This is a genomic window from Chromobacterium vaccinii, from assembly GCF_001855275.1.
GTDB lineage: Bacteria > Pseudomonadota > Gammaproteobacteria > Burkholderiales > Chromobacteriaceae > Chromobacterium > Chromobacterium vaccinii.
On the sequence record NZ_CP017707.1, the window covers coordinates 1,346,004 to 1,459,161 of the forward strand.

Annotated in this window: 104 protein-coding genes, 2 tRNA genes, 3 rRNA genes, 1 pseudogene and 1 riboswitch (2 of these 111 only partly in view); of the genes and pseudogenes, 40 read left to right on the forward strand and 70 right to left on the reverse strand. The window is 63.9% G+C overall.

What is annotated here, in order from left to right:
• Together BKX93_RS06065 and BKX93_RS06070 are read right to left on the reverse strand one after the other, a co-directional pair.
• Positions 1-1,169, reverse strand: the 5' portion of a protein-coding gene (locus BKX93_RS06065) for an ATP-binding protein (protein ID WP_070979170.1). Its footprint begins 136 nt before the window's first position; 1,169 of the gene's 1,305 nt are visible here — the first part of the coding sequence; the start codon lies at positions 1,167-1,169; the stop codon falls past the left edge of the window.
• Positions 1,166-1,831 (reverse strand): response regulator, encoded by a 666-nt coding sequence (locus BKX93_RS06070; protein WP_070979172.1) that lies wholly within the window; start codon positions 1,829-1,831, stop codon positions 1,166-1,168. The genes BKX93_RS06065 and BKX93_RS06070 overlap by 4 nt, the downstream gene beginning before the upstream one ends.
• Positions 1,832-1,940: 109 nt before the next feature.
• On the opposite strand from BKX93_RS06070, the gene dsbD reads away from it, so the two are divergent.
• Genes dsbD through dsbG form a run of 3 tightly spaced genes read left to right on the forward strand, consistent with a single transcriptional unit; the run spans position 1,941 to position 5,295 of the window.
• Positions 1,941-3,704: a protein-disulfide reductase DsbD gene (dsbD, locus tag BKX93_RS06075; RefSeq protein WP_222103293.1), complete on the forward strand. Its 1,764-nt coding sequence runs from the start codon at positions 1,941-1,943 to the stop codon at positions 3,702-3,704.
• Positions 3,701-4,537: a TlpA family protein disulfide reductase gene (locus BKX93_RS06080; RefSeq protein WP_222103294.1), complete on the forward strand. Its 837-nt coding sequence runs from the start codon at positions 3,701-3,703 to the stop codon at positions 4,535-4,537. The genes dsbD and BKX93_RS06080 overlap by 4 nt, the downstream gene beginning before the upstream one ends.
• The gene (gene dsbG, locus BKX93_RS06085; protein WP_070979175.1) at positions 4,534-5,295 is read left to right on the forward strand and encodes a thiol:disulfide interchange protein DsbG; all 762 of its coding nucleotides are present in this window, start codon (positions 4,534-4,536) and stop codon (positions 5,293-5,295) included. The genes BKX93_RS06080 and dsbG overlap by 4 nt, the downstream gene beginning before the upstream one ends.
• Before the next feature lie 134 nt (positions 5,296-5,429).
• On the opposite strand, the gene BKX93_RS06090 is transcribed toward dsbG, so the two are convergent.
• Positions 5,430-6,086, reverse strand: a complete 657-nt coding sequence (locus BKX93_RS06090; RefSeq protein ID WP_186009500.1) for a cytochrome b/b6 domain-containing protein — start codon at positions 6,084-6,086, stop codon at positions 5,430-5,432.
• A 226-nt stretch (positions 6,087-6,312) separates the two neighbouring features.
• On the opposite strand from BKX93_RS06090, the gene tyrS reads away from it, so the two are divergent.
• A complete protein-coding gene (gene tyrS, locus BKX93_RS06095; RefSeq protein ID WP_070979177.1) occupies positions 6,313-7,587 on the forward strand; it encodes a tyrosine--tRNA ligase in 1,275 nt (424 codons plus the stop codon).
• A gap of 105 nt (positions 7,588-7,692) precedes the next feature.
• Here tyrS and BKX93_RS06100 read toward each other — a convergent pair whose 3' ends face one another.
• The 7 genes from BKX93_RS06100 to radC form a co-directional block, all read right to left on the reverse strand.
• The gene (locus BKX93_RS06100; RefSeq protein WP_046158305.1) at positions 7,693-8,244 is read right to left on the reverse strand and encodes a flavin reductase family protein; all 552 of its coding nucleotides are present in this window, start codon (positions 8,242-8,244) and stop codon (positions 7,693-7,695) included.
• A gap of 43 nt (positions 8,245-8,287) precedes the next feature.
• Complete coding sequence (locus BKX93_RS06105) at positions 8,288-8,572, reverse strand: hypothetical protein (protein WP_052717575.1); 285 nt, start codon at positions 8,570-8,572, stop codon at positions 8,288-8,290.
• 209 nt (positions 8,573-8,781) lie between these two features.
• Positions 8,782-9,975 carry a DUF3443 domain-containing protein gene (locus BKX93_RS06110; protein WP_222103295.1) on the reverse strand — a complete coding sequence of 398 codons (1,194 nt, stop codon included), beginning with the start codon at positions 9,973-9,975 and terminating at the stop codon, positions 8,782-8,784.
• Between the two features lie 37 nt (positions 9,976-10,012).
• Positions 10,013-10,456 carry a DUF2844 domain-containing protein gene (locus BKX93_RS06115; RefSeq protein ID WP_070979180.1) on the reverse strand — a complete coding sequence of 148 codons (444 nt, stop codon included), beginning with the start codon at positions 10,454-10,456 and terminating at the stop codon, positions 10,013-10,015.
• 195 nt (positions 10,457-10,651) lie between these two features.
• Positions 10,652-11,026: a Gfo/Idh/MocA family oxidoreductase gene (locus BKX93_RS06120; protein WP_046158302.1), complete on the reverse strand. Its 375-nt coding sequence runs from the start codon at positions 11,024-11,026 to the stop codon at positions 10,652-10,654.
• A 155-nt stretch (positions 11,027-11,181) separates the two neighbouring features.
• A complete protein-coding gene (locus BKX93_RS06125; protein WP_021475733.1) occupies positions 11,182-11,433 on the reverse strand; it encodes a hypothetical protein in 252 nt (83 codons plus the stop codon).
• Between the two features lie 125 nt (positions 11,434-11,558).
• Positions 11,559-12,233: a RadC family protein gene (radC, locus tag BKX93_RS06130; protein WP_021475734.1), complete on the reverse strand. Its 675-nt coding sequence runs from the start codon at positions 12,231-12,233 to the stop codon at positions 11,559-11,561.
• A gap of 162 nt (positions 12,234-12,395) precedes the next feature.
• Here radC and coaBC point away from each other — a divergent pair, with 162 nt between their 5' ends.
• The 3 genes from coaBC (at position 12,396) to BKX93_RS06145 (ending at position 15,187) form a co-directional block, all read left to right on the forward strand.
• Positions 12,396-13,577, forward strand: a complete 1,182-nt coding sequence (gene coaBC, locus BKX93_RS06135; RefSeq protein WP_070979182.1) for a bifunctional phosphopantothenoylcysteine decarboxylase/phosphopantothenate--cysteine ligase CoaBC — start codon at positions 12,396-12,398, stop codon at positions 13,575-13,577.
• Positions 13,578-13,628: 51 nt separating this feature from the next.
• A complete protein-coding gene (gene dut / locus BKX93_RS06140; RefSeq protein ID WP_021475736.1) occupies positions 13,629-14,081 on the forward strand; it encodes a dUTP diphosphatase in 453 nt (150 codons plus the stop codon).
• An 86-nt stretch (positions 14,082-14,167) separates the two neighbouring features.
• Positions 14,168-15,187, forward strand: coding sequence for a GGDEF domain-containing protein (locus tag BKX93_RS06145; protein ID WP_070979184.1), 1,020 nt, complete (start codon positions 14,168-14,170; stop codon positions 15,185-15,187).
• A 179-nt stretch (positions 15,188-15,366) separates the two neighbouring features.
• Here BKX93_RS06145 and BKX93_RS06150 read toward each other — a convergent pair whose 3' ends face one another.
• Together BKX93_RS06150 and BKX93_RS06155 are read right to left on the reverse strand one after the other, a co-directional pair.
• On the reverse strand, positions 15,367-17,076 hold the full coding sequence (locus BKX93_RS06150; protein WP_070979186.1) for a bifunctional metallophosphatase/5'-nucleotidase: 1,710 nt from the start codon (positions 17,074-17,076) through the stop codon (positions 15,367-15,369).
• A gap of 217 nt (positions 17,077-17,293) precedes the next feature.
• A complete protein-coding gene (locus tag BKX93_RS06155; protein WP_070979187.1) occupies positions 17,294-22,102 on the reverse strand; it encodes an NAD-glutamate dehydrogenase in 4,809 nt (1,602 codons plus the stop codon).
• A 476-nt stretch (positions 22,103-22,578) separates the two neighbouring features.
• On the opposite strand from BKX93_RS06155, the gene BKX93_RS06160 reads away from it, so the two are divergent.
• The 4 genes from BKX93_RS06160 to BKX93_RS06175 all read left to right on the forward strand — a co-directional run bounded on the left by BKX93_RS06160 (position 22,579) and on the right by BKX93_RS06175 (position 25,968).
• Positions 22,579-23,343 carry an ABC transporter substrate-binding protein gene (locus BKX93_RS06160; RefSeq protein WP_046158297.1) on the forward strand — a complete coding sequence of 255 codons (765 nt, stop codon included), beginning with the start codon at positions 22,579-22,581 and terminating at the stop codon, positions 23,341-23,343.
• A gap of 82 nt (positions 23,344-23,425) precedes the next feature.
• Entirely contained in the window at positions 23,426-24,112 is a 687-nt protein-coding gene (locus tag BKX93_RS06165) for an ABC transporter permease (RefSeq protein WP_046158296.1), read from the forward strand.
• Positions 24,109-24,840 (forward strand): ABC transporter permease, encoded by a 732-nt coding sequence (locus tag BKX93_RS06170; protein ID WP_083340460.1) that lies wholly within the window; start codon positions 24,109-24,111, stop codon positions 24,838-24,840. The genes BKX93_RS06165 and BKX93_RS06170 overlap by 4 nt, the downstream gene beginning before the upstream one ends.
• A 132-nt stretch (positions 24,841-24,972) precedes the next feature.
• The gene (locus tag BKX93_RS06175) at positions 24,973-25,968 is read left to right on the forward strand and encodes a GlxA family transcriptional regulator (protein WP_070979189.1); all 996 of its coding nucleotides are present in this window, start codon (positions 24,973-24,975) and stop codon (positions 25,966-25,968) included.
• Between the two features lies 1 nt (position 25,969).
• Here the strand turns inward: BKX93_RS06175 and BKX93_RS06180 are convergent, their stop codons facing one another.
• The 8 genes from BKX93_RS06180 to ilvA all read right to left on the reverse strand — a co-directional run bounded on the left by BKX93_RS06180 (position 25,970) and on the right by ilvA (position 36,267).
• On the reverse strand, positions 25,970-28,150 hold the full coding sequence (locus BKX93_RS06180) for an ATP-binding protein (protein ID WP_244887248.1): 2,181 nt from the start codon (positions 28,148-28,150) through the stop codon (positions 25,970-25,972).
• A 257-nt stretch (positions 28,151-28,407) separates the two neighbouring features.
• Positions 28,408-28,522 (reverse strand): 5S ribosomal RNA (gene rrf / locus BKX93_RS06185).
• A gap of 126 nt (positions 28,523-28,648) precedes the next feature.
• Positions 28,649-31,539 (reverse strand): 23S ribosomal RNA (locus tag BKX93_RS06190).
• Between the two features lie 255 nt (positions 31,540-31,794).
• Positions 31,795-31,870, reverse strand: a tRNA-Ala gene (locus BKX93_RS06195).
• A 3-nt stretch (positions 31,871-31,873) separates the two neighbouring features.
• Positions 31,874-31,950, reverse strand: a tRNA-Ile gene (locus tag BKX93_RS06200).
• A 93-nt stretch (positions 31,951-32,043) separates the two neighbouring features.
• Positions 32,044-33,579, reverse strand: a 16S ribosomal RNA gene (locus BKX93_RS06205).
• Together the 16S, 23S and 5S rRNA genes with 2 tRNA genes alongside form the textbook arrangement of a ribosomal RNA operon.
• A gap of 466 nt (positions 33,580-34,045) precedes the next feature.
• Positions 34,046-34,693 (reverse strand): HAD family hydrolase, encoded by a 648-nt coding sequence (locus BKX93_RS06210; protein ID WP_046157791.1) that lies wholly within the window; start codon positions 34,691-34,693, stop codon positions 34,046-34,048.
• 44 nt (positions 34,694-34,737) lie between these two features.
• Positions 34,738-36,267: a threonine ammonia-lyase, biosynthetic gene (ilvA, locus tag BKX93_RS06215; RefSeq protein WP_046168795.1), complete on the reverse strand. Its 1,530-nt coding sequence runs from the start codon at positions 36,265-36,267 to the stop codon at positions 34,738-34,740.
• Between the two features lie 203 nt (positions 36,268-36,470).
• Here ilvA and BKX93_RS06220 point away from each other — a divergent pair, with 203 nt between their 5' ends.
• The 4 genes from BKX93_RS06220 to lipA all read left to right on the forward strand — a co-directional run bounded on the left by BKX93_RS06220 (position 36,471) and on the right by lipA (position 39,557).
• Complete coding sequence (locus BKX93_RS06220) at positions 36,471-37,616, forward strand: D-alanyl-D-alanine carboxypeptidase family protein (RefSeq protein WP_046157793.1); 1,146 nt, start codon at positions 36,471-36,473, stop codon at positions 37,614-37,616.
• Positions 37,617-37,702: 86 nt separating this feature from the next.
• The gene (locus tag BKX93_RS06225) at positions 37,703-37,972 is read left to right on the forward strand and encodes a YbeD family protein (protein WP_021477525.1); all 270 of its coding nucleotides are present in this window, start codon (positions 37,703-37,705) and stop codon (positions 37,970-37,972) included.
• A gap of 17 nt (positions 37,973-37,989) precedes the next feature.
• The gene (gene lipB, locus BKX93_RS06230; protein ID WP_021477524.1) at positions 37,990-38,613 is read left to right on the forward strand and encodes a lipoyl(octanoyl) transferase LipB; all 624 of its coding nucleotides are present in this window, start codon (positions 37,990-37,992) and stop codon (positions 38,611-38,613) included.
• Positions 38,610-39,557 carry a lipoyl synthase gene (gene lipA, locus BKX93_RS06235; RefSeq protein ID WP_070979191.1) on the forward strand — a complete coding sequence of 316 codons (948 nt, stop codon included), beginning with the start codon at positions 38,610-38,612 and terminating at the stop codon, positions 39,555-39,557. Before lipB ends, lipA begins: the two co-directional genes overlap by 4 nt.
• 74 nt (positions 39,558-39,631) lie before the next feature.
• Here the strand turns inward: lipA and BKX93_RS06240 are convergent, their stop codons facing one another.
• The gene (locus BKX93_RS06240; RefSeq protein WP_070979193.1) at positions 39,632-40,402 is read right to left on the reverse strand and encodes a hypothetical protein; all 771 of its coding nucleotides are present in this window, start codon (positions 40,400-40,402) and stop codon (positions 39,632-39,634) included.
• A gap of 639 nt (positions 40,403-41,041) precedes the next feature.
• On the opposite strand from BKX93_RS06240, the gene BKX93_RS06245 reads away from it, so the two are divergent.
• The 5 genes from BKX93_RS06245 (at position 41,042) to BKX93_RS06265 (ending at position 48,924) form a co-directional block, all read left to right on the forward strand.
• A complete protein-coding gene (locus BKX93_RS06245) occupies positions 41,042-41,419 on the forward strand; it encodes a hypothetical protein (protein WP_052717708.1) in 378 nt (125 codons plus the stop codon).
• Positions 41,420-41,649: 230 nt separating this feature from the next.
• Positions 41,650-41,991, forward strand: a complete 342-nt coding sequence (locus BKX93_RS06250; protein WP_070979194.1) for a hypothetical protein — start codon at positions 41,650-41,652, stop codon at positions 41,989-41,991.
• Between the two features lie 301 nt (positions 41,992-42,292).
• Positions 42,293-45,037 (forward strand): magnesium-translocating P-type ATPase, encoded by a 2,745-nt coding sequence (gene mgtA / locus BKX93_RS06255; protein ID WP_046157803.1) that lies wholly within the window; start codon positions 42,293-42,295, stop codon positions 45,035-45,037.
• Positions 45,038-45,359: 322 nt separating this feature from the next.
• Complete coding sequence (locus BKX93_RS06260; protein ID WP_070979196.1) at positions 45,360-47,273, forward strand: thiamine pyrophosphate-binding protein; 1,914 nt, start codon at positions 45,360-45,362, stop codon at positions 47,271-47,273.
• Between the two features lie 31 nt (positions 47,274-47,304).
• On the forward strand, positions 47,305-48,924 hold the full coding sequence (locus BKX93_RS06265) for a flavin monoamine oxidase family protein (RefSeq protein ID WP_070979198.1): 1,620 nt from the start codon (positions 47,305-47,307) through the stop codon (positions 48,922-48,924).
• A 47-nt stretch (positions 48,925-48,971) separates the two neighbouring features.
• Here BKX93_RS06265 and BKX93_RS06270 read toward each other — a convergent pair whose 3' ends face one another.
• From BKX93_RS06270 to htpX, 6 genes are all read right to left on the reverse strand, one after another.
• Positions 48,972-49,586: an LbetaH domain-containing protein gene (locus BKX93_RS06270; RefSeq protein ID WP_070979200.1), complete on the reverse strand. Its 615-nt coding sequence runs from the start codon at positions 49,584-49,586 to the stop codon at positions 48,972-48,974.
• A 155-nt stretch (positions 49,587-49,741) separates the two neighbouring features.
• The gene (locus BKX93_RS06275) at positions 49,742-50,818 is read right to left on the reverse strand and encodes a porin (protein ID WP_021477514.1); all 1,077 of its coding nucleotides are present in this window, start codon (positions 50,816-50,818) and stop codon (positions 49,742-49,744) included.
• 450 nt (positions 50,819-51,268) lie between these two features.
• A complete protein-coding gene (locus BKX93_RS06280) occupies positions 51,269-52,723 on the reverse strand; it encodes an ATP-binding protein (protein ID WP_070979202.1) in 1,455 nt (484 codons plus the stop codon).
• Positions 52,720-53,433, reverse strand: a complete 714-nt coding sequence (locus tag BKX93_RS06285; RefSeq protein ID WP_021477512.1) for a response regulator — start codon at positions 53,431-53,433, stop codon at positions 52,720-52,722. The genes BKX93_RS06280 and BKX93_RS06285 overlap by 4 nt, the downstream gene beginning before the upstream one ends.
• Positions 53,434-53,547: 114 nt before the next feature.
• Positions 53,548-54,546 (reverse strand): TerC family protein, encoded by a 999-nt coding sequence (locus tag BKX93_RS06290; RefSeq protein ID WP_235429311.1) that lies wholly within the window; start codon positions 54,544-54,546, stop codon positions 53,548-53,550.
• 54 nt (positions 54,547-54,600) lie between these two features.
• Entirely contained in the window at positions 54,601-55,482 is an 882-nt protein-coding gene (gene htpX / locus BKX93_RS06295; RefSeq protein WP_046157809.1) for a protease HtpX, read from the reverse strand.
• Between the two features lie 132 nt (positions 55,483-55,614).
• Here htpX and nhaR point away from each other — a divergent pair, with 132 nt between their 5' ends.
• The 7 genes from nhaR to BKX93_RS06330 all read left to right on the forward strand — a co-directional run bounded on the left by nhaR (position 55,615) and on the right by BKX93_RS06330 (position 62,693).
• Entirely contained in the window at positions 55,615-56,496 is an 882-nt protein-coding gene (gene nhaR / locus BKX93_RS06300) for a transcriptional activator NhaR (protein ID WP_046157810.1), read from the forward strand.
• Between the two features lie 137 nt (positions 56,497-56,633).
• Positions 56,634-57,191 carry a GspH/FimT family pseudopilin gene (locus tag BKX93_RS06305; protein WP_070979204.1) on the forward strand — a complete coding sequence of 186 codons (558 nt, stop codon included), beginning with the start codon at positions 56,634-56,636 and terminating at the stop codon, positions 57,189-57,191.
• On the forward strand, positions 57,182-57,718 hold the full coding sequence (gene pilV, locus BKX93_RS06310; protein ID WP_186009501.1) for a type IV pilus modification protein PilV: 537 nt from the start codon (positions 57,182-57,184) through the stop codon (positions 57,716-57,718). The genes BKX93_RS06305 and pilV overlap by 10 nt, the downstream gene beginning before the upstream one ends.
• Entirely contained in the window at positions 57,715-58,404 is a 690-nt protein-coding gene (locus BKX93_RS06315) for a PilW family protein (protein WP_070979206.1), read from the forward strand. The genes pilV and BKX93_RS06315 overlap by 4 nt, the downstream gene beginning before the upstream one ends.
• The gene (locus tag BKX93_RS06320; RefSeq protein ID WP_070979208.1) at positions 58,401-58,952 is read left to right on the forward strand and encodes a pilus assembly PilX family protein; all 552 of its coding nucleotides are present in this window, start codon (positions 58,401-58,403) and stop codon (positions 58,950-58,952) included. Before BKX93_RS06315 ends, BKX93_RS06320 begins: the two co-directional genes overlap by 4 nt.
• A gap of 2 nt (positions 58,953-58,954) precedes the next feature.
• On the forward strand, positions 58,955-62,239 hold the full coding sequence (locus tag BKX93_RS06325) for a pilus assembly protein (RefSeq protein WP_070979210.1): 3,285 nt from the start codon (positions 58,955-58,957) through the stop codon (positions 62,237-62,239).
• 19 nt (positions 62,240-62,258) lie between these two features.
• Entirely contained in the window at positions 62,259-62,693 is a 435-nt protein-coding gene (locus tag BKX93_RS06330) for a type IV pilin protein (protein WP_070979212.1), read from the forward strand.
• A gap of 61 nt (positions 62,694-62,754) precedes the next feature.
• On the opposite strand, the gene BKX93_RS06335 is transcribed toward BKX93_RS06330, so the two are convergent.
• From BKX93_RS06335 to BKX93_RS06455, 25 genes are all read right to left on the reverse strand, one after another.
• A complete protein-coding gene (locus BKX93_RS06335) occupies positions 62,755-63,015 on the reverse strand; it encodes an acyl-CoA-binding protein (protein ID WP_021477502.1) in 261 nt (86 codons plus the stop codon).
• A gap of 101 nt (positions 63,016-63,116) precedes the next feature.
• Entirely contained in the window at positions 63,117-63,692 is a 576-nt protein-coding gene (locus BKX93_RS06340; RefSeq protein ID WP_046157814.1) for a hypothetical protein, read from the reverse strand.
• Positions 63,693-63,748: 56 nt separating this feature from the next.
• A complete protein-coding gene (locus BKX93_RS06345) occupies positions 63,749-64,468 on the reverse strand; it encodes a DsbC family protein (protein ID WP_231151699.1) in 720 nt (239 codons plus the stop codon).
• Positions 64,469-64,500: 32 nt separating this feature from the next.
• A complete protein-coding gene (locus tag BKX93_RS06350; protein WP_070979214.1) occupies positions 64,501-65,652 on the reverse strand; it encodes a UbiH/UbiF family hydroxylase in 1,152 nt (383 codons plus the stop codon).
• Between the two features lie 4 nt (positions 65,653-65,656).
• Positions 65,657-66,814, reverse strand: a complete 1,158-nt coding sequence (locus BKX93_RS06355) for an FAD-dependent oxidoreductase (protein WP_070979215.1) — start codon at positions 66,812-66,814, stop codon at positions 65,657-65,659.
• Between the two features lie 17 nt (positions 66,815-66,831).
• Positions 66,832-68,127 (reverse strand): aminopeptidase P N-terminal domain-containing protein, encoded by a 1,296-nt coding sequence (locus tag BKX93_RS06360; RefSeq protein WP_070979217.1) that lies wholly within the window; start codon positions 68,125-68,127, stop codon positions 66,832-66,834.
• Positions 68,128-68,260: 133 nt separating this feature from the next.
• Positions 68,261-68,986, reverse strand: a complete 726-nt coding sequence (locus BKX93_RS06365; protein ID WP_021477496.1) for a YebC/PmpR family DNA-binding transcriptional regulator — start codon at positions 68,984-68,986, stop codon at positions 68,261-68,263.
• A gap of 103 nt (positions 68,987-69,089) precedes the next feature.
• Positions 69,090-69,866: a flagellar biosynthetic protein FliR gene (fliR, locus tag BKX93_RS06370; protein WP_046157818.1), complete on the reverse strand. Its 777-nt coding sequence runs from the start codon at positions 69,864-69,866 to the stop codon at positions 69,090-69,092.
• Entirely contained in the window at positions 69,866-70,135 is a 270-nt protein-coding gene (fliQ, locus tag BKX93_RS06375) for a flagellar biosynthesis protein FliQ (protein WP_021477494.1), read from the reverse strand. The genes fliR and fliQ overlap by 1 nt, the downstream gene beginning before the upstream one ends.
• Complete coding sequence (locus tag BKX93_RS06380) at positions 70,132-70,626, reverse strand: GNAT family N-acetyltransferase (protein WP_052717427.1); 495 nt, start codon at positions 70,624-70,626, stop codon at positions 70,132-70,134. The genes fliQ and BKX93_RS06380 overlap by 4 nt, the downstream gene beginning before the upstream one ends.
• A gap of 5 nt (positions 70,627-70,631) precedes the next feature.
• A complete protein-coding gene (gene fliP, locus BKX93_RS06385; RefSeq protein WP_046157839.1) occupies positions 70,632-71,384 on the reverse strand; it encodes a flagellar type III secretion system pore protein FliP in 753 nt (250 codons plus the stop codon).
• On the reverse strand, positions 71,384-71,851 hold the full coding sequence (fliO, locus tag BKX93_RS06390; RefSeq protein ID WP_144408758.1) for a flagellar biosynthetic protein FliO: 468 nt from the start codon (positions 71,849-71,851) through the stop codon (positions 71,384-71,386). Before fliO ends, fliP begins: the two co-directional genes overlap by 1 nt.
• A 5-nt stretch (positions 71,852-71,856) precedes the next feature.
• A complete protein-coding gene (gene fliN / locus BKX93_RS06395; protein WP_046167166.1) occupies positions 71,857-72,300 on the reverse strand; it encodes a flagellar motor switch protein FliN in 444 nt (147 codons plus the stop codon).
• Positions 72,297-73,301, reverse strand: coding sequence for a flagellar motor switch protein FliM (fliM, locus tag BKX93_RS06400; protein WP_021477489.1), 1,005 nt, complete (start codon positions 73,299-73,301; stop codon positions 72,297-72,299). Before fliM ends, fliN begins: the two co-directional genes overlap by 4 nt.
• 7 nt (positions 73,302-73,308) lie before the next feature.
• The gene (locus BKX93_RS06405; protein ID WP_046157822.1) at positions 73,309-73,827 is read right to left on the reverse strand and encodes a flagellar basal body-associated FliL family protein; all 519 of its coding nucleotides are present in this window, start codon (positions 73,825-73,827) and stop codon (positions 73,309-73,311) included.
• Positions 73,828-73,934: 107 nt separating this feature from the next.
• Positions 73,935-74,897: a flagellar hook-length control protein FliK gene (locus BKX93_RS06410; protein WP_052717421.1), complete on the reverse strand. Its 963-nt coding sequence runs from the start codon at positions 74,895-74,897 to the stop codon at positions 73,935-73,937.
• Between the two features lie 54 nt (positions 74,898-74,951).
• Complete coding sequence (gene fliJ / locus BKX93_RS06415) at positions 74,952-75,404, reverse strand: flagellar export protein FliJ (protein WP_046157824.1); 453 nt, start codon at positions 75,402-75,404, stop codon at positions 74,952-74,954.
• Between the two features lie 9 nt (positions 75,405-75,413).
• The gene (gene fliI / locus BKX93_RS06420; RefSeq protein ID WP_046157825.1) at positions 75,414-76,811 is read right to left on the reverse strand and encodes a flagellar protein export ATPase FliI; all 1,398 of its coding nucleotides are present in this window, start codon (positions 76,809-76,811) and stop codon (positions 75,414-75,416) included.
• Entirely contained in the window at positions 76,792-77,622 is an 831-nt protein-coding gene (locus BKX93_RS06425; RefSeq protein ID WP_083340463.1) for a FliH/SctL family protein, read from the reverse strand. The genes fliI and BKX93_RS06425 overlap by 20 nt, the downstream gene beginning before the upstream one ends.
• A 25-nt stretch (positions 77,623-77,647) precedes the next feature.
• Positions 77,648-78,646 carry a flagellar motor switch protein FliG gene (gene fliG / locus BKX93_RS06430; protein WP_046157827.1) on the reverse strand — a complete coding sequence of 333 codons (999 nt, stop codon included), beginning with the start codon at positions 78,644-78,646 and terminating at the stop codon, positions 77,648-77,650.
• A complete protein-coding gene (gene fliF, locus BKX93_RS06435; RefSeq protein ID WP_070979220.1) occupies positions 78,639-80,372 on the reverse strand; it encodes a flagellar basal-body MS-ring/collar protein FliF in 1,734 nt (577 codons plus the stop codon). Before fliF ends, fliG begins: the two co-directional genes overlap by 8 nt.
• 51 nt (positions 80,373-80,423) lie before the next feature.
• Positions 80,424-80,747, reverse strand: a complete 324-nt coding sequence (fliE, locus tag BKX93_RS06440) for a flagellar hook-basal body complex protein FliE (protein WP_021477700.1) — start codon at positions 80,745-80,747, stop codon at positions 80,424-80,426.
• A gap of 2 nt (positions 80,748-80,749) precedes the next feature.
• The gene (locus tag BKX93_RS06445; protein ID WP_046157830.1) at positions 80,750-82,126 is read right to left on the reverse strand and encodes a sigma-54-dependent transcriptional regulator; all 1,377 of its coding nucleotides are present in this window, start codon (positions 82,124-82,126) and stop codon (positions 80,750-80,752) included.
• Between the two features lie 24 nt (positions 82,127-82,150).
• A complete protein-coding gene (locus BKX93_RS06450; RefSeq protein ID WP_046167162.1) occupies positions 82,151-82,846 on the reverse strand; it encodes a chemotaxis protein CheB in 696 nt (231 codons plus the stop codon).
• Between the two features lie 111 nt (positions 82,847-82,957).
• A complete protein-coding gene (locus BKX93_RS06455) occupies positions 82,958-83,440 on the reverse strand; it encodes a low molecular weight protein-tyrosine-phosphatase (RefSeq protein WP_425304939.1) in 483 nt (160 codons plus the stop codon).
• Between the two features lie 899 nt (positions 83,441-84,339).
• On the opposite strand from BKX93_RS06455, the gene BKX93_RS06460 reads away from it, so the two are divergent.
• On the forward strand, positions 84,340-85,212 hold the full coding sequence (locus tag BKX93_RS06460) for a hypothetical protein (RefSeq protein WP_070979222.1): 873 nt from the start codon (positions 84,340-84,342) through the stop codon (positions 85,210-85,212).
• Between the two features lie 80 nt (positions 85,213-85,292).
• Here the strand turns inward: BKX93_RS06460 and BKX93_RS24585 are convergent.
• A pseudogene (locus BKX93_RS24585) lies at positions 85,293-85,548 on the reverse strand (transposase); the annotation flags it as partial.
• A 216-nt stretch (positions 85,549-85,764) separates the two neighbouring features.
• Positions 85,765-86,028: a hypothetical protein gene (locus tag BKX93_RS25065; protein WP_186009502.1), complete on the reverse strand. Its 264-nt coding sequence runs from the start codon at positions 86,026-86,028 to the stop codon at positions 85,765-85,767.
• Here BKX93_RS25065 and BKX93_RS06465 point away from each other — a divergent pair.
• The gene (locus BKX93_RS06465) at positions 86,027-86,368 is read left to right on the forward strand and encodes a hypothetical protein (protein WP_046158289.1); all 342 of its coding nucleotides are present in this window, start codon (positions 86,027-86,029) and stop codon (positions 86,366-86,368) included. The two genes, BKX93_RS25065 and BKX93_RS06465, sit on opposite strands and share 2 nt — an antisense overlap.
• Positions 86,369-86,425: 57 nt before the next feature.
• Here BKX93_RS06465 and BKX93_RS06470 read toward each other — a convergent pair whose 3' ends face one another.
• Entirely contained in the window at positions 86,426-87,355 is a 930-nt protein-coding gene (locus BKX93_RS06470) for a LysR family transcriptional regulator (protein WP_070979224.1), read from the reverse strand.
• Between the two features lie 93 nt (positions 87,356-87,448).
• Between BKX93_RS06470 and BKX93_RS06475 the strand changes: the two genes are divergently transcribed.
• Entirely contained in the window at positions 87,449-88,420 is a 972-nt protein-coding gene (locus BKX93_RS06475) for a bile acid:sodium symporter family protein (RefSeq protein ID WP_186009503.1), read from the forward strand.
• A gap of 43 nt (positions 88,421-88,463) precedes the next feature.
• On the opposite strand, the gene BKX93_RS06480 is transcribed toward BKX93_RS06475, so the two are convergent.
• Genes BKX93_RS06480 through BKX93_RS06490 form a run of 3 tightly spaced genes read right to left on the reverse strand, consistent with a single transcriptional unit; the run spans position 88,464 to position 92,714 of the window.
• Positions 88,464-89,207 (reverse strand): aspartate/glutamate racemase family protein, encoded by a 744-nt coding sequence (locus tag BKX93_RS06480; protein ID WP_046167157.1) that lies wholly within the window; start codon positions 89,205-89,207, stop codon positions 88,464-88,466.
• Complete coding sequence (locus tag BKX93_RS06485; RefSeq protein ID WP_070979227.1) at positions 89,204-90,397, reverse strand: S-methyl thiohydantoin desulfurase family protein; 1,194 nt, start codon at positions 90,395-90,397, stop codon at positions 89,204-89,206. The genes BKX93_RS06480 and BKX93_RS06485 overlap by 4 nt, the downstream gene beginning before the upstream one ends.
• The gene (locus BKX93_RS06490) at positions 90,387-92,714 is read right to left on the reverse strand and encodes a sigma-54-dependent transcriptional regulator (RefSeq protein ID WP_070981722.1); all 2,328 of its coding nucleotides are present in this window, start codon (positions 92,712-92,714) and stop codon (positions 90,387-90,389) included. Before BKX93_RS06490 ends, BKX93_RS06485 begins: the two co-directional genes overlap by 11 nt.
• Between BKX93_RS06490 and BKX93_RS24590 the strand changes: the two genes are divergently transcribed.
• Together BKX93_RS24590 and BKX93_RS25070 are read left to right on the forward strand one after the other, a co-directional pair.
• On the forward strand, positions 92,713-92,934 hold the full coding sequence (locus BKX93_RS24590; protein WP_144410315.1) for a hypothetical protein: 222 nt from the start codon (positions 92,713-92,715) through the stop codon (positions 92,932-92,934). The genes BKX93_RS06490 and BKX93_RS24590 overlap by 2 nt on opposite strands.
• Positions 92,935-93,000: 66 nt before the next feature.
• Positions 93,001-93,702: a hypothetical protein gene (locus BKX93_RS25070; RefSeq protein ID WP_046158284.1), complete on the forward strand. Its 702-nt coding sequence runs from the start codon at positions 93,001-93,003 to the stop codon at positions 93,700-93,702.
• 2 nt (positions 93,703-93,704) lie between these two features.
• Here BKX93_RS25070 and bla read toward each other — a convergent pair whose 3' ends face one another.
• Positions 93,705-94,478 (reverse strand): subclass B2 metallo-beta-lactamase, encoded by a 774-nt coding sequence (gene bla, locus BKX93_RS06500; RefSeq protein WP_235429325.1) that lies wholly within the window; start codon positions 94,476-94,478, stop codon positions 93,705-93,707.
• Positions 94,479-94,663: 185 nt separating this feature from the next.
• On the opposite strand from bla, the gene BKX93_RS06505 reads away from it, so the two are divergent.
• The gene (locus tag BKX93_RS06505) at positions 94,664-96,226 is read left to right on the forward strand and encodes a hypothetical protein (protein WP_046167155.1); all 1,563 of its coding nucleotides are present in this window, start codon (positions 94,664-94,666) and stop codon (positions 96,224-96,226) included.
• Between the two features lie 71 nt (positions 96,227-96,297).
• Here the strand turns inward: BKX93_RS06505 and uvrB are convergent, their stop codons facing one another.
• Entirely contained in the window at positions 96,298-98,310 is a 2,013-nt protein-coding gene (uvrB, locus tag BKX93_RS06510; RefSeq protein WP_070979228.1) for an excinuclease ABC subunit UvrB, read from the reverse strand.
• Positions 98,311-98,603: 293 nt separating this feature from the next.
• On the opposite strand from uvrB, the gene BKX93_RS06515 reads away from it, so the two are divergent.
• Positions 98,604-99,473 carry a serine hydrolase gene (locus BKX93_RS06515; protein ID WP_070979229.1) on the forward strand — a complete coding sequence of 290 codons (870 nt, stop codon included), beginning with the start codon at positions 98,604-98,606 and terminating at the stop codon, positions 99,471-99,473.
• A 42-nt stretch (positions 99,474-99,515) separates the two neighbouring features.
• Here BKX93_RS06515 and BKX93_RS06520 read toward each other — a convergent pair whose 3' ends face one another.
• Positions 99,516-100,454, reverse strand: a complete 939-nt coding sequence (locus BKX93_RS06520) for a LysR substrate-binding domain-containing protein (RefSeq protein ID WP_082107107.1) — start codon at positions 100,452-100,454, stop codon at positions 99,516-99,518.
• An 89-nt stretch (positions 100,455-100,543) separates the two neighbouring features.
• On the opposite strand from BKX93_RS06520, the gene BKX93_RS06525 reads away from it, so the two are divergent.
• Positions 100,544-101,041 (forward strand): GNAT family N-acetyltransferase, encoded by a 498-nt coding sequence (locus tag BKX93_RS06525; protein WP_046158278.1) that lies wholly within the window; start codon positions 100,544-100,546, stop codon positions 101,039-101,041.
• Between the two features lie 104 nt (positions 101,042-101,145).
• On the opposite strand, the gene BKX93_RS25985 is transcribed toward BKX93_RS06525, so the two are convergent.
• Positions 101,146-101,352 carry a membrane protein insertion efficiency factor YidD gene (locus tag BKX93_RS25985; protein WP_083340465.1) on the reverse strand — a complete coding sequence of 69 codons (207 nt, stop codon included), beginning with the start codon at positions 101,350-101,352 and terminating at the stop codon, positions 101,146-101,148.
• A gap of 206 nt (positions 101,353-101,558) precedes the next feature.
• On the opposite strand from BKX93_RS25985, the gene BKX93_RS06530 reads away from it, so the two are divergent.
• Positions 101,559-102,104, forward strand: coding sequence for a kinase inhibitor (locus tag BKX93_RS06530; RefSeq protein WP_046158277.1), 546 nt, complete (start codon positions 101,559-101,561; stop codon positions 102,102-102,104).
• Between the two features lie 5 nt (positions 102,105-102,109).
• On the forward strand, positions 102,110-102,910 hold the full coding sequence (locus BKX93_RS06535; RefSeq protein ID WP_070979230.1) for a helix-turn-helix transcriptional regulator: 801 nt from the start codon (positions 102,110-102,112) through the stop codon (positions 102,908-102,910).
• 15 nt (positions 102,911-102,925) lie between these two features.
• Here BKX93_RS06535 and BKX93_RS06540 read toward each other — a convergent pair whose 3' ends face one another.
• Positions 102,926-103,330: a VOC family protein gene (locus tag BKX93_RS06540; RefSeq protein WP_070979231.1), complete on the reverse strand. Its 405-nt coding sequence runs from the start codon at positions 103,328-103,330 to the stop codon at positions 102,926-102,928.
• A gap of 172 nt (positions 103,331-103,502) precedes the next feature.
• On the opposite strand from BKX93_RS06540, the gene BKX93_RS06545 reads away from it, so the two are divergent.
• Complete coding sequence (locus tag BKX93_RS06545) at positions 103,503-104,030, forward strand: MarR family winged helix-turn-helix transcriptional regulator (RefSeq protein ID WP_046158274.1); 528 nt, start codon at positions 103,503-103,505, stop codon at positions 104,028-104,030.
• Here BKX93_RS06545 and BKX93_RS06550 read toward each other — a convergent pair.
• From BKX93_RS06550 to BKX93_RS06570, 5 genes are read right to left on the reverse strand one after another with little or no spacing between them, the layout of a single operon-like run.
• Positions 104,020-104,979, reverse strand: coding sequence for an ABC transporter ATP-binding protein (locus BKX93_RS06550; protein WP_070979233.1), 960 nt, complete (start codon positions 104,977-104,979; stop codon positions 104,020-104,022). The genes BKX93_RS06545 and BKX93_RS06550 overlap by 11 nt on opposite strands.
• Positions 104,954-106,519 carry an ABC transporter permease gene (locus tag BKX93_RS06555; protein ID WP_070979236.1) on the reverse strand — a complete coding sequence of 522 codons (1,566 nt, stop codon included), beginning with the start codon at positions 106,517-106,519 and terminating at the stop codon, positions 104,954-104,956. Before BKX93_RS06555 ends, BKX93_RS06550 begins: the two co-directional genes overlap by 26 nt.
• Positions 106,516-107,070, reverse strand: a complete 555-nt coding sequence (locus BKX93_RS06560) for a GNAT family N-acetyltransferase (RefSeq protein WP_083340466.1) — start codon at positions 107,068-107,070, stop codon at positions 106,516-106,518. Before BKX93_RS06560 ends, BKX93_RS06555 begins: the two co-directional genes overlap by 4 nt.
• A 23-nt stretch (positions 107,071-107,093) precedes the next feature.
• A complete protein-coding gene (locus BKX93_RS24600) occupies positions 107,094-107,612 on the reverse strand; it encodes a hypothetical protein (RefSeq protein WP_145929284.1) in 519 nt (172 codons plus the stop codon).
• Between the two features lie 22 nt (positions 107,613-107,634).
• Positions 107,635-108,651, reverse strand: coding sequence for a thiamine ABC transporter substrate-binding protein (locus BKX93_RS06570; RefSeq protein WP_070979241.1), 1,017 nt, complete (start codon positions 108,649-108,651; stop codon positions 107,635-107,637).
• Between the two features lie 50 nt (positions 108,652-108,701).
• Positions 108,702-108,796: riboswitch (TPP riboswitch) on the reverse strand.
• A 124-nt stretch (positions 108,797-108,920) separates the two neighbouring features.
• Here BKX93_RS06570 and BKX93_RS06575 point away from each other — a divergent pair.
• Positions 108,921-110,366: a DUF1800 domain-containing protein gene (locus BKX93_RS06575; protein WP_244887249.1), complete on the forward strand. Its 1,446-nt coding sequence runs from the start codon at positions 108,921-108,923 to the stop codon at positions 110,364-110,366.
• 10 nt (positions 110,367-110,376) lie between these two features.
• On the forward strand, positions 110,377-111,555 hold the full coding sequence (locus BKX93_RS06580) for a DUF1501 domain-containing protein (RefSeq protein WP_046158270.1): 1,179 nt from the start codon (positions 110,377-110,379) through the stop codon (positions 111,553-111,555).
• 15 nt (positions 111,556-111,570) lie between these two features.
• Here BKX93_RS06580 and BKX93_RS06585 read toward each other — a convergent pair whose 3' ends face one another.
• Both BKX93_RS06585 and BKX93_RS06590 read right to left on the reverse strand, forming a co-directional pair.
• Positions 111,571-112,359, reverse strand: a complete 789-nt coding sequence (locus tag BKX93_RS06585; RefSeq protein ID WP_046158269.1) for a substrate-binding periplasmic protein — start codon at positions 112,357-112,359, stop codon at positions 111,571-111,573.
• 202 nt (positions 112,360-112,561) lie between these two features.
• On the reverse strand, positions 112,562-113,158 hold the 3' portion of the coding sequence (locus BKX93_RS06590) for a substrate-binding periplasmic protein (RefSeq protein ID WP_046158268.1). The gene runs 141 nt beyond the window's last position; the window shows 597 of its 738 coding nt (coding positions 142-738); its start codon lies off the right edge, out of view; it ends in the stop codon at positions 112,562-112,564.

A 113,158-nucleotide genomic window follows, 5' to 3' on the forward strand; every position in this document is an offset into this window, starting at 1 on the left:
TGGCGCGCGCGCCAGAACCGCTGCGTGGCCCGGGCCATGGATTCTGCGGATAGGCCCGGGCCTTGATCGGCCACTTCAAAATGCAAACAAGCCCCTTCTCTCCAGACGCTCAGCCGCACCAGCGAGCCTGGCGGCGAATAACGCAAGGCATTGTCCAGCAAATTACGCAGCGCCGTCACCGCCAGCGCCTGCGGCAGCGCCAACTGAGCCTGCGGCGAAGGGCCGATGGCGATGCGTTCTGGTTGGCGCGGCGCGGCGTCGCGCGCCGCCAGATCCACCACCTCGCTCGCCAAGGCCACGCCGCCATCCTCCCAGTCAAACTCGCCCTCCACCCGCGCCAGGGTCAGCAGCTGACTGAGCGTGTTCTGCAATCGGTCCGCGCCGTCCTCCGCGCGCGCCAAGGCAGTCTGCGCGTCATGCCCCTGGGTGATGCGCGCCACTTGCAGATGGGTTTTGATCGCCGTCAGCGGCGTGCGCAGTTCATGCGCCGCATCGCTGGTCAAACGCCTCTCGCGCGAAAGCGCCAGAGCCATTTTCCCCAGCAAGTCGTTCAGGCTGGCGACCAAGGGCTGCAAATCGCCAGGCAAATTACGGGAGTCGACCGGCTCCAAAGCATCCGGAGCTCGGCGCGACAGCGCTTGGCGCAGGCGCTCCAGCGGCAACAGGCCCTGGCGCACGCCAAACCACAAGGCGATCAAGCTGCCGGCCAGCGCGGCGATGAAGGGCACGGCCGCGGCCCAGCGCACTGTGGCCAACAACGCGTCGCGCTCAGTCAGCCTGTCGGCGGTGGTCACCAACAGGCCATTGGCCTCCACCGTGTAACTGCGCCAATGCACGGCGCCTATCTGCTGATCGGCGTAGCCCAGCGGCAAACGGGACGCCTTCACCTCGGGCGCGCCGGGCGTGCGCAGCAAAACCTCGCCGCGCACCGAAACGATCTGGCAGGCGATGCCGGCGTGGATGCCGGTAAAGCTTGGCAACGCCCCCGCGCGCGGCGACGGCAGCTGCGCCATCAAACCGGCCACCATCTGCGCCGACATCGCCAGCCGCTGATCCAGCGTGCGGCGCAGCTGACGGTCCAGATCATGCAAGGTCCAGGCCCCCACCCCGCACCACAACAGGCTGAGCGAGACGCCGATCAAAAGCAGCAAACGCAGGCGCAAGCTCATGCGCCGGCCCGTCCGTAGCGATATCCCAAGCCGCGCACCGTCTCCACGATCTCCGGCCCCAGCTTGCGCCGCAAATGGTGGATGTGGACGTTGAGCGCATTGCTTTCGATTTCCTCGCTGTAGTCGTACAGCCGGTCTTTTAGCTGCTCCGCGCTGAGAATGCGGTCGCGCGCCTGCATCAGCGCCGCCAGCAGCGCCAGCTCGCGCCGCGCCAACGGCACCGCCCGGCCATCAAGCCAGGCCTCGCCTCGCAGCGGGTCCAGCCGCAAGGGGCCGTCTTCCATCACATCCACGCTGCGGCCGCCGGCGCGGCGCTGCAAGGCGTGCAAGCGCGCCACCAACTCGTCCAGATCAAACGGCTTGAGCAGATAATCATCCGCGCCGGCGCGCAGCCCGGCCACCCGGTCCGCCACGCCGTCGCGGGCGCTGAGCACCAAAATGGGCAATGCGATGCCTTTGGCGCGCAACCGCGCCAGCAAACGCATGCCGTCTTCATCCGGCAGGCCCAGATCCAAAATCATGGCGTCGGCGTCCAGCGTGGCCAGCGCTGCCTCCGCCTGCGCCGCCGTGCCCACGCCATCCACCACCAGACCATGGGCGCGCAAACCCGCGGTGATGCCCAGCGCGATCAGTTCATTGTCCTCCACCAGCAATACCCGCATGTCGCCCTCCTTGCCGCCAAGCTTGCACGCGGCGGATTATCCCACGGTTAACGCTGCCTTAATCCTTCGCCAGCAGGCTTCCCGGCATCCCAACCATGAGGAGATGCCGATGTTGCGCTTCATCTGGAGCCTGCTCCTGCTCGCGTTGTCGTGGGCCGCGCCCGCCGGCGCGCAAACCGATTTTCTGTCGCCGGAGCAAGCATTCCGCCTTAGCGTGGCCGAGCTGGGCGACGGCCAGGTCGAGCTGAGCTGGGACATCAGCGACGGCTACTATCTGTACCGCAAGAACATCAAAGTGGAAGCCCTGCCGACCGGCGACGCGCCTTCGCTGGAAATGCCGGCGGGCCAAATCATTTCCGACGAATTCTTCGGCGAATCGGAAGTGTACTTCAAACGCCTGGAAGCGCTGGCGCAAGCCAAGCAAGCGCGCCAGCTGCGCATAGGCTGGCAAGGCTGCGCCAAGGCCGGCCTGTGCTACCCGCCGCAAAGCCGCGTGGTCACGCTGCAAAACGGCGCGCCGCCAGCCGGGGCCGAAGCGGATATCGCCACGGATGCCGCCGCGAGCGCGCAAGGCGAAGACCAGGCGTTGGCCGGCCGGCTGGCGCAAGCGGGCATCGCCTGGGCGCTGCTGGCCTTCTTCGGCCTGGGCCTGCTGATGGCCTTCACCCCCTGCGTGCTGCCGATGGTGCCGATACTCAGCAGCCTGATCGTCGGCAGCGGCGCCAGCGCCAGGCGCGGCTTCGTGCTGGCGCTGGCCTTCGTCCTGCCGATGGCGCTGACCTACGCCGCCCTGGGCGCGGCCGCCGCCGCCATGGGGTCCAATCTGCAAGCCGCCTTGCAAACCCCATGGGCGCTGAGCCTGTTCGCCGGCTTGTTCGTCCTGTTGGCGCTGGCGATGTTCGGCGCCTACGAATTGCAGCTGCCCGCCTTCCTGCGCGACCGCCTCAATCAAGCCAGCCAGCGCCAGCAAGGCGGCACGATTGGCGGCGCGGCCGGCATGGGCGTGTTGTCGGCCTTGCTGGTGGGCCCATGCATGACCGCGCCGCTAGCCGGCGCCCTGCTGTACATCAGCGAAAGCGGCGATACGCTCAAAGGCAGCCTGGCGCTGCTGGCCATGGGCCTGGGCATGGGCGCCCCCCTGCTGGCGGTGGGCGCGCTGGGGCCCGAGCTGCTGCCGCGCCCCGGCTTGTGGATGAACCGGGTCAAGGCTGCTTTCGGCTTTGCGCTGCTGGCAATGGCCATCTGGTTCCTGGCGCGGGTGCTGCCCGCCGCCGCCGCATTGGCCTTGTCCGGCGCGTGGCTGTTCGCCGTGGCGGCGGGACTGTTCCGCATCAGCCACCCCTGGCAAGCCAGCGGCCGGCAATGGCTGCTGCGCGGCAGCGCCATCTTGCTGGGGCTGTGGTCTGCCGCCATGCTGCTGGGCGCGGCCGCCGGGCAAGGCAATCCGCTGCAACCCCTGGCCTTCTCCTTGTCAGCCAGCGCCGGCGCGCCGGCCTCGGCGATGGATGCCTTTGCCACGCTGCGCAGCCCCGCCGCCTTGCAGCGGGAACTGGACGCCGCCCGCGCCAACGGTCAATGGACGCTGGTGGACTACTACGCCGACTGGTGCGTGGCGTGCAAGGAAATCGAGCATGAAGTGTTTGGCGACGCCCGCGTGCAGCAAGCCTTGGCCGGCATGCGCCTGCTGCGCCCGGACGTCACCGCCGCCAGCGACGACAGCAGCCAACTGATGGCCTCGCGCCAGGTGCTGGGGCCTCCCACCCTGCTGCTGATCGGCCCAGACGGCAAAGAGCGCCGCGCGCAACGCATCATCGGCAAGTTAAGCGCCGATGCATTCCTCGCCCGCCTGAAACAGGCCAAAGAACAAGGATGACCATGCTGAGCTTCCACTTAGGCCCGCTGGCCATTCCCGCCGCAGCAGCGCTGCTCGGCGGCGCGCTGCTGGCCGCCCATGCCGCAGGCTGGCTGGCCGGCCGCCGCCACGGCGTCAGCGTGGCCAGCCATCTCAACGACCTGCTGCTGTGGGGAGCGCTGGCCGCGCGGCTGGGCTTCGTCGCCATCTGGTTCGAACAATACCGGGCGCAACCCTGGAGCATGCTGGACCTGCGCGACGGCGGCTTTTCGCTGTGGGCCGGCGCGCTGGGTGCCTTGGCCTTGGCGCTATGGCGCGGCTGGGCGCAGCCCGCCCTGCGCCAGCCGCTCACGGCGGCGCTGCTGGCCGGCGGGCTGGTTTGGGCCTCCGCCCAGGCTTGGCTCGCGCGGGAGGAAGCGCAGCCGCTCTCCGGCCAAACCCTGCGCAGCCTATCCGGCGCGCCCGTGACGCTGCCAGCCTTGGCGCAGGGCCATCCCGCGGTGGTGAATCTATGGGCCAGCTGGTGCCCGCCATGCCGCCGTGAAATGCCGCTCTTGCAGGCCGCCCAGCAAAACGAGCCGGCCATCCGCTTTGTCTTCGCCAATCAAGGCGAAGACAAAGCTACGGTCAGCCAATACCTGCAAGCGGAAGGGCTGCGGCTGGAGCATGTGCTGCTCGACCCAAGCGGCGCGCTGGGCGCGGAATACGGCTCCGCCGCGCTGCCCACCACCCTGTTTTTCAATGCGCAAGGCCGCCTGGCCGCCACCCACTTGGGCGAACTCTCCGCCGCCACGCTGGCCAGCAAGCTGGCCGCGCTGCGCGACGCGCCCCATTCAGCAAAGGACACTCCATGACCACTCCATGCCGAAACTGGCTGCTGCCGCTATTGGCCCTGCCATTCAGCCTGCCAGCGCTCGCCGCCCCGGCCAGCCCCTTGCCAGCGCCGCTGCATGCGCTGGAGCAGCAAGGCTATGAAATCCTGGACCGCTTCTCCGCCCCCGGCGGGATGACCGGCTACGCCGCGCTCTACCTGAGCCGGCCGCAAACCATCTACCTCACCGCCGACGGCAAGCAGGCCATTGTCGGCGCCATGCTGGATAGCAAGGGGCAAGCCTGGAATCAGGCCGGCTTGGACAAACAGTTCAGTCAAGCGCTGTGGCAACAGCTGGAAGGCAGTTTCTGGATCGCCGATGGAGACAGCAAGGCGCCGCGCGTGCTCTACGCCTTCACCGACCCCAACTGCCCTTACTGCAACAAGTTCTGGAACGATGCCCGCCCCTGGGTCAAAGCCGGGAAAGTGCAAATCCGCCATATCATGGTGGGCATCATCAAACCGGACAGCCCCGGCAAGGCGGCGGCCATTCTGGGCGACAGCAACCCGGCCGCCGCTTTCGACCGCCACGAGCGGCAACACGCCAGCGGCGGCGTCAAACCATTAACCGCTATTCCGCCAGCCGTTCAGGCCAAGCTGGACAGCAATCATCGACTGATGGAGCGCTTCGGCGCGTTCGCCACGCCCATGATTTTCTTCAAGGACGACAAGGAGAAAATGCAGAAGGTGCAAGGCGCGCCGCCTGCCAGCAGCCTGCGGCGAATCCTGGGGCCCCGCTGACAAGCTAGAATACAACGGCGGCGCGCAGCAAAGCCGGCGCGCCGCCGCGATGGCAGCCTCATGCCGTTTACCTGACAATCGGCACGCAAGCGAAAACCGTTTTCAACGACACGCCGCAGACTATGGGCTGGCCCCTACCGCAGCAGCGCGAAATACAGGCCGCCGGCCGACAGTAACAGCGCCGCCAAAGCCAGCGCGCCGTGCGCGAAACGCAAGCTCGGCTTTTCTCCGGCCATTTTCTTGTAGCCGGTGAGCATCGGCCCCACCAGATTCTGCTTCTTCACCACCCGGTAGACGACGATGGCGGCGATATGCAGCGCCACCAAGCCCAACAAGCCGTTGAACAGCAGCTTGTGCGCGCCGGTGGCGGATTCCGCTAGGCCGCTGTCGATGTGCTTGGCCAGCGGGCCGTCGTACAGATAACTGTCCACATCGGCGGCGAACAAGCCGGTCAGCACCTGCGCGGCCAGCGCCAGCAGCATCGCCACCACCATCCAGCCGCCCAGCGGATTGTGGCCCGGCGCTTCGCGCTCCGGTAACTCGCCCTTCAGATAGCGCAGGATGGCTTTCGGACCGCGCACGAAACTGGAAAAGCGCGCGGTCTGGCTGCCGATCACGCCCCAGATCAGACGGAACACCAGCAGCGACGCCAGCGCGACGCCGCAATAGATATGGTATTGCAGCCATTCGCCGCCCTGCTCGGCGCAGTACCACATGGCGCAGAACAATCCCACCAGCGTCCAGTGGAACAAACGAGTGGGAACATCCCATACCTTGACCTGCTGCGACATCGATTTTTCCTTTTCTGATTTCCCGCCCGACATTTTGCCGCAATGCGGCATCTGGGCAAACCCGCCCATGCTATGGGTATGGCTATTCTACGCCCGGAAGCGCAATTCGCTCCATTTTCGGTTAAGATGGACGTTTTTCCCGGCGACGCGAAGCGGCGTCGGAACCGCATCCCCTGACGGCCCCGCAACGGGCCGTTGTTTTCTACCGTGTTGGAGACCCAGTCAAATGACGCAAACCGCCCTTCTTCAGGATCTGGAGGCCCGCGGCCTCATCGCGCAAACCACCGACATGGCCGCGCTGCAAGAACTGCTGAACAAGGAATCGGTTACGCTTTATTGCGGCTTCGACCCGACCGCGGACAGCCTGCACCTCGGCCACCTGGTCCCGGTTCTCATGCTCAAGCGCTTCCAGCAGGCCGGCCACCGGCCGGTGGCGCTGGTGGGCGGCGCCACCGGCATGATCGGCGACCCGAGCTTCAAGGCCACCGAACGCAAACTGAACACCCCGGACATCATCGAAGGCTGGGTGGATAAAATCCGCAAGCAGGTGGAGCCCTTCCTGTCCTTCGAAGGCGGCAACGCCGCCATCATGGCCAACAACTACGACTGGTTCGGCCAGATGGGCGCTCTGGAGTTCCTGCGCGACATCGGCAAGCATTTCTCGGTCAACGCCATGATCAAGAAGGAAGCGGTGCAACAGCGCATCGCCCGCGAAGACCAGGGCATCTCTTTCACCGAATTCTCCTACAGCCTGCTGCAGGGCTATGACTTCGCCGAACTGTATCGCCGCCACGGCTGCAAGCTGCAGATCGGCGGCTCCGACCAGTGGGGCAACATCACCGCCGGCACCGACCTGACCCGCCGCATCCATCAGACCCAGGTATACGGCCTGACGCTGCCCTTGATCACCAAGGCTGACGGCACCAAGTTCGGCAAGAGCGAAGGCAACGCGGTCTGGCTGGACGCGAGCAAAACCTCGCCTTACGCCTTCTACCAGTTCTGGCTTTCCACCGCCGACGCCGACGTGTACAAGTTCCTGCGCTACTTCACCTTCCTGTCCGTGGACGAGATCGCCACGATCGAGGAGGCCGACAAGACCCGCGAGGGCAAGCCGGAAGGCCAACGCATCCTGGCCGAGCAAGTGACCGCGCTGGTGCATGGCAAGGCCGCGCTGGAAGCGGCGCAGCGCATCACCCACAGCCTGTTCAGCAACGATCTGTCCAGCCTGACCGCCGATGACTTCGCCCAGCTGGCGCAGGACGGCCTGCCGACCATCCGCCTGGACAAGAGCGCCAGCGGCCTGATCGACGCGCTGGCCGCCGGCGGCCTGGCCAAGTCCAAGAGCGAGGCGCGCACCTTCATCCAGAGCGGCGCGGTCAGCGTCAACGGCATCAAGGTGGACAGCCTGGAGCACGCCATCGGCGACGGCGAGCGCCTGTTCGGCCAATACTCGCTGCTCAAGCGCGGCAAGAAGCTGTATGCGCTGGTGGACTGGCAGTAAGCGCCGCGACGCCAACAAAAAAGCCCGCCATGAAGGCGGGCTTTTTTTATCGGATCACAACCACGGCGCTTGGCGCCTGTTTGCGATCATAAGCGGGTTCTTTTCTTATACGCTGAACGCCTCGCCAGTGGCGAAGAAAGCGCCGCCCGCGATGTAATGCAGGCTGCGCTTGGCGTCATCGGCGAAATGCCAACGGCCATCGCTGTAAACTTCGCTGTCGGCCTGGGCCGCGACGACTTCGCCGATGAACAGATCGTACTGCTGCTGGTTATGCGGCTCCTGCACCACCCTGCATTCCAGGTAAGCGATGCAGCCGGCCACCCGCGGCGCGCCCACTTTCAGCCCAGGCATCGGCTCCAGCCCGCTGGACGCGAACTTGTCCTGCCCGTGGCCGCTCTCGCTGCCGACCTGCACCACCTGCGCCGCCTGAGCGCGGCACGGGATGTTGAGCACGAATTCGCCGCTGGCCTCGATCAGCTCGCGGGTATAGGTGGACTTGTCCACCACCACCAGCACCTTGGGAGGATCGAAATCCAGCGGCATCGCCCAGGCCGCCGCCATCACATTGAGCCTGCCGCCCGCCGCGCTGCTCACCAGCACCGTCGGCCCGTGGTTCAACAATCGATAGGATTTGGCCAGTTCCACATCCGCCAGCATGGTCGTCTCCGTCGCGCAAAGACGACCATTCTAACAGCAAGCGTCAGCCGGCCGGGACGTCCAGATGGCACAGCTGAAGCTGCAGGCCGTGGTCGCGCGCCAGAATGGACTCGACCAGCTTGCTGCGCGCGGCGATGTGATGATCGGCGTGCCAATCCTTCAATAGCGCCATGCCCAGCTCAAAATAGGACTGCTCGATCCCGCACAGCCGCCTCAGGTCGAACGGCTGCCCCAGTTGCAAGCCGGCGACCATTTGCAGCAACACCTCCACCTGTTCCGGCTCTTCGCTCTGATCCAGCAACTGGCGTATCTTCTTCGCCGCGTTCACGCTTGTTCCGAAATAAAAATGACATGGAAATGTAGCATGGAACGAATGCTGGCTTAACTGATATTTCGTGCTGCCCATATAACAAAAAAAGGCCCGGAATGTTCCGGGCCTGTTTGCCATTATCCTCAAGCACAAAGACAGAGGAGATGTCATCGTGATGACGATTGCGTTATAGATCAGATATTGTTGCGCCGCAAGATCGGACTAGCTCAGAAAATATACATAGGTCCGGATCCCAAGGAATTGCTGCCGCCGACAAAACCGATGAACACGCTGCGCCCATAGAAGAACGGCAGGCCCCAGTCGAATTGAGTGGACAATGAGCCCGAGGCCGGCGCCGCAATGCCGGGCATGGCCGCATTGTTGCTGCTCGTCAGATACTGCGCGCTGATCACGCTGAAGTTGATCGTGCTGCTGCTGGAGCCGCTGGACAGCACCGCGCTCAGATTCTGCTGCGAGGACGGGCAAAACCAAGTCGAACTGTATACCGTACAAGTGCTTATGCCGTTATCCGGGAAGAACAGGATATTGGAGCCGCTATCGATGAAACTGGAATAGCTGACGCCCTTGTAACTGGTGTTGATGGTAAAACCGGCGTTGGCGGCGGGGAAGGCCTGCGCTCCGCCTGGAATCGCATTGTTCGACTGCGTGCCGATGCCGAAGATCAGCGAGCCCGTCGCCGTCGCCGTCCCGGTCACAGGCACGCTGGGCAGCTGCAGCAATACGCCATTGTTATCGCCGCTGAACGCCGCCACCGGATTCGCCACCTGCTGCGAAACAGGCACCGCGCCGCCCACGCAACTCGACGCGCCCGCGCACAGGTAATACACGCTGTTCAGCGAGCTGTTCGCGCAATTGCCGCCACAGTCCTGCAAAGCCTGGCTGACGCCGATGATCCCATTCGCCCCAAGGCCTGTGAGGCTGCCGGCATTGGTGCCTCGCGATGCGCAGCCGCTCGGAATCGTGGTGTAAACCGGGTCCGATATCACCTGCATCGGCAACGAGCTCGCCACCTTGCCCGCCATTTTGACGTCGGCCAGCTTGACCGCGCCCCAGGTGATGCTGGTGACAAACTGCATGCACTCCACTACCTGGCGGCTACTCACCTGCTGGCTGCCCAGCCCGGCAAGCAGCGGGGCGCTCAAAGCCGACGCCAGTATCCGCAAGCCGGTGGAGCCGGTGTCGACGAGGACGTGATCTATGGTCTGGCAATTGCTGGTGCTGCCCGGCGCGCACACGGTGACCGAGACATAAGGAATGTTGAACGCCCCCTGCACGCCGCTTGGCCCCGAGTCCACCGTCATCGCCACGCTATTGGCGGAAGTGCTGCCGCCATTGCCGCCGTTGGACAGATTGTCTCCCCCCCCGCCGCCGCCGCCACCGCAGGCGCTCAACAACAGCATCAGGCATATCGATATCATTCTGCGCATCGTTTCGCCCTCATTTCAGCTGGTCAACGGTCACGCCCGCCGGCAACAGCGCGCTGTCGCAAGCAAAGCCGGAAAATGCTCCCAGCCTGCCGCGGGACTGCACCACAAAGCCGCCGGCCTGCCCTTGCAGCGCATTCAGTCCTCGACGATTGGACTGCTGGGCTTGGCGGAAAGCGGGAAAGTAATCGCCCAGCAACTGCTGCAGGTCCGGCAGCGTCGGTCCGCTCCAGGTCACGGCGAAAACGGTGCCGTCGCCGGCGACATACTGGCGTATCACCCTTCCCGCCGCATCCTGATCCTGCACCACGCGATAGGGCGCGCCGATGGCTGCCGCCGTCAATTGACGGCCCGCCACCGGTGTGGGAGACGATAAATCGATGCGCTGCCCAAGGGCGGCGAAGGCGAGTCCGGGCAGCAATAGCAGCAGCCAGGCGGATGAAGATGGCTTGATCATTTAATTCCCCTTGCACGGCAATGAAGGATAGCCCGCGGCGCCATACCGCGCGGACTACACTCTCAGCATACAAGAACGCGGCCTCGCCGGAACCGCCGACCGGAGAATAAAAAAGCGGGAGGCGCAAGCCTCCCGCATCCCCTCGTGCAGCTCTCCCTTATCGCTGGGACAGCCTCACATTCCAAACATTCCAGATCAATAGCTTAGCTCGTCATGCCTGGTTTCCACCCAGCGGCCGGCGCCCAGCGACAGCATCAGCAAGGCGACCCGCTCGTGCACGATCACGGTATGGGTGTTGCCGGAAAACTGCATGTAGCGGCGCAGATCTTCCCTTACCTTGCGGGACCCGGTGACGTCGATGATGATGTCGACGCGCTCGCCCTGCTCGGCGATCTCGATGAAATTATCGGTCACCGGCACGCCGCGCTCCTTGGCCAGCAGAATGCCCGGCAACCGCAGATCCAGATCCGCCACGCCGACCAGATCGACGAACGACGCATCCAGCAACTGCTTCAGCAAAGGCGTGCCTGTCTCCCCCACTCCCACCATGCCTATCCTGAACTTTTGCATACGCGCTCCACGCTCCCGATTTATGACTGGCAAATAACAGCCGCCACTCTAGAACATCGCGCCCGTGCCGGAGTTGAGGCAGGTCAAACCACGGCCGCCAAACGAAATGGCCCGGCGTCGGCCGGGCCATAGGGGAAGAATGCGGAGACGAAACGTCAATGCAGATTCTGCTGCGACAGGAAACGGAGATAGCCCAGGCCTTCCAGCCAGAACCCTCCGTCGGCCAGCGGCGTGGCGTCGGTCAGGTCGGCCACGGTCAGCACCAGCTCCTGGCCATCCAGCGTGGCTTCCAGCACCACGTCGTCGTCGTCCGAAAACTCTTCTGAAACCGTGTGGAAGTCCGGCTTGACGAACTGGTTGTTGACCTGAATGTAATCCGATTCATTCAGCAAACGCAGGATGTTCATGACGACCTCCTTATGATGCGGTGGAGAACAAAGGTCAAGCAAACAGTTATTGTTCGCGGGCCCCGTCATCGGGGGCGGCACTGTCAAACCGCCATCGCATCAAGCCCCGCGCGCTCACGCGCCTGCTACAGCCAACCACGCTCGGCGAACGACTCCGCGTGCCCGCCGGTCACGACAAAATGGTCAAGTAACCTGATATCGACCAGTTCCAGCGCCCGCTTGAGCGTGTCGGTCAGCACCCGGTCGGCGCTGGACGGCTCGCTGACGCCTGACGGGTGATTATGCGCGATAATCAGCGCCGCCGCATTGTGCCGCAACGCCCGCCGCAACACTTCGCGCGGATACACCCGGGTCTCGGTCAAGGTTCCCTTGAACACTTCTTCGACTTCGATCAGCCGGTTTTGTGCCGACAGAAAAATCACAACAAATGTTTCAACCTCCCGCCTGCCTATGCTCAGTCTCAGATAATCCCTCACCTGCTGCGGGCTGGACAGCGCGTCGCCCAGTTTCAGCTGCTCCGACAGCGCCCGCCGCGCCAGCTCGGTGCAGGCCATCAATTGCGCGTATTTCGCCTCGCCCAGGCCCTGCTTGGCCTTGAACGCGGGCAGCGGCGCGGCCAGCAGCGCCGAGAGGGAGCCGAATTCCTGCAACAGCCGCCGCGCCAGCTCCACCGCGTTGACGCCCTTGATGCCGGTGCGCAGGAAGATGGCCAGCAATTCGGAATCGTTAAGCGTCGCGGCGCCCTGGGACAACAGCTTCTCCCGCGGACGCTCGGACTCGGGCCAACTGGCGATGGACATCTCGCATCCTCCTTCTGGCTATAGCATTGTTTGTGGGGTCAGGCCAATAAGATAGAAGCAGGCAATGACATTAACATTGGCATGAACTGCCGACGACACGACCACCCGAAAGGACAAATCCGCTAGAATGGCCAGTTTACGGCTGATTTCGAAACCATAGAGATGACTGCCAAACGCATCCTCCTCGGCATCGGCGGCGGCATCGCCGCCTACAAGTCGGCCGAGCTGACCCGCCAGCTGATCAAGGCCGGGCACCAAGTGGAAGTGGTGATGACCGAATCGGCCACCCATTTCGTGACGCCCGCCACCTTCCAGGCGCTGTCGGGCCACACCGTCTACACCGATCTGTGGGATCCGCGCCCCAGCAACGCGATGGCCCATATCGAGCTGTCGCGCCGCGCCGACGCCTTCCTGATCGCGCCGGCCACCGCCAACCTGCTGTTCAAGCTGGCCCACGGCGCTTGCGACGACCTGGTCTCGACATTGGCTGCGGCGCGGACCTGCCCGCTGATCGTCGCCCCGGCGATGAATCTGCAAATGTGGCAAAACCCGCCCAACCAGCGCAACATCGCCCAGCTGGAAGCAGACGGCGTGACCGTGTTCGGCCCCGGCAACGGCTTCCAGGCCTGCGGCGAGACCGGCGACGGCCGCATGCTGGAGCCGCATGAAATCGTCGAGCTGCTGCACGGCTTTTTCGCCGACAAGCTGCTCGCCGGCAAAAAAGTGCTGCTGACCGCCGGCCCCACTTACGAAGCGATAGACGCGGTGCGCGGCATCACCAACATCAGCTCCGGCAAGATGGGCTACGCGCTGGCGCGCGCCTGCCGCGACGCCGGCGCCGAAGTCACGCTGGTATCCGGCCCCACCGGCATGGAAACGCCGCTGAACGTGCGCCGGCTGGACGTGCAGAGCGCGGCCGAGATGCAACAGGCTGTGCTGACCGAGGTGGGCCGCAGCGATGTGTTCATTTCCGTGGCGGCGGTGGCCGATTACCGGGTGAAGAACCGCAGCGAGCACAAGATCAAGAAAGGCGCGGCCGCGCCGACCATCGAGCTGGAAGAAAACCCGGACATCCTGGCCACCGTTGCCAGCCTGCCGGCCGCGCCGTTCTGCGTAGGCTTCGCCGCCGAAAGCCAGAACCTGCTGGAATTCGCCGAGGCCAAGCGCAGGCGCAAGAAGCTGCCCATGCTGGTGGCCAACCTCGCCCAGCAGGCGATGGGCGCCGACGACAATCAGGTGGTGCTGCTGGACGACGCCGGCGAGCACCCGCTGCCGCAGATGCCGAAGGACGACGTGGCCGCCGCCATCGTCCGCCGCCTGGCCGCCCTGCTGGCCAAGCGCTGAAGAATCAACCATCGGGCGGCTTTCGGCCGCCCCGCATCACAAGGAAACACCATGCAACCCGTAATCGACGTCAAGATCCTGGACGCGCGCCTGCGCGACAACCTGCCCGCCTACGCCACCTCCGGCTCGGCCGGCCTGGATCTGCGCGCCGCCACCGAAGAGACGATGACCATCCAGCCGGGCGAAACCAAGCTGATCCCGACCGGCATCGCCATCCACCTGAACGATCCGGGCCTGGCCGCCATGCTGCTGCCGCGTTCCGGCCTCGGCCACAAGCACGGCATCGTGCTGGGCAATCTGGTCGGCCTGATCGATTCCGACTATCAGGGCCAGATGTTCGTCTCGGTCTGGAACCGCGGCCAGGAACCGTTCCGCCTGGAGCCGATGGAGCGCATCGCCCAGATGGTGATCGTGCCGGTGGTGCAGGTGGGCTTCAATATCGTCGACGACTTCGACGCTTCCGACCGCGGCGCCGGCGGCTTCGGCAGCACTGGTCGCGGCTAGGACTGTTTTCTTCGGCGGCTTGCCTATACTTCTGGGAACTTGCGGCGCGGACGCGCCGCATCGCGGCCATTCCAGGAGTTCCCGCCATGCCGACGTCTCCCGCGGTGCAGGATGAAAGCAAGCTGCTGCTCGACAATCTGGTCGAGCTGACCTCGCAGCGCGAGCAGGAAATGCTGGAGTCCAGCCTGCTGTCCACCCTGGTGGAGCTGATGCATGTCGACAGGGTCGAGCTGTTCGCCTGCCGCCGGGTCAACGGCTCGCCCTATCTCTGCCGGCGGCTGGAAGCGCTGGCCGCGTCCGGCAAGCCGGAGGTCCGCGAAACCCCAGCCGACGGCTGGCTGCCCCCTTCCCCGCTCCTGCGCGAGCTGTTCAGCCATGCCCATCACGACAACACGGCGCTGCTGCGCATTCCCAGCGGCCTGTGCCTGCCCTTGCACTGCATGGGCAACATCACCTCGCTGGTGGTGATCCACTGCGGCCCGGACGCCGACGTCAACCGGGACATGCTGCTGGCGATGGCGCGGATACACGAGAACTTCCTGCGGCTGCTGTTCGAGGCCGACCGCGACATGCTGACCGCGCTGCACAACCGCCGCAAGTTCGACCTGCGCTTCTACAACCTGATCGCTTCCCTGCAGCATGAGGCGGAGTCCGCGGCCACCCATATGCTGGCCTTGCTGGACATCGACCATTTCAAGCAGGTGAACGACCGCTTCGGCCACATGGTCGGGGACGAGGTGCTGCTGCTGATGGCTCAGCTGATGCAGGCAAGCTTCCGCGAAGAAGACGGACTGTTCCGCTATGGCGGCGAAGAATTCGCGCTGCTGCTGGAATGCGGGGACGCGGAGCCGGCCGAAGTCGCGCTGGAGCGCTTCCGCGCCTCGGTCCGGCGGCACGTTTTCCCCCAAGCAGGCTGCATCACCATCAGCATCGGCTACACCCGCATCACCCCCGGATTATTGCCAGACCAGCTGCTGGAACAAGCCGACCGCGCGCTTTACTACGCCAAAAGCCACGGCCGCGATCAGGTCTGCGGCTATGAAAAGCTGGTGGCCGGCGGCAAGCTGGAATCCCCGCTCATCGCCGACCAGATAGACTACTTCTGAAAGCCCGCCCAATGCCTGCCGCGCCTCGGCGACACGGCTTTGCAAACAGCCTCGGAATCTCACGCGCCGTATGCGCGCTGCGCTTCTTCAGCTGTTTTCTCCTTGTCTCGCCCTCGCTCGCCGGACTTTGAACAGGCGCAGAGCCCTTCCACCTGCCCGCAGGCGGAGAGGCCGATCACTCATGGTCTCTGAACGATGCGGTTCAACGCCGGAACCGACAAGTTGGGATGCCCAGCCAGATAGTCATTCAGCACATCCACATCCACTCTGCCTCCAACGCGGTTGCCGCCTTCGGTCAGCACAGTGAAACCGTCGCCGCCGCCGGCGATGAAGTTGTTCACCTGCACCGTATAGCTGGCTGCGGGATCGATCTTCGCGCCGTTGATGGTGATGCTGTCGATGTCCACCTTGCTGCCGGCCGGGGCCGACTGGCTCCAGCTGTAGCGGAAGCCGGACGACACCTGCAGGATCTTGGGCTGGGACGGGTTGCTCCATTGCTGCTCCAGCAGGCGGTCTATCTGCGCGCCGGTCAGCGTCATCGTCATCATGGTGTTCCCGAAGGGCTGCACGGTGTAGACCTGCTTGTAGCTGATGCTGCCGTCCGCGGCCGGAGCCAGGTCGGCGCGGATGCCGCCCGGGTTCATGAAAGCCACCTCCGCGACTGCCGTCCCCTTCTTGCCGCTGGCCGCTAATTGCGAATCGGCGATCACGTCGCCCAAGGTCGATTCGCCCGCCGCGTTGGCGCTGCGGGTCAGCGCGCCCGCCAGCGTGCCTACAGGCTTGTTGCCTTTATCCGCCGCCTTGCCCAGATAGAACTGGACCAGGCTGCTGATATTGGCCAGCGGCGCGATGTCCTGCGTCACCGGACGGTTGACCGCCTGGATCGAACCCGGCACGAAAGTCCGCGTCGCCGGGCTCAGCTTGAAATTGATCTCGGTGAACAGCTGGCCGTAGTTCTTGGCGCTGGTGACCGTGCGGCCGTCGATCTGGCAGTTGTAGGCCTGATGGGTGTGGCCGGTGATCACCAGCCCCACCGCCTTGTCCAATTTTTTGACGATGTCGACGATGGGACCGGAAATGCCCTTGCACTCGTTGTAATTGCCGCTCTGGTAACCGCCCTCGTGCACCACCACCACCACCGCGGCCACGCCCTGCGCCTTCAGCTTGGGCACCAGCGCGTTGACGGTGTCCGCCTCGTCCTTGAAGCTCAGGCCCTGGATGCCGGTGGGCGCCACGATGTCGGGGGTGCCCTTCAGCGTCATGCCGATGAAGGCGACGGGGATATTGCCGTATTTCTTGATCTCGTAAGCCGGAAACAGCGTGCCGCCGTCCTGTTTCTGCACATTCGCCGCCAGGAACTTGAACTTGGCACCGCCGAAGCTGCCACCGTACAAGCAGGAAGTCTCCGCCGCCCCTGGCTTGCAGCCGCCATTCTGCATCCGCAGCAGTTCTTCCTGGCCGTCGTCGAATTCGTGGTTACCCACCGCGTTGATGTCCAGGCCCAGCAAATTCATCGCCTCTATCGTCGGCTCGTCGTGGAACATGCCGGACACCAGCGGACTCGCGCCGATCAAGTCCCCGGCCGACACCACCACGGTATTGGGCGACTGCGCGCGCAGTTGCTTGACCCAGGCGGCCAGATAGTCGACGCCGCCGGCCGTCACCTTGACGGTCTTGCTCGCATCGTTCGGATCAGGAATCGCCAACGTGCCCGGCGCTTCCAGGTTGCCGTGGAAATCGTTGAAGGCGATCATCTTGACCGCCACCTGGCCGGCGGCGGCTTCGTCGCCAGTCTGGGTGCGCGTCGCGCCCACGGACGAGGAATCGGACATGCAGCCGCCCAGCGCCAGCGCGGCGCCCAGGGCCATGCCCAGCGGAATCAGTTTCATCACTTGCTCCTTGCGTATTGTTCTTGCGAAATCCGCCGCTGCCACGGCATGACGTCGAGATCGGCAAAGATACACAATTTCAGTGACATTTGAGCTACTAAAATCCACAAAACCGATGTAAATCCGATATTCCGGCAATATCAACAAAAACGCCGCGAGGAATCCTCGCGGCGTTTTTCATTCCGCCCTCGCGGCCAGAATTTTCAGGCCATCGGCATCAGGCCAGCAGATGGTTGTTCAGCTCGCGCATGCCGGCGGACAGCATCGCCAGATCCAGCGCGCTGAACGACTGCAGCTCGGCGAACATCTGGCCGCAGATTTCCACCGCGCCCTGGCGATTGACCAGCCATTGGCCGGCGAAGTCCGCCGCCGACACGCCTTCCAGCGCCTGGCGGGCCAGATTGCGGTGCACGCTGTACAGATCGTCGCGCAGCGCCGAGCGGGCCAGCGACTGCCAGCGGTTGTCGCGCGGCAGGCCGGTGATGGCGTCGCGCAGCCAGTCCAGCTGCAGCGTGCTGCCCAGCTGGAAATAGTTGGCGGCCACCTGCTCCAGCTTGAGCTTGCTGCCCTCGCTGATCTCGATGATGTCCATCAGCGGCACCGCGAACTCCAGGCGCGCCAGCACCTGGGTCAGCGGCTGCGGCAGGTTGGCGTGGGCGATGCGCTGCTCCAGCGCGGCCACCGCCGGGTAGTCGGCGGCCGGAATCAGCTTGGGCAGCTGCGCCAGCAGGCCCTGCACCTTGGACGCGTACTGCTCGATCACCGCGTTGACGGAGCCGAGCGGACGCTTGTTGCGCAGCACCCAGCGGGTCACGCGCTCCACCAGCGTGCGCACCAGCACCATCAGCTGCATCTGCTGGTCGGCCGGCACCTTGTTGTCCAGCGCCTCGATCTGGCCCCACAGGCTTTCCGCGTCGAACACGCGGCTGGCGATCCACCAGGCGCGGGCGATGTCGGCCGCGGAGAACGGCGACTCCTCCTGCATCCGGAACACGAAGGTGGTGCCCATGCGGTTGATGATCTGGTTGGCCAGCTGGTTGGCGATGATCTCGCGGCGCAGCTGATGCTGTTCCATCTGCTTGCCGAAGCGCTGCTGCAGCGGTTTCGGGAAGTAGTTGACCAACACCGGCAGGAAGTCCTTGTCGTCCGGCACGTCGGTGGCCAGGATGGCCTGATCCAGCGAAATCTTGCTATAGGCCAGCAGCACCGCGATCTCGGGCACGGTCAGGCCCTGGCGGGCGAGGCGGCGCTCGTTGATCTGGGTTTCGGACGGCAGGTACTCGATCTCGCGGTTCAGCTCGCCGGTCTTTTCCATGTGCGCGATCATCCGCGCATGGGTGGTCAGCATCGCCGCCGACTCCTGGCGCTTGATCGCCAGAATCTGGGTCTGCAGCACATTATTGCGCAGCACCAGGTGGCCCACTTCGTCGGTCATCTCGGCCAACAGCTCGTTGCGCTGCTTCAACGTCATGTCGCCGGCCTGCATCACCGCGCCCAGCAAGATCTTGATATTGACCTCGTGGTCGGAGCAATCCACGCCGGCGGAGTTGTCGATGGCGTCGGTGGCGATGCGGCCGCCGGCCAGCGCGAACTCGACGCGGCCCAGCTGGGTGCACGTCAGGTTGCCGCCTTCGGCCACCACGCGGGCTTGCAGCTGGTTGCCGTTGACGCGCACCGGATCGCAGGCGCGGTCGCGGGCGTCGGCATGGCTCTGCGTGGACGCCTTGACATAGGTGCCGATGCCGCCGTTGTACAGCAGATCGATCTTGGCCTTGAGGATCTCATGGATCAGCTCGTTCGGCGCCATGTGATCCTTGCTGGTTTCCAGCCACGCCTTCACTTCCGGCGACAGCGGGATGGACTTGGCGCTGCGCTCGAAGATGCCGCCGCCCTTGGAGATCAGCTCGCGATTGTAGTCAGTCCAGCTGGAGCGCGGCAGATTGAACAGGCGCGCGCGCTCGGCGAAGCTCTTCTTCGCGTCGGGAGTCGGGTCCAGGAAGATGTGCAGGTGGTTGAACGCCGCCTTCAGGCAGATATGCTCGGACAGCAGCATGCCGTTGCCGAACACGTCGCCGGCCATGTCGCCGATGCCGATCACGCTGAAATCCTGCTCCTGGGTGTTGATGCCCAGGTGGCGGAAGTGGCGCTTCACCGATTCCCAGGCGCCGCGGGCGGTGATGCCCATGCCCTTATGGTCGTAGCCGGCGGAGCCGCCGGAGGCGAAGGCGTCGCCCAGCCAGAAGCCGTAGGCCTCGGAAATGCCGTTGGCGATGTCGGAGAAGGTGGCCGTGCCCTTGTCGGCCGCCACCACCAGGTACGGATCATCCGGGTCCAGGCGGCGCACGTCGGTCGGCGGTATGATCTGGCCGGTCACCAGGTTGTCGGTGACGTCCAGCAAGGCGGAGATGAAGATCTTGTAGCAGGCGATGCCTTCGGCCAGGAAAGCCTCGCGCTCGGACGGCGCCGGCAGCTGCTTGCCGACAAAGCCGCCCTTGGAGCCCATCGGCACGATCACAGAGTTCTTCACCATCTGCGCCTTCACCAGGCCCAGCACTTCGGTGCGGAAGTCTTCCATCCGGTCGGACCAACGCAGGCCGCCGCGGGCCACCTTGGAGCCGCGCAGGTGCACGCCTTCGACGCGCGGGCTGTAGACCCAGATTTCGAACATCGGCCGCGGCTGCGGCAGGAACGGAACCTGGCTGGATTCCAGCTTGAACGAGATGTAGGACTTGAACTGGCCGTCTTCCGCCTTCTGCCAGAAGTTGGTGCGGCGGGTAGCCAGCACCACGGCCAGGAAGCCGTTCAGGATGCGGTCTTCGTCCAGATTGGCCACGCCGTCCAACATGCCGCGCACGGCGGCCAGCAGCAGCTCGGCCTTGTCGTCGTCGAAGCCTGCCGGGTCCAGACGGGCGTAGAACAGCTCCACCAGGCTGCGGGTGATGGCCGGGTAGTTGGCCACGCATTGCTCGATATAGGCCTGGCTGAAAGTCAGGCCGCCCTGGCGCAGATACTTGGCCAGCGCGCGGATCAGCGAGATTTCGCGCCAATCCAAACCAGCCACCAGCGCCAGACGGTTGAAGCCGTCGTTTTCGCAGCGCTTGGCGAACACCTGGGCCAGCAGCTCCTGGAAGTCGTGCTGCACCTGGTCCTGCGCCATCTGCTCGCCGAAACCGCCGACGTCGAGACCGAAGTCGCTGATCCACACCAGGCTGCCATCGACGCGCTTGACGCAGTACGGGTGCTCATCGCGCACCTTGACGCCCATGTTTTCCAGAATCGGCAGGCTGGCGGACAAGCCCAGCGGCTCGCCTTCGCGGAACAGTTTGAGATTGAACGATGCGCCGCCGCGATGGAACGGACGGTACAGCTTCATCGCCAGCGGCTGCTCGGGGCAGATCGCCTCCAGGTGCTGGACGTCCAGCACCGCGTTGCGCACCGCGAACTCTTCGCGGTAAGCCAGCGGGAAGCCATCCTTGTAGCGGTTGAACAGGCCATTGCCGCGCTCTTCGCCGTGGGCTTCCACCAGTTGCTGGTGCAGCTCTTCGCTCCAGCCGCGCACCAGGCGGGCGATTTCAGCCTCGATGTCGGCGGCGTGGAATTCAGGCAGCTTGGCGGATGCGGTGCGGATGATGTAATGGACGCGGGCCAGGGTGCCGTCGCCGATCTGCACGCTGAACTCGGCGCTGGCGCCGTTGAAGGCGTTCATCAGCACCTTTTCGATCTTCAGCCGCACTTCGGTGCTGAAGCTGTCGCGCGGCACATAGACCAGGCTGCTGACATAGCGGTGGTAGCGGTCGGCGCGGACGAACAGCCGCACGCGCGGACGTTCCTGCAGGCTGACGATGCCTTCGACGATCGGCGCCAGCACTTCGGCCGGAATCTCGAACAGTTCGTCGCGCGGGTAGCTTTCCAGCACGAAGCCCAGAGTCTTGGACTTGTAGCTGTCGTCGACGAAGTCGCAGTTCTTGACGACGGTGGACACCTTCTGGCGCAGGATGGGCACATCCTTCGGCGACATCTGGTAGGCGCTGGCGGTGTAGAGGCCCAGGAAGCGGCGCTCGCCGATCACCTGGCCCTTGTCGTTGAAACGCTTGATGCCGACGAAGTCGACATAGGCCGGACGATGGATGATGGAGCGGGTCTGCGATTTGTTCAGGATGATCAGCTGCGGCAGATGGGCGAGTTCGCGCAGCTCCTGCGGCAGTTGTTCGAAGCTGGCGGAGTACTCCTTGTCGCCCTGCTCTTTCAGGATGCCGAGGCCGGACTCCTTGACGATCTTCAGGCTGTCCTTGCCGTCGCGCTTGACCAGGTCGTAATCGCAATAACCCATGAACAGGAAGTTGCGGCCAGCCATCCAATCGAGGAAGGCCACCGCCTCCTTGGCCTCGGCGGCGCGGTCGCCCTTCAGCTTGGCCAGGTCCTTGCCGATGCCGGCCAGCACTTCGCGCATTTTCGGCTCGTCGCTGACCACCAGGCGGATATCGGCCAGCACGCGCTTGAGCTCGGCTTCGAGCTTGGCCAGCAGCTCGGCGTCGCTGATGCGGTCGATCTGGACGTGGATGAAGGATTCCAGCGGCAGGCTGCGGTCCTCGGTGCGCTTCACCTCGGCCAGCACGCCGCTCTTGTCGCGGGCAACCGCCAACACCGGGTGGACCAGCAGATGCAGATTGAGGTTGTATCGCGACAGCAGCATGGAGATCGAATCGATCAGGAACGGCATGTCGTCGTTCACCACTTCGATCACCGTGTGGGTGCTTTGCCAGCCGTCGCGTTCGAAATCGGGGTTATAGATGCGGCACTTGACCTGTCCGGCAGAGCGCTTGCCGGCGAACTCGTAGTGCGCCATCCCTGCGCCGAACAGATCGAGCGAGGAGAACTGCCTGAGGTCGGCATGTTCGGTCTCTTCGAAATAGATCGGGAAGAAGGCGGCGAGTCGTTGGGTCTCCTTTGAAGAAAGCTTGCTCTCGGCCACTGCCTGAATATCAGCGATCAGGCTGGCCAGTTCGGTCTTGTTGGTAAGCGACATTTAGCTTCTCTTGTTGTGAGCAGGGAGGTTGTCGGGGCATTGTAGATAGCGCCACCCCGGCCGGATTTCCTTAATGCGACATGCACTTACACAAAAAGCGCCACGCCTATCCCAGAGGCAACAACGCAGGCGCATAAGCCGCCCGAAAATCCAGCCGACACCTTACAGCAAAGCGACGGACAATTACACAAATCTCGTAACAGCACGCATTGTAGATCATCAAACAATTATCGCGTAACTTATTGATTTTTATGATATTTCCATTTGTTCGCAAAAGTAAGGTAGAATGTGCGCACTTGCTTGTGGGGATTGACCAAATCAGCCGCTTATTGTTGGCTATCGCAAAAACCGTTGGTCAATTCAGAACACAAAACGGCCCGGATCGGAACATTAACGTCGCCTCCGGTGCGGGGTTTACAAGCCGGCCGCCTGCGCATCGCGCCAGCGGCCAACGAGAGAGAAGTAGAAGCAACATCATGAAAAAAGCCCTGATCGCAAGCGCCGGCATCGCCCTGCTCGCTTCCCTGTCCGCCCAGGCGGAAACCCTGCGCATCGGCGTGGATCTCAACTACCCGCCCTTCTCCAAGCAAGGCGCCGACGGCAAGCCGCAAGGTTTCGACATCGACATCGCCAATTCGCTGTGCGCGGCGATGAAAGTCACCTGCCAGATCGTGCCCCAGGACTGGGACGGCCTGATCCCGGCGCTGAACGCCAACAAGTTCGACGCCATCATCTCCTCGATGCAGATCACGCCGGAGCGCCAGAAGGCGGTGGACTTCTCCCACAAGTACTACAACATCGCCAGCCGCATGGTGGCCAAGGACGGCACCAAGGTGGACGCCGCCAGCCTGAAGGGCAAGAAGATCGGCGTGCTGCGCGCCTCCACCCAGGAAAAGTTCGCCAAGGACAACTGGGGCAAGAACGGCGCCGCCATCGTGTCCTACGCCAAGTCTCCTGAATCCTTCCTGGATCTGAAGTCCGGCCGCGTGGACGCCGTGTTCGTCGACAGCGCCGTCGGCGAGCAGGAGTTCCTGAAGACCGCCCAGGCCAAGGGCTACGCCTTCGTCGGCCCCAACTACTCCGACGTCAAATACTTTGGCCCGGGCTGCGGCATCGCCGTCAAGAAGGGCAACAAGGCATTGGTCGAACGCTTGAACAAGGCCATCGACCAGATCCGCAAGGACGGCGCCTACAAGAAAGTCCAGGACAAGTACTTCAGCTTCGACATCTACGGCGGCTGAGCCCTGAACTGAACCACCCGATACGACGCCGGCGCGCCTCCCGCGCGCCGGCGTCGGCAATCCCCTTTTCCGAGATTGCTTCATGCTTCAAGGCTACCTTCCCAGCATCCTCGAAGGCGGCGTGCTGACCCTGAAACTGGCCGGCACCTCGCTGGTCGTGTCCGTCGCGCTCGGCCTGGTCGGCGCGCTGTTCAAGTCCAGCCACTCCCGCCCGCTGACTCTGCTGGCCGAATTCTACTCCACCGTGGTGCGCGGCATTCCCGACCTGGTGTGGATGTTCCTGCTGTTCTTCGGCGCCCAGATGGCGCTCAACGACATCTGCGGCTATTTCGGCTGGCAGAGCCCCGACATCAACCCCTTCGCCGCCGGCGTGGCCACGCTGGGCTTCATCTTCGGCGCCTACATGACGGAAACCTTCCGCGGCGCGATGATGGCGGTGCACAAGGGCCAGATGGAAGCCGGCCTCGCCTACGGCATGTCGCCGCTGCGCGTGTTCTTCCGCATCCAGCTGCCGCAGATGGTGCGCTACGCGCTGCCCAGCTTCTCCAACAACTGGCTGGTGCTGGTGAAGTCCACCGCGCTGGTGTCGGTGATCGGCCTCAATGACGTGATGTACCGTGCCGACGCCGCCAAATCCGCCACCCAGCAGCCGTTCGATGTCTATGTCGTCGTCGGCGCGCTGTTCCTCGTGGTGACCGGCGTATCCAACCTGCTGCTCCACTGGCTGGAGAAACGCTATTCGATGGGCGCCAAGGAGAGCGGACTGTGATCGATCCCCAACTGATTATCGAGCGGCTGCCCGAGTTCTTCGGCGCCCATGACGGCAGCCCGATGCTGTCCAGCACCGACGGCCTGATCCTGACGCTGGAGCTGCTGGGCCTGTCCCTGCTGCTGGGCCTGGCCATGGCCGTCCCGCTGGCGGTGGCCCGCGTCTCCAAGAACCGCGCGCTGGCGGGCGCGGTCTGGCTGTTCGGCTACGTGTTCCGCGGCACGCCGCTGCTGGTGCAGCTGTTCATCATCTACTACGGCCTCGCCCAGTTCGACTGGGTGCGCGACAGCTGGGCCTGGCGATATCTGCAGGACGCCTACGTCTGCGCGATCCTGGCCTTCACGCTGAATACCGCCGCTTACACCACCGAGATCATCGCCGGCCAGATCCGCGCCACCCACTGGGGCGAAATCGAGGCGGCCCGCTCGATGGGCATGAGCCAGTGGCTGATGCTGCGCCGCATCGTGCTGCCATCGGCGCTGCGCCGCGCGCTGCCGGCCTACAGCAATGAAGTGATCATGATGCTGCAGAGCACCGCCATCGCCGGCCTGGTGACGCTGGCCGACCTGACCGGCGTCGCCCGCCGCATCTACAGCGAAAGCTATATGCCGTTCGAGCCCTTTCTCACCGCCGCGCTGATCTACCTGGCACTCACCTTCGGCCTAGTCTGGCTGATGAAGCGGGCCGAGCGCCGCTACCTGGCCTTCCTCGCGCCCCGCAAGCAGTGAGGCCGCGCGGGCCGGCAACAATTTGTGCCGGCCCGCTGAAATAAATCGTACAATGCAGGGCGAGATAACGCCGCCATGCCAGGCTTGCCTGCCATGGCGGCATTTTTGCCAACTGACACAGACAATCACACCATGGGTCACCCGCCCCAAACCGGCAAAGCCCTGCGCTTTGGCTTCCTGCTCCTGCCCCACGCCTCGATGGCCGACTTCGCCAGCGCCTCCGAGGTGCTGACGCACGCCAATCTGCTGGCGGAAAAGCGCCTGTACGAAACGCTGCTGCTGTCGCTGGACGGCGCGCCGGTGCAGCTGTCCAACGACATCAAGCTGGCGGTGGACCTGCCGCTGTCCTACGCGCCCAAGCTGGACTACCTGCTGATCCTGGCCGACGAGATCGTCAGCGATTTCGCGCTGGAAGACCTGAGCAAGGCCCTGGGGGGCGGCAACGCCGACAAGATGACCCTGGCCGGCATAGGCTGCGGCAGCTACTGGCTGGCGCGCGCCGGCCTGCTGGCGGGACAGCGCGCGACGATACACTGGCGCGAAATCGCGCGGCTGACCGAGGAATTCCCGGACGTGATCGTCACGTCCAATCTGTACGAGAGCGAGGGCCGCTGCCTGAGCTGCGCCGGCGGCGCCGCCACCTTCGACTTCATGCTGGACCTGGTCGGCAAACAGCAGGGCCACGAATTCATCGCCCAGCTGTCCGAGCTGTTCAGCATGGAGCGCATCCGTCCCGGCAACGAGCGCCAGCGCATCCCGCTGGCCACCCGCATCGGCGGCAGCCAGCCCAAGCTGACCGAGGCTGTCAGCCTGATGGAAGCGAATATCGAGGAGCCCCTGTCCACCGACGACATCGCCTACTACGTCGGCGTGTCCCGCCGCCAGCTGGAGCGGCTGTTCAAGCAATACCTGGGCACGGTGCCGTCGAAATACTATCTGGAGCTGCGTCTGAGCCGCGCCCGGCAACTGCTGCAGCAAACCAGCAAATCCATCGTCCAGATCGGTCTGGCCTGCGGCTTCTCCAGCGGTCCGCATTTCTCCAGTACCTACCGCAACCACTTCAACATCACGCCACGCGAGGAACGCGCCCAACGCGCCCTGCCCGGCGCGCTGACGCGCGCATCCTGAACTAGCTCAGCTGCCGCTCCGCCTGCAGGGCCAGCGGCAGCTCGATCCGGAAGCAGGCGCCGCTGGCCGGTATGTTTTCGGCCGAGATCAGCCCACCGTACTGCTCGACTATGGTCTGGCAGATCGACAAGCCCAAGCCCATGCCATGCGGCTTGGTGGAGAAGAACGGGTGGAACAGCACTTCCAGCAGATCGGGAGTAATCCCACGCCCCGTGTCTCTCACCTCCAGGATTCCCTTCCGCCCCTCGCGCCGGGTATGGATGATCACGTGCCGTTTCATAGGCGGCTCGTCCTTCAAGGCATCCATCGCGTTGGACAGCAGGTTCAACACCACCTGCTCCAGCTGAATGCTGTCCGCCATCACCGGGATGGAGTAACCGGACAATAGCTGCACCACTTCGATGCCCCGCTCGCGCAGATCGTACTCCGCCAGGAACATGCAGTTGCCCACCACCTGGTTGATATCGATCAGCCGCGTCTCGATCGCCCGTTTGCTGACCAGCGCTCGCAGCCGCTTGATGATCTCGCCGGCCCGGCCCGCCTGCGCCACCGCCAGCTTCAGCGCCGAATGCACCTGCGGCGGCGCGTCATCCACGCCCTCCAGCATCTGCATCGCCGCCTGGCAATAATTGGAAATGGCGGTCAGCGGTTGATTGAGCTCGTGCGCGATGCCCGAAGCCATCTCCCCCATCGTGTGCAGCCGCGCCACGTGCGAGAGCTTTTCCAAATGCTCCTTGACCCGGGTTTCGCTGGCCTCCAGCGCCTCGGCCGTGCGTTGGCGCAGCGGCCCCATGTCGCGCAGCGCGCACACCACGCCGATCAGCACGCCGTCGCGGGACAGCAGCGGCGCGACGCCGCCCTCGACGAAATGCACCTTGCCACGCGCGGTGGTCAGCTGCATTCTTTCCTGCAACTCCACCGGCAGACCGGTGCGGAAGCACTCGCCTATCGGATCCTCGGCGAACTCCGAGGCCAGCTCCCCCAGCAGCCGGAACACCTCGTGGCAAGGCTGGCCCAGCACCTCTTCGGCCGGCATTTCCACCAGCCTCAGCGCCATTGGATTCGCCATTTCAATGTTGCGATCCTGGCGCAGGATCATCACCCCGTCATGAATCGCATTCAAGGTCACAGACGCGCGCTCGCTCTGCAGAAACAGCTCCTCATCCGCCAGGCTGCGCTGCCTGCGCAAGGCCATGCGCTGGGAATATATCAGGCCGGCGGCGGCCAGCAGCAGCGTCAGCAACAGCTCCCTCAACAGCAGCGGCAACAACACCAGATCGCTGACGCGGACGTCCTGGGCGACGCCCAGCACAAATGGCTGCGCTTCGCTGTTCAGCGGCAGCTTCGCCTCCAGTCGGGTGACGACCGGCCACCAATCATGCTCGGCGACGCGATGAAGCCGCTCATACAACAGCTCATGCCCGCCCTCCTTGGCCAGCAAGGCCAAATCCAGATTATTGGACAGGCTGGCATCGACCGGCAATTGCAACAGCCGATCGCAGAAAACCACCAGCACCGCCATCCCGGCTAGCCGCTTTCTGCCTGGCGATTCCGAGTCCTGGAACAAGGGCTGCATCAGCAGATAGGCCCGCCCACCGCCGTCATACAGTTCGAAGGGACGAGAAGACACTTTCTGCCCGCCGGAAATCGCCCGCCGCAAATCCGGAGCGAAATAGGCATCGCCAAGCACGTCATAACCATAAACGGGACTGGCTGCCGGCAGATCCGGCTCTATCATCGAGACGACTAGAGACTGGGCTCGCACCGGGGCAGGCTGCCAGCTGCGTCGCCCCACGACGTCGAAATCGCGGATATAGAAAGTCTCGCCGAAGCGTTGCTCCATCTCTCTCAGGAAAACCACCCGATTATCGGCGGAAACATTGCGGAGAAACTGGATGGCGTACAACTGCTGATAACGGGGAAGCATCTCACGGGAAAAGGCGCCGACGGCAGCCGCATCAAACGGCTCGCGCGACAACAGCAGCGCATCGATCGCCGACAGCACCGACTCGTTCTGGTCCAGCCGCCTGGCCACGCCCGCATACGCCTGATGCGCGGCCAGCTCGAAGCCGTCCTGCAAGCGGCGATATTCGCTCACTCCCCACTGCGCCGTCACAAGCAGCGTGCAGGCAAGCCAGACCGCGCCGAACAGCAGCCACTCGCCGCCCTTGAATTTGCTCAAGACTTCCGCCCTAGGGGTTAATTCGACATTTTGAATAATATGCGCTGCATAAAATATCTGCCGCGCATTTTTGCAAAAATGCAGATCTCCCGCAACGACATAAGATGGACAATCTGTCCAAGAATTCACACTACATCGACATACACCCCAGAAAGGCCAAAGCCCCGCCGGGGACCGGTCGGGGCTGATGGAGGGCGGCGTTTCACCGGCACAAAGCACAAAGCCCAGCTCGTGTGAGCTGGGCTTCGTTATGGGGCGTCTGGCGGTGTCCTACTTTCACATGGCGAATGCCACACTATCATCGGCGCTAAGGCGTTTCACGGTCCTGTTCGGGATGGGAAGGCGTGGGACCACCTCGCTAAGGCCACCAGACATAAACTGGCACAAACTGGAAGAAGCCTGGGCTGAGTCTCTCGTCTCAACCCGCATATATTCGGTATTTGATGTACTTCGCACATCCACTCTCGTCGCCTAGCCTTGCTAAGCTACTCAAATGATAGGATCAAGCCTCACGAGCAATTAGTATCGGTTAGCTTCACGCCTCACAGCGCTTCCACACCCGACCTATCAACGTCCTGGTCTCGAACGACTCTTCAGGGAGGTCAAGCCTCCAGGGAAGTCTCATCTTCAGGCAAGTTTCCCGCTTAGATGCTTTCAGCGGTTATCTCTTCCGAACTTAGCTACCCGGCTATGCCACTGGCGTGACAACCGGTACACCAGAGGTTCGTCCACTCCGGTCCTCTCGTACTAGGAGCAGCCCCCGTCAAACTTCCAACGCCCACTGCAGATAGGGACCAAACTGTCTCACGACGTTTTGAACCCAGCTCACGTACCACTTTAAATGGCGAACAGCCATACCCTTGGGACCGGCTACAGCCCCAGGATGTGATGAGCCGACATCGAGGTGCCAAACACCGCCGTCGATGTGAACTCTTGGGCGGTATCAGCCTGTTATCCCCGGAGTACCTTTTATCCGTTGAGCGATGGCCCTTCCATTCAGAACCACCGGATCACTATGTCCTGCTTTCGCACCTGCTCGACTTGTCGGTCTCGCAGTTAAGCTACCTTTTGCCATTGCACTATCAGCACGATTTCCGACCGTACCTAGGTAACCTTCGAACTCCTCCGTTACACTTTGGGAGGAGACCGCCCCAGTCAAACTGCCTACCATGCACTGTCCCCAATCCGGATCACGGACCAAGGTTAGAACCTCAAACACACCAGGGTGGTATTTCAAGGACGGCTCCACTGAAACTAGCGTCTCAGCTTCAAAGCCTCCCACCTATCCTACACAAGTCTGTTCAAAGTCCAATGCAAAGCTACAGTAAAGGTTCACGGGGTCTTTCCGTCTAGCAGCGGGTAGATTGCATCTTCACAAACACTTCAACTTCGCTGAGTCTCAGGAGGAGACAGTGTGGCCATCGTTACGCCATTCGTGCGGGTCGGAACTTACCCGACAAGGAATTTCGCTACCTTAGGACCGTTATAGTTACGGCCGCCGTTTACCGGGGCTTCGATCAAGAGCTTGCACCCCATCACTTAACCTTCCGGCACCGGGCAGGCGTCACACCGTATACGTCCACTTTCGTGTTGGCACAGTGCTGTGTTTTTGTTAAACAGTCGCAGCCACCTATTCTCTGCGACCTGTCAAAGCTCCTCCCGCAGGGGATTCACCTCAACAGGCATACCTTCTCCCGAAGTTACGGTATCAATTTGCCGAGTTCCTTCTCCTGAGTTCTCTCAAGCGCCTTAGAATTCTCATCCTGCCCACCTGTGTCGGTTTGCGGTACGGTTCTTATGCAGCTGAAGCTTAGTGGCTTTTCCTGGAAGCGTGGTATCAGTCACTTCAGGTCCGTAGACCCTCGTCATCACTTCTCGGCCTTAAGGAGCGGCGGATTTGCCTACCACTCCAGCCTACCGGCTTAAACAGACTATTCCAACAGTCTGATGACCTAACCTTCTCCGTCCCCACATCGCACTGCATAAAAGTACGGGAATTTTAACCCGTTTCCCATCGACTACGCTTTTCAGCCTCGCCTTAGGGGCCGACTCACCCTACGCCGATGAACGTTGCGTAGGAAACCTTGGGCTTTCGGCGAGCGGGCTTTTCACCCGCTTTATCGCTACTCATGTCAGCATTCGCACTTCTGATATCTCCAGCATCCCTTACGAGACACCTTCACAGACCTACAGAACGCTCCCCTACCACGGACGCTTACGCGCCCATCCGCAGCTTCGGTTATCAGTTTGAGCCCCGTTACATCTTCCGCGCAGGACGACTCGACCAGTGAGCTATTACGCTTTCTTTAAATGATGGCTGCTTCTAAGCCAACATCCTGGCTGTCTGGGCCTTCCCACTTCGTTTACCACTTAACTGATCATTTGGGACCTTAGCTGGCGGTCTGGGTTGTTTCCCTCTTGACGATGGACGTTAGCACCCACCGTCTGTCTCCCATGCTCGCACTTTCCGGTATTCAGAGTTTGCCATGGTTTGGTAAATCGCAATGACCCCCTAGCCATAACAGTGCTTTACCCCCGGAAGTGATACATGAGGCACTACCTAAATAGTTTTCGGGGAGAACCAGCTATCTCCGAGTTTGTTTAGCCTTTCACCCCTATCCACAGCTCATCCCCTAGTTTTGCAACACTAGTGGGTTCGGACCTCCAGTGCGTGTTACCGCACCTTCATCCTGGCCATGGATAGATCACTCGGTTTCGGGTCTACGCCCAGCAACTAAAGCGCCCTATTCGGACTCGGTTTCCCTACGCCTCCCCTATTCGGTTAAGCTTGCTACTGAACGTAAGTCGCTGACCCATTATACAAAAGGTACGCAGTCACGGAACAAGTCCGCTCCCACTGTTTGTATGCATCCGGTTTCAGGTTCTATTTCACTCCCCTCCCGGGGTTCTTTTCGCCTTTCCCTCACGGTACTGGTTCACTATCGGTCGATCACGAGTATTTAGCCTTGGAGGATGGTCCCCCCATATTCAGACAGGATTTCGCGTGTCCCGCCCTACTTCTCGTATGCTTAGTACCAAGAATGCGTTTTCGTGTACGGGGCTATCACCCACTACGGCGGTCCTTTCCATGAACCTTCCACTAACGCAATCTCTATCACATACAGGCTGTTCCGCGTTCGCTCGCCACTACTTACGGAATCTCGGTTGATTTCTTTTCCTCGAGTTACTTAGATGTTTCAGTTCACTCGGTTCGCCTCCTCTGACCTATGTATTCAGTCAGGGATACCGCCTAAGCGGTGGGTTTCCCCATTCGGACATCGCGGGATCAAAGCTCTATTGCCAGCTCCCCCGCGCTTTTCGCAGGCTTACACGTCCTTCATCGCCTGTGATCGCCAAGGCATCCACCAGATGCACTTAGTCGCTTGACCCTATCATTTCAGCAGCCTAAACCACTAAAACAACAAGATGTGTTTGTGCGACGACTGCACCGCCCCTTTTGATATGGCGACGCAGCCTTAGATACAATCAAATACCCAAGATGACGATTTGTCCGCATGCAGAATTAACTGCATGCCTTCATCTCGCCGTCTCAATATATTCGGCTTCTTCAGTTTGTTAAAGATCGGGCGTTTATACAACGCAAACAGAATCAAACTTCTCAATTTGATTTTGTTTGCATTGAGTGGTGGAGGATGACGGGATCGAACCGACGACCCCCTGCTTGCAAAGCAGGTGCTCTCCCAACTGAGCTAATCCCCCAACTGGTGGGTCTGGTAGGACTCGAACCTACGACCCCTGCGTTATCAACACAGTGCTCTAACCAGCTGAGCTACAAACCCAGTAAACTTCTCTGCGCCAGGCCTCTCGACCCGGCTGCCCTTAACTACAAATAACCGATAGGCTGTAAGTGCTTGGCAATCGCCATTCTCTAGAAAGGAGGTGATCCAGCCGCAGGTTCCCCTACGGCTACCTTGTTACGACTTCACCCCAGTCATGAATCCCACCGTGGTAAGCGGCCTCCTTGCGGTTAGCCTACCCACTTCTGGTGAAACTCACTCCCATGGTGTGACGGGCGGTGTGTACAAGACCCGGGAACGTATTCACCGCAGCATGCTGATCTGCGATTACTAGCGATTCCGACTTCACGCACTCGAGTTGCAGAGTGCGATCCGGACTACGATCGGTTTTCTGAGATTAGCTCCACCTCGCGGCTTGGCAACCCTCTGTACCGACCATTGTATGACGTGTGAAGCCCTGCTCATAAGGGCCATGAGGACTTGACGTCATCCCCACCTTCCTCCGGTTTGTCACCGGCAGTCTCATTAGAGTGCCCAACTTAATGATGGCAACTAATGACAAGGGTTGCGCTCGTTGCGGGACTTAACCCAACATCTCACGACACGAGCTGACGACAGCCATGCAGCACCTGTGTTACGGCTCCCTTTCGGGCACCAAGATATCTCTACCAAGTTCCGTACATGTCAAGAGCAGGTAAGGTTTTTCGCGTTGCATCGAATTAATCCACATCATCCACCGCTTGTGCGGGTCCCCGTCAATTCCTTTGAGTTTTAACCTTGCGGCCGTACTCCCCAGGCGGTCAACTTCACGCGTTAGCTACGCTACCAAGGATTCAAACCCCCAACAGCTAGTTGACATCGTTTAGGGCGTGGACTACCAGGGTATCTAATCCTGTTTGCTCCCCACGCTTTCGTGCATGAGCGTCAGTGTCATCCCAGGGGGCTGCCTTCGCCATCGGTATTCCTCCACATCTCTACGCATTTCACTGCTACACGTGGAATTCTACCCCCCTCTGACGCACTCTAGTCGTGCAGTCTCCAATGCCGTTCCCAGGTTAAGCCCGGGGCTTTCACATCAGACTTGCACAACCGCCTGCGCACGCTTTACGCCCAGTAATTCCGATTAACGCTTGCACCCTACGTATTACCGCGGCTGCTGGCACGTAGTTAGCCGGTGCTTATTCTTCCGGTACTGTCATCCCCGCCAGGTATTAACCAGCGGGATTTCCTCCCGAACAAAAGTCCTTTACAACCCGAAGGCCTTCTTCAGACACGCGGCATGGCTGGATCAGGCTTGCGCCCATTGTCCAAAATTCCCCACTGCTGCCTCCCGTAGGAGTCTGGGCCGTGTCTCAGTCCCAGTGTGGCGGATCATCCTCTCAGACCCGCTACTGATCGTCGCCTTGGTGAGCTCTTACCTCACCAACTAGCTAATCAGACGTCGGCTGCTCGTATAACGTGAGGCCTTACGGTCCCCCACTTTCCCCCTCAGGGCGTATGCGGTATTAATCCGGCTTTCGCCGAGCTATCCCCCATTACACGGTACATTCCGACGCATTACTCACCCGTTCGCCACTCGTCAGCGGTGCAAGCACCCTGTTACCGTTCGACTTGCATGTGTAAAGCATGCCGCCAGCGTTCAATCTGAGCCAGGATCAAACTCTTCAGTTCAATCTCAAGCAAATTTTCTGGCACGCAAGTTCAAAGAAATAAACAAGTATCTCTTGTCTCTTGCAGTGCAAGTGTTCGGCTTTCGCCAAGCACTTACACCTATCGGTTATTCGTTCTGTTAAAGAGCAGTGCCGTCCGCTGCGTCGTCCTCACCGGAACCGTTTCGTTTCCGCTGTTTCGTTCGCTGCGTCAGCTGAGGAGGCGAACTATACGCCCGGGCCCCTGACCCGTCAACACCTTTTGCGAGAAAAATCAGGAAAATTCATCCTCAAACCGGCCAATCGCAGACAAGCCGCTGATCCGGCAGAGGATATGAATAAAGGGTATTTGAACCTGGCCGTAAAAAAGCGCATGCCTGCCCGCATCCACCGCGCTGGAGCACCGCAAAACAAACAGGCCGGCGTTGCCGCCGGCCTGTTCCAGACACATCCATATAGTGAATCAGCCCTGCCCTTCCCGCTCGTCCTTATAGATGGTCAAGCAGTTGCAATGGATGATCGATGTCGATATCCGCTCCCCACTGCTCCGGCTTGTCCTGCTCGGAGAAATAGCCCCAGCTGACCAGCACCGTCTTCATTCCAACATTGCGGCCAGCCTGGATGTCGCGTTCGGCATCGCCCACATACATGCAATGTTCGGGCGCGATGCCGATCTGGCTGGTCGCATGCAACATCGGCTTGGGGTCGGGCTTGGCCACGCCGACGGTATCGCCGCTGACGATCACCGCCGGCGGAATGGCGAAAGGCAGCCACGGCACCAAGCGGTCGGTGAAACGCATCGACTTGTTGGTGATGATGCCCCAGGCCACCCCTCGCCTATCCAGCTCGGAGATCAGCTCGTTCACGCCATCAAACAGCGTGGTCTCCCCCGCTAGATTGGCGTCATAAAGATCCATGAAACGCACCCGCAGCGCCTCCATCCGGTCGGCATCGAGATCGGCGCCGAAGCCTAGCTGAACCAAGCCGCGCGCGCCGTGACTGGCGACGGGACGGATAAGCTCGTAAGACAGGGGGGCGCGGCCCTCCTCCGCCAGCAAACGGTTCAGCGCCGCGCCCAAGTCGCGCGCGGTGTCGGCCAGCGTGCCGTCCAAATCGAACAATACTGCCTTGATCATGATTCCTGCTTCACCGGATTGGGAATGAGGCCGACATTGCACCATCAACGGATAGTCTTGCCAAGGAACAATCGATACGCCGGATTTTCGGTTTCCTCTATATAAGGGTATCCGAGCGTGTCGAGGAATTGCTGGAAGGCTTGCGCGTCGCCGGACGGCACCTGGATGCCGACCAGCACTCGGCCGTAATCGGCGCCGTGGTTGCGATAGTGGAACAGGCTGATGTTCCAGTCGGTGCGCATCGCCTCCAGGAAACGCATCAGCGCGCCGGGACGGTCCGGAAACTCAAAACGCAGCACCCGCTCATCCTTCAGTTGCGGCGCATGGCCGCCGACCAGATGGCGGATATGCAGCTTGGCCAGCTCGTTGTCGGTCAGATCGATGCCATCCAGTTCCGCCGCGCGCAAGTCGCCGATCAGCCTTTCCACATCGTCCCGGCCGGCGATCTGCACACCGACGAAGACATGCGCGACGCTGGGATCGGCGAAGCGGTAGTTGAACTCGGTGATATTGCGCCCGCCGATCACTGAACAGAAGCGCTTGAAGCTGCCCGGCTTCTCCGGAATGGTGACGGCGATGATGGCCTCGCGCCGCTCGCCGAGCTCCGAGCGCTCCGATACATGGCGCAGCCGGTCGAAATTCATATTGGCGCCGCAGGAGATCGCCACCAGCGACTGCCCCTCGCAGCCCTCGCGCTCGACGTAGGCCTTGACCCCGGCTACCGCCAGCGCGCCGGCCGGTTCGACGATGGAGCGGGTGTCCTCGAAGATATCCTTGATCGCCGCGCAGATGGCGTCGGAATCCACCAGGATGATCTCGTCCAGCAACTCGCGGCAGATGCGGAAGGTTTCCTCGCCCACCAGCTTGACCGCCACGCCATCGGCGAACAGGCCTACGTCCTTCAGCTCGACCCGCTCGCCCTTCTCTATAGACTGGCGCATCGCGTCGGAATCCACCGGCTGCACGCCGATGATCTTGATCTCGGGCTTCAGCCGCTTGATGAAGCTGGCCACGCCGGCCGCCAGGCCGCCGCCGCCGATGGCGACGAACACCGCATTCAGATCATCCGGGTGCTGGCGCAGGATTTCCATGCCCACCGTGCCCTGGCCGGCGATCACGTCAGGATCGTCGAAGGGCGGAATATAGGTGCGGCCGCTTTCTTCCGCCAGCTTCACTGCATGCTGGAAAGCCTCGTTGAACGAATCGCCCGACAACACCACTTGGCCGCCGCGCTGCTTCACCGCGTCAATCTTGATCTGCGGCGTGGTCACCGGCATCACGATCACCGCCTCGCAACCCAGCTTGCTGGCCGACAGCGCCACGCCCTGGGCGTGGTTGCCGGCGCTGGCGGTAATCACGCCGCGCGCGCGCTGCTCGGGCGTCAACTTGGCCATCTTGTTGTAAGCGCCGCGCAGCTTGAACGAGAACACCGGCTGCAGATCCTCGCGCTTGAGCAGAATGTTGTTGCGGTAACGACGCGACAGATTGGGGGCCAGCTCCAGCGGCGTCTCCACCGCCACGTCGTACACCCGCGAAGTGAGGATGCGTTCCAGATAGTCTTGCTTGTTGCTCATGGCGATGCCTTGTCCCTGATAGTTTCTTGTATTTGAACTGTCAGAGTATCAGGAACTCCAAACCAGCGGGAGGCCTGTCCGGCAGAATTTGCTGCATTGCAATATGCAACATGTCGGACAGGCTTTTTCCGGCTGCGTAGCCAGCTCGAGTGTGTATAATCAACGGCTACTGTTTGTTACCTCTAGCAAGCCCCCTCCAGAAAATGAAAAAATTCACCTCTGCCCTGGTGGCCGCCGCGCTGGCGCTGCCCTCGTTTGGCTTTGCCAATACCGCATTCGTGCCGCCGACGCCGGAAATCGCCGGCAAGGCTTATTACCTGCTCGACTACAACAGCCAGCAAGTGCTCGCCGCCCGCGATCCGGACGCCCGGGTCGAACCCGCCTCGCTGACCAAGCTGATGACCGCCTACCTGACCTTCAAGGCGCTGAAGGAAAAGCGCCTGTCGCTGGAGCAGACGCTGACCGTGTCTCAGCGCGGCTGGAAGACCGAAGGCTCCCGGATGTTCCTGGACCCGAAAGTGCCGGCCAAAGTGGACGACCTGATCAAGGGCATGATCGTCCAGTCCGGCAACGACGCCTGCGTGACGCTGGCCGAAGCCATCGCCGGCAGCGAAGACGTGTTCGGGCAACTGATGACCCAGCAGGCGCAGAAGCTGGGCATGAAGAACACCCAGTTCAAGAACGCCACCGGCCTGCCGCATGACGGCCATTACACCACGGTGCACGATCTGGGCATCCTGGCCGCCGCGCTGATCCGCGATTATCCCGAGTTCTACCCGATCTACTCGATGAAGTCGTTCACCTACAACAACATCAAGCAGCCGAACCGCAACCTGCTGCTGTACCGCGACCCCAACGTCGACGGCATGAAGACCGGCTACACCGACAGCGCCGGCTACAATATGGTCACCTCCAGCCACCGCGACGGCCGCCGCGTGATCTCCGTCGTCGTCGGCACCGCCAGCCCCGAGGCGCGCGCGGTGGAAAGCTCCAAACTGCTGAACTACGGCTTGCAATTCTTCGACACGCCCAAACTTTATGCTGCGAATACCCGCGTCTCGGACGTTTCCGTGTACAAGGGCAGCGAAAAGGCGGTATCCGTAGGCTTCAGCGGCGACGTGTTCGCCACCGTGGCCAAGGGCCAGGCCGCCAAGCTGAAGGCCGACATGACCACCATGCAGCCGCTGATCGCGCCGATCAAGGCCGGTCAGGTGGTGGGCAAGCTGACCGTCACCCTTGATGGGAAGCCGCTGCTGGAGCGCCCGGTGGTAGCATTGAAGGCCGTGGAAGAAGGCGGCTTCTTCAGCCGGCTGTGGGACAGCCTGAAGCTGATGCTCGGCTGGAAGTAAGCCGCGGTATAATAGTATTCAGTAGTACGCAGCGCCGCGGCTCGTCCGCGGCCTGCCATTTTGTAATCGCATCAGAGTAGCCAGACATGTCCGACGAAAAACAGGAACTGATGGAATTCCCCTGTCGCTTTCCGCTCAAGATCATGGGCGAGCGGCATGATGAATTCGTCACCACCATCACCGAAGTGGTTCGCATCAACGCCCCTGATCTCGCAGAGATCGACGTGGTGCTGCGCGAAAGCTCCGGCGGCCGCTTCTATGCGCTCACCGTCACCGTCACCGCCACCTCGCGCCAGCAGCTCGACAGCATCTATCTGTCGCTGACCGGCCACCCGATGGTAAAAATGGTCCTCTAAAAACACCGGGAGTTCAGGTGCCTCGCATCATCAAACATCTGGGCCGGGTCGATTACGAGCCGACCTGGCGCGCCATGCAGGCCTTCACCGACAGCCGCGCCGCCGAGACCCGCGACGAGTTGTGGGTGGTGGAACATCCGCCGGTATTCACCCAAGGCCTCGCCGGCAAGCCGGAACATCTGCTGCAGCAGAACGACGTCCCGGTGGTGAAGACCGATCGCGGCGGCCAGATCACCTATCACGGCCCCGGCCAACTGGTGGTCTACCTGCTGGTGGACTTCAAGCGCATGCGCGTCGGCGTGCGCGACTTGGTGCGCCACATCGAACAAGCCATCATCGACATGCTGGCCGAACAGGGCATCGCCGCCAATGGCGACGTGGACGCACCCGGCGTATATGTGGACGGCGCCAAGATCGCCTCGCTGGGCCTGCGCATCAAGAACGGCGCCACCTATCACGGCCTGAGCCTGAATGTGGACATGGACCTGACCCCGTTTAGCTGGATCAACCCTTGCGGCTACGCCAACCTCAAGGTGACCCAAATGAAGAATCTGGGCGTGAACCTCACGGTCGCCGAAGCCGCCGACAAGCTGCTGCCGCACCTGGAACGCCACCTGAGCATAAGCAAGGAGACCGCATGAAGCCGGACAACCAGGCCGGGGTGAAGCACAAGGGCGCGGCCAAGACCGCCCGCATCCCGATCAAGATCGTGCCGCTGGACGAAAAGCTGAAAAAGCCGGAGTGGATCCGTGCCAAGCTGCCCAACGGCCAGCGCTTCCACGAGATCAAACAGATCCTGCGCGAGCAGAAGCTGCACACCGTCTGCGAAGAAGCCACCTGCCCGAACATCGGCGAGTGCTTCAGCAAGGGCACGGCCACCTTCATGATCATGGGCGACATCTGCACCCGCCGCTGCCCATTCTGCGACGTCGGCCACGGCCGCCCCAATCCGCTGGACCCGAACGAGCCCAAGCACCTGGCCGAGAGCGTGGCCGCGATGCGGCTGAAATACGTGGTGGTCACCTCGGTGGACCGCGACGACCTGCGCGACGGCGGCGCCCAGCACTTCGCCGACTGCATCGGCGCGGTGCGCGAAATGTCGCCGAACACGCAGATCGAAACGCTGGTGCCGGATTTCCGCGGCCGCCTGGACATCGCCGTCGACATCCTGACCCAGACGCCGCCGGACGTGATGAACCACAACCTGGAAACCGTGCCGCGCCTGTACAAGCAGGCCCGCCCGGGCGCCGACTACGCGCACTCGCTGCAGCTCCTCAAGGACTACAAGGCGAAGAATCCCGACGTCCGCACCAAGTCCGGCCTGATGGTTGGCCTGGGCGAGACCGACGAGGAAATCCTGGACGTGATGCGCGACATGCGCGCCCACAACGTGGACATGCTGACCATCGGCCAATACCTGCAGCCGTCCGACGGCCACCTGCCGGTGCTGCGCTACGTGCATCCGGACGTGTTCAAGATGTTCGAGGAAAAAGCCTACGAAATGGGCTTCGTCCACGCCGCCGTCGGCGCGATGGTTCGCTCCAGCTACCACGCGGATGAACAGGCTCACGAAGCGGGCGTATAATACGCCCGGCGACCTCAAGCAAGAACGGCATCCGCGCCCAGGCCCGGATGCCGTTTTCACGCCAGGCCTCCCCCTTAGGCAGACGGCCTCTCTATCACCAGCACGCTGGGCGCCCAGGCGTAGCGTGTGCCATCTTCATATCGTCCCAGATAGGATTTAGGCTGCGCCAACCTGACGACCAAACCATCTGTTGCAACCAAGCCACTGGCCGCTTCGCACAATTTCTCGGACTTAGCCCGCAGCCAAGCCTCTGGCGACTCATATTGCTTCCGTTTAGGTTCATTCACACCAATCCAGAACGCCAAACAACCGAAGCCCAACTCACCATGGCTCTCCATACTCAGACACAAGGCATCGCGCAGGCGACTAACATCCTTGTTCAGTTGCCCACCAGGCTCTGCCAGAAAATTCTTTACCTCAATGATCGATCTTGGTACGCCATTTTGACCAACCTCAGGCACCTCCCACAGTACAATATCAGCGCGGCCATTTTTGCGCATACTCCTCCGGGGACGGCCACGGAAGCGCACACGGGCACATCGCAACGTTTCTTGCACACTGGCCTCTAGCGTGACAAAGCGTCCATCACCAAGCTTGGCCAACTCGCGTGCGATGGCACAAGTCATCAAGTACTCCGGCGCCTCGCCGAGACCCTCATCTCCTGTCCACTGCCCATACTCCCGGTCCGCCTTGCGGATACCGCTGCAAATCGCTTCTACCACCTCGCTTTTCAAAACGGCCAGCTCGTTCATCTTCGCACCCTCCAAAATGATGATCCGCACAAAAACAGCCACTACCCATGCAAGATAGATGAATCGATCATGCAAAATGAGAATTCGGCGCATTCCGGCCGGACTCCACGGCGTCGAAATGTTTCGAATTATGAATTGATGGCAAATCCGCCACGCCGATTCGATCAAATAACAATCTGGTTTGATTTAATAACGAATTTCGCTTATAGTTGGCTTGTTATTAATTTTGCAAAGGCAAACCGTGGACAACGACGGTTCTAGTCGATCTTCGATCGCAGTATAAGCCTTGCAGGATTTCAGCAGACCGAACACCCTTCCTCTGCCGCATCCTGCAAGCAGGATGTGGCGTCCAGATCCGGCGGCAAGCCGGTTCCGAAGCCGCAATACGACGCACCGCGCCTCATGACGGACACTGTCCGGCCTTAATCGGCCGCTTCGTCCAATCAGGCCCGCGTCGCCGCGGCCAGCGCCCCCATCGACAGATCACGCGTCAGACGGATTGTTTGCGCATGCTTTCGTTTCGCAAAGGAGATTCCATGCCGGAAGAGCCAGAACCGCGAGCGAATGCGTCGCACGCCTGCCGGACAGGCTGACCTTCCCTCGGGTGGGAATAAGCATACCAGCAGCTGCGCGATATTCGCTCGTTCAATATCGGAGTACGTCCACGATTACGGTTTATTCAACCGGAACGGGATGTTTATTACCTGTTGAAATAATAATGGGGGACTCAATATGCACGCCCTGAAATTGACCCAGCTGCTGAAATTCTTCACCCGCAATAATCAAACTGCCGCATCCGCCGATTTCCGCCTGAATATCGTTTGCGATAAAGACGTGATCACCACGCTTCGCAAACGCCTGTTTTGGGAAATGCACGATCTGGGCCTGCGCGCCTCTCAGGTCACCATCGCGCCGGAAGGCTCCGATAGCCACTGCAAGCTGTCGGTAGTGCTGAACTGCCCGCTGCAGCAACGCCAGATTCTGGACGACATGGCGCTGCGCCTGAGCCAGTTGCCGGAAATCCACCGCGTCCACTGGGGCCGCCGCGCGCAGTCCGCCCGCCCGCAGACGCGCGGACTGTTCGGCCACGGCCGCGCCAGAATCGCCTGACACCCATAGATCCATCCGCCACGCCACCTTAAGCGAGGAACACGCCGACATGCCCGAAGAGCCCGAGCCGCAAACAGCAAGCCTTCGCCGCCGGTAATCCCCTGTCGCAAGCATCGGGGAATGCCGCCGCGGCATGACCCGATCCGTTTCGCGTCCCCAAGCAGGACGCGGACATCCGTCGCCGCGCGCGATGGCCGGACTGTCCGGCCCCGCGCGGCCAGGAGCTTACGATGATGCAAAATCCCTTCCTGAATCCGCGCCAGCAACAGCGCTACCAATTGTCGATCGCCTGCCCGGCCATGTCGCTGGGCGCTGCCCGCCGCGAACTGCGCGGCCAGGCGCTGAAACACGGCCTGCGCATCCTGCAATGGCGGGAACAGCCGCAGCCCCCCGCCCGCGGCGGCGGGCTGACCGCCGCGCCCTGGCTGATCAGCGCGGATTTCCGTTCCGACTCCACCGCCTGCATGCATTTCCTGCAGGGCATCGCCCAGCGTCTGACCACGCTGCCGCTGACGCAGGTGAAGCTGGAATGCCTGTCGCTGCCGCCCACCGCCAACCGCGCGCTGGCCTGATGCCGTCTTCCGAAATCATGCGCCGCGCCTTTGCGCCCGGCGACCAAGCAGCACAGGAGACGGCATGACATAGCGCCCCCACCACCTTTTGAGATGCCACCCGCTGGGGCGTTCGCGCAGAGCCCCCCAACGGGCGGCAATGTTCTCTCGCTTTTCGAGCTGACACATTGTCGGCGCTGATGCACGAGAGCCTGTTCACGATCTGTTCCGACATCGGCCGTTTCACGGCGCTCGGAATACAAGATCGCGGGCACGCTCGAATGGCAGGGCTGGTCGTGCCCGCAGCGCCAGGAGATTTACCATGACCAAGAACCTCACGCCCCGCAAACGGAACCGGGGCTTCATCGCCGCCCCGGGCAAAACCGGCGACCAAATCGCCTTCCGCCTGGCCCACGAAGCCTTGCTGCCGCAGGAAGAAACCTTCAAGCGGCTGCGCAGCCAGCCGGAAGGCCTGACCTCCCTCGAAGCCGCCCAGAGGCTGGAGCAATACGGCCGCAACGAAGTGGCGCACGACAAGCCGCCTCATGCGCTGATCCAGTTGCTGCTGGCATTCAAGAACCCGTTCGTGATGGTGCTGATCGCGCTGGCCGCGATCAGCTACGTGATGGACATCGCGATGGCGGCCCCGGACGACCAGGACTGGACCAAGGTCATCATCCTGGCCAGCATGATCGGCGTCAGCGGCCTGCTGCGGTTCTGGCAGGAATACCGCTCGGCCAAGGCGGCGGAGAAACTGAAATCGCTGGTGCGCAACACCGCCACCGTCCAGCGCCGCCCCACCTCGCCGACCGTCCCCCTGCGCATGGAGGTGCCGATGACCGAGTTGGTGGTCGGCGACATCGTTCACCTGCAAGCCGGCGACATGGTGCCCGCCGATGTGCGGCTGCTGGAATCCCGGGACCTGTTCATCAGCCAGGCGGTATTGACCGGCGAAGCGCTGCCGGTGGAGAAGTACGACACGCTGGGCGCGGTGGCCGCCAAATCCGCCGACGGCCAGACCGACGGCGACGCCGGTTTGCTTGACCTCTCCAACGCCTGCTTCATGGGCACCAACGTCGTGTCCGGCACCGCCCGCGCGGTAGTGGTGGCCACCGGCACCGATACCTATTTCGGCTCGCTGGCGCGCAACGTGGTCAGCCACAAGCGCATCGAGACCAGCTTCGACAAGGGCGTCAACAGCGTCTCCTGGCTGCTGATCCGCTTCATGCTGGTGATGGTGCCCATCGTCTTCATGATCAACGGCGTCACCAAGGGCGACTGGATGTCCGCCCTCACCTTCGCGCTGGCGGTGGCTGTGGGCCTGACGCCGGAAATGCTGCCGATGATCGTCTCCGCCAACCTGGCCAAGGGCGCGGTGGCGATGGCGCGGCGCAAAGTGGTGGTGAAGCGGCTGAACTCGGTGCAGAACTTCGGCGCGATGGATGTGCTGTGCACCGACAAGACCGGCACCCTGACCCAGGACAAGATCATCCTGGAGCACCATTACGACGTTTACGGCGACAAGGACGAAACCACGCTGCAGCTGGCCTGGCTCAACAGCTTCCACCAGAGCGGCATGAAGAACCTGATGGACATCGCCATCGTCGAACGCGCCGACGAGCTGGGCGAACGCGTCAAGCTGCGCCATTACAGCAAGGTGGACGAGCTGCCGTTCGACTTCGAGCGCCGCCGGCTGTCGGTGATCCTGCAGGAGCAGAATGGCCAGCAACTGATGGTGTCCAAAGGAGCGGTGGAGGAGATGCTGGCTGTCTGCAGCCACATCCAGGACGGCGACGACGTGCGCGTGCTGAACGCGGAAGAACGCGCCCGCCTGCTGCGCCTGAGCCAGGAGTTCAACGCCGAAGGCTACCGCGTGCTGGTGGTGGCTACCCGCCACATTCCGTCCGACGAGCGCAAGAACGCCTACCAGACCGCCGACGAAAAAGGCCTGGTGGCGCGCGGCTTCCTGACCTTCCTCGATCCGCCTAAGGATTCGGCCGCGCCGGCGATCAAGGCGCTGAACGAGTACGGCGTCGCGGTCAAAGTACTGACCGGCGACAATCCCATCGTCACCGCCAAGGTCTGCCGCGACGTCGGCCTCAATCCGGGCAAGCCGCTGCTGGGCCCGGAAATCGAGGCGATGGACGACGTGGCGCTGTGCGCCGCGGTCAAACGCACCACCATTTTCGCCAAGCTGACGCCGCTGCAGAAATCGCGGGTGGTGAAGGCGCTGCAAGCCAATGGCCATACCGTGGGCTTCCTCGGCGACGGCATCAACGACGCGCCGGCGCTGCGCGACGCCGACGTCGGCATCTCGGTGGACAGCGGCGCCGACATCGCCAAGGAAACCGCCGACATCATCCTCTTGGAAAAGAGCCTGATGGTGCTGGAAGAAGGCGTGATCAAGGGCCGCGAAACCTTCGGCAATATCCTCAAGTACCTGAACATGACCGCCAGCTCCAACTTCGGCAACGTGTTCTCGGTGCTGGTGGCCTCGGCCTGGCTGCCGTGGGAGCCGATGCTGGCGATGCAGCTGTTGCTGCAGAACCTGATCTACGACCTGTCGCAGATGTTCCTGCCCTGGGACAAGATGGACCCCGACTTCCTGAAGAAGCCGCGCAAGTGGGAAGCCGGCAACATCAAGCGCTTCATGCTGTGGCTGGGGCCTACGTCCTCGGTGTTCGACATCACCACCTACATCCTGCTGTGGACAGTGTTCGGCGCCGGCGCGGCCTACCACATGCACGGCGGCGACGGCGGCCAGCTGATCATGAACACCGGCTGGTTCATGGAAGGCCTGATCTCGCAGACGCTGGTGGTGCACATGTTGCGCACCCGCAAGATTCCGTTCCTGCAAAGCACGGCGTCGCTGCCGGTGCTGCTGTCGACTTCGATCGCCATCGCCATCGCCTGCTACCTGCCGTTCTCGCCGATCGCATCCTCGCTGGGCTTCATCCAGCTGGACTCCAGCTACTTCTGGTGGCTGCTGCTGACGATGGCCGGCTATCTGGCCCTGACGCAGACGGTGAAGACCATCTACATCAAGCGCTACGGCCAATGGTTCTAAGCGCCCGATAAGGCGGCAACGCCAAAGCATGCCCGAGGCCGGTCAATGACCGGCCTTTTTCATATCGCCAACCCGCCTTTAGTTCAGCAACATCCAAGCCGCCAGGATTTTTGTGCAAAACCTGCACTTTTAGACAGCTAGTATTCGTACCTAAGCGCTCCCGCCTCTTCTTCCCGCCTCATGAAAATCACGGCCCCTCCCTCATGCCCGCCGCCTCCCGCAAACTGTGGAAATTAATCCGGCAAGGCTTCGTCCATATCCATCCGCTCCGGGCTGAATTACCACAAACAGTATCCATTCCAATAACCAGATGGAGAAAACCATGAGCATGGACGATGCAGGCGGCCAGAAGCGCTGGGCGCGCGATTACGTGTTCGACATCCTGAGCCAGCTGGGCATACACCGCATTTTCGGCGTGCCCGGCACCAACGAGATTCCCATCATCGACGGCACCTCCTATCCGGAAAACGAGGTGGAATACATCGAATGCCTGCACGAAAACATCGCCATCGGCGCGGCGATGGGCTCGGCGCGGATGACCGGCAAGCCCGGGGTGCTGGTGGTCCACGTGACGCCCGGCATCGCCCACGCCATCGGCAACCTGTTCAACGCCTGGCGCTCCCAGGCGCCGCTGGTGATCCTGTGTTGCCAACAGCAGAACGAGCTGGTCACCCAGGAACCTCTGCTGGCTTCAAACCTGGTGGACCTGGCCCGCCAATACACCAAGTGGGCGCATGAGGTCCGCACCGAGCAGGAATTCCCAATGGTGCTGCAACGCGCGTTCAAGGAAGCGATGGCGCCGCCCAACGGCCCGGTCTTCGTCGCCATTCCCTGGGAATTCACCATGCGCCGCATCGGCGACGACGATCGCATCAAGGGCGTGACGAAGATCTCGCCGCACTTCACCGCCGATCGCCAGGCGATAGCGCAGGCGGCGCAACTGCTGCGCGAGGCCAAGAATCCCATCATCGTCACCGGAGACGCCGCCGGCTACGCCGAAGCCTGGCCGGAGCTGCAGCGAATGGCGGAGCTGCTGGGCGCGCCGGTGCTGCAGCAAACCTTCAGCAGCCTGGCCAATTTCCCCAACAACGATTACCACTGGCAGGGCGAGCTGCCCGGCAGCCAGTCCGGCGTGCAGCAGGTATTCGCCGGCCATGACGTCGCCTTTCTGTGCGGCTTCAGCAACCAGGCGCAGATCACGGTCTACAAGTACAGCGACGGCCCGCTGATCCCGCCAAATGTCACGCAGGTATACCTCAGCAACCACACCTGGGACATCGGCAAGAACTACTACGGCGAGGCCGCGCTGTTCGGCGACCTGAAAGCCACGCTGCCGCTGATCAACCAGTTGATCGGCGACCAGCCTTCCCCGGCGGCCATCGCGCGCAACACCAAGCTGAAAGAGCTGGCCGCCCAGCGCAAGGTCGCCTGGGACGCCTATCTGCGCGAAGCGATGCACCAGAACGAGATCTGGGCGGTAGTGATCGCCGACGCGCTGCGCAAGGAAATCGGCGAGCGCCAGCTGGAAAAGCAGTTCGTCTACGTGCACGAGGCGGTATCCGATCCGGCGCCATTCCAATACCTGCTGCCGTTCACCGACCAAGCGGCGGCGCCGATCAGCTACTACTGCGTCGGCGGCGGCTCGCTGGGCTGGTCGATGCCGGCCACGCTGGGCATCAAGCTGGAACCGGACGGCTGCCAGGGCATAGACACCCGCTTCGTCGTCGCCGCCACCGGCGACGGCTCCTCGCTGTTCTACCCGCAAACCTGGTGGACCGCGCAACACCGTCAGTTGGGCGTGCTGTACATCATCACCAACAACCACGAGTACCACACGTTGCAGATGGGCCTTCAGCAGGTGGAAGCGATATACGGCGACGCGCCCGGCTACGAATGGACCGCCAAGACGCAAGATCCGGAATACCTGCGCATCCATCGTCCCAAGCCGGATTTCGTCACCCTGGCCAAGGCCTTCGGCGGCATGGAGGGCGAGATCGTCCGCCATCCGGAAGACGTGCGCGCGGCGGTCAGGCGCGGCATTGGCCACGCGCTGGGCGGCCACGCCTACGTGCTGGACATGCATACCGTCGGCCTGGAGCAAACACCGCCTACGCCGGAAGAAGCCAATGCCCGCTACGAAAAGCAGCCCCGCCTGGACTGCTTCCACTTCGGTGCGGACGCGCTGCGGCGCAACGACGATGCCGGCCTGCCGGGCAATGTGCCGGTGATCTTCTGAACGCAATCCACCCAGAGAAGGAAACAGCACCATGGCTGAAGAAAATTTCGACATCGCCATCGTCGGCGGCGGCGTATCCGGCGTCTATTGCGCCTGGCGGCTGAAACAAACCAACCCCGGGCAGAAGATCGCCGTATTCGAAGCCAGCGACCACATCGGCGGGCGGTTGCTGTCGGTGCGCCCGCCCGACATTCCCGACATGGTGGCGGAACTGGGCGGCATGCGCATCCTGCCCGCGGTGCAGCCGCTGGTGACGAAATTGATCACCGAATTGAATCAGGAGCTGCCGGCCGACAAACAGATCACGCTCTACAAGTTTCCGGTGGACGAGCCCCAGAACATCGCCTTCCTGCGCGGCGTCTACCTGCGTCTGGCCGACTTCACCAATGATCCGGACATCGTTCCCTACCAGCTGAATTTCATCGACCACGGCCAAAGCGCCGGCGAGGTGATCGTCAACGCGATCGAACAGATCGTGCCCGGCATCACCAACCCGAACCTGAACGAGGAACAGCGCCGCGAAATGGCGCAAAGCGCCGAATTCGGCGGCGTGCCGCTGTACAAGCAAGGCTTCTGGAACGTGCTGCTGCGGGTCATCACCGGCGAGGCCTACCACTACGCCGAAGATGTCGGCGGCTACGACTCAACGCTGTGCAACTGGAACGCGGCGGACGCGATTCCATGGTATCTGTCCGACTTCGGGGTCAGCCCGGAATACATGGGCTTCAGCAACGGCTTCCAACAGGTGCCGCTGTCGCTGGCCCAGCTGTTTGAAAAATCCGGCGGCGACCTCAGGCTGGCATCCCACATCTCCCATATCACGCTGCAGGGTGACGGCTTCGCCTTCCAGGTCAACGGCAGCGCGGCGACGGCCAAGAAGCTGATCCTGGCGATGCCGCGCCGCTCGCTGGAACTGCTGACCGCCACCAGCCCGGCGCTGCAGGACGCCAAGACCCAGGCGCTGATCTCCACCGTCACGCCGCGGCCGCTGTTCAAGCTGTTCACCACCTATGACAGCCCCTGGTGGCGCAACACCGGCTACTCCTCCACCGACGCCAAGGGCGAACCGATCTACGTCGCGGTGCAGGCCGGCCGCTCGGTCACCGACCTGCCGGTGCGGCAAACCTACTATTGGCCGAAAAGCGATGGCACCGCCGCCACCGAAGGCCACGCGATGTTGCTGGCCAGCTACGACGACGGCGACAACACCGGCTTCTGGGACGGGCTGCGCGCCAAGCGCCGCCAGCCCAGAGCGCTCGGCAGGGATGTGGCGCCGCTGGCCGATCCCTTCATCGGCGTGGACGACAATGTGCAGCGCGACGAGCTGGAGTGGCACCAGTACAAGGCGCCGCGGATGATGACCGAGGAAGTGACCCGCCAGCTGACCGTGATGCACAGCCTGAACTACACGCCCAAGGTGCGCAACGCCGCCTACCGCGACTGGGGCGACGATCCGTTCGGCGGCGGCTGGAACAGCTGGAACATCGGCGTGAAGAGCTGGGAAGTGAAACATGCCGTGGTGCAGCCGACCGACCTGCCGCTATACATCTGCGGCGAAGCCTACTCCGACGCGCAGGGCTGGGTGGAAGGCGCGCTGCAGACCGCCGGCTACCTGCTGGGTAAGCTCGGCGTCGCGCCCTTCCCGCAGTGATCGACGCGTAGACAACGGACCGTCCGGCCAAGCCGGCGGTCCGTTTTTCAAATCTGGTCCTGATCCACCAATCCCAGGCGCGGCACCACGGCGCCCTCTCCCAGCACCGTCCCCGGCGACAATACCGCGTTGGCCCCCACCCGCACGCCATCGCCCAGCAAGGCGCCCAGCTTTTCCAGCCCCGGCAGCAGCACCTTGCCAGCCACATGCAGGCGTATGGTTTTGTCGTCGCGCTCGTTCCAGTGATTGGCCAGGATGCTTCCGGCCTCCAGATTGACATCGGCGCCCAGCACCGAATCGCCGACGAAATTAAAGTGCGCCAGCCGGCTGCCCGGCCCGACGATGGAAGTCTTGATCTCGCAGCCCGGCCCGACCGTCGCGCCAGGACACAAAACTACACCGCCGCGCAAATAGGCGTGGGCAGCCACCCGGCAACCGGGGCCTATCCAGACCGGCCCCTTCAGGATCGCCCCCGCTTCCAGCGTCGCGCCGCGATGGATCATCGCCTCGCCATTCAACACCCATTCATCGGGATTGGCGGCGGCGCGCAGCGCCGCCAACTCATCGGGCAAGCCTTCCAGCCATCGCCAGGGCTCATCGGCGGCATTGAGCCAAGGCAAGGCCTGGGCCACGGAATGCAACAAGCGGTGAAATTCCGGCATCGGAGCTCCTCAGGGCAAAGAAGCTATTTGACACGCGCAAGCGCAGGCCGGCAAGCATCCAAAACAAAACTGCCGTCCCCTTGCGGGAACGGCAGTCTGTATCGGCGCTCCGATGTCAGCCCATCGGAGCGTCCTGTTCCAATACGTTGCCGGTATTAGAAGGAGTGAACCATGTTCAGACCCACGCCGCGCAGCTTGCTGCCGGTGCTGGAAGCGTCGCTGCCATTGTTGAAGATGGCTTGATCAGCCTTCACTTCGCCGTATTGCAGGCCAACGGTGGTGCGCTTGGACATTTGATAGTCTACGCCGACCAGGAATTGCTTGTAGCCGGTGTTGTCCACACGCACGCCGTCCTTGTCGTAGTCCTTGGCCTGAGCGTAGGTGACCTTCGGAGTGAAGGCGCCCAGGGTGTAGGCCGCGGTCAGCGCGTATTCCTGCGACTTGTACTTGCTGCCGTCACCAGCCGGAACCGTGTTGTTCTGCAGGAAGCTCAGCGGAGTGATGGAGCTGTCGCCACGATCGTTGCGGTAGCCGAAGGCAAGCAGCAGGTTGTTGGCATTGTAGCCAGCTTCCAGGCGGTGGCTGTCATTCGCTTGGGTGCGCACGCCAGCGGCAACCACCGGGGTCTGGTGGATGTACTGGTATTTGCCGAAGAAGCCGCTGTTCTCGTACGACAGGCCCAGGTTGTAGGTTTCACGCTGGGTGGTCTGCGCATCCTTATTGAACGCGTTGCTCTTGTCTTCCTTGGTGCCGTACAGGAAAGCGCCCTGGAAGCCATTGTAATTGGCGGTGTCGAAGCGGATGGCGTTCTTCACGCGCTCGTCGTCGCGGGTGAAGGCGTTCAGTTGCAGCGCGTTGCTGGAACTTTCCCACGGATTCACGACGCTCATGTTGGAGTCGCTGAAGGTGGAGATGTTGCCCAGGCGAACCTTGCCGTAGCCGGTATCCAGGCCAACGAAGGATTCGCGGCTGGCGAACGTGCCATAACCCTGACGGTTGGTGCCGTCAATGTCGAAACCGCTCTCAACCTGCCAGATGGCCTTCAGGCCATTGCCCAGATCTTCGCCGCCTTTGAAGCCGATACGGGAGCCCATATCGTCGACATTGGTTTGATTCACGCCACCAGCGTGAACATTTTCCACGCCAGCCTTCAGTTGGCCGTAGATGGTGACATCAGCGAATGCGGCAGCCGGCAGAGTGGCAACCGCCAGGGCGATCAGAGTTTTTTTCATGGTGAACAATCCTTGTGGCTTGTCTTAGAAAGCGATTGAATACTAATTCCACGGATGGATATATGCAAGTGAACACTTCGGTACTATGTTGTAAAAACACATCACAGGAGGCAAAAATACAACACTAGTCATGAGACCAGAAATCTTGTCCAAACTTAACAATTTTATGTTTTTTTATTGCTTAATGAACATTAACAAAGCCATTAACACCGAAACAATGTTCAGTAGCGAAAAAAAAAGGCCCACATCTGTGGGCCTTACATAAGGATAGACTTGACCTGAGTCTGTTCGAACCTAAAGAATTCAGACATCAACCAGACTCAATTTAGAGTGTACTCGCTTTCGTTTTTGCAATCAATTTGTTTGCCAGCGCACTTTGTCAAACATTGTTAAGCCCTTCCGCGCGCTCTGCGAGCGCGGCCATGCCGCGATGGCCAGCAGACCCTAGGCTCAGCTATCCGCGACAGCCTCGCGCTGGGCGGGGAAATACAGCTCGGCGCACAAGCCGCCCAGCGGGTGATTGAACAGAAGAATGTCGCCATGGTGTTCGCGCGCGATGGCTCGGGCGATCGCCAGCCCCAGCCCGCTGCCGCCGGTATGCTTGGCTCGGGAGTGCTCCAGCCTCACATAGGGCTCGAATACCCGCTCGAGATCATCCTCGGCGATGCCTGGGCCATGATCGCGCACCATGATCTCCACCCTGCCGGCATGCTCGCGCAGCGATACTTCCACGACGCCGCCGCCATAACGGCGGGCATTCTCCAGCAGGTTGGCGATGCAGCGGCGCAAGGCCTGCGGCCGGGCGTACAGCGGCTTCACCACCTCAGTCCTGCACGCCACTTCGGCGCCCAACGCCTCCACGTCCTCGACCACGCCCTCCAGCAAGGCGCCGACATTGAGCAGCACCGTGCTTTCATTGCCCTGCCCCATCCGCAGATAGGCCAGCGTGTCGCCTATCAGCTGATCCATCTCGACCAGGTCGCGCTCTATCGCCTGGCGCGCGCTTCCCTCCTCCAGCTGCTCCAGCCTCAGCCGGACGCGGGTGATGGGCAGGCGAAGATCGTGCGACACGCCTGCCAGCATCTGGCTGCGCGTCTGCAGATAACGCTGCAGCTCCTGTTGCATCCGGTTGAAAGCCCGGGAAGCGTTGACCACTTCCTGGGTGCCGGTTTCAGGCAAGGGCGGCTGGTTGAGGTTGGCCGCCAGCCCGGTCGCGGCCTGGGAAAACAGCGCCAGCGGCCGCGTCAGGCGGCGCACCGCCCAGGCTGAAGCCATGGCCACCACCAGCGCCACCAGCAGCAGCCAGGCGGTCACCCGCCACGGCGTTTCCGCCGCGCTGGATATCTGGCCGATGCGGAAGGTCACCACGGTGCCGTCCTTAAGCTGCGCCTGCACCGTAGCCATCTGGATCTTGAACTCCGGTCCGCCCTCGCCCAGCTTGTTGGGAAAAGCCTGCACCCAGAACTGCTTGCCCGGCGTGAACACGTGCCGGCCCGGCTCGACGAAGGGACGCAGCAAATCTTCCGCGGCATCGGGAGAGTCGTCGCGGAAGGACAGCACCTGCAGACGGAACGGAGAGCCAAGATCGTCCTGGATCAGTTCGCGCAGCTTGCCGGCTTCCGGCAGGCTGGTCTTGCCCCCGACCCGCCAGGGCTGGTCGAGCAGCACCTGGGCATTGGGAGAAGTCAGCGCGCCGGCCAGCTTGGGCCGGCTGGCGGCGGCGGTTTCGTCCAGCAGATTGATCATGTCCGCCAGGTGCTGCGCCACGTACTCGGCGCGCAGGGTGCGACTGAGCCGCTCGCGGTCGGTCAGCACCAGCGCGATGCCGATCACGTTGGCCAACAGCACGCTGGTCAGCAGCGTCAGCAGCAGTTGGCCATACAGGGTGCGAGGCAAGCGCCTCATCTCACCGGCACCACCTCGCAAGCCAGCATGTAGCCGCCGCTGCGTATGGTCTTGATCAGCAGCGGTTCGCGGGCGTCGTCGCCCAGGCGGCGGCGCAAGCGGCCTATCATCACGTCGACGGTGCGGTCGAAGGGACCGGCTTCCTTGCCGTTCATCGCCTCCATCAGCTGGTCGCGCGACATCACGCGCTGCGAATTCTCGGCCAAGGCCTGCATCAGCTTGAACTCGCCGCCGGACAGCGGCGTCACCACGCCGCCGCCGTCGACCAGATGCTGGGCGCCCAGCTCCAGCCGCCAGTCGCCGAACTGCAGCGCGCGCAGCGCGCTGTTGTTGCGGCGCTCTTCCACCCGGCGCAGGATGCTGCGCACGCGGGCAAGCAATTCGCGCGGGTTGAACGGTTTGGGCAGGTAATCGTCGGCGCCCATTTCCAGGCCGATGATGCGGTCCAGTTCGTCGCCGCGCGCCGTCAGCATCAGGATCGGCATATTGGAGCGGGAGCGCAGGTCGCGGCACAGTTTCAGGCCGTCCTCGCCCGGCAACATCAGATCCAGAATCAGGATGTCGAACGACTGCTCGGCCAAGGCGCGGTTCATCGCCTCGCCATCGCCCACCGCCGAGACAACCATGTCCTGGCGGCTCAGGTAATCGCTAAGCAGATCGCGCAGATCCGGATCGTCATCGACAATAAGCACGCGGGAAGCTTGAGACATCGGCAGTTCCTAAGGTATCGGGAGTTAATCACGAAGGTGTCGCCTGCAAGCGCGACAACAGCGCGGGCGCCGTGTTTGGGCGCCCGCGCTCTCAGGGTTGGAGTGACGAAGGTTTCAATTGGTTCCGCTGTGCGGTTCCTGCCGGGTTCGATGCCAGGAATAGCCGATGCCGCCTGCCAGCAGGGACACCGTCGCCAGCAGCGACCAGGCGGTGGGCAGCTTGAAGGCCACCAGGCCCGCGTCGTGCAGGTAGACCAACCCCACTTTGACGCCGATCAGCACCAGCACCAGCGCCAGCGCGTACTTCAGATAATGGAAACGGTGCACCATGGCCGCCAGCGCGAAATACAGCGCGCGCAGGCCCAGAATCGCGAAGATGTTGGAGGTGTAGACCAGGAACGGATCCTGGGTCACCGCGAAGATGGCCGGGATGCTATCCACCGCGAACACCAGGTCGGCCGACTCCACCAGAATCAGCGTCAGCAGCAGCGGCGTCGCCCACCATCCCTTGCCCAGGCCGTGGCGCTCGCCGCGCACCAGGAAGGCGTTGCCGTGCAGTTCCGGCGTCAGCCGCATCCGGCGGCGCAGCCACTGATAGAACTTCTGCTCGGTGAGCGGCGTGGCTTCCTCGTCGCCGGAGAACAGCATTTTCAGGCCGGCCCACAGCAAGAAGATGCCGAACAGCAGCAGCACCCACTGGAACTCGGCCACCAGCGCGGCGCCGGCGCCTATCATCAGCGCCCGCATCAGGATGGCGCCCAGAATGCCCCAGAACAGCACCCGGTGCTGAAGCGCTCGCGGCACCGCCATGCTGCCGAAGATCAGCGAGATCACGAACACATTGTCCAGCGACAGCGACTTCTCTAGCAGATAGCCGGTGAAGTACTGCACGCCGGCGTCGGCGCCGCGATACCACCACACCCAGCCGCCGAAGGCCAGGCCTATGCCTATATAAAACGCCGACAGCTTCAGGCTGTCGCGCACGCCGATCTCGCGGCCATCCTTCTGCAGGATGCCAAGATCGAACGCCAGCAACGCCAGCACTCCGGCCAGGAAAGCCAGCCAGGTCCACAGCGGATAACCCAGCGCGGGGGCGGTCAGAAAATCGATCACTGCAACACTCCATTCAATCCGTCAATGCGGGCGGACAGACGCCGCCCGCGAGGGTCAACCGCGGCCTTCCAGCGCGGCGATGCGTTCTTCCATGCTCGGATGGGTGGCGAGCAGGCCCAGCAGGCCGCGGCCGCCGGCGATGCCGGAGGCGGCCATGCTCTTGGGCAGGCCATCGGCCTCGATGCCGCCCAGGCGGCGCAGCGCGTTGGCCATCGGCCGCGGCGAACCCAGCAGCTCGGCGGCGCCGGCATCGGCGCGGAACTCGCGCTGGCGCGAGAAGTACATCACCACCACGGAAGCCAGGATGCCGAACACGATCTCGCACACGATCACCGTGACGAAGTAGCCGATGCCGGTGCCGGCGGAGCTGTTTTCCTCATCGCGTTTCAGCCAGCTGTCCACCAGATAGCCGACCACCCGCGCCAGGAAAAACACGAAGGTGTTGACCACGCCCTGGATCAGCGTCAGCGTCACCATGTCGCCGTTGCGGATGTGGGCGATCTCGTGCGCCAGCACCGCTTCCACTTCTTCCTCGTTCATATTGGCCAGCAGGCCGGTGGACACCGCCACCAGCGAGTTGGAGCGGCTGGGACCAGTGGCGAAAGCGTTGGGCTCGCCCTCGTACACCGCCACCTCGGGCATCGGCAGGCCGGCGCGGTCGGCCAGCTTGCGCACGGTGTTCAGCAGCCAGGCCTCGGTCTGGCCGGACGGCTGCGTGATCACCCGCGCGCCGGTGCTCCACTTGGCCATGGTCTTGGACAAGGCCAGCGAAATGAAGGCGCCGCCGAAACCCAGCACCGCCGAGAACATCAGCAGCATGCCCAGATTCAGCCCGCCGGAAGTGACGAAGCGGTCCAGCCCCAAAAGACGGACGCTCACGCTCAGCACCAGCATCACGGCGATGTTGGTCACAATCAGCAAAATCACCCGTTTCATTGTTTAGTCTCCCGAAATCCATTCAATCATCGGCCAGGACGAAGCGCTGGCCACACTGCAGTGTATGCGACAAAATGAATCGAAAAAATAAAGTAAAATCTGAACATGTATACGGTTTTTTCGAATTGAAAAATGGACAAGCTCAATTACAAGCATCTACACTATTTCTGGGCCGTCGCCCGCACCGGCAGCGTCACCCGCGCCGCCGAACAGCTGGGCATCAGCATGCAGACCGTCAGCGGCCAGATTTCCCGGCTGGAGCAGCAGCTGGGACGGTCCTTGCTCCGCCAGCAAGGGCGCGGGCTGGAACTGACCGAAGCCGGGCGCGTGGCCCAAGGCTACGCCGACCGCATCTTTCTGCTGGGCGAGGAAATGGAAGAGGCGCTGGCCGATCCCTTGCTCGACCAGACGCTGCGGCTGGCGGCCGGCATTTCCGACGTCGTCCCCAAAGGCATCGCTAGCCGCCTGTTGCGGCCGGCGCTGCAAACCGGCAACCGCCTCCGCCTCAGTTGCGGCGAGGGGGACTTCGACGAGCTGATTGGCGAATTGGGCCGGCACCGGCTGGATCTGGTGCTGGCGGACCGGCCGGTGGCCAGCAGCGAGCAGCAACAATTCCAGTCCTGGCCGCTGCTGAGCTGCCCGGTGCAGCTGCTGGCCGCGCCGGCGCTGCACGCCAGCCGTCTGGCAGGCTTCCCAGCCAGCCTGGAGCAAGCGCCGCTATTGCTGCCCAGCCGCGACAACGTGCTGCGCAGGCAACTGGAGCATTGGTTCGAGGCAAACGGTTTGCGGCCCGACGTTGTCGGCGAATTCGACGACCATGCGTTAATGGAGACATTCGCCCGCCAGGGAATGGGACTGCTGCCCGCCCCCGTCTCGCCCGACGGGGAGGCCGACCATCCCGGCCTGCTGTCCTTGGGCGCGCTGGACGGCGTATCGGAGCACTACTACGTCACCGCCAGCCGGCGCAAATTGCAGCACCCCGCCCTGCAAGCCATTCTGCAGGCCTGGAGCTGAGCTTGTGCCATGCAGGCGACAGGCGGCCTCGAGAGACGGACCGGCGGCGCCGGCGATGATTCCACCCAAGATAGTCTTGGCCGATAATGGTTCGAAGCACTTCGCCGGCGCGGCCGCCGGGCAACAGATCGAGCATCATGGACAAGCAACAAGCTTTCACCCTGCCTGAGTTGTTGATCGTCATGGCCTTGCTGGCCATCGTCCTCGCATTCGCCGTGCCGGCCTACCAAAGCGCCGTGTCGGCCAACGCGGTGATGTCCGAGAGCAATAATCTGTACGGCGACATCCTGGCCGCCCGCAACGAGGCGCTCAAGCGCGGCCAGACCGTGCTGGTCTGCCCTTCCGCCGACGGCGCCAACTGCAACGCCAGCGCGCCCGGCAACACCAGCTGGGCCGGCGGCTGGATCGTGCTGCAGGCGGCCGGGGGAAACTGCACCGACACCAGCGGCACCGTGCTGCGCAGGCAGCAGGCCTTCGCCAGCGGCGACAGCGCCAGTTCCAACAATAGCGCCAATCCCTATCTATGCTTCAATCGCATGGGTTACGCGCCATCCAGCAACGACGGCATGGTCACGTTCAATACCTCCGGCAACCAGGCCAGCAGCCGGCGCTGCGTGGCGCTGGCCGCGGTGGGCCACCCCCAGGTGCTGACCAGCGGCCAGACCGACAGCACGGGACAATACACATGTCCATGAAAACACCCGGCCAGGACGGTTTCAGCATGCTGGAAGTGCTGGTGGCGCTGATCGTGATCTCGCTCGGCTTGCTCGGCATCGCCGGCATGCAGGCCGCCGCGATCAACAGCACCAGCATCGCCCGCAGCCGCAGCCTGGGCGCCATCGCCGCCGAAAGCATGGCCGCCGCGATGCATGCCAATACCGCGTACTGGGGCGTGTTGAACGCCAGCGGCAGCTGGAGCGTCAGCGCCTCCGGCGCCATCAGCGGCACGCCAGCCCTGAGCCAAGCCGTCAACTGTTCCGCCTCGGGCACCACCTGCACCGCCACCAACGTGGCCGGCTATGACGCCGCCCAATGGGGAAGCAGCACGATCAGCGCCCTGCCGGGCGGCAGCGGCCAGATCGCCTGCAACCCGGCCACCAGCGCCACACCGGTCGCCTGCACCATCACCGTTTACTGGCTGGAAAAAAATCGCGCGGTCAACGCCGTGTCCATGGCCGCCGGCACCGCCAGCCAGAGCTACCAGATGGTGGTGGTGCCATGAGCGCGCGCCGGCAACGCGGCAGCGGACTGATCGAGGTGATGGTGGCCATCGCCATCGGCCTGTTCCTGCTCAGCGTGCTGACGCTGATCTTCACCTCCGCCCGGCTGACCAAGACCAGCCAGTCCGGCCTGGCCCAGCTGCAAGACAATCAGCGCACGGCGATGACCCTGATCAGCAGCATCGCGCAGTCCGCCGGCTACTATCCCAACCCGCAGCTCCAGACCGCGGCGCAAGCGCTGCCGGCCGCAAGCGGCTTCGCCGCCGGACAGTCGATCACCGGCACGTCGGGGACGTCAGGCGCGTCGGACACGCTGAGCATGCGCTTCGCCACCCTGTCCGGCGACACCGTGCTCAACTGCAACGGCTCCAGCAACACCAGCGGAAGCGGCCAGATCTACATCAACCAGTTTTCCGTCAACGGCTCAAACCAGCTCGCCTGCGCCGTCAACGGCGGAACCGCCCAGGTGCTGGTGGACGGCGTCAGCAAAATGACTGTGCTATACGGCGTTGACTCCGCCAACAGCGGCTCCACCACTCATTATTATCCGGCTTCCGGCATTCCTTCCGGCGCCACCGTGCGCTCGGTCTGGGTGACGCTGACCATGGTCAATCCCCTGGCCAATCAGCCTGGACAGCCGGCCACGGTGAAGATGTCCTGGCTCACCGGCCTGATGAACCAGCTATGACGCGCCCATCCCCTCTCTCCCGCGCTTCCCGTCCACGCGGCTTCACGATGGTGGCGGCGCTGATGATGCTGATCGTGATCACCATCATCGGCATCGCGCTGATGCGCAGCAGCGGCCTCTTGGGCAAATTGGCCGGCAACACGCGCGAAAAGGGCCGGGCCTTCGAAGCGGCCGAAGCGACGCTGCAATACGCGGAATGGTGGCTGAACCAGGGCGGCAACGCCGGCGCCGCCGTCAACTGCAGCAGCACCCAGACGCTGAGCGCGCTGCAGATATGCAGCAACGCGATCGCCAACCCAACTACCAACGTACCGTGGACCACGGGCTACACCTACACTCCGCCCTTCATGACCGCCTCGACCAATGGCGGCGGCCAAACCTATTACCAGGCTCCTCAGCTCTACATCCAGTTCCTGGGGCTGAACGCCGCCGGCACCGGCGCCATCTACCAGCTCACAGCGATAGGCTATGGCGGCAACGCCGCGTCGGTGGCCGTGCTGCAAAGCACCTACACGCTGTACTCCGGCACCACCAATCTGGGGAAATGACCATGCGACCCGATGCCCCGCATCTTGCTCTCAGCCTGGCCGCCCTGCTGGCCTCAAGCCTGTGGCCGCAAACCGCCGGCGCGGTCACCGTCAGCGACAACTTCACCGGCGGAGGCGCCCAGCTCAACTGGCTGGTGTTCGGCGGCGCCTGCATGACCGCCGGCACCGGCTCCGGCACCATCCCGGCCTGCGGCAGCAAGGACCCCAGCGGCAACACCCAGATCGGCGGCTACGCCGGCACGCTGCCGGACACCAGCGGCAACGGCGCGCTGCGGCTGACCAACAGCTCCGGCAGCCAGTCGGGCGCCATCGTCTACAACAGCCTGTTTCCGTCCGGCAGCGGCCTGCAGGCTACCTTTACCAGCTACACCTACGATGGCGACTCCGGCGGCAGCGCGCGCGACGGCGCCGACGGCATGAGCTTCTTCCTGCTCACCGGCATTCCGAGCGCCGTAGGCTCCTTCGGCGGCAGCCTGGGCTACAGCTGCTCCAACGTGAACTCCCCTTACAACGGCATCATCGGCGGCTACCTGGGCCTGGGCATGGACGAGTACGGCAACTTCCCCAACGGCGGCTCCAGCAACGACAACACCTCCAGCGGACCGGGCGCCAAACCGCAAAACATCTCGCTGCGCGGCGCGGGGTCGGTGGCGGCCAGCGCGCTGGCCAGCCAGTTCGGCGGCAGCTTCAGCGCCTCCATGGTGCAAAGCATCTGCAAGACCGGCAAATACGGCACCCAGAGCGTGCTGAACTATCCGTTCATCAGCATTCCCGGCACCAGCGGCGGCGTCTACCAGCTGCCGTCCAGCCAGCCGATGGCCAATGAATCCGCCACCAAGCGCGGCCAAGCGGTGCCGATCAGCTACAAGCTGAAGATCACGCCGGCCAACCTTCTCAGCCTCTGGTACAGCTACAACAACGGCGCCTACGTGCCGGTGATCACCAACTACGACATCAACAACACCTCGGTCAGCGGCCCGCTGCCCAGCCAGATCACCTTCGGCTTCGCCGCGTCCACCGGCGCCAGCCGCAACGTGCACGAAATCAGCTGCTTCCAGGCCCAGCCCTTCACCCAATCCGCCAGCTCCAGCGGCCTGAACAGCCAGCAGACCACGCTGATCCGCACCGGCACCCAGCAATACGTGGCCAGCTACCACGCGGACAACTGGTGGGGATCGCTGGCCTCCTACGCGCTGCAGGGCAATACCAGCACCGGCCAGGTCAGCGTGGCCAGCACCGCCACCTGGGACGGCTCCTGCGTGCTGACCGGCGGCAGCTGCGCCACCACCGGCGCCAGCAATATGAGCGCGCAAACCAGCCGCGCCATTCTCAGTTGGAACGGCAGCCAGGGCATCCCCTTCCAGTGGGCGAGCCTGACATCCGCGCAGCAAACCACGCTGAGCCCGGACGGCAACGGTTCGGCCCGAGTCTCCTACCTGCGCGGCGCGCGCGGCAACGAAGTCACCACGCTGGGCAGCGGCCTGTTCCGCGACCGCGACAGCGTGCTGGGCGATCTGATCAACAGCAGCCCGATCTGGGTAGGCTCGCCGCAGAACAGTTATGCGAACGTCTGGAGCGACAAGCTCTACCCATCCGCCTCGCCCGCGGAAAACGCGACCGGCGCGCAAAGCTACCCCAGCTACAAATCCGCCAACCTCACCCGGACCAACATCGTCTACAACGGAGGCAACGACGGCATGCTGCACGGCTTCCGCAGCGGCGCCAACGACAGCAGCGGCAATTACGTGGCCACCAACAACGATGGCCAGGAGGTGTTGGCTTACGTGCCGGCCGCGGCCCAGGCCAACACTGTCCAGTACAGCAATCCCACCTACGCCCACCAGTACTTCGTCGACGCCACCCCGGCTGCCGACGACCTGTTCTACGGCAGCGGCTGGCACACCTGGCTGGTAGGCGGCCTGGGAGCCGGCGGCCAGGCGATGTACATGCTGGACATCAGCTATCCGGCCAATTTCTCCGAAAGCAACGCCTCCAGCCTGGTGGTGTCGGAGATCAACAGCGGCACGCTCAGCTGCGTCAACAAATCCACCTGCGGCAACGACCTGGGCTACACCTTCGGCACGCCGGTGATCACCCGCTTCCACAATGGCCAATGGGGCGCGGTGTTCGGCAATGGCTACAACAGCGCCAACGGCCACGCCGTCATCTTCATCATGCTGGTAGGCAGCAACGGCGCGCCCAGCTTCTACGAGTTGGACACCGGCAGCGGCAGCGCCAACGACCCCTCGGGCGCCGGCGGCAAGAACGGCATCTACTACACCACGGTCGCCGACCTGGATGGAGACAACATCGCCGACTACATCTACGCCGGCGACCTGTTCGGCAACGTATGGCGTTTCGACGTCACCGGCAGCACGCCGTCCAGCTGGGCGGTCTCGCAATTCGGCAAAGTCGCCGCCTCGCCGCTGTTCACCGCCCAGTACACTTACTGCACCAACGCGCAGATCAGCGCCGGCAGCTGCACGCCCAGCCTGCAGCCGATCACCAGCAAGCTGCTGGTGACATCCATTCCCACCGGCGGCGCCAATCCGCGGGTGCTGGTGTCGTTCGGCACCGGCCAGAAAATCCCGTTCACCACCAGTTCCGCCGACATCTACGCCGGCGGCACCCAGAGCCTGTACGGCGTCTGGGACTGGGACATGTCGGGATGGAATACGCTGGTAGGCCAGTCCGCCTACTACAGCCAGGCCGCGCCCACCGGCGGCCTGACCGTGCGCCCGAGCAACCTCACCGCCCAGACCGTCGCCGCATCCTACAGCTCGACGCTGGGCTCGGTGCAAGGCTACCGCGCGCTGTCCAACAACACCGTCTGCTGGCAAGGCGGCGGCGCCTGCAGTCCAAGCACCAGCAACACCAGCTACGGCTGGCTGCTCAACCTGCCCGGCAGCGGCGAGCAGGTGATCTACAACCCGGTCAGCCAGCTGGGCACCTTCACCGTCAATACCACCATCCCGCCCAACAACAACGCGTCGTCGTGCACGGTATCGTCCGCCACCGGCTTCACCATGTCGCTGAACCCGAAAACCGGCGGCGCCACCGCGCGCTCCTATTACGCCAACGATTCCGGCAATTTCAACGGCATCAGCGGCAGCGTGATAGACGGCATCGCGGTCAATATGGCCGGTTCGCCCAGCGTGGTCAGCTTCCAGAGCAACTATTTCGCTATCGGCAGCAGCATCAGCGGCGGCCCGGTCGCCACTCCGCCGCAACTCAATCCGGCCGCCTTCGACCTGCACGCCAGGCTGAACTGGATAGAACTGCGCTGAGCCTCCAAGAGACGGAACCATGGAAAAAAAACCTGAAGGATTTTCCCTGCTGGAACTGGTGATCACGTTGGCGGTGCTGGCCCTGCTGGTTTCCATCGCCCTGCCCTCGTACCGCAACTTCATGATGCAATCCAACCGCACCGCGGCCAAAACCGCGCTGCAAGACCTGGCCAGCCGCCAGGAAAGCTATTTTTCCACCAACAACAACTACGCCAGCCAACTGGCCACCCTGGGCTACGCCAGCGGCACGGTCTATGTGCCCGGCAACGGCAACAATCTGTATGCGCTCTCCATCGCAAACACAACGGCCAGCACCTTCGCACTGAACGCCGCGCCCCAAGGCAGCCAGGCCCAGGACAGTTGCCAGACCTACCAGCTGGACAATCTGGGCAACCAGAGCAATATCGTCAACGGCTCCAACGGAACCACGCTGAGCGTCAGCGGCTGCTGGTGACCGGCAAAACAAAACGGCGCCCGATGGGCGCCGTTCGGCTTGATGAAGGACAGGCTCCGGCTCAGTCGGCCAGCAGCTTGTTCACCACATCTACGTATTCCTGCATGGCCGCGGCGCCATCCTTGCCCTTCAGCTTTTCCCAGGCGTCGAACTTGGCGCGGTTGATGAAGTCCATCATGCCCGGACGCTCGCCGGCGGCGTCGCCTTCGGTCGCCTGCTTGAACAGCGCGTACAGTTGCAGCAGGGTCTGGTTGTCCGGACGCTCGGACAAGGTCTTGACGTCGGCCTGGGCCTGAGTGAAGAGAGTCTGCAGATCAGACATGGCGTTTCCTTTGTCGATTGCCGGGACGGTTGGCTCCGTCCCTGGCGGTGTTAGCCCTCCGGCATGCGCCGGAACGGGGGACAATGTAGCATGAAGCGGACTCAATGCGACAGTGGCGGCGGCGCATCCGCCTGCGGCTCTATCCGTATCCGCTTGTAGCTTTTCACCGCCCGCCCGTCCTTGCGCGCGGGTTGGTAATCCGCGCCGCGGAAAACCGGGGCGATGGCATCGGCCAGCTTGGCGTCCACCTCGCCCTCGAAGCGCACCGCGTCCACCCTGCCTCCGGCGCCGATGAACACCAGCACCTCGATCGGCTGCGATGGGCCGTTCAAGGCCACGTCCGGCAGCGCGATGCGGCCGCGCTCCTGCGCCAGCTGGTCCAGCTCCCGCGCCGGATAATAGATGTCGGCGCCCAGACGCAGCCTGTCATCGCCGATGTCCTCCGGCGCCATGTCGTCAGCATCCGGCTTGGGCGCTTCGGCCACCGGCGGCGCGATCGGCGGCGGCTCGGCGGCCGCCGGAGCGGGCTCTCCCCGCAGCCTCACCCGCATCGCCTCGTGCCAGGAAGCCCATTGCCCGGGCCTCAGCGGCAGCCACAGCACGGCCGCGTGGACAAGCAGCGACAGCCACAGCGCCAGCAGCAGCCGTTCCGTCGTGTTCCAACGCCGCATCTTCATGCCCGTTTCGCGCCGTTCGCCATCAAAAACGGGACCACCGGCCCCGTCTTGTTGGCTTACTTGGCGTTCAGCAGCTGCTCGATGTCGTCGCCGCCGATGGCGCCCGGCACCATGCGGCCATTGGCGAACACCAGCGCCGGCGTGCCGGTGATGCCCATCTTCTCGCCCAGCGCCTGGATCTTCTCCAGCGGCGTGTCGCAGTTGTCCGGACCAGTCAGCGGCTTGCCGTCGCGCATGAAGGCGGTCCAGGCGGCGGCCTTGTCGGCCGAGCACCAGATCTGCTTGGACTTGCGCATCGCGTCTGGGTGCAACTGGGTCAGCGGGTACAGGAAGGTGTAGATGGTGACGTTGTCGATGTCCTTCAGGCTCTCGCGCTCCAGCTTCTTGCAGAACGGGCAGTCAGGATCGGTGAACACCGCCATCTTGCGCTCGCCCTTGCCGCGCACATCCTTGAACGCGTACTGGAACGGCAGCGCGTTGAAGTCCACCTTGGACAGCTCGGCCATCTTCTTCTCGGTCAGGCTTTCCTTGCTCTTGGTGTCGATCAGGTCGCCGACGAACAGATAGCTGGCGTCGCTGTTGACGTACACCACCTGGCGGCCGTCCACCACCAGCTCATAGATGCCCTTGACCGGGGTGGCGCTGACGCTCTTCACCTGCTTGCCGGGGAAATGGCCGAGGAAGGCCTTCTTCACGTCTTCGACATTGCCGCCGGCGGCCTGGGAGCATGCGGCCAGCGACATCAGCATCGCGCTGGACAGGGCCAGCGTTTTCATTCTCTTGTTCATCGATCAGGGGTCCTTTGGGATCAGTATCCAATCGCCTGTCTGGCGAACTGCCGTTTCAGCGGAGTCATGCAGTTGGTCAAAGACAGGCCGGTATTGCGCAGCCATGGCAGACCAGGCAGTTTCGCATGGAATAGCCGGTACAAGCCATCGCAGCCGAGTTGCATGGCGGCCACCGCCTCGCGGCGCTGGCGCTGGTAGCGGCGCAGCAGCATCCAGTCGCCGCAATCGGGCGCGGCGTCCAGCAGGCCAGCCAGTTGCGCGGCGTCCTGGAAGCCCAGGTTGACGCCCTGCCCGGCCAGCGGATGGACGGTGTGGGCGGCGTCGCCGATCAGCGCCACCCGCTCGGCCGCCACCGCCTCCGGCTGGATCAGCCGCAAGGGAAAGGCCGCGGCGTCGGTCAGGGTGGCAAACGCGCCCAGTTGCCGTCCGCCGGCCTCGGCCACCCGCGCGGCCAAGTCCTCCGGCGACAGTTGCAGCAGCGACTGCGGATCAGGAGTGGACCAGACCATCGATATTCGGTTCCCGGCCATCGGCAGCCAGGCGAGAATGCTGTCGCCGAAGAACCATTGCCGCGCGATGCCCTGATGCGGCAGCTCGCAGGCGAAATTGGCGACCACGCCGCTCTGGCCATAGGGTTTGACGCTGGCCTTCAAGCCCAGCTGCTCCCTCACCCAGGAGTTGGCCCCGTCGGCCCCCACCAGCAGCTCGGCCGCCAGTTCTCGGCCATCCTCCAGTGTCAGCCGGGCTTCGCCCGGCGTCGTGGCCAGCGCCTTGGCGCGCGCGCCGGTGATCAGCTCCGCGCCGCTGTCGCGCAGCTGGGCCCACAGCGAGGCCAGCAGCCAGCGGTTCTCCACGATCCAGGCCAGCGCGTCGGCATCTGCGTCGCGGGCAGAGAACGAAATCCGCCCGCCGGCGTCGCCGCGCACGTCCATCAAGGCGATGGTGCCGATCCGCGCCATGTCCGGCCAAGCGCCCATGCCCTCCAGGAAACGACGGTTGGCCGGGCTGACCGCGTAAATGCGCGCGTCCCAGCCTTGCTCCAGTCCATCGGCAGCCGGCTCGCCGGCCTCCAGCAACGCCACCCGTTTGCCGGCGCGCGCCAGCGCAAGCGCCAAGCTGGCGCCGACCAGGCCGCCGCCGACGATGACCGCTCGATATTTATCGTAACGCATCCGTTTATCCCCGCACGCCGAATACAAGATGGCCGGCGAATTTGCGCCGCAAGGCCGGCAGCGCGTCCAGCGCCGTCATGCCGACGCCGCGCAGGCGGTTCAACAGCGGATGGTGGCCGTCGAACAGCTTGATCAAGCCATGGGTGAAACCGACCACCGCGCGGTGGTCCAGCTTACGCGAAGCGGCATAGCGCTTCAACGCGCGCGCGTCGCCGGCATCGGCCGCGCCCTCCAGCGCCTCGGCCAGGCCGACCGCGTCGCGCAGGCCCAGATTCAGGCCCTGCGCCGCCACCGGGTGCATGGTCTGGGCGGCGTTGCCGATCAGCGCCACCCGGCCGCTCGCCACCTGGCTGGCCTGGCGCAGCGCCAGCGGGAAGGTGGCGCGCGGGCCGACCGACAGTATCCGGCCCTGGCGCTCGCCGAAGGCCTGCTGCAGCTCGCCGCGCAGCACCGCTTCGTCGGCGGCGGCCAGCCGCTCGGCGTCGGCCTGGCTGCGGGTCCACACCAGCATGTAGCGCTCGCCGTGCGGCAGCAGCGCGAACGGGCCGTCGTGGGCGAAACGCTCGTAGGCCACACCCTGCGGCGGCAGCTCGGTCTCCACCTCGGCCAGCACCGCGCACTGATGGTAATCATGGCTCAGCCGGCGGATGCCCGGCAGCGTTTCCGCCAGCGCGCCGCCCTCAGCCAGCACCAGCAGGCTGCCGGTCAGCAGCAAACGACCGTCCGGCGTGTCGACCTCGGCGCACGCGTACTGGCTCAGGCTCTTCACCGCCTTCACCCGGCATTCCCATCTCACCTGCACGCCGGCCTGCTCCAGCGCGCCGCCAAGCCCGGCGACCAGCGCCGGATAGTCGACCACCGCGCCCAGATGCGGCAGATCCAGATCTTCCCGATCCAGACGGGTGCGGCCGCAACTGCCCTGCTGCGACACGTGGACGGTGTCTATCGCCGTCGCCGGCAGATCGGCCGGCCAGGCGCCGGCGTCTTCCAGCAGGCGGCGGCTGTGCCAGGACAGCGCCAGCGCGCGGGCGTCGCGCACCTCGGCGTCTTTCGCCCTCGCCTCCAGCAGCATCACGCTGCGCCCCTGCCGCGCCAGCCTCAAGGCGGCCAGCGCGCCCACCGGGCCGCCGCCGACGATCAGGACGTCGGCGTGTTCGCTCATTCGTTCATCCATCGATCTCACTCCCCGCGCATCAGCGCCTCGATCTCCGCCACCGTCTTGGGCGCCGCCGCGGTGTATACCTCGTTGCCGTCCGCCGTCACCAGCACATTGTCCTCGATGCGCACGCCTACGCCATGGAACGCCTCCGGCACGCCAGGCGCCGGCCGGATGTACAGGCCCGGCTCTATCGTCGTGCACATGCCCGGCTGATAGCCGCGCCATTGCCCGTCCTGCTTGCGCTGGCCGACGTCGTGCACGTCCAGGCCGATCAGGTGGCCGATGCCGTGCATGTAGAACTGGCGGTAGGCGCCGGACTCGATCACGCTGTCCGCGGTGCCGGCCAGCAAGCCCAGATCCACCATCCCCTGCGCCAGGACCGCCAGCGCGGCGTCCGACGGCGCGTGCCACACCGCGCCCGGCTTCACCGCGGCGATGCCGGCCAGCTGCGCCGCCAGCACGATCTCGTAGACGTCGCGCTGCGGGCCGCTGAAGCGGCCGTTGGCCGGAAAGGTGCGGGTGATGTCGCCGGCGTAGCCGCGGTATTCGCAGCCGGCGTCGATCAGCAGCAGCTCGCCGTCGCTTATCCGCGCATTGTTGGCCACGTAGTGCAGCGTGCAGGCGTTGACGCCGGCGGCGACGATGCTTTCGTACGCCGTCTGACGGGCGCCGTGGCCGACGAAAACGTGCAGCAGCTCCGCCTCCAGCTGGTATTCATGCATGCCGGGACGCGCGGCGCGCATCGCCCGCACGTGGCCGGCGGCGGAAATTTCGCCGGCGCGGCGCAACAGCGCGATCTCCGCCTCGTCCTTGACCATGCGCATCTCGTCCAGCAGCGCGCGCAGGTCTCCGTAATGCGCGGGCGGACGGGCGCCGGCGCGCGCGCGGCCGCGCACCGCGTCCAGCCATAGGTTGACCCGGCGGTCGAAAGCCTCGTCGTGGCCCAGCGGCCACCACAGCTGGCCGCAGTCCGCCAGCAGATCGGGAATCCGCTCGGCCATTTCGGCCAGCGGATAGGCTTCGTCGAAGCCGAAGACTTCCCTCGCGCCGTCGGGGCCATGGCGGAAGCCGTCCCAGATTTCCATTTCCGGATTGCGGTCGCGACAGAACAGCACCGACTTGCCGCTGCGGCCATCCAGCAGCAACACGGCTTCCGGCTCTTCGAAACCGGTCAGGTGCAGAAAATAGCTGTCGGCGCGGTAGGGATAGTGGTTGTCGGCATTGCGCACCGCTATCGTCGCGGTGGGCAACAAGGCGACGCCGTCGCCTATCTGGGCCAACAAGCGCTTGCGGCGCTCGGCGTGCGGCTGGTGCATGGGCAATGAAATCCTTGCGGAAACGGGACCTGCGGAACAAGCCGCCAGTTTACACCGCCCGCGCCCGCGGCCCAAGCCGCGCGGACATGAAAAAACCCGGCCGGGCCGGGTTTTCGCTGCGGACGGGAACGGCTTATTCGCCGATCACCACCGAGGTATAGACATCTTGCACGTCGTCCAGATCTTCCAGCGCGTCCAGCAGCTTCTGCATGCGGGCGGCTTCGTCGCCGGTCAGCTCGGTTTCGTTCTCGGCGCGCATGGTCACTTCGCCCATCTCGGACTTGAAGCCCTTGGCTTCCAGCGCGTCCTTGACGTCGGAGAATTCGTACGGGCCGGTGATGACTTCGATCGAGCCATCGTCATTGCTGACCACATCCTCGGCGCCGGCTTCCAGCGCCGCCTCCATCAAGGCGTCCTCATCCACGCCCGGCGCGAACACCAGGTAGCCGCAATGCTTGAACTGGAAGGACACGCAGCCGTCGGTGCCCATATTGCCGCCGTACTTGGAGAAGGCGTGGCGCACATCGGCCACGGTGCGGGTCTTGTTGTCGGTCAGGCAGTCCACCATCACCGCCGCGCCGCCGATGCCGTAGCCTTCGTAGCGGCACTCGACGTAATCGACGCCGTCCAGCTGGCCGGTGCCGCGCTTGATCGCGTTCTCGATATTGTCCTTGGGCATGGACTCGGCCTTGGCCTTGTCCACCGCCAGGCGCAGGCGCGGGTTCATGTTGACGTCGCCTCCGCCCATCTTGGCCGCGACGGTGATTTCCTTGATCAGGCGGGTGAAGATCTTGCCACGTTTGGCATCCTGGCGACCCTTGCGGTGCTGGATGTTAGCCCATTTGCTGTGACCTGCCATATTTGCCTCTGTGCGTTGTCTGGCCCCGGCGGCGCGCCGGAGCGTCAATCAAAATTGGCGGTATTCTAGCAGAAAGCCGTCCGGCTTTACGAGACGCGCCCGGCTACTTGGCCTGCAGCATCCGCAACATCATGTCAAAGCCGATCTGGTACATGCGCTCTATCACCGGGATCATCATCGGCAGCGTCATGTACAGCGTGCAGAAACCTATCATGATGGTCAGCGGAAAGCCGAAAGAGAAGATGTTGAACTGGGGAGCCGCCCGCGTCATCACGCCGATGGCCAGGTTGGTGATCAGCAGCGCGCCGATGATGGGCATCGCCAGCCACACCCCCCACTCGACCAGATGCCCCCCCCACAAGACCAGCGCCTTGATGCCCTGCGCCGGCATGGCCATGCCAATCGGCAGCACCTGGAAACTGTGCACCAGCGCGCTCAGCACCACGTGGTGACCGTCGAAGGCGAGGAAAAGGAAGAAGGTGAGCAAGGATAGCATCTGCGACAGCACCGGCACCTGGGCGGCATGGACCGGGTCATAGAACATCGCGAAGCCCAGGCCGGTCTGCGCGCCGATGATGAAGCCGGTCAGCTCCACCGCGCTGATCACGATGCGCATCACGAAGCCCATGGACAGGCCGATCAGCAGTTGTTGCACAAGGATGGCGATGCCTTCGGCCGATACCAGCGGCACAGCGGGCAGCGGCGGCAACAGCGGCGACAGGATCACGGTCAGGATCAGCGCGAACCCAACCTTGAAGCTGCGCGGCACGCCGCGGTAGGCGAAGATGGGTTCCGTCAGGAACAAGCCGACGATGCGCGCGAACGGCCAGGCGAAGACGCCGACCCAGGCATTGATCTGGATATCGCTGATCGCCAGCATCAGCCGATCACGCTAGGTATGCTCTGGAACAACCTGGTTGTGTATTCAATCAGGGTGTTCAGCATCCACGGACCGGCCAGCACCAGCACCAGGAACATCGCCAGCAGCTTGGGGATGAAGGTCAGCGTCATTTCATTGATCTGCGTGGCGGCCTGCAGGATGCTGATCAGCAGGCCCACCAGCAGCGATGTCAGCAGCACCGGCGCCGACACGATGATCAGGATGTACAGCGCGTTCTGCACGATGCTGATGATCAGTTCCGGACTCATGCCCCCTCCTCCCGCCAGCCGCCCTTGGCCAGCAGCCAGTTATCGATTTCCACGCCATCGCGGACGACGCGGTTGGCGCGCGCCAGCCGGTAGCCGGCACGCTCGAACACCGGGCGCGACGCGTGGCTGGCCCAGGCATGGAGGGCCGTCACGCCGGCCTCTGCGGCGCGGCGTTCAAGCTCGGCGGCCATTCTCCCGCCCAAACCCTGCCTGCCGGCCCAAGGCGCGACATACAGCATGTCGAATTCGCCGTCGCGCTTCAACCAGGCGAAGCCGGCCAGCCGGCCGTCATCGGCCACCGCCTTGCAAGACCAGGCGCCTTCCAGCCTGGCGCGCCAAACCGCCTCGATCTCATCGTCCCACATCCGCTCCGGCGCCCACGCCAGGCATTGTTCGCCGGTATAAACGCCGCCGGCCAGCGCATGCACGCTGGCCCGGAACAGGGCATGACAAGCAGGCAGATCCGCCGGCGACAAACACTCCAGCCGCATCGCCGTCATCCCGTGTAGAAACTCTGCACCAACGAGCCCATCAGCAGCGTCCAGCCGTCCACCAGCACGAACAGCATCATCTTGAACGGCAAGGAGATGGTGACCGGCGACACCATCATCATGCCCATCGCCATCAGGATGCTGGCGACGACGAGGTCGATGATCATGAAGGGAATGAAGATCATGAAGCCGATCTGGAACGCGGTTTTCAGTTCGCTGATGGCAAATGCCGGAATCAGCGTCTTCATCGACACGTCTTCCTTGCTCTGCGGCTTGGGCGACTGGGAAATCTCGATGAAAAAAGCCAGATCCTTTTCCCGCGTCTGGCGCAGCATGAAGACCTTCATCGGCTTGCTCCCCTCGTCCAGCGCCTGGCTGAAGCTGATCTTGTCGTCGGAGAACGGCACCCAGGCCTTGGCGTAAACCTGGTCGAGGGTTGGCCCCATCACGAACAGCGTCAAAAACAGCGCCAGACCGACGATCACCTGGTTGGGCGGCGACTGGGTGGTGCCCAGCGCCTGCCTAAGCAGGGACAGCACGATCACGATGCGGGTGAAGGCCGTCATCATCAGCAGCATCGCCGGGATGAAGGTCAGCGCCGTCATGAACAGCAGCATCTGCAGGCTGAGCGAGTAGTTCTGCCCGCCGCCCGCCGCCGGCGTGCTGGTCATCAGCGGCAGCCCCGCCGCCGCGTCCGCCAGCAACGGCACCAGCAACGCTCCGCCGGACAGCAGAGCGATCACGATCTTTTTCTTCATCATTTGTCCTGCCGCCGCCGCTGCGCCTCGCGGCTCTTGTCCAAAGCGGCCTTCAGCCAGCGAGCGAACGGCTCGGCCGGCTCGGCCCGCTCCGGCTCCGCGCCCTCCGGCCGCGGCATCTTGTTGAGCAGATTGACCTGCTGCGGCGTCACGCCCAGCACCAGCCACTCGCCCTCCAGCTCGACGATCACCACCCGCTCCTTCTGACCGACCATGGCGCCGCCGACGACGCGGACGCGGCCCGCCCCGCCCAACGCGCCGCCTGACAAGCGCTTGAACAGCCAAGCCACGCCGATGATGGCGCCCAGCACCACCGCCAGACCCAGGATCACCTGCACCAGGCTGGCGAACGGCGACGGCGCAGCCACCGGCGTGGGAACGGCGGCCGTCGCCGCCCACAGCGGCGAAGACGCCGCAAAGCAAAGTGCGCCTCGCAGCGCCAGGCGCACTTTCACGAGTTTGCCCATATCCATTATTTCTGCAGTCGCCGTATGCGTTCCGCCGGAGTGATGATGTCGGTCAGGCGAATGCCGAACTTGTCGTTGACCACCACCACTTCGCCCTGGGCGATCAGGCAGCCGTTGACCAGCACGTCCATCGGTTCGCCGGCCATGCCGTCCAGCTCCACCACCGAGCCCTGCGCCAGTTGCAGCAGGTTGCGGATCGCGATCTTGGTGCGCCCCAGCTCAACCGTCAGTTGGACCGGGATGTCCAGAATCATGTCCAGATTGGGCGGACCGCCAGCCACGACCCCAGCGCCGATTTCCTGGAACAGGCCCTGGGCCGGCACCGCCTCGGCCTCCGCCGGCGGCGCGCTCTCGACGGTCTCCTGCTCCGCCATCGCGGCGGCCCAGTCGTCCATCGACACTTCCTCTTCGGCGCCGGCCGCGCCGCCCTGCAATTCTTCTTCGCTCATTGCTCATGCTCTCCGGGGGACTCCAGGAACTCGTTGGTCCCCGCCAGTATCTTTTCCACCTTCAGCGCGTATCGGCCCTGCACGGTGCCGTAGCTTGCCTCGAACACCGGGATGCCGGACACGTCGGCCTCCACCCGCTCCGGTATTTCTATCATCACCACATCGCCGTTCTTCAGATTCAGTATCTGCCCCAGCGTCACCTTGGCATGCGCCAGGCTGGCCACCAGCTCCACCTCGGCCGCCTGCACCTGGTGGGTCATCAGATTGACCCAGCGGTTGTCCACCTCGGTGCGGTCGGCCTGCATCGTGCTGGACAGCAAGTCGCGGATCGGCTCCACCATAGAGTACGGCAGGCAGATGTGGAAGTCGCCGCCGCCCGCGCCCAATTCGATATGGAATGTCATCGCCACCACCACTTCGGTGGGCGTGGCGATGTTGGCGAACTGGGTGTTCATTTCCGAGCGCAGGTAGACGAATTCGATCGGATAAACCGGCTCCCAGGCTTTCTGGCATTCGGCGAACACCACTTCCAGCAGGCGATGGATGATGCGCTGCTCGGTCGGGGTGAAATCCCGGCCCTCCACCCGCACGTGATAGCGGCCATCGCTGCCGAACAGATTGTCGACGATCAGGAACACCAGGTCGGGATCGAAGATCAGCAAGCCGGTTCCACGCATCGGTTTGACGTGGACGAGGTTCAGGTTCGTCGGCACCACCAGATTGCGGATGAATTCGCTGTACTTCTGCACCCGCACCGGACCAACCGAGATTTCCGCGTTGCGCCTCAGAAAGTTGAACAGGCCGATGCGCAAATTGCGCGCGAAGCGTTCGTTGATGATTTCCAGCGTCGGCATCCGGCCGCGTACGATGCGCTCCTGCCGGCCGATGTCATAGCCTCGGACACCCTGGCCATCCTGCCCGCCTTCCTCGTCTTCGTCCTCGCCGGAGACGCCCCGCAGTAGGGCGTCTACCTCTTCCTGGGACAGAATATCGTCGCCCATGGCGCGCCTACTGCTTCTGGATGATGAAGGAAGTGAAGAGGACGCTGTCGACCACGGGCTCCTCGCCCGCGTCCATCGCCTCGTTGATGATCTGTTTGACCTGCGCCTTCAGCTTGACCTTGCCTTCGGCGGTGCTGACCTCGGCCGCGGTCTTGGACGACAGCAGCAGGATCACGGCGCTGCGGACCTTGGGCGCGTAATCGGTGAACTTCTTCTTGGCCTCCTCGTCGCCAAGCTCGGCCTGCATGTCGATCTGCAGCAAACTGCCGTCATTGCCGGCCAGGTTGACCACGAAGGTATCCATCTTTTCGAAGATCGGCGGCCCATCGTGTTTTTTCTTCGGCTTTTCATGAACCTGCTCGGCCTGAGCCCCCGCCGGCTTGTTCATATTGGTGAACATATAGGCAGCCAAGGCCCCCACGGCGCCCAGCACCAGAATCAGCAGAATGATGACGATCAGCATCAGCTTGTTGCCGCCTCCTCCCGCCTTTTTTTCCGCCTTGTCCGCCTTTTTATCATCCGACATAAGTTATGACCTGTTCTTTATGGAGTTCCTAGTGAAATCTTAAACGATTTCCCGGCCATATTTTCCTGTTTTCTCGGCCTGCTGAACAGTGTCAATCTCAAATCGGGTCAAGCAAAGATGCTGAGTATGCCGCGCGCGGTCTTGATCACGCTCAACGCATCCACGCCTTCGGTCTCTCCGACGATGGGCTGGGAATGCCCTTTCTTCTGTTGGTAAGCTTGGTGCTGCTGGCCGGAATTGCCGCTGGAAACCTGGGAATCGGTCAGTTGGATGCCGTTGGAAGAGAGCATGGAACTCAGGCGGTGCATATTGCTTTCCAGCGCTTCGCGGGTCGCCGGCACCGCCGCCGTGAACAATACCTGAGCCTGGTCGGTGCCATTCATCTTCAACGTCACCTCGATCGGCCCCAACTGCGGCGGATTCAGCTGGATCTGGGCCTTGTCCATTTTCAGACTGACCATGCTCATCACTTGCTCTCCCAGCGCCTTGCCCCAGTTCGGGTCGGTCAGCGTTTGCGGCAAGGTCAGCTGCGGCATGTTGGCGTTGGCCGCTTGGACATGGGTGGATTGCTGAGGCTGCGCTTGCTGCTGCAATTGCTGCAGCGGCAAGAATTGCGCGGCCGAGGCATCCGGGTCCGGCAATTTTTGCTGACCCTCTTTCCAGTTGAAGTCTTGCTTGGCCGTCGACAACAACAGCGCTGGATCGAGCTTGGCCGTCGCTTGCTGGGCAAGCAGGTCCTGGGGCGGAGCCTTGACTTCGGCCTGCTGCGGCTGAACCTGCAGCGCCGTCAGCATCGGCATCGCCAATGCGGCCTGCAGGCTGGCGTCGCCATCATCGCTCTTGGCCGCGGACTTGTCGTCGGCAGGCTTATCCTCGTGGGAAACGCTGCCGTCCGTAGCTCCCGGCAGCGTCGCGCCGATCATGCCCATCTGGATGCCCAGCAAACTGGCGAACAAATCCCCTGCCGCGCCGCCGCCCGCGGCATTGGCAGCCGAACCCGCCGCGCCCGCGGCGCCGGTGGCGGCAGCCGGGCCGGCCTTGGTCGCCGGTGTATTCACAATGATGGTCATGACGATGTCTCGACTGAGTAGAACGAGACAAATTAAAGCAAGGAGCGTGCCAAGTCAGGAGTCGTGGCCGCGGGAGCGATCCCAGAATTGGCGGGTGGCGAATTCATCCGTCTGCTTTTGCTGAAGCCTGGCCTCTTTCTGCGCCTCCCGCTCCCGCTCCCGCTGCAACAGCTTCTCGTAGGCCTTGAACTTCTTGTATTCCATCTGCCAGGCCTGGCGCTCCATCACGAAGCGCTGCGCGCAGCGGTCGACATCCTGCTGCTGCTGGACCATCGCATCGTCCAGCCGGGACAGAAAGCGGCGGAAGTCCTGGTACTGGATGATGGAGATGCCCTGCCCGCCGCCGCTCACCAGCCGCTGCCTGTACTCCTCGCGAAAAGCGTGCAGTTGATCCAGACGCGAGCGGGATTCCGCCAAGCGGTTCTGCGCCATGCCCATCCTCTCCGCCGCCGCCTGCTGGCGCTCGTCGGCGAGATGAATCAGCAGCTCGTACTTGCTGGTCGCCATGAGTCAGGCTCAGGCCATCACGCCGGCCAGCTGCTGGCAGCAGGAGGCGTAATCGTGCGACTCGTGCATAGGCTGCATCAGGAAGCTGACCATGGGCAGCTGGCGGCGCATGGCGTCATCCAGCACCGGATCGGAGCCTGAGACGTAGGCGCCGACGCTGATCAGGTCGCGATTGCGCTGATAACGGGAATACAGCTGCTTGAAATGGCGGGCCAGCTCCATCTGCTGCTGCGGCACCACGTCCACCATCACCCGACTGATCGACTGCTCGATGTCTATCGCCGGATAGTGACCTGCCTCGGCCAGATCGCGGGACAACACGAAGTGGCCGTCCAGAATGGCGCGGGCCGAGTCGGCGATCGGATCCTGCTGATCGTCGCCTTCGGACAAAACGGTGTAGAAGCCGGTGATGGAGCCGCCCCCCTCCTCGCCGTTGCCGGCGCGCTCGATCAGCTGCGGCAGCCGCGCGAACACCGACGGCGGGTAGCCCTTGGTCACCGGCGGCTCGCCGATGGCCAGCGCGATCTCGCGCTGCGCCATCGCGTAACGCGTGACCGAGTCCATCAGCAGCAGCACATCCAGCCCCTGGGCGCGAAAATACTCGGCCAGCGCGGTGGCGTAAGCGGCGCCGTGCAGCCGCATCAGCGGCGGCATGTCGGCGGGCGCGGCCACCACCACGGAACGGGCGCGCCCCTCCTCGCCCAGAATGTTCTCGATGAAGTCCTTCACTTCCCGGCCCCGTTCGCCGATCAGCCCCACCACCACCACGTCGGCCTTGGTGAAGCGCGCCATCATGCCCAGCAGCACCGACTTGCCGACGCCGGAACCGGCGAACAGGCCCAGGCGCTGGCCGCGCCCAACCGTCAGCAAGCCATTGATCGCGCGCACGCCCACATCCAGCACATCGTGCACCGGCGTGCGGTGCAAGGGGTTCATCGGCTGGCTGTACAAGGGAAACCAGGCCTCGGGATGGATGGGACCCAGGCCGTCCAGCGGCCGCCCCAACGAATCCAGCACTCTGCCGAGCAGGCTGGCGCCCACCGGCACCTGGCGGCCCACCGCGCCATTGGCGGCCGGCGCCGCGCCGCCATCATGGCCATAGCGCGGAGGATTGAAAGACGGCAAGGGAAATACCGGCGTGCCGGGCAGCAAGCCATGAACATTGGAGAGCGGCATCAGGAACACTTTGTCGCCGGAGAAGCCCACCACCTCGGCTTCCACCGAATGGTCGTCCGCCAATGCCACGCGGCAGGCGCCGCCTACCGGCAGCTTGATGCCCACCGCCTCCATCACCATCCCGGTGACGCGGACCAGCCGGCCGCAAGGCTGCCACAGCTTGGCTGTCTCAGCCGCCGCGCCGCAGGACGCCAGCCAGTCGCGCTGGCGCTCAATCAGGCTGTCGCTCATCTCCATCCTCCAGCCCCAGCGCCCGGCTCAGCGCCGCCAGCCTGGTCTCCAGCGCCATATCCAGCCGCACAGAACTGGCGTCGATCACGCAGCCCCCTCGACGCATCTGCGGATCCTCGACCCACTGCCACGCCGTCTCCGGCGTTTCCTGCCGCAGGAATTCGCGCGCGGCGGCCAAATCTGCCGGGTTGACGCGCAAACGGGCGCTGGCCAGCGTGGACGGTAGCTCCGCCAGCGCCGCCTGCAACAGCGGCAGCAAAACCTGCTCGTCCTGATCTATCTTCTGCTGCACCAGCTTCTGGGCCAGCCCCCAGGCAAGACGCAGCACATCCTGGGAAAGCGCCTGCTCCATCTGGGCCAGTTCGCCGGAAAAGCTCGCGCCCATCTCGCTCAACGCCTGCCAAGCCTGCTCCAGCCTGGGCAAGTGCTCGGCGCGCGCATCCGCCTCACCCTGCTCCCGCCCAGCCTGCAAGCCCTGCTCGAACCCTTCCGTCCGTCCCGCCTCCAGGCCGGCGTCATGGCCCGTCTGCCAGGCTTCCTGATGGATGGCCTCCAGCTCGGCGGCGGTGGGGTAGCCCAATGCCGGCGCTTCCGGCTCGGCTTCCTCGGTTTCAGCCTCGGCCTGCTCGGCCAACGCTTCGGCTTCCGCCAGCGGAATCGGCGCAGATGGTTCGGATTCGGAGGCTGAGATGCGCTCGGCCAGGCTGGCGCCCGGGCGGCGCATCTGCGCCATCGCCACCAATTGGGCCGGGGACAGCGCCTGGGTGAAGCCATCCAGCGATGCCGGGCTCCAACTGCTCCAGCTCTCCAAGTCCTCGCCGGAAATGATGGGTCCGTTACTCGATGAGGCCTTCATCGCCGCCCTTGCTGCCTAGCACGATCTGGCCGTCGTCGGCGAGCTTGCGCACCACCTTGAGGATTTCCTTCTGCTCGGCCTCCACTTCGGAAAGCTTGACCGGTCCTTTGGACTCCAGATCGTCGCGCAGCATTTCCGCCGCGCGCTGGGACATGTTGCGGAAGATCTTTTCCTTGAGATCGGTGCTGGTGCCTTTCAGCGCGATCACCAGAGAGTCGGACTGAACTTCGCGCAGAATCGTCTGGATCGAGCGGTCGTCGATGTCCAGCAGGTTCTCGAACACGAACATCTTGTCCTGGATGCGCTGGGCCAGCTCGGGATCGTACTCGCGGATGAAGCTGAGCGCCGACGCCTCGACGTTGCCGCCCATGAAGTTGAGGATTTCCGCGGTGAGGCTGACGCCGCCGGACGCGCTTTTCTTGATGCGGTCGGAACCCGACAGCAGTTGCGTCAGCACGTCGTTGAGTTCGCGCAGAGCCTGCGGCTGCACGCCTTCCAGCGTCGCAGTCCGGATCAGCACCTCGTTGCGCATCCGCTCCGGGAAGAAGGCCAGGATGGAGCTGGACAGATCCGGCTCCAGGTGCACCAGGATGGTGGCGATGATCTGCGGGTGCTCGTGGCGGATCAGATCGGCGGCGGACGACGGGTCCATCCACTTCAGGCTCTCGATGCCGCTGTGATCGTTGCCCTGCATGATCTTGTCCAGCAGGTTGGCGGCCTTGTCCGGCCCCAGCGCCTCGATCAGCACGTTGCGCAGATATTCGTCGGACGCGCCGATGCTGGCGCGCGCGTCGCACTCCTTGCGGAATTCAGCCACCACCTCGTCGATCTGCTCGTAGCTGAGGTTGTTGATCGCCGCCATCGCCAGGGAAATCTTCTGCACTTCCTTGGGGCCGAGATACTTGAACACCTCGACCGCCTCGTTCTGGCCGAGACTGAACAGCAGCACGGCGCTTTTGCGTATTCCGTTATCACTCATCGGCGCTTATCCATTCCTTGATGACCTGGGCGGCCATGCGCGGATCAGACTTCACCAGCTCGCGCACGGCTTCCAGATTGCTGCTGTATTGGCGCTTCTGCGCTTCGCGCGGGTCTTCGCCGGCGCCGGCCATCGCGGCGCCGGGCTCGCCTTCTTCTCCGGCCACGCCCAGCAAACGTCCCCCGGTGCCCACAGCGCCGGCGGCGCCCGCCTCGCCCTCCGCGCCGCCCGCAGGCGCCGGCGGCCTGACCAGATCGCGCATGACGGGACGCACCACGCCGAACAGCAAGTACAGCACCGCGATCGCCAGCAGGCCGTACTTGATCAGGCTGGTGCCGTTGCCGCTGACGTAGTCGATCACCCGCTCCTGCATGGTGACGGGCTGGGCATTGTCAGCGAAGGCGGCGTTGACCACGTTCAGCGTGTCGCCGCGTCCGGTGTTGTAACCCATCGCCTCCTTCACCAGATTGTTGATCTGCTGCACTTCCTGCGGCGTCAGCGGCGTCGGCTTCATCTCGCCGCTCTTGTCCGGCATCCGGCGGTAATTGACCACCACGGCGGCCGACAGGCGCTTGACCACGCCGGTGGGCACCTTGGTGTGCTGTATGGTCTTGTCGACTTCGTAATTGGTGGTGATGTCGCGCTGCAGCGTGCCGCTGGCGCTGACGCCCAAGCCGGACAGATTGGCGGTTCCCGGCGCGGCTCCCGGCGGCAGCGTGATCGGCGCCGACGCCGCGGACGGCGGCTGGTTGGACAAGGCGCCCGGAACGCCGGTGGGGTTCGCCGAACCATTGACCAGTTTCTCGCTGATCTGCTGGCTGCGGGTGGCCGAAGGGTTGGGATTGGAGTTGGGCCGGTAGGTCTCCGAGGTCTGCTCGGTTTCGGAAAAGTCGACGTTGGCCGTCACCTGGGCGCGGGCGTTGCCGTGGCCGAAGATGGGCTCCAGGATGTCTTCGATCCGCTTGACGTAACCTTCCTCGATCTGGCGCACGAAACCCAGCTGGCGCTGATCCAGGCCCGAATTGTCGTCGGGCCCGGTTTGCTTGGACAGCAGATTGCCGTCCTGATCGACGATGGTGACGTTCTTCAGCGGCAGGTTCGGCACCGAACTGGACACCAGGTGCAGAATGCCCGCCACCTGGCCGCCGTCAAGCATCCGCCCCGGATACAGCTGCAGCATCACCGAGGCGGTGGGCGATTGCTGCTCGCGGACAAACACGCTCTGCTTGGGGGTGGCGATGTGGACGCGGGCGCTCTGCACCGAGGAAACGGCCTCGATGGTGCGGGCGAGCTCGCCCTCGATGGAACGCTGGTAATTGACCTGCTCGGCAAACTGGCTGATGCCGAACTTCTGATTGTCCATCAGCTCGAAGCCGACGCCGCTGGCCTTGGGCAAGCCCTGGGCCGCCAGCTTCAACCGGACATCGTAAACCTTGTCCGCCGGCACGGAAACCACGCCCCCCTCGCCCAGCTGATAGGGGATGTTCATCTGCTGCAGCGCGGCCGTGACCTGGCCGCCATCGCGATCGGCCAGATTGGAGAACAGTATCTTGTAGGAAGGCGTGCGGTTGAGGATCACCGCGCCGACGACGACGGCGAAAATCGCGGCCAGCGCCGTAAGAAACAGGATTTTTCGGTTATTCGGCAGCGCCTTGAAGCGATCACCCGCTTCATTCAGTCGCGCGCGCCAAACTGGAGTAGCGTTTTCTTCTGCCAGATCAGCCATACGGTGGTTTATGGTTTAGGTCCACCGCCGCCAGGCCGTGGCAAGGCAGCGCTAGACTTGAGTATTCATGATTTCCTGATAGGCGCTGACCAGCTTGTTTCGCGCCTGAACCATCGTCTGGAACGACAGGCTGGCTTTCTGCAGCGACACCATCACGTCCTGCAGATTGACCTCCTTGTTGTCGCCCAGCTGAAACTGCTTTTGCATCTCCTCCGATGTCTGCTGCGCCGAATTGACCTGCTCTATCGTTGATTTGAGCACGTCGGAAAAGTCGACCTGCGGCGTCTGCTGAGTCGCCTGCGGCTGTTTGCCTGAAGCCAGCGCCGCCGCGCTTTTCAGCTCGCCCAGCAACTGGTCGATATTATTGACTGACATGGCTACTCCGTGCCATTTCCCTCCGGAACATCTCCACCGGCATCCTCAGCGTCTTCATCACGGTAACGCTGCAATTTATAGCGCAAAGTGCGCTCGCTGATGCCCAGTTTCTCCGCAGCCAGCTTCTTCACGCCGCCGACCGCCGCCAATGTTTCCAGAATATGGCGTTTCTCAAGGGTTTTCATGTCGGTTTCACCCGACACCGAACTGTCCGATTCGGACTCCGCTCGGGTAAACTGCCCCACGCCTGCAATATCGCCCAGCATCAGGTCGGCGGCAAGAATTTCCGCCCCGGCGGCAAGAATGACCGCCCGCTGCACGACATTATCCAGTTCGCGGATGTTACCCTCCCAACTATAGGCCGTCAAATGACGTTCCGCATCCCTGGAAAATACCAAAGACGCCCGCCCGGCGGCCTCCGCATGTTTTTTAAGCAGGAATCGTGCCAATGGCAGGATATCATCCTGGCGCTCGGCCAGCGCGGGTATCCGCAAAGGAAAAACATTCAGACGGAAATACAGGTCTTCCCTGAAATTTCCCGCCTCCACCGCCGCCTGCAAATCGCGGTTGGACGTGGCCAGCACGCGGATGTCCAGCTTGATGGCCCGGGTGCTGCCTATCCGCTCCACTTCGCGCTCTTGCAGCACCCGCAGCAGCTTGGCCTGCAGCGGCAGCGGCATCTCGGTGACTTCATCCAGCAGAATGGTGCCCGCCTGAGCCTGCTCGAACTTGCCGGGCAACGCCTGCGCCGCTCCGGTGAAGGCGCCGCGCTCATGGCCGAACAGCGTGGACTCCAGCAGATTGTCCGGGATCGCCGCGCAGTTGACGGCGACGAAAGGCCCCGCGCCGCGCCGGGAATGGCGATGGATGTAGCGCGCCAGCACTTCCTTGCCGCTGCCGCTGGGGCCTGAAATCATCACGCTGGCGTCGCTCTGCGCCACTCTGCCCGCCAGCGCGAACAACTGGCGCATCGCGGCGGACTCCGCCACCACTTCGCCGCCGTCGTCGCCCGGCATCGCCAGCAGATGCTTCGCCACCTCGGCGAGCAGGCTCTGCGGCTCGAAGGGCTTAAGCAGATAATGGGCGGCGCCGGCCCGCAACAGCTCGATCGCGCGCTCGATCACGCCATAAGCCGTCATCAGGATGAAAGGCACGCCGGGATAGCGCTTCTTCGCCTCCTCGAACAAATCGTAGCCGTCCATCGGCGCCATCTGCGCGTCGGAAATGATCAGCCCCACCGGCTCCTTGGCCAGTTTCTGCAGGGCGGAGCCGCCGTCGGCGGCCTCCAGCGTCGGATAACCGGCCAGCGACAGCGTATCGATGATGGCCTCGCGCAAATCCGCGTCGTCTTCGACCACCAGAATCGGAAGATACTTCATGGAATCCAATGCTTCTTATTATGGTTATACCGATGGCTGGCGCTGGTGAGCCAGCATGACCAGCCGCTGGGCGATGCTGCCGAGCGCCAACACCTCGTGGGTGGCGCCGACGGCGATCGCCTCCTTGGGCATGCCGAACACCACGCAGCTCGCCTCGTCCTGAGCGATGTTCCAGGCACCGGCCTGCCGCATCTCCAGCATGCCGTTGGCGCCGTCACGCCCCATGCCGGTCAGGATGACGCCTATGCTGTTCTTGCCGACCAGATTGGCGGCGGAGCGGAACAGCACATCCACCGACGGCCGATGGCGGTTCACCGCAGGGCCGTTGTTCAACGAGGTGCTGTAGCCTATCGTCGGCGCGCTCTTGATCAACAAATGGGAATGGCCGGGCGCGATGTAGACGGTGCCGGGCTGCAGCCTTTCATTGTCCTCCGCCTCCTTCACCCGCAAGCGGCACAGCGAGTCCAGCCGCTGCGCGAACGAATGGGTGAACATTTCCGGCATGTGCTGGGCGATCAGAATCGGCGGCATATTGGCGGGCAGCGTGGTCAGCAGTGCGCGCAATGCCTCGGTGCCGCCAGTGGAGGAGCCGATGACGATGACGGTCTGGCTGGCCAGCGGCGTCTTGGTCGGCTGGCGCGGCAGAATCACGTCCGCGCTGTGGCTGGGGACGATTTCCAAAGGAGTCTTGTTCGCTCGCTCTCGCGAAGTCAAGGCCATGTTTTTACCTTGCAGACAGAGTTCGCCCGCGCGGCCGTCGGCTTCGGCCCGCCCAGGCGTGACTGGGTTGTTTCAAATAGCTTAGCAGGAGCGCCGCCTCCGGTCAGGCGTTCAGCGCAATCCGGCTTCTATCCTGGCCAGCCAGGCGTCGCAGGCGGCCTCCAGCAGGTCCAGCACCTGCTCGAAGCCCCGATCGCCGCCGTAATACGGATCCGGCACCTCCCGATCTTGCCCCAACGGCTCCAGCATCAGATGCAGGCGATCGCTCAGCCCCTCGGGACAACGCCGGCGCAGGTCGTCCAGATTATGGCGATCCGCGGCCAGGATCAGATCGAAATCAGAGAAATCTTCATCAGCCACTTGGCGGGCCCGCTGCGCGGAAAGATCGTAGCCCCGCCTGGCGGCAGCGCGCATGCTGCGCGCGTCCGGCGCTTCCCCGATGTGATAACCATGGGTGCCGGCCGAGTCCAGCCGGACCCGATCCGCCCACCCCATCCCGGCTAGCCGCTTCCGCATCACACCTTCAGCAGTTGGAGATCGACAGATATTGCCATGACAGACAAATAGAATTGATGTTTTGCTCATAATAATCATATACCTACCGACAAAATCAGTCGAAAAATCCACCCCTAGCCAGACTCATATCAGCACACTCCAGCACATACAAATCAATAACTTAGTAGCGAATGTTGACATGAAATTCGCTTTTAAACCACCCATTCTCACCGATATTAACCCCAGATTGATACTCGTCTGAATATCTATATAGATGTCACATGCGTCTCATCGGCAAAAAATATCGGCACATCGCAATGATGCACCTATTTATTTCATGAAAACTCAATCAGTTAAAATTAAAATCACAACACAAAAATCTACGCCATTTTTGTGACTAGATCGGCTTTGTTGCACAAATCAGCACCTCTTCGTGTTTTGTAGAATGACGGCATGAGCAAGTCCCCATCCCAATTGCCAGACCACCAACTGGCAGTCCTACAATCAATTCCTCAAGCAGCGAGGGCAGCTACTCCACGGGCTCGACAAGGGGATGAACTGACTGACTCCAGCCACTGGCAAGCGGGGATGCCAGCCAACTTTCTCTGATGCCTCAATTCATTTCCATCTCACCATTAAGTGCTTCTTTGGTTTGCGGCTAAGCCATGTGACTTTGACCGGCAAGTGGCAGAGCTTCAAATCTATGCAGCGATTCTGAATCGCCTTACGGATCCGGGTAGGCCGAAAACGGTACGCATGAAATATGTCCGTCCGTGCATTGCGGTAGTTCAGCCTTTAACTGGCTTGTGCAACAAAGCCAATCGGAATAAATAATTCATAGTTAGAGTCTTTTAATATGCTATTGTAATTTTACTCTTGCGGCGATGATAACCTAAACACATGCCAGCCTGGGTGAATCGAGTCAAAGCGGGAACGCGCAAGTGAACGGATGAACATTGATACTCATTGCATGGATGATTTTCTTAAGGAGATATTGAATGATTGCGAAATATGCTCGTTTTTTCCTGCTGTCCTTTGCGCTGCTTATCGCAGGAACCGCGGGGGCCGATACCAGCCGTGGGCTGCAGCGCCTAGATAGCTCCAGCATCCTGGCGTTTATCAAGACCGAGAATACGCCGAGCGCGCACGTTGAAGTTCATCTAGCCTCTGGCGCTTCCAATTACCAGACCCGCATTCTGGAAACCGCCACCACCTTCAACAACGAAATCGACGGCACGTGGCAGCTGCTGGCGAATGGCGATCTGGGCTTCATCAAGACCGCCAATACCCCGAGCGGCCGTGTGGAAGTGCACATCGCCTCGCTTGTCTCCGGCTACCAGACCCGCATTCTGGAAACCGCCACCACCTTCGGCAACGAAACCGATGGCACCTGGCAGCTGCTGGCGAATGGCGATCTGGGCTTCATCAAGACCGCCAACACCCTGAGCGGCCGCGTTGAAGTGCACATCGCCTCGCGCGCCTCCAACTATCAGACCCGCACGCTGGAAACCGCCACCACCTTCGGCAACGAAACCGACGGCACCTGGCAGTTGCTGGCGAACGGCGATCTGGCTTTCATCAAGACCGCCAACACCCCGAGCGGCAACGTAGAAGTGCACATTGCCTCGCGCGCGTCCAACTATCAGACCCGCACGCTGGAAACCGCCACCACCTTCGGCAACGAAAACGACGGCACTTGGCAGCTGCTGACCAACAATGACCTGGCCTTCATCAAGACCGCCAACACCCCGAGCGGCCGCGTAGAAGTACATATCGCCTCGCGCGCGTCCAACTACCAGACCCGCACGCTGGAAACTGCCACCACTTTCGCCAATGAAACCGATGGCGTTTGGCAGTTGCTGGGCTATTAAGGCCATCGCGGCGGCGGCAGGCCGCAAGCGAAACGGGCAAGGCCATTGGTCTTGCCCGCTTTTGTATCGGCTCATTCAGCCAGGCCCGCCAGCTTGAACAGGCTTTGGATGAAACCGATGGTCTGTCGCAACGTCAGACCGAGCAGGCCTTGACGGTCAAGCAGAACTGAATGGCCGCATCGCTGCAGGTCTGCGCCCGACCTCGCTTTACTTGCGATCTTGCCTGCCACTTCATGTTCACATCCAGCCAGATGGACAGCGAGCCGCGCTGGATCAGGGCTTGCTTGCAGGCTTGCCAGTTAGCGGTCGATACTGTTTCGAAGCAGGCTTGGTCATGCTGCTAGCTTACCAAGCCTTCAGCGCGCGGATTTGGGCAACAGAGCCTCTCCAAATCCAGCACATGCCACTTTCCGAAACTCAATGAAATACATTCCGGAAAAACGAAAACTGAATCAGAACGATGAACAATCACATTTTTAATTATTCAGAATCAACCTGAAATTGTTACACAAAAACACTGCGCCTAATTATCAAGATAGCAATTCCGACATTTCAGAAAAGCGTTTCAAAACTATACAACCATGCTAAAAAATCAAGTCGAAAAATAATAAAGCTGTACTTTAAGACATGAAATCCATATTTCACGCTCAAATATCTACATTCCAGGAATTTATATATTGCGCCGCCGCCGGATTGGAAATACCATGCGACCAGCATGTGGATGGCAGCTGGCATTGTAAAACTTGGCCAACCGCAATCCACATCGCTTTCTGCCTCAGCTTTTCCTGACAACCTCATTTCAAGGAGTGGCAACATGGCAAGCACCCTTCTCCCCAATCAGGTCCTGGGCATCAACGAATACCTGCTGTCGACCAACGGCGCCTACCAGCTGATTCTGCAAAGCGACGGCAACCTGGTGCTGTACCGGATGGCCAACCACCATCCGCTGTGGGCCTCCAACACCAATGGCAAGGACGCCATGCGCGCCATCATGCAGACCGATGGCAACTTTGTGCTGTACGACTTCCACGGCAAAGCGCTGTGGGCATCCGGCACCAACGGCAAGCCCGGATGTTTCGTCACCATGCAGGATGACGGCAACCTGGTGATCTACGAGCCGAAGATCCCGGTTTGGGCATCCAACACCGCCCAGTAAGCTCCAGGCGCCAGGACCCGCTGCAATGGCGGCGTCCGGGCGCCCCCTCCCCTCCGATCAAAGCCGTCCCGCCTGTCCTGCGCCCTGCGCCAGCGCCTGCAACTGTCCGCGCATTTCCAGCACCAGTTTCCACACCCGCTCCGCGGCCGGCGACAGCGTGCGATTGCGCCGGCGGATCAGCACGATGCGGCGACTGGCCCGCGGCGACAAGGGACGCGCCGTCAGGCCACAGTTCTCCGGCAAAGGCATTGCAAGCCCCGGCGACACGCTGACGCCGATGCCTGCGGCCACCATGCGGAACACCGAATGGGAATGGCCCAATTGCTGCGCCACCGGACAATCCAGGCCATGCTCGCGCAGCAGCTGGTCTATCAGCGGCCGGCTGCCGGAACTGCCGTCCAGCAATACCAGCGCCTCGCCGTCCAGTTGCCGCCACTCCACCCGCTCCCCGGCGGCCAACGGGTGATCGGCGCGGCACACCAGCCAGAAGTCGTCGATCAGCACCGTTTCTTGTTCCAGATCGTCGCAGGGCTCCGGCTCCACCACCAAACCAAAATCCACCTCGCCGCCGCGCACCGCCGCGACATTCAGGCGCTGGACCTGATCATGCAGGAGCAGGCCGAGTTGCGGATAGCGTTCGCGGCAGGCGGAAACGATGGCTGGCATCAAGCTGGCAGACAGCGTCGGACTGCTGGCGACGTGGACGCTGCCCAGCGCCTGCTCGCTCTCCTTGCGCACGGCGTCCAGCACCTCGTCCAACTCCTCCAGCGCCCGCCTGAGCTTGGTCAGCAGCCGCGCGCCGGCCGCGGTCAGCGCCACTTCGCGGGTGGTGCGGTCCAGCAGGCGCAATTCCAGCGCCTGCTCCAGCTCGCGCACCGCGCGGCTGACCGCCGGCTGGGTCAGGCCCAGCTCATCGCCGGCCCGGCTGAAACTGGCATGCTCGGCCACCCGGCAGAAGGCTCTTAGCTGTCTCAGCGTGAAATTCATAAAAATATCTTTTTAATTGATCAGATAAATGCATTTGTATTCTTAATTAATCCGCGCTTCAATAGCAAGATCAAACAACGAATGCCCGATGCCATGCCCAAGCTGTTGGATTCCTTCACCCTCGCATTGCTGACCACCGTCGCGCTTGCCAGCCTGCTGCCCTGCTCCGGCCAGGCCGCGCAGATCTTCAACTTGGCTACCAATCTGGCGATCGGCCTGCTGTTCTTCCTGCACGGTGCCAAGTTGTCGCGCGAAGCGGTGGTGGCCGGCGCCGGCCACTGGCGGCTGCACCTGACCGTGCTCGCCTGCACTTTCGCGCTGTTTCCGCTTCTGGGCCTGCTGCTCAAGCCGGTGCTGACGCCGCTGGTGACGCCGGAGCTGTACCTGGGCGTGCTCTACCTGTGCATGCTGCCGTCCACCGTGCAGTCGTCGATCGCCTTCACCTCGATGGCCCAGGGCAATGTGCCGGCCGCCATCTGCAGCGCCACCGCGTCCAACCTGCTGGGCATCTTCATCACCCCGCTGCTGGTGGGCTGGCTGATGGCCAGCCACAGCGGCGCGGCGCAGAACATGGGGTCTGCGCTGGACATCGTCTACCAGTTGCTGCTGCCCTTCATCGCCGGCCAGATCGCCCGCCGCTGGATAGGCGGCTGGGTGGACAAGCACAAGGCCTTGCTGAAATACGTGGACCAGGGGTCGATCCTGATGGTGGTGTACACCGCGTTCAGCGCGGCGGTGATCAGCGGACTGTGGCAACAGACGCCGCCAGCGGCGCTGGCTGGCCTGCTGGCGGTCAACGCCATCCTGCTGGGCCTCCTGCTGGCGATCACCTCGCTGACCGGCCGCAAGCTGGGCTTCAGCCGCGAAGACCGGATCACCATCTTGTTCTGCGGCTCGAAGAAGAGCCTGGCCAGCGGCGTGCCGATGGCCAAGGTGCTGTTCGCCGGCCACGCGATCGGCGCCATCGTGCTGCCCTTGATGCTGTTCCACCAGATCCAGCTGATGGTGTGCGCGATGCTGGCCCAGCGCTTCCGCAAACGGCAGCTGGCCGAAGCCCGCGCCTGAAAGAAAACCCCCGCCGCAGCGGGGGTTTTTCGTCAGCAAGCCGTCAAGCCTGCCGCGACAACGAGGTGATCACCGGCAGCGACTCCTTGCCGTAGCACAGCCGGCTGGGGCGCACCCGCATCCGCGCCAGCGACAGCAGCAAGCTGAAGCCGGCCTGGTTGGGGTCGATCACCGGCACGTAGCAGCCCAGCGTCGCCTCCAGCAGTTGCTCCACCCGGCGCGCCACGCCGACGAAGCCGGTGCAGCCAAGCAGGATGGACTGCGCGCCGTCGCGGCGGACAGCCTCCAGCGCGCATTCGTATACCTTGGGCACCACCACATCCATATTGGACAGCTGGTCCACCGGGCAGTCTATCGCCCGGATCGAGCTGAACGAATCCTGCAGGCCGTAAGCCTGGACATGGCCATGCTGCATCGCCATCGTCGACTGCAGCACGGTGACGATGGAGAAGCGCTGGCTGAGCAGCAGCGCGCTGAATGCCGCAGTCGGAAAGCCGCCGACAATGGGGATGTTCACCGCCTCGCGCGCGGCTTCGACGCCGCACATGTCGAAGTCGCTGAGCCAGATGCCGTCGAAACCCTCGCGCTCCAGCTGCAGCGCCGTTTCCACCACCGCCAGGCCGTTGGCCAGCCAGTCGATGCGGTCCTGGATATGGCTGGTACCGCGCGGCAGGTTGCGCACCTCCACCTCGACATCGGCCGGGATAACCGGGCGGATGGATTCCAGTATCGGCTGGTTGAAGGTATCGACGCCCACCGGCACCAGCACGCAGATGCGCAAGCTCATCGCGCGCCCTCCACGCATGCATCCACCGGCGCGTACGGCCCCAGGTAGCCAAGCTGCGCCAGTTCGTCGACGAAGCTTTGCAGGATCAGGCCCTTGCGCAGCGGCGCGGCGGCCGGCAATGCGATCACCGCCGCCTTCCGGCCGCGCACGGCCGGGTCCAAGCCATGGTCATCGCCCGACAGGTCGCCGTTGCTGAACACATGCTGGCCATCGCCTTCGACAAAGTAGCAGATGGCGTCCGGCGCGGTCGCCAGCGGATGGAAGACCGCGCTGTCCCAAGCCAGCAGCGATTCGTTCTGGTACAGCACCGTGCAACGGCGCTCGCCGTCCTCCAGGCTCACCTTGCCCAAATCGAAGCCGCCGGCGGTGGCCACCTCGGACGACGCCAGCGTCGCCGGGCCGAACAGCAGCTTGCCCTTGATGTCGAGCTCGCGGCGCAGGAAGTCCAGCATCGCCTCCGCGGTCTTCACCTTATCGTCCTGCAGCGCGCGGCCCAGCTTCAGCGCCCGGCTCAGGGTGCCGCGCACCGGCAGCGCGCCGTCCAGTTGTTCCGGCGACATGATCCACATTGCCAGGCCACCGAATTGTCCGAACTGCGGATTGGTCAGAATGGGACGCAGCATCTGCTCCACCACGGTGGAAACGTCTTCCTGCGGCTTGCCGTCCGGCGGCGGCATGCGCACGCCCAGCTCCACGCACAAGCCGCTCTCGCCGGCCAGGAAAGCCGGCGTAGGCGGCACGCCGGCGGCGGCGTAGGTCAGCATCGGCAAGGACGGCACCGCGCGGCCGGCGCCGTCGGCGTCCACCACCGCCAGCCCCAGCTTGGCCGCCACCAGGCTGGCCACCACAAAACCCAGCGCGCCGCTTTCCGGCGCCGCCACGTAGGCCAGCTTGCGCCCCTGCGACTCCAGCCGTTGCTGCGCGGCGCGCGCGGCCTCCACCGGCCCGTTCGGCCATCGCACCCGGTTGATCGCGTCCGGCGCGCCCATATAGGCCACCATCACGCAGTCGCCGTCGGTCGCCTCGTCCACGTCCACCACCCGCACCTTGTCGGTCGGGTAATAATCGCCGCTGCGGAAATTCGCCGCCAGATGGCGGGCGGAGATCATCGTCCCGCCGCCGCCGCTGCCGAAAAAGCACGCGCCTTGCAGCAAGGGTTCCAGATCGCGGGATGAAAGTTCAAAAGCCATGGCTTGCACCTGTTGTTGCGTTGTAGTCGGCGCGGCCGCCCGGCAAGCCGCCGAGCAGGCGACGCGCCCTTTGCAGCACGGGGTGGGCCGGCTCCCCGCGGCCATCGCAGGCCCGCAAGGTGGTTTCCAGCATCTCCCGCGCCTGTTCTTCCCTGCCCGACGCGGCCAAAAGGTCCGCCAGCCGGGCCGCGGCCTCCACTCTGGGCGGCACCGCGCCCAAGGCTTCCGCGGTGGTCAATGCGCTGCGCAAGCCTTGCTCGGCGCCGGCGGTATCGCCCTGCGCCCTCAGCGCGCTGGCGCGCGCGATCAGCAACTCGCCCAGATAGGCGCGCTCCTTGTGCGCCATCGCCAGCTCCAGCGCCTGCTCGGCCAGCGCCCTGCTCTCGGACGCCCGTCCCGACGCCAACAACAGCTCGCAGCGCCGCCAGGCGTAGAAAGAGTGGAACAGCTTGCCGCCATGCCGCAGCATCTGCCCCTGGTAGCCCTCTTGCATCGCGGCCTCCGCATCCTCTGCGCGCCCCTCTCTAGCCAGGCCGCAACCGAGGAAAAACTGGGCGACGCCCAGGTAGAAGGCGAAGCCGTGCTGCCGGGACAGCTGCTCCATCTGCGCCGCCAGATCGCCCAGCGACGCGTCTTCGAACAGGCAGGCCAGCCATACCGCGCCCTGCAGCGCGATGGCGCGGCTGAAGGGCTGTTCCTCGCCGGCCCGCCTCGCCAGCAGCGCCTCCAGCGCGCATCGCGCCCGGGCGAACTGCCCCAGTTGGAAGGCCGCCAGCCCCTCGAAGGTCAGCACCAGCCCGCTCAGATCGAAACCCTGGGTGCCCATGCGCCGCCCTGGGCCTCCGCCCAGCAAGCCGCCCCGCTCCAGGCAGGCCAGCACTTCGGCGTGGTCGCCTAGCCAGAACAGGGTGTTGGCCATCACGAAATGGGCGTCGGCCAGCGCGCTGGCGTCGCCGGCCGCCTGGCCGCGCTGCAGCATCTGCTGCGCGGTGCCGCGCGCCCGGTCCAGTTCCAAAGACATCAGCTGGCTGGTCCAGATGCCGAACAGGATGGACATGATCTCCGGCTCGCAATCCAATTCCTTGCCCACAGCCAGCGCCGCCTCGTAGCAGGACAGCGCCTCGCCGTTGGACCAGCCGTGCCGCGCGCTGTGGCAGATGCCCAATTGGCGCAGCAGGTGGAAATGCTCCTCCCTCGCCTCCTGCTGCAGCGCCGCCTCCTCAAGCAAGGTCAATCCGCGCGACAGAACGCGGGACGCCTGCTCGAGATCGCCCGCCTCCAGCAGCCTCCCGCCCTCTTCCAGCAGCCGGCGCAGCGTCTGGCGCTTGTCCTCGCGCGCGCCCAGCCGGCGCTCCACCACCTTGCGCCCCACGCCCAGCATGCGCGCGGCCGCGGCCTTGTTGCCCCGGCACAGCTGCAGCGCCCGATTGAGCAGCAGGGTCTCGGCAGCCGCCAGCTTGTCCTCGCCCGGCAGGGCCAGCATGGCGTCCGCCAACTCGTCCGCGTCGGCCTGCCACGGATGGGCGTGCGGCTCGAGGAATTCGTCCAGCGCCGCCGCCGTGATCAGCGGACCGTCGGACAACACGCCCAGCCTGTCCACCAGGCTGCGCAGCTGGCGCACGTTGCCGGGCCAGCGGCTGTTCTGCAGCCGCGACACGGCGTCGGGAGCGAAGCGCAGCGGGCGCGGCTGCGTCGCGGAGAAATGTTCGACCAGAGAAGGGATGTCGTCGCGGCGCTGCTCCAGCCCCGGCAGGCTGAGCACGAACACCGACAGGCGGTAGTACAGATCCTCGCGAAAACGGCCATCGCGCACCGCCGCCTGCAGGTCGCGATGGGTGGCGGCCACCACGCGGCCGGCGAAATGCTGCGGCTCGGCCGAACCCAGCGGGCGGAAGCTGCGCGTTTCCAGCACCCGCAACAGCTTGGGCTGCAAGGCCAGCGGCAGCTCGCCGATCTCATCCAGGAACAGCGTGCCCCGGCCCACCTGGGCCAGCAGGCCGACGCGGCTGCCTTGCGCGCCGGTGAAGGCGCCGCGGGCGTGGCCGAACAGCTCGGCCTCCATCAGGTGCTCGGGAATCGCCGCGCAGTTCAAATCGATGAAAGGCTGGCCCGCCACCAGGCTGTGGCGGTGCAGCTCATGGGCGATGACCTCCTTGCCCGCGCCCGTGGGCCCCCAGATCAACACCGTCTTGTCGGTCGGCGCCACCCGCCGCACCAGTTGCAGCAAACGCTGGAAAACCGCCGACTGGCCTATCGCCCGCTCGGCCGGACCAGGCGGGACGGAAAGCGGAGAAACATCGTGCGCGGAAATGTCCATGGCGACCTTGAGCAAAGGACGCGCCAGGCTGGCGCGCCGAATATGGCAAGGCATTATGCCAACGACTTTCAAAATGACAAGAAAGACGAGCGGAGATGGCGTCCGGATTCATCCATCAAAAAATCGAAAAATGGACGAATTCGTCCACCAGGCGGGGCAACGAATCGGGACAAGCGCAATGAATACAATACTTTACAAACTGGCACGCTTGCTGCTGTAGACAGCCGATGCCTCTGCAGCGGCCACAGCCGCCCGGCAACGAAAAACACACACCCGGACATTGGGCATGAACGCTCGCTACACCATCAATATTCTCAACAACAGCCGACACGCTCAGGACTTCTTCCTGTTTCAGGAACCCGCCCGCTACGCCGGCGCGGACAGCGCCGTCTACAGCAACAGCCTTTACCACCGGACGCTGCCGCCTATCTCCGAGACCGGCTCCATCCTGATCCTGGAGCTGCTGTCGTCCAGCTTCGCCGCCGCGCAGGCCCGCCTTGATCCGGCGCCGCGCGCCGGCCTTCCCTCCGGCCAGGCCATGTCCTGCCAGCCGGTGCGCGCCTCGCGCTCAGGCTTGCCCTCCCCCAACGCGGTCACCATGAGCCTGGGCCCCGAACCGGAACTGAGCGCCCCCCGCCACCACCCCGGCGTGGACGAGGAGGCGTTCCGCATCAGCATTCCCCACTACGACGCAGGACGGCGGCCCTGCAATGTCGGCCAGGCGGTGCGCACCGGCGACGGCCGCATGGTCCTGTCCAGCTTCATCGACGCCCAGCCGGACAGCCACATCGATTGCGCGCCGCTGCCGCGCTTCTATGCCGGCGTCGGCCGCCGCCACGCCGGCACCGTCATCGACTTCGACAACAGCAGGCAAGGCGCGGCGCTGTGCGACGCCAGCGAAGGCCATACCACCTTCAACCTGATCTACGACCACCGCGGTGACTGGATCGTCGAGGCCGTCAAGGGCCGGCCCGCCTGGCAAGGCTGAACTCAGCGCGCCTGCGCCGCCGCGTCCGAAGCCTGACGCCTCAACAGCTGGCGGTAGTGATCGATCAACTCGGGGCCGTGCAGGGCGTCCAGGTGGCCGGCGATGACGGTATCGATGTCCAGCCCGCTGAGCGCGAGCCTGTCCAGCGTCTTCGGGTACTCGTTCAAATCGGCGTAATGGAGATTGCCCAGCTCCTGCTTGAGGATGCAGTTGCCGTACAGCACCTTCTCTTCCGGGAAGTAGACGAAAATGCCGTCACGGGTATGCGCCGCCCCCAGATGAAAGGCCTTGACCTTGCCGCCCTGCAATTCGAAATCGCCGGGAAACACCCGATCAGGCATTGAGGCGGGCAGCGCCGGGTAATCCGGAAAACCCTGCCGGGTAAAAGCGACGATGTCGTCCCAGCCGCGGCTCATCTCGTCGACCGTCTGCCGGGTGGCGACGATGCGGGCGCCGATCGACTTCCAGTACGCGTTGCCGCCGGCCCGGTCGGTGTGATAGTTGGGATTGATCACCTCGGCGATGGGCTTGTCGGTGACCGCGCGTATTTGCCGCGCCAGCTCGCGGGCGGTGTCCGGCGTCCAGGTGGCGCCCACCACGGTCACATGCTCCGCGCCGACGTATACCGCCGAGTTCTCCTTGGCGTAATAGTCGTCTTCCACCACGTACACGCCGCCCTTCAGGTGCTTGAGGCTCAGGCTGCCCTGCGCCGCGCAGGCCCCGGCCGCCAGCGCCAGGCCCAGCATCGCGCCGGCAAATTTAAATATTCTGTGCATTTTATTTTCCATTTATATTTCAAATAAAGGCGGCGATTTCCCAAATTTCCATTCCTGGGAGAACTCGCCGCTCGCCTGCCGCTCCAAAATCACGGTTCCTGCCAAACCTTGATCTTGGCAAGATTCTAGCCAGCCCGGCCCGGCGGGGTAAACCGCGCGGTCCGTAACTGCCGTAACCTGAAATAATGACCGCCGACGCCATCCATTTCGAACTCACCCCGCCCTACCGCCATGCCGGCAAACCCGTACGCTTCCAATCGCTGTGGCTGCTGGTCCGGCTTTACTACGCCGCGGCCCACGAAGACGGCATGGTGGCGGTCGCCGCGCTGCGGCAGCGCTTTCCGGCCAGCCGGACGCCGCGCATGCTGGTTTCCCGCGCCTTCGCCGATTTCGCCGCCTGGGGCGTGGAGGCCGGCTGGGGCGCGCCGCGGCGCGAACCCGCCTCCTTGCTCAATCCGGACGGACGCAGCCGCGGCCCTTTCTGGCTGGCCTCTGACGGCATGGCCCGGCTGGAATTTCTGGCGGACGGACTGCCGGCAGACCGCCGGCAGCTGGAACAATTCCTCGGCCTGGAGCCGGCCGCGGCGGAGGCTCCCGATTCGATTTCGCAACTGGAGGCGCTGACCCGCGGCCTGGATTACTGGAGCCAGCTCACCCAGGCGATCCGCGACGAGCGCGACGGCATGGGCAGGCTGGCGGGCCCGCAGGTGGCGGCTTCCTTCCATGCCGCCAGCCTGGCCGCGCACAACGATTTCCAGCAGGCGCTGGCCCTGACCAAGGAAAGCCTGGCCTGGCGCCGCGGCGCGCAGTTCGACGACAGCCGGCTGGCGCTGAAGAAACTGGGCCAGGTGCTGGACGGCCGCCGCTTCGAAACTGCCCAACCCACCTTTGCCGCCATGGCCTGCATCGCCCGCGCCTGGGACCACTACGCGCGCGGCGAGCCAGACGGCGCCGAGGCCTGCCTCGCGCAACTGCGCAATCCGGGAGAGCTGCAGCCGGTCTATCGCTACAACCCCCGCGTGCGCTTCGAATGCCTGAACCTGGGCGCGCTGTTGCACAAGCAGGCGGCCATCTCGGGACAAGCGCCGGAACGCGCCGAAGCGGCGTTGCGGGACCTGGCCGGCGCGCTGGAAGCCGCTTACGAGGCGGACTCCATCGACGCCGCCCAGCACGTTGCGGCCAACCTGGGCTGGTGCTTGTGGCTGTTCTGGAAGCAGGCGCTGGTCGATCCGCAACGCGCGCTGCCGGTCGCGGACATGCAGCGGCTGGCGATACGCTGGCTGGGGCTGTCGGAATGGATTTGCGATCGCTTCGGCGTCGGCAACGGCTCGGCGTGGAACGTCGTCTTCCTGCTGCGCATCGCCCGCGGCGACTGTCAGCGGACCAAGCGCCCGGCTCTGGCGGGCTTCCAGGCCGCGCGGCCATTCCCGCTGCAGGAGATGCGCCTCGCGCTGGCCCTGTCGCCCTGCCCGTTTTCCGCCGCCAAGGGCTACCGCAGCTGGACCGCCGTCGCCGAGCTGACGCTGGACGAGCACGATCAGGGCCGACTGCCGCTGACGCCGCTGCAACTGGCCAATCTGCTGCTGGAAACGCTATGGTTCCAGGCCTGGGAAGGCGGCGTCAGCCGGCAGGCCTGCTCCAGCGCGCTGCGCCTGAAACAGTTGCTGCCGCAACTGCGGCGCGGCGAGCGCAGCTTCTTCCGCGACGAGCTGGCTTTCCTGCCGCAGGAGTTGCTGGAGCCTGCCTGAACGGCCCGCTCGCCAGAAGGACGCAAAAAAACCCCGCGTCGCCGACGCGGGGTTGAATGGACTAAGCCGGCTCACAACTCGCTGAGCCAGGCCTTTTCCTTCAACTGCTTCAATTCGTCGCGGATGCGCGCCGCCCGTTCGAACTCCAGATTGCGCGCGGCCTCCAGCATTTCCTTCTCCAGCCGTTTGATCTCCTTGGACAGAGTCTTCTCATCCATCATCGCCACCTTGGCTTCGTCCACCAGCTTCTTGCGCTCGGCTTCGACGCTGTAGACGCCGTCGATGATGTCCTTGATCTTCTTCTCCACACCGCGGGGGATAATGCCGTGCTCGGCGTTGAACGCCATCTGCTTGGCGCGGCGGCGCTCGGTCTCGTCCATCGCCTTCTTCATCGAATCGGTGATACGGTCGGCGTAGAGCAGCGCACGGCCGTTCAGGTTGCGCGCGGCGCGGCCTATGGTCTGGATCAGGCTGCGCTCGGAGCGCAGGAAGCCTTCCTTGTCCGCGTCCAGGATCGCCACCAGGCTCACCTCGGGAATGTCCAGACCCTCGCGCAGCAGGTTGATGCCGATCAGCACGTCGAACATGCCCAGGCGCAGGTCGCGGATGATCTCCACCCGCTCGACGGTGTCGATGTCGCTGTGCAGATAGCGCACCTTGATGCCGTGCTCGGTGTAGTAGTCGGCCAGTTGCTCGGCCATGCGCTTGGTCAGCGTGGTGACCAGCACCCGCTCGCCGCGCTCCATGCGGTCGCGGATTTCGGACAGCAGATCATCCACCTGGGTCGCCACCGGACGGATCTCGATCTGCGGGTCCACCAGGCCGGTCGGCCTCACCACCTGCTCCACCACCTGGCCGGCGTGGTCCTTCTCGTACACCGCCGGCGTGGCCGAGACGAAGATGGTCTGCGGCATCAGTTGCTCGAACTCGTGGAACTTCAGCGGCCGGTTGTCGGCCGCTGACGGCAGGCGGAAGCCGTATTCCACCAGGTTGGCCTTGCGCGCGGCGTCGCCCTTGTACATCGCGCCCACCTGCGGCACGGTGACGTGGCTCTCGTCGATGAACATCAGCGCGCTCTTGGGCAGGTAGTCGATCAGCGTCGGCGGCGGATCGCCCGGACCGCGGCCGGAAAAATGGCGCGAGTAGTTTTCGATGCCCTTGCAGAAGCCCATCTCGTACAGCATTTCCAGGTCGAAGCGAGTGCGCTGCTCGATGCGCTGCGCCTCCACCAGCTTGCCTTCCTTCTGATACCACTCGATGCGGTGGCGCAGCTCGTCCTTGATCTGCTCGCAGGCGCGCAGCACGGTGTCGCGCGGCGTCACGTAGTGGCTGGACGGGAACACGGTGAAGCGGCCGACGCGCTGTTTCGTCGTGCCGGTCAACGGATCGAACAGCGTCAGCGTTTCAACCTCGTCGTCGAACAGGCTGACGCGCAGCGCGGTGTCGCTGCTTTCCGCCGGGTAGATGTCGATCACGTCGCCGCGCACGCGGAAGGTGCCGCGGCCGAAGTCCAGGTCGTTGCGGCTGTACTGCATGGTGGTCAGGCGGCTGATGATGTCGCGCTGCGGCGTGGCCTCGCCTTCCTTCAGGTGCAGAATCATCTGATGGTAGTCGGACGGGTCGCCGATACCGTAAATCGCCGACACCGTCGCCACGATGATGCAGTCGGGACGTTCCAATATCGACTTGGTCGCCGACAGCCGCATCTGCTCGATGTGTTCGTTGATGCTGGAATCTTTCTCGATGAACAGATCGCGGCTGGGAACGTAGGCTTCCGGCTGGTAGTAGTCGTAGTAGGAGACGAAATATTCCACCGCGTTGTGCGGGAAGAATTCGCGCATCTCGCTGTACAGCTGCGCCGCCAGCGTCTTGTTGTGCGCCATGATGATGGCCGGCCGTCCCGTCTGGGCGATGACGTTGGCCATGGTGTAGGTCTTGCCGGAGCCGGTCACGCCCAGCAGAGTCTGGTAGGACAGGCCGTCGGACAGGCCCTCCACCAGTTTCTCGATGGCGGACGGCTGGTCGCCGGCCGGCGGGAAAGGCTGGTTCAGTTGAAACGGACTGTCGGGAAAAGTGAGCAGCATGGCGGCCCCGGAGCAATGGCGAAAAGGTTGATTTTACGCCCATATCCGCCCGATCTCACCTTCCGTTTCCCCATCCCCGGCAAAGGACCGCCAGGCAAGGAAAAACCGCCGCCGCGCGCTGCTGTGAAAAACCGCAATTTGCCCTACACAGAGCGGAGACATTGTTTAAAATGCAAACAGGACGCAGCGGGCGCCTGCAACAAATGATGCCAACATCTTGACTGATTTTGCCTGCAGATGCCGTGAAAATGCCGTCCGGTTTTCTCCAAAATAAGCGCACAGTGGAGTGACGCATGATCAAGAAAATCGCAAGCCTGCTGGTATCGGCGGCCCTGGCCATGCCGGTGCTGGCGGCTTCGCCCCAAGGCGTGCTGGTAGCCAGTGAAATGTCCGGCTACACCGCCCCCAGGCTCAATTCCCATTCGGTGCTGATCCTCAACGGTCTGACCGGCGAGGCTCTGTATGAAAAGAACGCCCACCAGCGCATGCCCATCGCGTCGATCAGCAAGCTGATGACGGCGATGGTGTTGCTGGATTCGGGCGTGTCGCTGGACCAGCAGGTCACGGTGTCCGACGCCGAGATCGACCGCCTGAAGCACACCACGTCGCGGCTGGCGGTCGGCACCACGCTCAGCCGGCAGGAGATGCTGCTCTTGGCGCTGATGTCGTCGGAAAACCGCGCCGCCGCCACGCTGGCGCGCACCACCTTCACCGGCGGCACCGCCATCTTCGTCGAGCGGATGAACCACAAGGCGCAGAGCCTGGGCATGACCGAAACCGTCTTCCACGATCCTACCGGCCTGGATGTGCGCAACACCTCCACCGCCGCCGATCTGGCCAAGATGGTGCAAGCCGCGCAGAAATACCCGCTGATCCGCGAATTCACCACCACCGAGCGGCACCAGATCGTGTCGGTGCGCAACCGCGTGCTGCAGTACAAGAACAGCAACGCGCTGGTGCGCGAAGGCGACTGGGACATCGCGGTGCAGAAAACCGGCTACATTCAGGAAGCCGGCCGCTGCATGGTGCTGCAGGCCGTCGTCGGCTCGCAGCCGCTGATCTTCGTGCTGCTGGACGCCGGCGCCAGCGCCGCGCGCGTCAACGACGCCAAAAACATCAAGATCTGGCTGGAATCCCATCCCGGCAGCTGGCTGGCGGGTTGATCCGCAGCGATTCCCGACCGGGCCGGCCATGCCGGCCCTTTTTCATGGCCGCAGCGCCCCCGGTCCGCCGGCAACCAGTTGCCGCCACACCCAGTCGTGCGCGGCCGAGCCCGCGTGCCGGCGATGGCGATACAGCTTCAAGCGGTACGGCGGAATGGCGAAGGGCGCGGGATACAGCCGCACGCCGGCCGCCTCGGCCAAGCGCAGCGCCGCGCGCCGGGGCAGCGTCATGATCAGCTCGCCGCCGCCGATGATGAACGGCGCAGCCAGCACCGACGGCAGCTGCAGCGCCACCTCCCGCGCCAGCCCCATCTTTTCCAGCACCAGGTCCACCACGCCGCGCGGCTCGTTCCACGGCGTGACCACCGCGTGCCGCTCCGCCAGATAGCCTTCCAGGCTCAGCCCCTGCCGGATGCGCGGGTGATCGCGGCTGGCGATGGCCACGTACTCTTCCTCCGGCCAATCGAATTCCTCGATGTCCGCCGCCGCCGGCCCGCCCTCTTCCGAATAACCGAGCGCGAAATCGATGCTGCCGGCCAGCAACGCCTCCAGCGGCAGCTTGCGCTCCGCCTGGACCACGCGAAAGCTCAAGCGCGGCGCCATCGACTGCATCCGGTTCAGAAAAGCGGGCAGCACCGCGAAGGCGGTGTAGTCGGTGGCGGACAGCACGAAGCGGCGCTCGCTGCGGGACGGGTCGAAATCCGCGCCCCGGCTCAAGCCATCGGACAGCAGCGCCAACGCCGCCTCCACCACTGGCGCCAGCTGCTCGGCCCTGGGCGTGGGCCGCATCCCCCCGCCCACCCGCACGAACAGCTGGTCGCCCAAAGCCAGGCGCAGCCGCGATAGCGCGTGGCTGCAGGCGGAAGCGCTGATCGCCAGGCTGTCGGCCGCGGCCTGCACCGAGCCGGTGCGGAACAGCGCGTCCAACAGCAACAGCAGGTTGAGATCCAGGCCGCGCAAAGCTGGATGAATATTTTTCATTTTTACCTGAAAACAATGCACTGTTTTCATTCTAACACTTGCTCTAAGATGTTCGAAACCGACATTTCCACCATCTTAGGGAGCCACCCATGCAGATCGCCATCACCCCCGCCCAGCCCAGGGATGCCGCCGAAATCCACCGCTTCATCACCGAGCTCGCCGTTTACGAACGCGCCGAACACGAAGTGAAGGCCGGCGTCGCCGACATCGAGGCCACGCTGTTCGGCCCCGAAGCCAAAGCCCAGGCGCTGATGTGCCGCGTGGACGGCCAGTTGGCCGGCTTCGCCGTGTATTTCTTCAGCTACTCCACCTGGCTGGGCAAGAACGGACTGTATCTGGAAGACCTGTACGTGACGCCGGAACTGCGCGGCGCCGGCGCCGGCAAGGCGCTGCTGCGGCATCTGGCCAGGCTGGCCTGCGACAACGATTGCGGGCGTTTCGAGTGGAGCGTGCTGGACTGGAACCAGCCGGCGATAGATTTCTATGAATCGATCGGCGCCGCGCCGCAGGCCGAGTGGATACGCTATCGGCTGGCGGGGGAAGGACTGCGCCGCTTCGCCTACGGCGAGGACGCGGTCGCAGCCTGATCAGCGCCCGTCCATCTCCCGGCGGCTCCGCCGCCAATCCAGCCAGGAATGCGTCAGGCATTCGCCGGACCGGCACGCGGCCTCGCCCAGGCAGCTGTCCAGGCTCAGGCACTCCGGCCCGCACGGCGGCTCGCAATAACCGGCCGGCCGCCGCCGGCGTTCTGGCCTGAGCAACGCAGCAGGCGCTCGCGCGCGATCCAGCCTCCGCGCCGCAAGCCGTGGCGGCGGATCGCCCGATAGGCCAGGCCGGAATATCCGCTCCGGCTGGTCGCGGCCCGATAAGCGCAGCCGCATCCCTTGCGCGGCGACAATTGCCGCTAATACATCCGGATCAGCCACAGCGCCAATCGTTTCAGCATGTTTCCCTCCTTTATCGCGCCGCGCATCATACCCATTCCCCGCCCGCGCTGCTAAAGTCGTCGCGAGCGCGCCCGCGCCGCAGGCGAGCGTTTCGGCGCAGCCGCGCCGCGCGCCGACGCTTAACATGCTCCCACCATCTAGTCACAGGAGAACCGATATGCGCACCACCCTGCTGATCGCCAGCCTGCTCGCCCTGCCGCTGGCCGCCCAGGCCGACGCCTTCAAGCTGTCCAGCGACAGCATCGCCGACGGCATGCCGCTGAGCCTGAAACAGGTCTACAGCGGCTTCGGCTGCGAGGGCGGCAACGTCTCGCCGCAGCTGTCGTGGAGCGGCGCGCCGGACGGCACCAAGAGCTTCGCGATCACCGCCTACGACCCGGACGCTCCCACCGGCAGCGGCTGGTGGCACTGGACCGTGGCGAACCTGCCGGCCAATGTGCATTCGCTGGCCGAAGGCGCCGGCAGCGTGGGCGGCAAGCTGCCGCCGGGCGCGGTGCAGGGCCGCACCGACTACGGCGAAGCCCGCTTCGGCGGGGCCTGCCCGCCCGAAGGCGACAAACCCCACCGCTACCAGTTCACCGTCTGGGCGCTGAAGACCGACAAGCTGCCAATCGACGCCAACGCCAGTGGCGCGCTGGTGGGCTTCATGCTCAACGCCAACGCGCTGGGCAAGGCGCAGATCACCGCCACCTACGGCCGCTGAGCCCGATGCGCGACATAGCCCACCGCCTGAGCCGCATCGAGGCCGGCGAGATCCGCGCCCGCCTGCCGCAGCATATGCGGCGGGTGCCGGTGTTTGCGCCGGCGCTGTGCCGCGTCCGCCTCGGCGGTAAGCGCATCCGGCTGGGCGAGCGGGAGATGTCGGCCGGATCGGCCCAGCTGGTGCTGATGCCCGCCGGCTGCGAACTGGACATCGCCAACCTGCCGGGGCCAGACGGCTACCTGGCCGACGTGGTCAACCTGCCGCCGGGTCTGCTGGACCGTTTCCGCGACCGCCACGGCCCGCTGCTGCTGCGGCAGCGGCCAGGGCTCGAGCTCTGCCCGACGATGGACGGCGCGCTGCAGTCGGCGTGGAGCCTGCTGATCGACAGCCTGCATGGCGGCGCGGCGCCGGAAATCCGCCAGCATCATGCCGAGGGCGTGTTGCTGGCCCTGGCGCTGGCCGGCCAGGCCGGGCCATTGCTGCGAGAGCAATCCGACAATTTGGCTCAGGCGCTGAAACAGCTGCTGATGCTGGACCCGGCCGCGCCGTGGAGCGTGGACGCGGCGGCGCGCCGGCTCAACCTGGGCGCGTCCACCCTGCGCCGCCGGCTGGCGGAAGAAGGCGCCGGATTCCAGACGATCCTGGAAGAGGTGCGGATGGGCCTGGCCCTGCAGCAGGTGCAAAGCGGCCAGCGGCCCATCGGGGAGATCGCCGAGGCCAGCGGCTACGCGTCGGCATCCCGCTTCGCCGCCCGCTTTCGCCAGCGTTACGGACTCACGCCCAGCGCGCTGCGCAGGACGCTATGAGCGCCCTGTCGCCGCTCAGGCCGTTGCCTGCCTCAGTTCCAGCAGATTGCCCGCCGGATCCCGGACGAACAGCTGCTCCAGCTTGTCCGCCGCCTCGCCGCGCTGGCTGAAGAAGGCGATGCCCTTCTCCTTCAGCTCCGCCGCGGCCCGCTCCAGGCTGGCCACCGTCAGCGCGACATGGTTGCTCACCGGGTCTTGCCCTTCGCCCTGCGCGTACGGCGATACGCCATCCTTGCCCATGATGTGCAGCTGGGTTGCGCCCGGCAAATCGAGGAAGCAGCCGGGCACGCCGGGTATGCGCCGACGCGACGGATCCGCCTCCAGACCGAACAGCTGGCCATAGAAAGCCTGCAGCGCCGCCACCTGATGCTTGGGCACGCTGAAGCCGACATGATGCAAAGCTTGCACTTCGATAGTCATCTCCGTTCCTTTTCCATATGAAGCCGGCTAATGCCGGCTTCCACATAATACGATAAGTATATAGTTAGTTAAACTAATAAAATATGCGAGAACGGAGTTCGACGCGCCGCGCCTTTTCAGCTAGCATCATCGCGGCCCATCACCTAGCCACAACCCAGCCAGGCGAATCCTCATGGACGCACGACACCCGCAAGACGCCAGCGCCGCGATGGCGCCCCATCTGCAACTGATGGCGGACACCGCCGACGCCGACACGCCGCAGGACGCCGCCGCCGCCGGCCTGTTGCTGCTATGGCTGGGCGACGACGTGCTGCTGCGCCTGAACCAACACCTGTCGCCGCTGGGCATTTCGGAAAACAAGCTGCACGTATTGCTGCTGTTCCGCCTGTTCGAAGATGGCCGGCTAGGCGCGGAGCCGCCGACGCCATCCAGCATCGCCGACTACTTCGGCATCACCCGCGCCTCGGCCACCGGCTTGCTGGACTGGCTGGAGAAGCGCCGGCTGATCGCCCGCCACCCCCACCCCGCTGACCGCCGCAGCCTGCAGCTTAGCCTGACCCAGGAAGCCCGCGCGCTGCTGAAGCAGGCGCTGCCCGACTTCTGGCGCGCCTGCGCCGGCCTGACTTCGCACCTGGACGCCCAGGAGCGCCAGCAATTGCTGCGCCTGCTGGCCAAGGTGTGGGGACAGGTCAAGAACTGAGCGAGGGGAAGCGCAGCAGGCGCGATTCGTCGACGCCGACGCCCAGCGTTCCGCCGACGAACAGCGCGTCGCCCAGCCACTCCGCCTCCCGCGCCGACAGCATCAACGCCAGCGGACCCGCCTGGGCTTCCACCCTCAGCCGCAAGCCGTCCGCCAGCGGCGTCAGCTCGACGATGCGCGCCGGCGGCTGATCGTCGCCCAGCAGCAGCGCGCCCGGCGGCACCGCCGCATGCTCCAGCACGTTGTCGAAACCGATGAAGCGCGCCAGCCAGGCATTGGCCGGCGCGGCCAGCAGCTGCCGCGGCGCGGCGCATTGCAGCAGCCTGCCGTCCTTGAACACCGCCACCCGGTCCGCCAGCGCGAACGCCTCGTCGCGGTCGTGGGTGACGATGATGGCCGGGATGCCCGCCTCCCGCAGCAGCTCGCGGAACTCGCGCTGCAGCAGCCGGCGCAGATCGGCGTCCAGGCTGGAGAACGGCTCGTCCAGCAACAACAGCCTGGGGCGCGTGACCAGCGCCCGCGCCAACGCCACCCGCTGTTGCTCGCCGCCGGACAGCGTCCATACCTTGCGCGCTTCGTGCTCGGCCAGGCCTACCCGCGCCAACGTCCCGCGAGCGCGCTTGGCCGCGTCGCGCTTGGACAGGCCCTGTTCTATCAGCCCGAACATCACATTGCCCAGCGCGTCCAGATGCGGAAACAGCGCGAAGTCCTGGAACATCAGCGCGAAACCGCGCCGCTCGGGCGGCACTCGGGCCAGATCCTCGCCGTCGAAGGCCAGCGCGCCGCTGTCCGGCCGCTCCAGGCCGGCGATCATTTTCAGCAGCGTGCTCTTGCCGCAGCCGGACGGCCCCAGCAGGGCCAGCGTCTCGCCGGCGGACAGATCCAGCGACACGTCGTCGGCCACCACGCGCGCGCCGAAGCGCTTATTCAGGTTTCGCAGCGTCAGCACGGCTGTCCTCCTCCGGGCCGGCGCCGCCGGCGGTTTCGATGATCCAGAAAACGATGAGCGCCAGCAGCATCAGCACGCAGGAGAGCTGCATCGCCGCGTCGGCGTTGGCTTCGCCGGGACGCCCCAGCCGCTGGTAGATCAGCGTGGTCAGCGTCAGCCACTCCGGCCGCGACAGGAACAGCGTGACGGCGAACTCGCCGACCGCGGTGGCGGCTGCGAAGGCCAGCCCGCGCCGCATAGCCGGCTGCAACAGCGGCCAGGTGACGCGGCGGAAAGCCCGCCACGGGCCGGCGCCCAGGCCGCGGGCGGCGGCCAGCCAATGCGCTGGCTGGCCGTCCAGCGACGCCAGCGCCGCCTTCGCCACCAGCGGATAAGCCAGCAGCGCGTAGGCGGCCATCAGCAGGCCCAGCGCCCCGCTCCATTGCGGATACAGCAGCAGCAGGCCGAAGGCCACGCACACCGGCGAGGCGACGAAAGGCAGGAAGATGGAGGCGCGCAGCGCCAGGCTGCGGCCGCAGGCCAGCGCATGCGCCAGTCCCAGCGCGCCGGCGGCCAATACGGTCACGCCGGTGAAGCGGGCGCTGTTCCACAAGGCCAAACGCGTATCCTCGTCCCACAACGCCGCCCACTCGGCGCCGGCGGAAAGGCCGCGCCACAGCACCGCCAGCAGCGGCAGGCCGGTGCACAACAGCAGCGCCGACAATGCGGCGGCCAGCGCCAATCGCTCAGCTGGGCGCTCCACCCGCCGCAGCGGCAAGGGCTCCACCTTGGCCGCCATGGCCAGCCGGCGCGCCAAGGCGGCGTAGACGGCGGCGATGCCGCCGCACACCAGCAGCACCAGCAAGGCCAGCGCGCCGGCGTCGGCCAGGTTCAGCTCGTAAGCGACCAGGGTGTAGATCTCCACCTCCAGCGTCGCGTAGCGCTGGCCGCCCAGCACCAGCGCCAGGCCCAGGCCGGAAAAGCAGTACAGGAACACCAGGCATAGGCTGGACAGCAGCCACGGCAGAGCCGCCGGCCACTCCACGCGCCAGAACGCCCGCCAGCGGGTGGCCCCCAGCGTGCGCGCGGCGGCCAGCCGGCTGGCCGGCACCTGGGAAAAGCCGTCGCAGCCGGCGCGCACCACCAGCGGCAGGTTGAAGAACAGATTGCCGTACAGCAGCAGCCACGGCGTGTCCTGCAGATTGACGCCGAACACGCCGCGCGGCCCGAACAGCGCCAGCACGCCCATCGCCGCCACCAGCGTCGGCATCACGAAGGGCAGCATCAGCAGCCGCAGCAGCAGCGCCCGCCCGGCAAAGCGGTAGCGGGCCAGCATCCAGGCCAGCGGCACGCCCAACACCAGGCACAGCAGGCAGCTGGCCGACGCCTGGATCAGCGACCACAGCAGCCGCCAGCGCAGGTAATCATCGGCCAGCAAGGCGGGATTGAACTGCAGGCCGCCTTCGGCCAGCAGCCGGGCCAGCGGCGCGACGGCCAGCAACAAGAGAAAGGACAGCGGGAGTCCGGCCAGGATCAGCCGGGGCACGGCGGACTGCTTCAAACAAAGGCTCCAGGCAACGGCCAATCAGCCGTCAGCACATCTTCGCAACCGTCGTCGTCGCGCACCTGGCCCACCTTGGCGAAGCCAAGCTGGGCGGCCAGCGCCTGCGACGGCAGGTTGCCGGGTTCGATCGACAGCATCAGCTTCGCCACGCCGCCGCTTTCCGCCGCCCAGCCGGCCATCGCCAACAAGGCTTCGCGGGCGTAGCCCTGGCGGCGGAATTCGGGGTAGACCGCATAGCCGAGCTCGACGTCGCCATAGCCGTTCAAATAAGGATGGCCGGGCAACGTGTGGAAGTTGATGTGGCCGACCATGGCCAGATCGTCGCGGCGCAGCAGCGCCCGCACCGACCACGGCGCGTAGGCCGCGTCTTCCGCCATATCGTCCAGCCGCATCGCCATCAACGCCCGCTCCGCCAGCCAGCCGGCGTCCGGCCGGCTGCCCAAGCGCGCGGCGGCGGCGTCGCTGTCGCCGCGCAGGCAGGCCTGCAGGAAGCCCGCGCTCATATGGCGCAGGATCAACCTATCGGATACAACATCCTCAATGAACATGAGCAACTCTTGAAATTATTACTCTAAACACGGGGAACATTGTCATAACACAATCGCGCCTCATCAAGGAACCTATTGTAGACGCTCATCAAATCTGCCGGGATCTCTGCTTGTTGCAACTCAGCCCTAATGTGGTCAAAAAGAAAAGCCACATATGGAAGCGTCCGACTTACGTATGGGATATGTGCAATATTATGCTGATCCAAATGGGCAACAAAACTATCCCGATAGCACTTCACATCCTGCCAAAGATCAACAAACTCCATCTCCGACTCACCTACAGTCCTAAGCATTGCACTCTTGAACTCTGCGACATCATCTACCAGCAAATGCCAATGATGTTCTTCATCTCTGGAACCAAATAATTTGCACCACTCAAGAATACATATATCAAGAGCATTCCCATTAGCAGTCACCCAAAACTGACTTCGCCTATCAAAAACAGCTTGGCCATCCCGCCATCCCGCTTGGTAATAAGCCAAATTCCTAGCGTAATGACAACAAAGAATTGCCGCACGCCTCAGTCTTGTTTGCCTATTCATATGGGAATGCTCCTATCTCAAATCAAATGCCCGACTTCAGCACCACCCGCGTCCAGCGGCCGACCCAGGCCCGCTGCTTGGCGGCCAGCGTCGCGCTGTCGGGGGTATCGTGCGCGGCAGGCTGCTCGGCGTGCTTGTAGACCGGGTCCAACGGGATGTTGTCCATCGCCGGGTACATCCACATCCGCGTCGGGATGTCCTTCTGCACCGCGTCCGAGCGCAGGAAGGCGATGAACTGCTGGGCGAGCTTGGGCTCCTTTCCGCCCTTGACCAGCGCCGCGCCCTCCACCTGGCGGAACACCGAGCCCGGCAGCAGCAGATTGGCGGTCGGCGCGTCGGCCGGCTTGTCCTTGCTGTAGAACACCTCGGCCGCCGGGCTGGTGGCGTAGCTGACCACGATGGGCCGGCTGCCGCCGTTTTTGGAGAAGTCGGTGTAGTAGGCCTCGGTCCAGCCCTTGCTCACTTTCAGGCCGTTGTCGCGCAGCTTGCCCCACAGCGCGAAGGCCTTGTCTTCGCCCAGCGCGTGGATGGTGGCGGCCAGGAAGGCCAGGCCCGGGCTGGAGGTGGCGGGGTTTTCCACCACCAGCAGGTTCTTGTAGGCGGGCTGCGTCAGGTCGCTCAGGGTCTTGGGCAGCGGCAGCTTGTTCTTGGCGAACCAGGCCTTGTCGTAGTTCAGCGTCACATAGCCGTAGTCGACGGCGGCCGCGCCCGGCAGGCTGACCTTGCCGCCGCGGGCCAACTCCGCCGGCAGCGGCGCGAGCGCGCCAGCCTGCTCGGCCTTGCCGATCAGGCTGTTGTCGAGGCCGAACACCACGTCGGCGATCGGGCTGCCCTTGGTCAGAATCAGCTTGTTGACCATCTCGCCGGCGTCGCCGGCCTTGATGATGGAGACTTTGGCGCCGCTCTGCTTCTCGAATGCGGCGAGCAGCGGCTTGTCGACGCTGAACGAACTGTGCGCGAGCACGCGCAATTCGGCCGCCTGGACGGACAGGCCGGCCAGGCTCAAAGCGACGACGACGAGTTTGGGGAACAGCTTCATGGACAATCTCCGCGCGGTACGGCCACGGAGCAAGCAGGCAAGGCGGACGAGGTTCCGCTTCATCACGCTCCCTCCGCTGGCATGATCCAGATCAGGTTCTCAGGGTGTCTCTCAGCCCGCATGGCGGGCACCCCCGGTGACAGGGCGACAGTATAGCCCAGATGCGCAAACAACTTAACACTCTGGCCGGTCCGCTTAATACCGGAGCGAAGAGTGGCAACTATGCTCACAATCAATCGCTTATGCTAACGGCCTGCCGCGGTGAACCCATGATCAAAAGAATACTGCTCGCCTCCGCCCTGCTCGGCCTGCCCTTGATGGCGCTGGCCGGCATCGGCGCGGACGGCGCCCGCCACCTGCTGACACGCGCCGGCTTCGGCGCCAGCCCCGCGCAGATCGAAGCCTTCGCGCCGCTCAGCCGCGAGGCGGCGGTGGACAAGATACTGGCCGGCGCGCGCACCCAGGCGGCCACGCCGCCGCCGGGCTGGGCCAACGAACCGTTCGAGCGTCCCGGCCAACCCGGCCTCACCGAGGAACAGAAAAAAGCGCTGCAGCAGGAGCGCAACCAGCACGTGGTCGAATTGCGCAGCTGGTGGCTGGCCGAGATGCGCGACACGCCGTCGCCGCTGACCGAGAAGATGACCCTGTTCTGGCACAACCATTTCGTGTCGGCGCTGGACAAGGTGCGCTCGCCGCAGATGATGTACCAGCAGAACCTGCTGCTGCGCCACTACGCGCTGGGCGACTTCGGCCAGCTCTTGCATGCCGTGGCGCGCGACCCGGCGATGATGCGCTATCTGGACACCGCCAATAACCGCAAGGACCAGCCCAATGAGAACTTCGCCCGCGAGGTGATGGAACTGTTCACGCTGGGGGAAGGCCACTACAGCGAGCAGGACATCCGCGAGGCCGCGCGCGCCTTCACCGGCTGGGGCCTGGACCGCGACGACCAGTTCATCGTCCGCCCGCGGCTGCGCGACACCGGCGAGAAAGTCATCTTCGGCCAGCGCGGCAACTTCGACGGCGACGACGTGATCGACCTGCTGCTGCAACAACCCAGCACAGCGGTGTTCGTCACCAACAAGCTATGGCGCAACTTCGTATCGCCCACGCCCGACGCCGCCACGGTCAACAGGCTGGCCGCCGACTTCCGCCGCAGCCATTACCAGTTGAAGCCCTTGATGCGCGCGCTGCTGTTGACGCCGCAGTTCTGGCGCAGCCAGGGCCAATTGGTCAAATCGCCGGTGGAGCTGACCATAGGCACGCTGGTGACCTTCGATCTCAACCCGCCGGACTGGCGGGTCATCGCCGGCCTGAACCGCCAGCTGGGCCAGGACGTGTTCGCCCCGCCCAACGTCAAGGGCTGGCCCGGCGGAGAGGCCTGGATCAACAGTTCCACCCTGCTCACCCGCAAACAATTTCTGGACCGCATCGCCCGCGACGCCGCGCCGGCGCGCGACGCCTACGCCCAGGCCGACGGCAGCCTGAACGAGATGGCCGGCCGCGAGGCGCGCATCAACCGCTTCGTCGCCAAGGGCGTCGCCTCGATGAAGCTGCAACCCGACGAATGGGCCGCCGTCTACGGCGTCCGCACCGCCGGCGACGCCGCGCGGCTGCTGCTGGCCGTGCCGCCGGCCAACCCCTTGCCGCCGAATACCAGCGGCGCCAAGGCCATCGCCCAATTGCTGCTTGACCCGGCCTATCAGGTGGAATGAGGAGCCCGCCATGTTCAAACGACGCGAATTCCTGAAAGCGGCCGGCGCCGGCCTGATGCTGACCGTGCTGCCCAATCTGTCCTGGGCGCTGGCGCCCGCCGGCTACAAGCGCCTGCTGGTGCTGGTGGAGCTGAAGGGCGGCAACGACGGCCTCAACACCGTGGTCCCCTACGGCAGCGCCGACTACTACCGGCTGCGCCCCGGCATCGCCGTCGCCCGCGAGCAGGTGCTGCAGATCAACGGCGACATCGGCCTGCATCCGTCGCTGGCGCCGCTGATGCCGCTGTGGCAGGACAAGCAGCTGGCGCTGCTGCAGGGCGTCGGCTACCCCGACCCCAATCTGTCCCACTTCCGCTCGATCGAGATCTGGGATACGGCGTCGGCCAGCCAGCAATACCTGAGCGAGGGCTGGCTGACCCGGCTGTTCCATGAGCAGCCGACGCCGAAGAACTTCGCCGCCGACGGCGTGGTGCTGTCCAGCCAGGTGCTGGGGCCGCTGGACGGCGGCGCGCGCGCGGTGGTGCTGTCCAATCCGCAAGACTTCGCCCGCCAGGCCAAGCTGGTGGCCGATCAGCAGCCCGGCCACGCCGGCTCGGCGCTGGAGCATATTTTGAAAGTGGAAGGCGACATCCGCCAGGCCGCCGCCAGCCTGGCGCCGCTGCCGCGCACCGCGCCGAGCGAAGCGCCCACCGCCGGCCCCAAGCCCAATGGCGGCTTCGGCGTGGCGGTGCGCACGCTGACCGACACCCTGGCCCGCGGCGTGGACATCGCCGTCGCCCGCATCACGCTCACCGGCTTCGACACCCACGGCAACCAGCAGCCGGCGCAGGCGCGGCTGCTGGCCGAACTGGCCGACGGATTGGCGCAACTGAGAAGCGAGATGACGCGGCTGGGCCGCTGGGACGATACGCTGGTGCTGACATACGCCGAATTCGGCCGCCGCCCGCGCGAAAACGGCAACCGCGGCACCGACCACGGCACCGCCAACGTCCATTTCGCGCTGGGCGGCCGCGTCAACGGCGGCCTATACGGCCAAACGCCGCAGCTGGCCGGCGTCAGCGAGGGCAATCTGCCGCACGCGATAGACTTCCGCCAGGTTTACGCCACGGCGATAGACGGCTGGTGGGGCAAGGACAGCCATAACGTGCTGGGCGGACGCTTCGCGCCGCTGCCGCTGCTGCGCGCTTGACGCTACAGGGCCTGCTCACGGCTCCGGATACGGCGCGCCGAACTGGCTGCGATACAGGCGCGCCACGGTTCCGTCCTGCCGCATCTCCGCCAACGCCCGGGCGAACGCCTGGCACACCGGCTCCGGCACGCTCTTCCTGCTGAACACGTAGTAGCCCTCGCCGGCCCGCCAGGACGGCTCCAGCGGCGCGATCTCCGGCTTCTCCGGCAGGCGGGCCAGCTCGCGGGTGGCCGTCGCCATCGTGGCCAGCAGCAGATTGGTCCGCCCCAGTTGCAGCTTGCGCATGCTGACCTCCAGGGTCTCGCTGATCTCGACATGCACGTTCGGCGGCGGCGTCTGCAGCCAGCGGTCCAGCTGCGCGCCGTAGCTGTCGCCCCGGGTCACGCCCAAAAGCACCTCTCCCTGGCGCCCCAGATCGTCCAATTGCCGCACCGGCCAGCGCGCGGCCTTGTCGCTGCGCGCCCACAACCTGACTATCGTCGGACTGTAGCCAGGCGCAAAACAGGCATAGGCCTCGCGCTCCGGCGTTCTCAAGGCCTGCATCGCCGCGTCCACCTGCCCCAGCCGCAGCTGTTGCAAGGTGCGGGGCCAGGGCATCAGGCGGTAGGTCAGCCGGCATCCCAGCCTACCCGCCGCCAAATTCAGCAACTGCACCGCGTAGCCGTCGGGCTCGCCGCTGCGCCCCTGATAATGGAAAGGCGGCCATTCATCCCAGCCGATGCTGAGCGGCCTGCCGCAAATCCCTTCGGCAACCGCCGGCAAGGTCCAGACCACCAGCCAAATGACACGTCCGATTCCCAGCACTCATCCCTCCCGCAATCGGCAAGCGCACTCTCCTAACCATGTAGGTAGGATAGAATTCTCCACAGCCCATGCGGGCCACATCCCCACCCACGACGCGCTCGATGAACGACCAGAGGCATTGACCTCAAACCATAAAGCCCCCTGGCCATGACAAAAGATGTCCCTGGGACGCTCGTAAAAAAACATAAGCAGGCTCTGAGGCTCAGGGGCCGGGATAAGCGATATTGAAACGGCTGCGGTAAAGCCGGCCCACCACGCCATCGTGTTTCATGTCGCGCAAGGCGCCGGCAAAAGCCTGGCACAGCTCGGGGGACACGCTGCGCTTGCTGAAGACGTAAAATGCTCCCCCTATCGGCCATGCCGGCGACAAGGCCACGATCGCTGGCTGCTGCGGCAAGCGGGCCAGCTCATTCGGCAGCGTGTCCATGCTAGCCAGCAACAGGTCTATCCGCCCCAGCTGCAGCTTGCGCAAACTGCCGGCCAGCGTTTCCCCGGGGTCGATCCTCACCATGCCGGGGGGCGCTTTCAGCCAGCGGTCCCATGTGTCGCCGTAGCTGTCGCCATGCGTCACACCCAGCCTGACCATGCCCAGCTTGCCCAGGTCCTGCAGCTGGGAGACCGGCCAATGCGCCGCGCGATCGCCGCGCGCCCACAGCCGCACCAGCGAGGAGCTGTAGCCCGGCACAAAACAAGCGTACGCCTCCCGCTCCGGCGTTTTCAACGCCTGCATCGCGACATCCACCGTACCCAGCTTCAGCTCCTGCAAGGTGCGCGACCAGGGAATCTGGCGATACGCCAG

What these genes read in the sequence shown, in the direction of transcription:
- BKX93_RS06070 (WP_070979172.1), bottom strand. Translation starts at nt 1,831, where the DNA reads ATGCGGGTATTGCTGGTGGAGGACAATGAACTGATCGCGCTGGGCATC.
- dsbD (WP_222103293.1), top strand. Translation starts at nt 1,941, where the DNA reads ATGTTGCGCTTCATCTGGAGCCTGCTCCTGCTCGCGTTGTCGTGGGCC.
- BKX93_RS06080 (WP_222103294.1), top strand. Translation starts at nt 3,701, where the DNA reads ATGACCATGCTGAGCTTCCACTTAGGCCCGCTGGCCATTCCCGCCGCA.
- dsbG (WP_070979175.1), top strand. Translation starts at nt 4,534, where the DNA reads ATGACCACTCCATGCCGAAACTGGCTGCTGCCGCTATTGGCCCTGCCA.
- BKX93_RS06090 (WP_186009500.1), bottom strand. Translation starts at nt 6,086, where the DNA reads ATGTCGCAGCAGGTCAAGGTATGGGATGTTCCCACTCGTTTGTTCCAC.
- tyrS (WP_070979177.1), top strand. Translation starts at nt 6,313, where the DNA reads ATGACGCAAACCGCCCTTCTTCAGGATCTGGAGGCCCGCGGCCTCATC.
- BKX93_RS06100 (WP_046158305.1), bottom strand. Translation starts at nt 8,244, where the DNA reads ATGCTGGCGGATGTGGAACTGGCCAAATCCTATCGATTGTTGAACCAC.
- BKX93_RS06110 (WP_222103295.1), bottom strand. Translation starts at nt 9,975, where the DNA reads ATGCTGTTGTTGAGCGCCTGCGGTGGCGGCGGCGGCGGGGGGGGAGAC.
- BKX93_RS06115 (WP_070979180.1), bottom strand. Translation starts at nt 10,456, where the DNA reads ATGATCAAGCCATCTTCATCCGCCTGGCTGCTGCTATTGCTGCCCGGA.
- BKX93_RS06120 (WP_046158302.1), bottom strand. Translation starts at nt 11,026, where the DNA reads ATGCAAAAGTTCAGGATAGGCATGGTGGGAGTGGGGGAGACAGGCACG.
- BKX93_RS06125 (WP_021475733.1), bottom strand. Translation starts at nt 11,433, where the DNA reads ATGAACATCCTGCGTTTGCTGAATGAATCGGATTACATTCAGGTCAAC.
- radC (WP_021475734.1), bottom strand. Translation starts at nt 12,233, where the DNA reads ATGTCCATCGCCAGTTGGCCCGAGTCCGAGCGTCCGCGGGAGAAGCTG.
- coaBC (WP_070979182.1), top strand. Translation starts at nt 12,396, where the DNA reads ATGACTGCCAAACGCATCCTCCTCGGCATCGGCGGCGGCATCGCCGCC.
- dut (WP_021475736.1), top strand. Translation starts at nt 13,629, where the DNA reads ATGCAACCCGTAATCGACGTCAAGATCCTGGACGCGCGCCTGCGCGAC.
- BKX93_RS06145 (WP_070979184.1), top strand. Translation starts at nt 14,168, where the DNA reads ATGCCGACGTCTCCCGCGGTGCAGGATGAAAGCAAGCTGCTGCTCGAC.
- BKX93_RS06150 (WP_070979186.1), bottom strand. Translation starts at nt 17,076, where the DNA reads ATGAAACTGATTCCGCTGGGCATGGCCCTGGGCGCCGCGCTGGCGCTG.
- BKX93_RS06155 (WP_070979187.1), bottom strand. Translation starts at nt 22,102, where the DNA reads ATGTCGCTTACCAACAAGACCGAACTGGCCAGCCTGATCGCTGATATT.
- BKX93_RS06160 (WP_046158297.1), top strand. Translation starts at nt 22,579, where the DNA reads ATGAAAAAAGCCCTGATCGCAAGCGCCGGCATCGCCCTGCTCGCTTCC.
- BKX93_RS06165 (WP_046158296.1), top strand. Translation starts at nt 23,426, where the DNA reads ATGCTTCAAGGCTACCTTCCCAGCATCCTCGAAGGCGGCGTGCTGACC.
- BKX93_RS06175 (WP_070979189.1), top strand. Translation starts at nt 24,973, where the DNA reads ATGGGTCACCCGCCCCAAACCGGCAAAGCCCTGCGCTTTGGCTTCCTG.
- BKX93_RS06210 (WP_046157791.1), bottom strand. Translation starts at nt 34,693, where the DNA reads ATGATCAAGGCAGTATTGTTCGATTTGGACGGCACGCTGGCCGACACC.
- ilvA (WP_046168795.1), bottom strand. Translation starts at nt 36,267, where the DNA reads ATGAGCAACAAGCAAGACTATCTGGAACGCATCCTCACTTCGCGGGTG.
- BKX93_RS06220 (WP_046157793.1), top strand. Translation starts at nt 36,471, where the DNA reads ATGAAAAAATTCACCTCTGCCCTGGTGGCCGCCGCGCTGGCGCTGCCC.
- BKX93_RS06225 (WP_021477525.1), top strand. Translation starts at nt 37,703, where the DNA reads ATGTCCGACGAAAAACAGGAACTGATGGAATTCCCCTGTCGCTTTCCG.
- lipA (WP_070979191.1), top strand. Translation starts at nt 38,610, where the DNA reads ATGAAGCCGGACAACCAGGCCGGGGTGAAGCACAAGGGCGCGGCCAAG.
- BKX93_RS06240 (WP_070979193.1), bottom strand. Translation starts at nt 40,402, where the DNA reads ATGCGCCGAATTCTCATTTTGCATGATCGATTCATCTATCTTGCATGG.
- BKX93_RS06245 (WP_052717708.1), top strand. Translation starts at nt 41,042, where the DNA reads ATGCACGCCCTGAAATTGACCCAGCTGCTGAAATTCTTCACCCGCAAT.
- BKX93_RS06250 (WP_070979194.1), top strand. Translation starts at nt 41,650, where the DNA reads ATGATGCAAAATCCCTTCCTGAATCCGCGCCAGCAACAGCGCTACCAA.
- mgtA (WP_046157803.1), top strand. Translation starts at nt 42,293, where the DNA reads ATGACCAAGAACCTCACGCCCCGCAAACGGAACCGGGGCTTCATCGCC.
- BKX93_RS06260 (WP_070979196.1), top strand. Translation starts at nt 45,360, where the DNA reads ATGAGCATGGACGATGCAGGCGGCCAGAAGCGCTGGGCGCGCGATTAC.
- BKX93_RS06265 (WP_070979198.1), top strand. Translation starts at nt 47,305, where the DNA reads ATGGCTGAAGAAAATTTCGACATCGCCATCGTCGGCGGCGGCGTATCC.
- BKX93_RS06270 (WP_070979200.1), bottom strand. Translation starts at nt 49,586, where the DNA reads ATGCCGGAATTTCACCGCTTGTTGCATTCCGTGGCCCAGGCCTTGCCT.
- BKX93_RS06275 (WP_021477514.1), bottom strand. Translation starts at nt 50,818, where the DNA reads ATGAAAAAAACTCTGATCGCCCTGGCGGTTGCCACTCTGCCGGCTGCC.
- BKX93_RS06280 (WP_070979202.1), bottom strand. Translation starts at nt 52,723, where the DNA reads ATGAGGCGCTTGCCTCGCACCCTGTATGGCCAACTGCTGCTGACGCTG.
- BKX93_RS06285 (WP_021477512.1), bottom strand. Translation starts at nt 53,433, where the DNA reads ATGTCTCAAGCTTCCCGCGTGCTTATTGTCGATGACGATCCGGATCTG.
- htpX (WP_046157809.1), bottom strand. Translation starts at nt 55,482, where the DNA reads ATGAAACGGGTGATTTTGCTGATTGTGACCAACATCGCCGTGATGCTG.
- nhaR (WP_046157810.1), top strand. Translation starts at nt 55,615, where the DNA reads ATGGACAAGCTCAATTACAAGCATCTACACTATTTCTGGGCCGTCGCC.
- BKX93_RS06305 (WP_070979204.1), top strand. Translation starts at nt 56,634, where the DNA reads ATGGACAAGCAACAAGCTTTCACCCTGCCTGAGTTGTTGATCGTCATG.
- pilV (WP_186009501.1), top strand. Translation starts at nt 57,182, where the DNA reads ATGTCCATGAAAACACCCGGCCAGGACGGTTTCAGCATGCTGGAAGTG.
- BKX93_RS06315 (WP_070979206.1), top strand. Translation starts at nt 57,715, where the DNA reads ATGAGCGCGCGCCGGCAACGCGGCAGCGGACTGATCGAGGTGATGGTG.
- BKX93_RS06320 (WP_070979208.1), top strand. Translation starts at nt 58,401, where the DNA reads ATGACGCGCCCATCCCCTCTCTCCCGCGCTTCCCGTCCACGCGGCTTC.
- BKX93_RS06325 (WP_070979210.1), top strand. Translation starts at nt 58,955, where the DNA reads ATGCGACCCGATGCCCCGCATCTTGCTCTCAGCCTGGCCGCCCTGCTG.
- BKX93_RS06330 (WP_070979212.1), top strand. Translation starts at nt 62,259, where the DNA reads ATGGAAAAAAAACCTGAAGGATTTTCCCTGCTGGAACTGGTGATCACG.
- BKX93_RS06335 (WP_021477502.1), bottom strand. Translation starts at nt 63,015, where the DNA reads ATGTCTGATCTGCAGACTCTCTTCACTCAGGCCCAGGCCGACGTCAAG.
- BKX93_RS06340 (WP_046157814.1), bottom strand. Translation starts at nt 63,692, where the DNA reads ATGAAGATGCGGCGTTGGAACACGACGGAACGGCTGCTGCTGGCGCTG.
- BKX93_RS06345 (WP_231151699.1), bottom strand. Translation starts at nt 64,468, where the DNA reads ATGAAAACGCTGGCCCTGTCCAGCGCGATGCTGATGTCGCTGGCCGCA.
- BKX93_RS06350 (WP_070979214.1), bottom strand. Translation starts at nt 65,652, where the DNA reads ATGCGTTACGATAAATATCGAGCGGTCATCGTCGGCGGCGGCCTGGTC.
- BKX93_RS06355 (WP_070979215.1), bottom strand. Translation starts at nt 66,814, where the DNA reads ATGAGCGAACACGCCGACGTCCTGATCGTCGGCGGCGGCCCGGTGGGC.
- BKX93_RS06360 (WP_070979217.1), bottom strand. Translation starts at nt 68,127, where the DNA reads ATGCACCAGCCGCACGCCGAGCGCCGCAAGCGCTTGTTGGCCCAGATA.
- BKX93_RS06365 (WP_021477496.1), bottom strand. Translation starts at nt 68,986, where the DNA reads ATGGCAGGTCACAGCAAATGGGCTAACATCCAGCACCGCAAGGGTCGC.
- fliR (WP_046157818.1), bottom strand. Translation starts at nt 69,866, where the DNA reads ATGCTGGCGATCAGCGATATCCAGATCAATGCCTGGGTCGGCGTCTTC.
- fliQ (WP_021477494.1), bottom strand. Translation starts at nt 70,135, where the DNA reads ATGAGTCCGGAACTGATCATCAGCATCGTGCAGAACGCGCTGTACATC.
- BKX93_RS06380 (WP_052717427.1), bottom strand. Translation starts at nt 70,626, where the DNA reads ATGCGGCTGGAGTGTTTGTCGCCGGCGGATCTGCCTGCTTGTCATGCC.
- fliP (WP_046157839.1), bottom strand. Translation starts at nt 71,384, where the DNA reads ATGAAGAAAAAGATCGTGATCGCTCTGCTGTCCGGCGGAGCGTTGCTG.
- fliO (WP_144408758.1), bottom strand. Translation starts at nt 71,851, where the DNA reads ATGGGCAAACTCGTGAAAGTGCGCCTGGCGCTGCGAGGCGCACTTTGC.
- fliN (WP_046167166.1), bottom strand. Translation starts at nt 72,300, where the DNA reads ATGAGCGAAGAAGAATTGCAGGGCGGCGCGGCCGGCGCCGAAGAGGAA.
- fliM (WP_021477489.1), bottom strand. Translation starts at nt 73,301, where the DNA reads ATGGGCGACGATATTCTGTCCCAGGAAGAGGTAGACGCCCTACTGCGG.
- BKX93_RS06405 (WP_046157822.1), bottom strand. Translation starts at nt 73,827, where the DNA reads ATGTCGGATGATAAAAAGGCGGACAAGGCGGAAAAAAAGGCGGGAGGA.
- BKX93_RS06410 (WP_052717421.1), bottom strand. Translation starts at nt 74,897, where the DNA reads ATGACCATCATTGTGAATACACCGGCGACCAAGGCCGGCCCGGCTGCC.
- fliJ (WP_046157824.1), bottom strand. Translation starts at nt 75,404, where the DNA reads ATGGCGACCAGCAAGTACGAGCTGCTGATTCATCTCGCCGACGAGCGC.
- fliI (WP_046157825.1), bottom strand. Translation starts at nt 76,811, where the DNA reads ATGAGCGACAGCCTGATTGAGCGCCAGCGCGACTGGCTGGCGTCCTGC.
- fliG (WP_046157827.1), bottom strand. Translation starts at nt 78,646, where the DNA reads ATGAGTGATAACGGAATACGCAAAAGCGCCGTGCTGCTGTTCAGTCTC.
- fliF (WP_070979220.1), bottom strand. Translation starts at nt 80,372, where the DNA reads ATGGCTGATCTGGCAGAAGAAAACGCTACTCCAGTTTGGCGCGCGCGA.
- fliE (WP_021477700.1), bottom strand. Translation starts at nt 80,747, where the DNA reads ATGTCAGTCAATAATATCGACCAGTTGCTGGGCGAGCTGAAAAGCGCG.
- BKX93_RS06445 (WP_046157830.1), bottom strand. Translation starts at nt 82,126, where the DNA reads ATGAAGTATCTTCCGATTCTGGTGGTCGAAGACGACGCGGATTTGCGC.
- BKX93_RS06450 (WP_046167162.1), bottom strand. Translation starts at nt 82,846, where the DNA reads ATGGCCTTGACTTCGCGAGAGCGAGCGAACAAGACTCCTTTGGAAATC.
- BKX93_RS06455 (WP_425304939.1), bottom strand. Translation starts at nt 83,440, where the DNA reads ATGATTATTATGAGCAAAACATCAATTCTATTTGTCTGTCATGGCAAT.
- BKX93_RS06460 (WP_070979222.1), top strand. Translation starts at nt 84,340, where the DNA reads ATGATTGCGAAATATGCTCGTTTTTTCCTGCTGTCCTTTGCGCTGCTT.
- BKX93_RS06465 (WP_046158289.1), top strand. Translation starts at nt 86,027, where the DNA reads ATGGCAAGCACCCTTCTCCCCAATCAGGTCCTGGGCATCAACGAATAC.
- BKX93_RS25065 (WP_186009502.1), bottom strand. Translation starts at nt 86,028, where the DNA reads ATGTTGCCACTCCTTGAAATGAGGTTGTCAGGAAAAGCTGAGGCAGAA.
- BKX93_RS06470 (WP_070979224.1), bottom strand. Translation starts at nt 87,355, where the DNA reads ATGAATTTCACGCTGAGACAGCTAAGAGCCTTCTGCCGGGTGGCCGAG.
- BKX93_RS06475 (WP_186009503.1), top strand. Translation starts at nt 87,449, where the DNA reads ATGCCCAAGCTGTTGGATTCCTTCACCCTCGCATTGCTGACCACCGTC.
- BKX93_RS06480 (WP_046167157.1), bottom strand. Translation starts at nt 89,207, where the DNA reads ATGAGCTTGCGCATCTGCGTGCTGGTGCCGGTGGGCGTCGATACCTTC.
- BKX93_RS06485 (WP_070979227.1), bottom strand. Translation starts at nt 90,397, where the DNA reads ATGGCTTTTGAACTTTCATCCCGCGATCTGGAACCCTTGCTGCAAGGC.
- BKX93_RS24590 (WP_144410315.1), top strand. Translation starts at nt 92,713, where the DNA reads ATGGCGACCTTGAGCAAAGGACGCGCCAGGCTGGCGCGCCGAATATGG.
- BKX93_RS06490 (WP_070981722.1), bottom strand. Translation starts at nt 92,714, where the DNA reads ATGGACATTTCCGCGCACGATGTTTCTCCGCTTTCCGTCCCGCCTGGT.
- BKX93_RS25070 (WP_046158284.1), top strand. Translation starts at nt 93,001, where the DNA reads ATGAACGCTCGCTACACCATCAATATTCTCAACAACAGCCGACACGCT.
- bla (WP_235429325.1), bottom strand. Translation starts at nt 94,478, where the DNA reads ATGCACAGAATATTTAAATTTGCCGGCGCGATGCTGGGCCTGGCGCTG.
- BKX93_RS06505 (WP_046167155.1), top strand. Translation starts at nt 94,664, where the DNA reads ATGACCGCCGACGCCATCCATTTCGAACTCACCCCGCCCTACCGCCAT.
- uvrB (WP_070979228.1), bottom strand. Translation starts at nt 98,310, where the DNA reads ATGCTGCTCACTTTTCCCGACAGTCCGTTTCAACTGAACCAGCCTTTC.
- BKX93_RS06515 (WP_070979229.1), top strand. Translation starts at nt 98,604, where the DNA reads ATGATCAAGAAAATCGCAAGCCTGCTGGTATCGGCGGCCCTGGCCATG.
- BKX93_RS06520 (WP_082107107.1), bottom strand. Translation starts at nt 100,454, where the DNA reads ATGAAAAATATTCATCCAGCTTTGCGCGGCCTGGATCTCAACCTGCTG.
- BKX93_RS06525 (WP_046158278.1), top strand. Translation starts at nt 100,544, where the DNA reads ATGCAGATCGCCATCACCCCCGCCCAGCCCAGGGATGCCGCCGAAATC.
- BKX93_RS06530 (WP_046158277.1), top strand. Translation starts at nt 101,559, where the DNA reads ATGCGCACCACCCTGCTGATCGCCAGCCTGCTCGCCCTGCCGCTGGCC.
- BKX93_RS06535 (WP_070979230.1), top strand. Translation starts at nt 102,110, where the DNA reads ATGCGCGACATAGCCCACCGCCTGAGCCGCATCGAGGCCGGCGAGATC.
- BKX93_RS06540 (WP_070979231.1), bottom strand. Translation starts at nt 103,330, where the DNA reads ATGACTATCGAAGTGCAAGCTTTGCATCATGTCGGCTTCAGCGTGCCC.
- BKX93_RS06545 (WP_046158274.1), top strand. Translation starts at nt 103,503, where the DNA reads ATGGACGCACGACACCCGCAAGACGCCAGCGCCGCGATGGCGCCCCAT.
- BKX93_RS06560 (WP_083340466.1), bottom strand. Translation starts at nt 107,070, where the DNA reads ATGTTCATTGAGGATGTTGTATCCGATAGGTTGATCCTGCGCCATATG.
- BKX93_RS24600 (WP_145929284.1), bottom strand. Translation starts at nt 107,612, where the DNA reads ATGAATAGGCAAACAAGACTGAGGCGTGCGGCAATTCTTTGTTGTCAT.
- BKX93_RS06570 (WP_070979241.1), bottom strand. Translation starts at nt 108,651, where the DNA reads ATGAAGCTGTTCCCCAAACTCGTCGTCGTCGCTTTGAGCCTGGCCGGC.
- BKX93_RS06575 (WP_244887249.1), top strand. Translation starts at nt 108,921, where the DNA reads ATGATCAAAAGAATACTGCTCGCCTCCGCCCTGCTCGGCCTGCCCTTG.
- BKX93_RS06580 (WP_046158270.1), top strand. Translation starts at nt 110,377, where the DNA reads ATGTTCAAACGACGCGAATTCCTGAAAGCGGCCGGCGCCGGCCTGATG.